Annotated in this window: 103 protein-coding genes, 4 tRNA genes, 1 pseudogene and 1 other annotated feature (2 of these 109 cut by a window edge); of the genes and pseudogenes, 58 read left to right on the plus strand and 50 right to left on the minus strand. The window is 50.9% G+C overall.

Annotated elements, in window-relative coordinates:
* From thrA to yjjY, 4 genes are all read right to left on the minus strand, one after another.
* On the minus strand, positions 1-2,176 hold the 5' portion of the coding sequence (thrA, locus tag ACLJZ5_RS14190; protein ID WP_001264680.1) for a bifunctional aspartate kinase/homoserine dehydrogenase I. The gene continues 287 nt to the left of window position 1, outside the view; the window shows 2,176 of its 2,463 coding nt (coding positions 1-2,176); the start codon lies at positions 2,174-2,176; its stop codon lies beyond the left edge, outside the window.
* A gap of 25 nt (positions 2,177-2,201) precedes the next feature.
* Positions 2,202-2,322, minus strand: a sequence feature (Thr leader region).
* Positions 2,258-2,323 (minus strand): thr operon leader peptide, encoded by a 66-nt coding sequence (thrL, locus tag ACLJZ5_RS14195; RefSeq protein WP_001575544.1) that lies wholly within the window; start codon positions 2,321-2,323, stop codon positions 2,258-2,260. Its footprint overlaps the feature before it by 65 nt.
* Before the next feature lie 213 nt (positions 2,324-2,536).
* Positions 2,537-3,223, minus strand: a complete 687-nt coding sequence (locus ACLJZ5_RS14200) for a tRNA/rRNA methyltransferase (RefSeq protein WP_024797402.1) — start codon at positions 3,221-3,223, stop codon at positions 2,537-2,539.
* Between the two features lie 399 nt (positions 3,224-3,622).
* A complete protein-coding gene (yjjY, locus tag ACLJZ5_RS14205) occupies positions 3,623-3,763 on the minus strand; it encodes a protein YjjY (protein WP_001541509.1) in 141 nt (46 codons plus the stop codon).
* A gap of 95 nt (positions 3,764-3,858) precedes the next feature.
* On the opposite strand from yjjY, the gene arcA reads away from it, so the two are divergent.
* The 8 genes from arcA to sthE all read left to right on the plus strand — a co-directional run bounded on the left by arcA (position 3,859) and on the right by sthE (position 12,134).
* Entirely contained in the window at positions 3,859-4,575 is a 717-nt protein-coding gene (arcA, locus tag ACLJZ5_RS14210; RefSeq protein WP_001194359.1) for a two-component system response regulator ArcA, read from the plus strand.
* 266 nt (positions 4,576-4,841) lie between these two features.
* Positions 4,842-5,156, plus strand: a complete 315-nt coding sequence (locus ACLJZ5_RS14215; RefSeq protein WP_000749516.1) for a hypothetical protein — start codon at positions 4,842-4,844, stop codon at positions 5,154-5,156.
* Between the two features lie 384 nt (positions 5,157-5,540).
* On the plus strand, positions 5,541-6,212 hold the full coding sequence (locus ACLJZ5_RS14220) for a winged helix-turn-helix transcriptional regulator (RefSeq protein ID WP_024797401.1): 672 nt from the start codon (positions 5,541-5,543) through the stop codon (positions 6,210-6,212).
* 338 nt (positions 6,213-6,550) lie between these two features.
* Positions 6,551-7,096 (plus strand): fimbrial protein, encoded by a 546-nt coding sequence (locus ACLJZ5_RS14225; RefSeq protein WP_000482239.1) that lies wholly within the window; start codon positions 6,551-6,553, stop codon positions 7,094-7,096.
* 70 nt (positions 7,097-7,166) lie between these two features.
* The gene (sthA, locus tag ACLJZ5_RS14230) at positions 7,167-7,850 is read left to right on the plus strand and encodes a fimbrial biogenesis chaperone SthA (protein WP_000680522.1); all 684 of its coding nucleotides are present in this window, start codon (positions 7,167-7,169) and stop codon (positions 7,848-7,850) included.
* A gap of 45 nt (positions 7,851-7,895) precedes the next feature.
* On the plus strand, positions 7,896-10,433 hold the full coding sequence (locus tag ACLJZ5_RS14235; RefSeq protein WP_001160707.1) for a fimbrial outer membrane usher protein: 2,538 nt from the start codon (positions 7,896-7,898) through the stop codon (positions 10,431-10,433).
* Between the two features lie 17 nt (positions 10,434-10,450).
* Positions 10,451-11,008 carry a fimbrial protein gene (locus tag ACLJZ5_RS14240; RefSeq protein WP_024797400.1) on the plus strand — a complete coding sequence of 186 codons (558 nt, stop codon included), beginning with the start codon at positions 10,451-10,453 and terminating at the stop codon, positions 11,006-11,008.
* A 40-nt stretch (positions 11,009-11,048) separates the two neighbouring features.
* Positions 11,049-12,134, plus strand: a complete 1,086-nt coding sequence (gene sthE / locus ACLJZ5_RS14245; RefSeq protein ID WP_001253775.1) for a fimbrial major subunit SthE — start codon at positions 11,049-11,051, stop codon at positions 12,132-12,134.
* Between the two features lie 57 nt (positions 12,135-12,191).
* On the opposite strand, the gene creD is transcribed toward sthE, so the two are convergent.
* From creD to creA, 4 genes are read right to left on the minus strand one after another with little or no spacing between them, the layout of a single operon-like run.
* The gene (gene creD, locus ACLJZ5_RS14250; RefSeq protein WP_000920382.1) at positions 12,192-13,541 is read right to left on the minus strand and encodes a cell envelope integrity protein CreD; all 1,350 of its coding nucleotides are present in this window, start codon (positions 13,539-13,541) and stop codon (positions 12,192-12,194) included.
* 57 nt (positions 13,542-13,598) lie between these two features.
* Positions 13,599-15,023, minus strand: coding sequence for a two-component system sensor histidine kinase CreC (gene creC, locus ACLJZ5_RS14255; RefSeq protein WP_024797399.1), 1,425 nt, complete (start codon positions 15,021-15,023; stop codon positions 13,599-13,601).
* Entirely contained in the window at positions 15,023-15,712 is a 690-nt protein-coding gene (gene creB / locus ACLJZ5_RS14260; RefSeq protein WP_001187046.1) for a two-component system response regulator CreB, read from the minus strand. The genes creC and creB overlap by 1 nt, the downstream gene beginning before the upstream one ends.
* Positions 15,713-15,724: 12 nt before the next feature.
* The gene (gene creA / locus ACLJZ5_RS14265) at positions 15,725-16,198 is read right to left on the minus strand and encodes a protein CreA (protein WP_000875811.1); all 474 of its coding nucleotides are present in this window, start codon (positions 16,196-16,198) and stop codon (positions 15,725-15,727) included.
* Positions 16,199-16,409: 211 nt separating this feature from the next.
* Between creA and robA the strand changes: the two genes are divergently transcribed.
* Positions 16,410-17,279 (plus strand): MDR efflux pump AcrAB transcriptional activator RobA, encoded by an 870-nt coding sequence (gene robA / locus ACLJZ5_RS14270; protein WP_000371685.1) that lies wholly within the window; start codon positions 16,410-16,412, stop codon positions 17,277-17,279.
* Here robA and gpmB read toward each other — a convergent pair.
* Positions 17,276-17,923, minus strand: coding sequence for a 2,3-diphosphoglycerate-dependent phosphoglycerate mutase GpmB (gene gpmB / locus ACLJZ5_RS14275; RefSeq protein WP_000942363.1), 648 nt, complete (start codon positions 17,921-17,923; stop codon positions 17,276-17,278). The two genes, robA and gpmB, sit on opposite strands and share 4 nt — an antisense overlap.
* A gap of 48 nt (positions 17,924-17,971) precedes the next feature.
* On the opposite strand from gpmB, the gene yjjX reads away from it, so the two are divergent.
* Entirely contained in the window at positions 17,972-18,487 is a 516-nt protein-coding gene (gene yjjX, locus ACLJZ5_RS14280; protein WP_024797398.1) for an inosine/xanthosine triphosphatase, read from the plus strand.
* A gap of 101 nt (positions 18,488-18,588) precedes the next feature.
* Here yjjX and trpR read toward each other — a convergent pair whose 3' ends face one another.
* Together trpR and sltY are read right to left on the minus strand one after the other, a co-directional pair.
* Positions 18,589-18,915, minus strand: a complete 327-nt coding sequence (gene trpR / locus ACLJZ5_RS14285) for a trp operon repressor (RefSeq protein ID WP_000192003.1) — start codon at positions 18,913-18,915, stop codon at positions 18,589-18,591.
* Between the two features lie 57 nt (positions 18,916-18,972).
* A complete protein-coding gene (gene sltY, locus ACLJZ5_RS14290) occupies positions 18,973-20,910 on the minus strand; it encodes a murein transglycosylase (RefSeq protein WP_024797397.1) in 1,938 nt (645 codons plus the stop codon).
* A gap of 208 nt (positions 20,911-21,118) precedes the next feature.
* On the opposite strand from sltY, the gene ettA reads away from it, so the two are divergent.
* Positions 21,119-22,786, plus strand: a complete 1,668-nt coding sequence (gene ettA / locus ACLJZ5_RS14295; protein ID WP_000046770.1) for an energy-dependent translational throttle protein EttA — start codon at positions 21,119-21,121, stop codon at positions 22,784-22,786.
* 117 nt (positions 22,787-22,903) lie between these two features.
* On the opposite strand, the gene nadR is transcribed toward ettA, so the two are convergent.
* From nadR to serB, 3 genes are all read right to left on the minus strand, one after another.
* Complete coding sequence (gene nadR, locus ACLJZ5_RS14300) at positions 22,904-24,136, minus strand: multifunctional transcriptional regulator/nicotinamide-nucleotide adenylyltransferase/ribosylnicotinamide kinase NadR (protein WP_001532645.1); 1,233 nt, start codon at positions 24,134-24,136, stop codon at positions 22,904-22,906.
* A 150-nt stretch (positions 24,137-24,286) separates the two neighbouring features.
* Positions 24,287-25,669, minus strand: coding sequence for a DNA repair protein RadA (radA, locus tag ACLJZ5_RS14305; protein WP_001029710.1), 1,383 nt, complete (start codon positions 25,667-25,669; stop codon positions 24,287-24,289).
* A gap of 83 nt (positions 25,670-25,752) precedes the next feature.
* Positions 25,753-26,721 carry a phosphoserine phosphatase gene (gene serB, locus ACLJZ5_RS14310; protein WP_001132983.1) on the minus strand — a complete coding sequence of 323 codons (969 nt, stop codon included), beginning with the start codon at positions 26,719-26,721 and terminating at the stop codon, positions 25,753-25,755.
* A 116-nt stretch (positions 26,722-26,837) separates the two neighbouring features.
* Here serB and ACLJZ5_RS14315 point away from each other — a divergent pair, with 116 nt between their 5' ends.
* Both ACLJZ5_RS14315 and lplA read left to right on the plus strand, forming a co-directional pair.
* On the plus strand, positions 26,838-27,482 hold the full coding sequence (locus ACLJZ5_RS14315; RefSeq protein WP_000090067.1) for a YtjB family periplasmic protein: 645 nt from the start codon (positions 26,838-26,840) through the stop codon (positions 27,480-27,482).
* A gap of 33 nt (positions 27,483-27,515) precedes the next feature.
* Positions 27,516-28,532 (plus strand): lipoate--protein ligase LplA, encoded by a 1,017-nt coding sequence (gene lplA / locus ACLJZ5_RS14320; protein WP_024797396.1) that lies wholly within the window; start codon positions 27,516-27,518, stop codon positions 28,530-28,532.
* A gap of 84 nt (positions 28,533-28,616) precedes the next feature.
* Here lplA and ACLJZ5_RS14325 read toward each other — a convergent pair whose 3' ends face one another.
* The 5 genes from ACLJZ5_RS14325 to deoC all read right to left on the minus strand — a co-directional run bounded on the left by ACLJZ5_RS14325 (position 28,617) and on the right by deoC (position 33,744).
* A complete protein-coding gene (locus ACLJZ5_RS14325) occupies positions 28,617-29,108 on the minus strand; it encodes an REP-associated tyrosine transposase (RefSeq protein ID WP_000073956.1) in 492 nt (163 codons plus the stop codon).
* Positions 29,109-29,314: 206 nt separating this feature from the next.
* Positions 29,315-30,034, minus strand: a complete 720-nt coding sequence (gene deoD / locus ACLJZ5_RS14330; protein ID WP_000224864.1) for a purine-nucleoside phosphorylase — start codon at positions 30,032-30,034, stop codon at positions 29,315-29,317.
* A 209-nt stretch (positions 30,035-30,243) separates the two neighbouring features.
* On the minus strand, positions 30,244-31,467 hold the full coding sequence (gene deoB, locus ACLJZ5_RS14335; protein ID WP_000816454.1) for a phosphopentomutase: 1,224 nt from the start codon (positions 31,465-31,467) through the stop codon (positions 30,244-30,246).
* Between the two features lie 51 nt (positions 31,468-31,518).
* On the minus strand, positions 31,519-32,841 hold the full coding sequence (gene deoA, locus ACLJZ5_RS14340) for a thymidine phosphorylase (protein ID WP_000477840.1): 1,323 nt from the start codon (positions 32,839-32,841) through the stop codon (positions 31,519-31,521).
* A 123-nt stretch (positions 32,842-32,964) separates the two neighbouring features.
* Entirely contained in the window at positions 32,965-33,744 is a 780-nt protein-coding gene (deoC, locus tag ACLJZ5_RS14345; protein ID WP_001519713.1) for a deoxyribose-phosphate aldolase, read from the minus strand.
* 259 nt (positions 33,745-34,003) lie between these two features.
* On the opposite strand from deoC, the gene ACLJZ5_RS14350 reads away from it, so the two are divergent.
* Positions 34,004-35,554, plus strand: a complete 1,551-nt coding sequence (locus ACLJZ5_RS14350) for a YjjI family glycine radical enzyme (RefSeq protein WP_024797785.1) — start codon at positions 34,004-34,006, stop codon at positions 35,552-35,554.
* Positions 35,526-36,389 (plus strand): YjjW family glycine radical enzyme activase, encoded by an 864-nt coding sequence (locus ACLJZ5_RS14355; protein ID WP_024797786.1) that lies wholly within the window; start codon positions 35,526-35,528, stop codon positions 36,387-36,389. Before ACLJZ5_RS14350 ends, ACLJZ5_RS14355 begins: the two co-directional genes overlap by 29 nt.
* A 32-nt stretch (positions 36,390-36,421) precedes the next feature.
* Here ACLJZ5_RS14355 and ACLJZ5_RS14360 read toward each other — a convergent pair whose 3' ends face one another.
* The 8 genes from ACLJZ5_RS14360 to ACLJZ5_RS14395 form a co-directional block, all read right to left on the minus strand.
* Positions 36,422-37,195: a metal-dependent hydrolase gene (locus ACLJZ5_RS14360; RefSeq protein ID WP_024797787.1), complete on the minus strand. Its 774-nt coding sequence runs from the start codon at positions 37,193-37,195 to the stop codon at positions 36,422-36,424.
* Complete coding sequence (locus tag ACLJZ5_RS14365; RefSeq protein ID WP_000531540.1) at positions 37,192-38,265, minus strand: patatin family protein; 1,074 nt, start codon at positions 38,263-38,265, stop codon at positions 37,192-37,194. Before ACLJZ5_RS14365 ends, ACLJZ5_RS14360 begins: the two co-directional genes overlap by 4 nt.
* Positions 38,266-38,388: 123 nt before the next feature.
* Entirely contained in the window at positions 38,389-38,550 is a 162-nt protein-coding gene (locus tag ACLJZ5_RS14370) for a DUF1328 domain-containing protein (protein ID WP_000490276.1), read from the minus strand.
* A 128-nt stretch (positions 38,551-38,678) separates the two neighbouring features.
* Positions 38,679-39,296 (minus strand): molecular chaperone OsmY, encoded by a 618-nt coding sequence (gene osmY, locus ACLJZ5_RS14375; RefSeq protein ID WP_000178963.1) that lies wholly within the window; start codon positions 39,294-39,296, stop codon positions 38,679-38,681.
* A gap of 401 nt (positions 39,297-39,697) precedes the next feature.
* Positions 39,698-41,287: a peptide chain release factor 3 gene (prfC, locus tag ACLJZ5_RS14380; RefSeq protein WP_000175965.1), complete on the minus strand. Its 1,590-nt coding sequence runs from the start codon at positions 41,285-41,287 to the stop codon at positions 39,698-39,700.
* Between the two features lie 91 nt (positions 41,288-41,378).
* Positions 41,379-42,056: a pyrimidine 5'-nucleotidase gene (gene yjjG, locus ACLJZ5_RS14385; protein ID WP_000870686.1), complete on the minus strand. Its 678-nt coding sequence runs from the start codon at positions 42,054-42,056 to the stop codon at positions 41,379-41,381.
* Positions 42,057-42,077: 21 nt separating this feature from the next.
* Positions 42,078-42,524 carry a ribosomal protein S18-alanine N-acetyltransferase gene (gene rimI / locus ACLJZ5_RS14390; protein ID WP_001092435.1) on the minus strand — a complete coding sequence of 149 codons (447 nt, stop codon included), beginning with the start codon at positions 42,522-42,524 and terminating at the stop codon, positions 42,078-42,080.
* Positions 42,469-42,906 carry a DNA polymerase III subunit psi gene (locus ACLJZ5_RS14395; protein ID WP_000203996.1) on the minus strand — a complete coding sequence of 146 codons (438 nt, stop codon included), beginning with the start codon at positions 42,904-42,906 and terminating at the stop codon, positions 42,469-42,471. Before ACLJZ5_RS14395 ends, rimI begins: the two co-directional genes overlap by 56 nt.
* A gap of 102 nt (positions 42,907-43,008) precedes the next feature.
* Here ACLJZ5_RS14395 and rsmC point away from each other — a divergent pair, with 102 nt between their 5' ends.
* The 4 genes from rsmC to ACLJZ5_RS14415 all read left to right on the plus strand — a co-directional run bounded on the left by rsmC (position 43,009) and on the right by ACLJZ5_RS14415 (position 44,546).
* Positions 43,009-44,037 (plus strand): 16S rRNA (guanine(1207)-N(2))-methyltransferase RsmC, encoded by a 1,029-nt coding sequence (gene rsmC, locus ACLJZ5_RS14400; RefSeq protein ID WP_001272293.1) that lies wholly within the window; start codon positions 43,009-43,011, stop codon positions 44,035-44,037.
* Between the two features lie 190 nt (positions 44,038-44,227).
* Positions 44,228-44,314 (plus strand) — tRNA-Leu (locus ACLJZ5_RS14405).
* A 27-nt stretch (positions 44,315-44,341) separates the two neighbouring features.
* Positions 44,342-44,428: transfer RNA gene (locus ACLJZ5_RS14410), tRNA-Leu, on the plus strand.
* Positions 44,429-44,459: 31 nt separating this feature from the next.
* Positions 44,460-44,546 (plus strand) — tRNA-Leu (locus tag ACLJZ5_RS14415).
* Positions 44,547-44,577: 31 nt separating this feature from the next.
* On the opposite strand, the gene ACLJZ5_RS14420 is transcribed toward ACLJZ5_RS14415, so the two are convergent.
* Positions 44,578-44,814 carry a DUF1435 domain-containing protein gene (locus tag ACLJZ5_RS14420; protein WP_000941879.1) on the minus strand — a complete coding sequence of 79 codons (237 nt, stop codon included), beginning with the start codon at positions 44,812-44,814 and terminating at the stop codon, positions 44,578-44,580.
* Between the two features lie 250 nt (positions 44,815-45,064).
* Between ACLJZ5_RS14420 and ACLJZ5_RS14425 the strand changes: the two genes are divergently transcribed.
* The 3 genes from ACLJZ5_RS14425 (at position 45,065) to ACLJZ5_RS14435 (ending at position 47,647) form a co-directional block, all read left to right on the plus strand.
* On the plus strand, positions 45,065-46,129 hold the full coding sequence (locus tag ACLJZ5_RS14425; protein WP_024797788.1) for a GGDEF domain-containing protein: 1,065 nt from the start codon (positions 45,065-45,067) through the stop codon (positions 46,127-46,129).
* 120 nt (positions 46,130-46,249) lie between these two features.
* The gene (gene fhuF / locus ACLJZ5_RS14430) at positions 46,250-47,038 is read left to right on the plus strand and encodes a siderophore-iron reductase FhuF (protein WP_001525831.1); all 789 of its coding nucleotides are present in this window, start codon (positions 46,250-46,252) and stop codon (positions 47,036-47,038) included.
* Between the two features lie 150 nt (positions 47,039-47,188).
* A complete protein-coding gene (locus tag ACLJZ5_RS14435; RefSeq protein WP_024797789.1) occupies positions 47,189-47,647 on the plus strand; it encodes a YbaK/EbsC family protein in 459 nt (152 codons plus the stop codon).
* Between the two features lie 50 nt (positions 47,648-47,697).
* Here the strand turns inward: ACLJZ5_RS14435 and bglJ are convergent, their stop codons facing one another.
* Both bglJ and ACLJZ5_RS14445 read right to left on the minus strand, forming a co-directional pair.
* Positions 47,698-48,372, minus strand: coding sequence for a DNA-binding transcriptional activator BglJ (gene bglJ / locus ACLJZ5_RS14440; protein ID WP_000431546.1), 675 nt, complete (start codon positions 48,370-48,372; stop codon positions 47,698-47,700).
* Complete coding sequence (locus tag ACLJZ5_RS14445) at positions 48,333-49,058, minus strand: response regulator transcription factor (RefSeq protein ID WP_000936654.1); 726 nt, start codon at positions 49,056-49,058, stop codon at positions 48,333-48,335. Before ACLJZ5_RS14445 ends, bglJ begins: the two co-directional genes overlap by 40 nt.
* A 712-nt stretch (positions 49,059-49,770) precedes the next feature.
* Between ACLJZ5_RS14445 and ACLJZ5_RS14450 the strand changes: the two genes are divergently transcribed.
* From ACLJZ5_RS14450 to opgB, 6 genes are all read left to right on the plus strand, one after another.
* Positions 49,771-50,547 (plus strand): threonine/serine exporter ThrE family protein, encoded by a 777-nt coding sequence (locus tag ACLJZ5_RS14450; protein ID WP_001727653.1) that lies wholly within the window; start codon positions 49,771-49,773, stop codon positions 50,545-50,547.
* Positions 50,538-51,011 carry a threonine/serine exporter gene (locus ACLJZ5_RS14455; protein ID WP_000511329.1) on the plus strand — a complete coding sequence of 158 codons (474 nt, stop codon included), beginning with the start codon at positions 50,538-50,540 and terminating at the stop codon, positions 51,009-51,011. Before ACLJZ5_RS14450 ends, ACLJZ5_RS14455 begins: the two co-directional genes overlap by 10 nt.
* Positions 51,012-51,103: 92 nt before the next feature.
* Positions 51,104-51,643 carry a primosomal protein DnaT gene (dnaT, locus tag ACLJZ5_RS14460; protein WP_024797790.1) on the plus strand — a complete coding sequence of 180 codons (540 nt, stop codon included), beginning with the start codon at positions 51,104-51,106 and terminating at the stop codon, positions 51,641-51,643.
* A 2-nt stretch (positions 51,644-51,645) separates the two neighbouring features.
* A complete protein-coding gene (gene dnaC / locus ACLJZ5_RS14465) occupies positions 51,646-52,383 on the plus strand; it encodes a DNA replication protein DnaC (RefSeq protein ID WP_000799924.1) in 738 nt (245 codons plus the stop codon).
* 57 nt (positions 52,384-52,440) lie between these two features.
* On the plus strand, positions 52,441-52,932 hold the full coding sequence (locus ACLJZ5_RS14470) for a DUF2501 domain-containing protein (protein ID WP_024797791.1): 492 nt from the start codon (positions 52,441-52,443) through the stop codon (positions 52,930-52,932).
* Between the two features lie 282 nt (positions 52,933-53,214).
* Positions 53,215-55,506 carry a phosphatidylglycerol--membrane-oligosaccharide glycerophosphotransferase gene (gene opgB / locus ACLJZ5_RS14475; protein ID WP_024797792.1) on the plus strand — a complete coding sequence of 764 codons (2,292 nt, stop codon included), beginning with the start codon at positions 53,215-53,217 and terminating at the stop codon, positions 55,504-55,506.
* A gap of 168 nt (positions 55,507-55,674) precedes the next feature.
* Here the strand turns inward: opgB and tsr are convergent, their stop codons facing one another.
* Complete coding sequence (tsr, locus tag ACLJZ5_RS14480; RefSeq protein WP_000919521.1) at positions 55,675-57,336, minus strand: methyl-accepting chemotaxis protein; 1,662 nt, start codon at positions 57,334-57,336, stop codon at positions 55,675-55,677.
* Positions 57,337-57,702: 366 nt separating this feature from the next.
* Between tsr and btsT the strand changes: the two genes are divergently transcribed.
* From btsT to ACLJZ5_RS14510, 6 genes are all read left to right on the plus strand, one after another.
* The gene (gene btsT, locus ACLJZ5_RS14485) at positions 57,703-59,853 is read left to right on the plus strand and encodes a pyruvate/proton symporter BtsT (RefSeq protein ID WP_000379929.1); all 2,151 of its coding nucleotides are present in this window, start codon (positions 57,703-57,705) and stop codon (positions 59,851-59,853) included.
* 94 nt (positions 59,854-59,947) lie between these two features.
* Positions 59,948-60,151: a YbdD/YjiX family protein gene (locus ACLJZ5_RS14490; RefSeq protein WP_000460616.1), complete on the plus strand. Its 204-nt coding sequence runs from the start codon at positions 59,948-59,950 to the stop codon at positions 60,149-60,151.
* A gap of 10 nt (positions 60,152-60,161) precedes the next feature.
* Positions 60,162-61,118, plus strand: a complete 957-nt coding sequence (yjiA, locus tag ACLJZ5_RS14495) for a GTPase (protein ID WP_000187838.1) — start codon at positions 60,162-60,164, stop codon at positions 61,116-61,118.
* A 36-nt stretch (positions 61,119-61,154) separates the two neighbouring features.
* On the plus strand, positions 61,155-61,970 hold the full coding sequence (locus ACLJZ5_RS14500; RefSeq protein WP_001128427.1) for an AraC family transcriptional regulator: 816 nt from the start codon (positions 61,155-61,157) through the stop codon (positions 61,968-61,970).
* Between the two features lie 47 nt (positions 61,971-62,017).
* Positions 62,018-62,659, plus strand: coding sequence for a LysE family translocator (locus tag ACLJZ5_RS14505; RefSeq protein ID WP_000438685.1), 642 nt, complete (start codon positions 62,018-62,020; stop codon positions 62,657-62,659).
* A gap of 410 nt (positions 62,660-63,069) precedes the next feature.
* A complete protein-coding gene (locus ACLJZ5_RS14510) occupies positions 63,070-63,990 on the plus strand; it encodes a DUF5655 domain-containing protein (RefSeq protein WP_024797793.1) in 921 nt (306 codons plus the stop codon).
* Positions 63,991-64,066: 76 nt separating this feature from the next.
* Here ACLJZ5_RS14510 and yjiS read toward each other — a convergent pair whose 3' ends face one another.
* Positions 64,067-64,231, minus strand: a complete 165-nt coding sequence (gene yjiS / locus ACLJZ5_RS14515; protein ID WP_000397917.1) for a DUF1127 domain-containing protein YjiS — start codon at positions 64,229-64,231, stop codon at positions 64,067-64,069.
* On the opposite strand from yjiS, the gene ACLJZ5_RS14520 reads away from it, so the two are divergent.
* On the plus strand, positions 64,198-64,341 hold the full coding sequence (locus tag ACLJZ5_RS14520; RefSeq protein WP_001595639.1) for a hypothetical protein: 144 nt from the start codon (positions 64,198-64,200) through the stop codon (positions 64,339-64,341). The two genes, yjiS and ACLJZ5_RS14520, sit on opposite strands and share 34 nt — an antisense overlap.
* Before the next feature lie 94 nt (positions 64,342-64,435).
* Here ACLJZ5_RS14520 and ACLJZ5_RS14525 read toward each other — a convergent pair whose 3' ends face one another.
* Positions 64,436-65,806: an NAD-dependent succinate-semialdehyde dehydrogenase gene (locus tag ACLJZ5_RS14525; protein ID WP_024797794.1), complete on the minus strand. Its 1,371-nt coding sequence runs from the start codon at positions 65,804-65,806 to the stop codon at positions 64,436-64,438.
* 180 nt (positions 65,807-65,986) lie between these two features.
* On the minus strand, positions 65,987-66,940 hold the full coding sequence (locus tag ACLJZ5_RS14530; RefSeq protein WP_024797795.1) for an Rpn family recombination-promoting nuclease/putative transposase: 954 nt from the start codon (positions 66,938-66,940) through the stop codon (positions 65,987-65,989).
* 478 nt (positions 66,941-67,418) lie between these two features.
* Between ACLJZ5_RS14530 and mdtM the strand changes: the two genes are divergently transcribed.
* From mdtM to hypT, 7 genes are all read left to right on the plus strand, one after another.
* The gene (mdtM, locus tag ACLJZ5_RS14535; RefSeq protein WP_024797796.1) at positions 67,419-68,660 is read left to right on the plus strand and encodes a multidrug efflux MFS transporter MdtM; all 1,242 of its coding nucleotides are present in this window, start codon (positions 67,419-67,421) and stop codon (positions 68,658-68,660) included.
* 86 nt (positions 68,661-68,746) lie between these two features.
* Positions 68,747-70,018 carry a DUF445 domain-containing protein gene (locus tag ACLJZ5_RS14540; protein WP_001033037.1) on the plus strand — a complete coding sequence of 424 codons (1,272 nt, stop codon included), beginning with the start codon at positions 68,747-68,749 and terminating at the stop codon, positions 70,016-70,018.
* 219 nt (positions 70,019-70,237) lie between these two features.
* Positions 70,238-71,422: an MFS transporter gene (locus ACLJZ5_RS14545; RefSeq protein WP_000233266.1), complete on the plus strand. Its 1,185-nt coding sequence runs from the start codon at positions 70,238-70,240 to the stop codon at positions 71,420-71,422.
* Between the two features lie 870 nt (positions 71,423-72,292).
* Positions 72,293-72,964, plus strand: coding sequence for a nucleoside recognition domain-containing protein (locus ACLJZ5_RS14550; RefSeq protein ID WP_000068752.1), 672 nt, complete (start codon positions 72,293-72,295; stop codon positions 72,962-72,964).
* Positions 72,961-73,422, plus strand: a complete 462-nt coding sequence (locus ACLJZ5_RS14555; protein ID WP_000211979.1) for a YjiG family protein — start codon at positions 72,961-72,963, stop codon at positions 73,420-73,422. The genes ACLJZ5_RS14550 and ACLJZ5_RS14555 overlap by 4 nt, the downstream gene beginning before the upstream one ends.
* A gap of 12 nt (positions 73,423-73,434) precedes the next feature.
* Complete coding sequence (iadA, locus tag ACLJZ5_RS14560) at positions 73,435-74,607, plus strand: beta-aspartyl-peptidase (protein WP_001113057.1); 1,173 nt, start codon at positions 73,435-73,437, stop codon at positions 74,605-74,607.
* Positions 74,608-74,725: 118 nt separating this feature from the next.
* The gene (gene hypT, locus ACLJZ5_RS14565) at positions 74,726-75,634 is read left to right on the plus strand and encodes a hypochlorite stress DNA-binding transcriptional regulator HypT (RefSeq protein ID WP_000383513.1); all 909 of its coding nucleotides are present in this window, start codon (positions 74,726-74,728) and stop codon (positions 75,632-75,634) included.
* Between the two features lie 5 nt (positions 75,635-75,639).
* On the opposite strand, the gene ACLJZ5_RS14570 is transcribed toward hypT, so the two are convergent.
* The gene (locus ACLJZ5_RS14570) at positions 75,640-76,374 is read right to left on the minus strand and encodes an aspartate/glutamate racemase family protein (protein WP_000683247.1); all 735 of its coding nucleotides are present in this window, start codon (positions 76,372-76,374) and stop codon (positions 75,640-75,642) included.
* Between the two features lie 238 nt (positions 76,375-76,612).
* A complete protein-coding gene (locus ACLJZ5_RS14575; protein ID WP_077914021.1) occupies positions 76,613-77,143 on the minus strand; it encodes an Hcp family type VI secretion system effector in 531 nt (176 codons plus the stop codon).
* A gap of 716 nt (positions 77,144-77,859) precedes the next feature.
* On the opposite strand from ACLJZ5_RS14575, the gene trpS reads away from it, so the two are divergent.
* Positions 77,860-78,873, plus strand: coding sequence for a tryptophan--tRNA ligase (gene trpS / locus ACLJZ5_RS14580; protein ID WP_024797450.1), 1,014 nt, complete (start codon positions 77,860-77,862; stop codon positions 78,871-78,873).
* Here trpS and uxuR read toward each other — a convergent pair whose 3' ends face one another.
* Positions 78,874-79,647 (minus strand): Uxu operon transcriptional regulator, encoded by a 774-nt coding sequence (gene uxuR, locus ACLJZ5_RS14585; protein WP_000841654.1) that lies wholly within the window; start codon positions 79,645-79,647, stop codon positions 78,874-78,876.
* Between the two features lie 349 nt (positions 79,648-79,996).
* Here uxuR and ACLJZ5_RS14590 point away from each other — a divergent pair, with 349 nt between their 5' ends.
* Positions 79,997-80,662 carry a dienelactone hydrolase family protein gene (locus ACLJZ5_RS14590; protein WP_023194438.1) on the plus strand — a complete coding sequence of 222 codons (666 nt, stop codon included), beginning with the start codon at positions 79,997-79,999 and terminating at the stop codon, positions 80,660-80,662.
* A 16-nt stretch (positions 80,663-80,678) separates the two neighbouring features.
* On the opposite strand, the gene ACLJZ5_RS14595 is transcribed toward ACLJZ5_RS14590, so the two are convergent.
* The 3 genes from ACLJZ5_RS14595 to ACLJZ5_RS14605 form a co-directional block, all read right to left on the minus strand.
* Positions 80,679-81,140: a DUF302 domain-containing protein gene (locus tag ACLJZ5_RS14595; RefSeq protein ID WP_023194437.1), complete on the minus strand. Its 462-nt coding sequence runs from the start codon at positions 81,138-81,140 to the stop codon at positions 80,679-80,681.
* A gap of 204 nt (positions 81,141-81,344) precedes the next feature.
* Positions 81,345-82,256: an STM4504/CBY_0614 family protein gene (locus tag ACLJZ5_RS14600; RefSeq protein WP_023203351.1), complete on the minus strand. Its 912-nt coding sequence runs from the start codon at positions 82,254-82,256 to the stop codon at positions 81,345-81,347.
* A gap of 353 nt (positions 82,257-82,609) precedes the next feature.
* Positions 82,610-83,218, minus strand: coding sequence for a DUF1062 domain-containing protein (locus ACLJZ5_RS14605; RefSeq protein ID WP_000864866.1), 609 nt, complete (start codon positions 83,216-83,218; stop codon positions 82,610-82,612).
* A gap of 487 nt (positions 83,219-83,705) precedes the next feature.
* Here ACLJZ5_RS14605 and ACLJZ5_RS14610 point away from each other — a divergent pair, with 487 nt between their 5' ends.
* The 3 genes from ACLJZ5_RS14610 to ACLJZ5_RS14620 all read left to right on the plus strand — a co-directional run bounded on the left by ACLJZ5_RS14610 (position 83,706) and on the right by ACLJZ5_RS14620 (position 86,875).
* Entirely contained in the window at positions 83,706-83,963 is a 258-nt protein-coding gene (locus tag ACLJZ5_RS14610) for a YjhX family toxin (protein ID WP_001054380.1), read from the plus strand.
* Between the two features lie 4 nt (positions 83,964-83,967).
* Positions 83,968-85,599: a class I SAM-dependent methyltransferase gene (locus ACLJZ5_RS14615; RefSeq protein WP_077914527.1), complete on the plus strand. Its 1,632-nt coding sequence runs from the start codon at positions 83,968-83,970 to the stop codon at positions 85,597-85,599.
* Positions 85,600-86,158: 559 nt separating this feature from the next.
* The gene (locus tag ACLJZ5_RS14620; RefSeq protein WP_000532939.1) at positions 86,159-86,875 is read left to right on the plus strand and encodes a YebC/PmpR family DNA-binding transcriptional regulator; all 717 of its coding nucleotides are present in this window, start codon (positions 86,159-86,161) and stop codon (positions 86,873-86,875) included.
* 478 nt (positions 86,876-87,353) lie between these two features.
* Here the strand turns inward: ACLJZ5_RS14620 and ACLJZ5_RS14625 are convergent, their stop codons facing one another.
* Positions 87,354-88,229: a phosphorothioated DNA-binding restriction endonuclease gene (locus ACLJZ5_RS14625; RefSeq protein WP_024797448.1), complete on the minus strand. Its 876-nt coding sequence runs from the start codon at positions 88,227-88,229 to the stop codon at positions 87,354-87,356.
* Positions 88,230-88,625: 396 nt separating this feature from the next.
* Positions 88,626-89,219, minus strand: a complete 594-nt coding sequence (locus ACLJZ5_RS14630; RefSeq protein WP_049826044.1) for a hypothetical protein — start codon at positions 89,217-89,219, stop codon at positions 88,626-88,628.
* A 166-nt stretch (positions 89,220-89,385) separates the two neighbouring features.
* Here ACLJZ5_RS14630 and ACLJZ5_RS14635 point away from each other — a divergent pair, with 166 nt between their 5' ends.
* From ACLJZ5_RS14635 to ACLJZ5_RS14645, 3 genes are read left to right on the plus strand one after another with little or no spacing between them, the layout of a single operon-like run.
* Positions 89,386-92,277 carry an SNF2-related protein gene (locus tag ACLJZ5_RS14635; protein ID WP_024797446.1) on the plus strand — a complete coding sequence of 964 codons (2,892 nt, stop codon included), beginning with the start codon at positions 89,386-89,388 and terminating at the stop codon, positions 92,275-92,277.
* A gap of 20 nt (positions 92,278-92,297) precedes the next feature.
* The gene (locus tag ACLJZ5_RS14640; RefSeq protein WP_024797445.1) at positions 92,298-95,423 is read left to right on the plus strand and encodes a site-specific DNA-methyltransferase; all 3,126 of its coding nucleotides are present in this window, start codon (positions 92,298-92,300) and stop codon (positions 95,421-95,423) included.
* Positions 95,424-95,425: 2 nt separating this feature from the next.
* Entirely contained in the window at positions 95,426-98,803 is a 3,378-nt protein-coding gene (locus ACLJZ5_RS14645) for a DEAD/DEAH box helicase family protein (RefSeq protein ID WP_024797444.1), read from the plus strand.
* A 47-nt stretch (positions 98,804-98,850) separates the two neighbouring features.
* Here ACLJZ5_RS14645 and ACLJZ5_RS14650 read toward each other — a convergent pair whose 3' ends face one another.
* The 4 genes and pseudogenes from ACLJZ5_RS14650 to ACLJZ5_RS14665 form a co-directional block, all read right to left on the minus strand.
* The gene (locus ACLJZ5_RS14650) at positions 98,851-99,153 is read right to left on the minus strand and encodes a hypothetical protein (protein ID WP_024146607.1); all 303 of its coding nucleotides are present in this window, start codon (positions 99,151-99,153) and stop codon (positions 98,851-98,853) included.
* A 140-nt stretch (positions 99,154-99,293) separates the two neighbouring features.
* Entirely contained in the window at positions 99,294-102,809 is a 3,516-nt protein-coding gene (locus tag ACLJZ5_RS14655) for an AAA domain-containing protein (protein ID WP_024797443.1), read from the minus strand.
* A 361-nt stretch (positions 102,810-103,170) separates the two neighbouring features.
* Positions 103,171-103,473 (minus strand): annotated as a pseudogene (locus tag ACLJZ5_RS14660) (Arm DNA-binding domain-containing protein); the annotation flags it as partial.
* A gap of 218 nt (positions 103,474-103,691) precedes the next feature.
* A tRNA-Leu gene (locus ACLJZ5_RS14665) sits at positions 103,692-103,776 on the minus strand.
* A 222-nt stretch (positions 103,777-103,998) separates the two neighbouring features.
* Between ACLJZ5_RS14665 and ACLJZ5_RS14670 the strand changes: the two genes are divergently transcribed.
* Positions 103,999-105,018 (plus strand): NAD(P)-dependent alcohol dehydrogenase, encoded by a 1,020-nt coding sequence (locus ACLJZ5_RS14670; RefSeq protein WP_024797441.1) that lies wholly within the window; start codon positions 103,999-104,001, stop codon positions 105,016-105,018.
* 27 nt (positions 105,019-105,045) lie between these two features.
* Here the strand turns inward: ACLJZ5_RS14670 and idnK are convergent, their stop codons facing one another.
* Positions 105,046-105,576: a gluconokinase gene (idnK, locus tag ACLJZ5_RS14675; protein ID WP_024797440.1), complete on the minus strand. Its 531-nt coding sequence runs from the start codon at positions 105,574-105,576 to the stop codon at positions 105,046-105,048.
* A 216-nt stretch (positions 105,577-105,792) separates the two neighbouring features.
* Here idnK and idnD point away from each other — a divergent pair, with 216 nt between their 5' ends.
* From idnD to ACLJZ5_RS14695, 4 genes are all read left to right on the plus strand, one after another.
* Positions 105,793-106,824 (plus strand): L-idonate 5-dehydrogenase, encoded by a 1,032-nt coding sequence (gene idnD, locus ACLJZ5_RS14680; RefSeq protein ID WP_000453357.1) that lies wholly within the window; start codon positions 105,793-105,795, stop codon positions 106,822-106,824.
* A gap of 24 nt (positions 106,825-106,848) precedes the next feature.
* Complete coding sequence (gene idnO / locus ACLJZ5_RS14685; RefSeq protein ID WP_000998688.1) at positions 106,849-107,613, plus strand: gluconate 5-dehydrogenase; 765 nt, start codon at positions 106,849-106,851, stop codon at positions 107,611-107,613.
* Between the two features lie 61 nt (positions 107,614-107,674).
* Entirely contained in the window at positions 107,675-108,994 is a 1,320-nt protein-coding gene (gene idnT / locus ACLJZ5_RS14690) for a gnt-II system L-idonate transporter (RefSeq protein WP_001128348.1), read from the plus strand.
* A 63-nt stretch (positions 108,995-109,057) separates the two neighbouring features.
* Positions 109,058-110,056 carry a LacI family DNA-binding transcriptional regulator gene (locus ACLJZ5_RS14695; RefSeq protein WP_001244065.1) on the plus strand — a complete coding sequence of 333 codons (999 nt, stop codon included), beginning with the start codon at positions 109,058-109,060 and terminating at the stop codon, positions 110,054-110,056.
* A 194-nt stretch (positions 110,057-110,250) separates the two neighbouring features.
* Here the strand turns inward: ACLJZ5_RS14695 and lptG are convergent, their stop codons facing one another.
* The 3 genes from lptG to ACLJZ5_RS14710 all read right to left on the minus strand — a co-directional run bounded on the left by lptG (position 110,251) and on the right by ACLJZ5_RS14710 (position 112,547).
* Positions 110,251-111,333, minus strand: coding sequence for an LPS export ABC transporter permease LptG (gene lptG / locus ACLJZ5_RS14700; protein ID WP_001182242.1), 1,083 nt, complete (start codon positions 111,331-111,333; stop codon positions 110,251-110,253).
* The gene (lptF, locus tag ACLJZ5_RS14705; protein WP_000584132.1) at positions 111,333-112,433 is read right to left on the minus strand and encodes an LPS export ABC transporter permease LptF; all 1,101 of its coding nucleotides are present in this window, start codon (positions 112,431-112,433) and stop codon (positions 111,333-111,335) included. Before lptF ends, lptG begins: the two co-directional genes overlap by 1 nt.
* Before the next feature lie 63 nt (positions 112,434-112,496).
* A complete protein-coding gene (locus ACLJZ5_RS14710) occupies positions 112,497-112,547 on the minus strand; it encodes a hypothetical protein (RefSeq protein WP_212724070.1) in 51 nt (16 codons plus the stop codon).
* A 280-nt stretch (positions 112,548-112,827) separates the two neighbouring features.
* Between ACLJZ5_RS14710 and pepA the strand changes: the two genes are divergently transcribed.
* The 3 genes from pepA to ACLJZ5_RS14725 form a co-directional block, all read left to right on the plus strand.
* The gene (gene pepA / locus ACLJZ5_RS14715; protein ID WP_024797439.1) at positions 112,828-114,339 is read left to right on the plus strand and encodes a leucyl aminopeptidase; all 1,512 of its coding nucleotides are present in this window, start codon (positions 112,828-112,830) and stop codon (positions 114,337-114,339) included.
* Between the two features lie 136 nt (positions 114,340-114,475).
* Positions 114,476-114,919, plus strand: a complete 444-nt coding sequence (holC, locus tag ACLJZ5_RS14720; protein WP_024797438.1) for a DNA polymerase III subunit chi — start codon at positions 114,476-114,478, stop codon at positions 114,917-114,919.
* On the plus strand, positions 114,919-115,343 hold the 5' portion of the coding sequence (locus ACLJZ5_RS14725; protein WP_024797437.1) for a valine--tRNA ligase. It continues 2,431 nt past the right edge of the window; 425 of the gene's 2,856 nt are visible here — the first part of the coding sequence; the start codon lies at positions 114,919-114,921; the stop codon falls past the right edge of the window. The genes holC and ACLJZ5_RS14725 overlap by 1 nt, the downstream gene beginning before the upstream one ends.

Below are 115,343 nucleotides of genomic sequence, written 5' to 3' on the forward strand. Positions count from 1 at the left end.
CAAGCTGCGGCAGATGCGCCATAAAGGTGGTCACATCGCCGGAGGCGTCAAACCCGTCCGGCAACACCGGTTCAATCACAATATCGGAAAGCTCCAGCTCGCGGCCCGTCTCGCGGGCGAGGATCAACAGTTTCCGCGCCACATCCATACCGGAAAGATCGTCGCGCGGATCCGGTTCGGTATAGCCCATCTCGCGCGCCAGCGCGGTCGCCTGTGAGAGACTCATCCCCTCTTCCAGTTTACCGAAAATAAAAGAGAGCGACCCGGAAAGAATGCCGGAAAATTTTTGCAGTTCATCACCCGCATTCAGCAGGTTTTGCAGGTTTTCGATTACCGGCAAACCAGCGCCGACGTTGGTGTCATACAAGAATTTGCGCCGTGATTGCGCGGCGGCGAAACGTAGCTGATGGTAGTAGTCCATCGACGAGGTGTTCGCTTTCTTGTTTGGCGTCACCACATGGAACCCTTCACGCAGGAAGTCGGCATACTGGTCGGCCACCGCCTGACTGGAGGTACAATCAACAATCACCGGATTGAGTAGATGATATTCTTTCACCAGGCGAATTAAGCGTCCCAGATTGAACGGCGCGTTCGCTTGCGCCAGTTCCGCCTGCCAGTTGTCCAGATTCAGGCCATGCACATTGGTTAGCAACGCCTTTGAGTTCGCCACGCCGCACACGCGTAGATCGATGTGCTTGTTCTTCAGCCAGGTTTGCTGACGTTTAAGCTGTTCCAGTAGCGCGCCGCCGACGCCGCCGACGCCAATGACAAACACTTCAATCACCTGATCGGTATTGAACAGCATCTGGTGCGTTACCCGCACGCCGGTGGTGGCATCGTCGTTATTCACCACTACAGAAATGGAACGCTCAGAAGATCCCTGAGCGATCGCCACGATATTGATATTGGCCCGCGCCAGCGCGGCGAAGAATTTCGCTGAAATGCCGCGTAGCGTGCGCATACCGTCGCCGACAACAGAGATAATCGCCAACCGCTCAGTAACCGCCAGCGGCTCCAGCAGCCCCTCTTTCAGCTCCAGATAGAACTCATCCTGCATCGCACGGCGGGCACGCGCGCAGTCACTCTGCGGCACACAGAAGCTGATGCTGTACTCAGAGGAGGACTGGGTAATGAGCACCACCGAGATCCCGGCGCGAGACATGGCGGCGAAAACACGCGCCGCCATCCCAATCATCCCTTTCATTCCCGGGCCGGAGACGCTAAACATCGCCATGTTGTTAAGGTTAGAGATCCCTTTAACCGGCAGATTATCATCGTCGCTGGACGCGCCGATCAGCGTTCCTGGCGCCTGCGGATTGCCGGTATTTTTAATCAGACAGGGGATCTGGAACTGGGCGATAGGCGTTATGGTGCGAGGGTGAAGGACTTTGGCGCCGAAGTAAGAGAGTTCCATAGCTTCCTGGTAGGACATCGATTTCAGCAGCCTGGCGTCCGGCACCTGACGCGGGTCACAGGTATACACGCCATCGACGTCAGTCCAGATTTCACAGCAGTCAGCGCGTAAACAGGCGGCCAGCACGGCGGCGGAATAGTCGGAACCATTACGGCCCAGCACCACCAGTTCACCCTTTTCATTACCGGCGGTAAAGCCCGCCATCAGGATCATGTGATCAGCTGGGATCTGGCTGGCGGCGATACGGCGAGTCGATTCCGCGATATCGACGGTAGATTCAAGGTAATGGCCCACCGCCAGCAATTTTTCTACCGGATCGATCACCGTGACGCGATGTCCACGCGCCTCCAGGAGTCCCGCCATAATCGCGATCGACATTTTTTCGCCACGGCAAATCAGCGCGGCGTTGATGCTATCCGGGCACTGACCCAGCAGGCTGATACCATGCAAAACATGTTTGATCTGAGCGAATTCTTGTTCGACAACCATTTTCAACCGTGCAAGCGGGAATCCCGGCTGCGCGCTGGCAAGTCCTGCGAGCAGGTCAGAAAAAATACGTTCGGCATCGCTGATATTCGGCAAAGCATCCTGGCCGCCGATAGTTTTTTCAATCATTGCCACCAGATGGTTGGTAATTTTCGCGGGGGCGGAAAGTACGGTCGCTACCTGCCCTTGCCTGGCATTGCTTTCCAGAATATCGGCAACACGCAGAAAACGTTCTGCATTTGCCACTGATGTACCGCCGAACTTCAACACTCGCATGGTTGTTACCTCGTGATCTCTGGTCGAAAAAAAAGCCCGCACTGTTCAGGTGCGGGCTTTTTTCTGTGTTTCCTGTACGCGTCAGCCCGCACCGTTACCTGTGGTAATGGTGATGGTGGTAATGGTGGTGGTGCTGATGCGGTTCATGGATGTTGTGTACTCTGTCATTTTTATTTGTCTGTCTTGTATTCCTATATTGGTTAAAGTATCTGCCCGCCTAAGTCAATAAATTTTTAAATTGATCACATTCCGAAACTTGTTCATGTGCTGCTGGCGATATATTTATTTTCAACCAATTCCCCCTGTCATGATCTCTTGCAACCAGACGTAATCTCTTATTATTTTAAAAATTACAGCACGTTATTTTGTTAGTTTTTTTTCAATATCATGGACCAAACGGTGCAACATTACCGTATCTCGCTGTCCCAGCAGGCCGATTCGCTGTTGTAGCCAGTCGGTTAATTTGTGGTCATCGGCCGCCTCCAGAGTCGTTAACAGACGTAAAAGGCGCGCGCGTAACGCCTGTAACTGCGATTCATCAGCAATATCAACGGATTCAGTGGTCTGTTGCATTAAACCTGCTAATTGATAGCAATACACCATGACTGCCTGTCCCAGATTGAGCGAAGGGTAATCCGCCGCCATCGGCACGCCGGTCAATACATCCGCCAGCGCCAGCTCGTCATTGGTCAAACCGGAATCCTCACGGCCAAAAACCAGCGCGGCATGACGCATCCAGCGTGATTTTTCCTGTAATAAGGAAACCAGTTCAGCGGGCGAAGCGTAGTAATGAAATTTTGCCCGGCTGCGGGCTGTCGTCGCGACGGTAAAATCCACATCGTGGAGCGCGTCGGCAAGGGTGCGAAAAACCTCAATATTATCAATAATATCTCCAGATCCATGTGCGACCCAACGGGTGGCGGGCTCCAGGTGCGCCTGGCTGTCGACAATACGCAGGTCAGTAAATCCCATGGTCTTCATAGCCCGGGCGGCTGCGCCGATATTTTCCGCTCTGGCGGGAGCGACAAGAACGATTGTTACACGCATTTCATTACTCTTTTTGACTAATTTACAGGAAATTAGCTGGCGTTTGTAAGCATATTACGCTTCGCAAATTTACAAAATTTTAACGGATATCACTGAAAAAGCATTTTTGATTTCGTAAAAGACGCTACACTATTGCGTATCTGTACTATTGCTGTTTATGTTAACAGAACATCGTTATCCTGCTGTTTATTTAGGATAATTTAATTTAAAATAGATCCTGCTCTTTGGATTCATCGCATTTATTAGTTGGCTTACGTAACTAGTTGGAATATTGCAAATTTGTGATGAAAGCTAGCATTTAGCTACGATGATTTCATCAAACTGTTAACGTGCTACAATTGAACTTGATATATGTCAACGAAGCGTAGTTTTATTAGGTGTCCGGTACGTCTTAGCCTGTTATGTTGCTGTTAAAATGGTTAGGATGACAGCCGTTTTTGACACTGTCGGGTCCAGAGGGAAAGTACCCACGACCAAGCTAATGATGTTGTTGACGTTGATGGAAAGTGCATCAAGAACGCAATTACGTACTTTAGTCATGTTACGCCGATCATGTTAATTTGCGACATGCATCAGGCAGGTCAGGGACTTTTGTACTTCCTGTTTCGATTTAGTTGGCAATTTAGGTAGCAAACATGCAGACCCCGCACATTCTTATCGTTGAAGACGAGTTGGTAACACGCAACACGTTGAAAAGTATTTTCGAAGCGGAAGGCTATGATGTATTCGAAGCGACAGATGGCGCGGAAATGCATCAGATCCTCTCTGAATATGACATCAACCTGGTGATCATGGATATCAATCTGCCAGGGAAAAACGGTCTCCTGTTAGCGCGTGAACTGCGTGAACAGGCTAACGTTGCGCTGATGTTCCTGACGGGCCGCGATAACGAAGTCGACAAAATTCTCGGCCTCGAAATCGGCGCGGATGATTACATCACCAAACCGTTTAACCCACGCGAATTGACCATCCGTGCCCGCAACCTGCTGTCCCGTACCATGAACCTGGGTACCGTCAGCGAAGAGCGTCGTAGCGTTGAAAGCTACAAGTTCAACGGTTGGGAACTGGATATCAACAGTCGTTCACTGATCGGCCCGGACGGCGAGCAGTATAAACTACCGCGTAGCGAGTTCCGCGCGATGCTTCACTTCTGCGAAAACCCTGGCAAAATTCAGTCGCGCGCAGAGCTGTTGAAAAAAATGACCGGCCGCGAGCTGAAGCCGCATGACCGTACTGTTGACGTTACCATTCGTCGTATCCGTAAGCATTTCGAATCCACGCCGGATACGCCGGAAATCATCGCCACCATTCACGGCGAAGGTTATCGCTTCTGCGGCGACCTGCAGGATTAATTCGGCCCAGGCACCAAACCGTAAAAACAGCCGGTAAGTTATTCTTACTGGCTGTTTCTTATGCTCCCCTTCCGCTAAGCGGCCCCGCTTTCCCTCCTGACCTGCCGTTATGACGTACTCTTTTACATAAAAATTGTCGTATAGCGCTGTTTATCTCAGCTTGCGAAAGTTAAGGTAGTTTGTGTATTAACATTAAAGAGTAATACACGGGATTTGTTGGTCCCCAAAAAATGAGGGGATGCTCACAGGACGTGAGGTTTCAAAAGATGAAAAAATCACCATTATGCTGCTACCTGTTTTGCGCAGCGATGTCAGCTTCATCAGCCGCGCTGGCTGCTACCGCGCCGGTCTCCGCAGGCGTTATTCATTTCAAAGGCCAGATTGTCGAATATGGTTGTAATCTTGCGCCTCACGATCGCAATATCGAGGTATCATGTTCGCGGAATAATATCCCCCATTTGCAGACAGTCGCCACACCGTCTGGAAACGCTATTTCGTTGATGAATGGAATCGCCACGGTACGGCACGTGTCGTTAAAAGATCATCCGGAGATTCAAAGTCTGATCGTCCAGTACCGCTAACCGCTTATGGCTCCCGCCGGGAGGAGTTCCGGCAGGCGGCGATTTCGCTCAGTAAAACGCCGCCCGCCTGCATTTTGTACTTTTCTCTCATTCGTATCCTCCAACAGCGATGTTCATCGCTTCGCTATCCTGTACGCTCTACGCGCTCGTTAAGCACGGTACCTATGATAGCTGCCATAAAATGATTGCAAATAAAATCATCACATTTACTATGGTTAACCTTAAAAACAGCGTTGTCGCTCATGCATTGATAAGGTGAATACATTGACTTAAATATTCTTGTTGGCTATTTTTATTTACTTAATTATAATTTTAAGTGAATATTAAATTTATGTTTACCTTTTAATAGTCAACCACTTTATCAGCCATAATAATGGGGAAGATATGAAGCAGTTAAACGGCGGGAATGTGTATCGTCCCACAGGGAAAGAAAAAAACCAGCAAGCCATTTTAAATATTCATCGGCACGTTATTCAAAACATATCCCCTGTCACTATTACGGCCGGTAAAACACTGGATATCAAGATTGATAATCAATCCCACATCCTGTTAATCACTAAAGGCGCTATTAAAGTATGTCGGCGTATCGACAGCATTGTAATGGGCTGCGGTGTCTCACCAATGATTTTAGGCCTTGTAGATGCCTATGCTGACTTATACCAGTTAGAAGAGAATTCAGACGTCTTTTTTATCGCCGAAACCACCTGTGAATATTATCCTGTCCCAGTAAAAGATTTTGTGGAAATAGCCGATGAAAAGCATCTCTGGCGTGACATTTCGAACATCCTGATGTACCGCATTGCTTTCATGACTAACCGTGACAGAAACCTTATCGGGCAGGACGCCTATAGCCAGATAAAAGCGCTGTTACTTGAACTGTGGTCGTATCCTGAAAGCTCACGATTTGAGATCAACGCACAGAACTTCATACAGCAGAGAACCGGGCTTTCACGCAGCCGTATCATGCAGGTACTTTCAGAACTAAAAGCGGGGGACTATATAAAAATACTGCATGGAAGACTGTTAGAGCTTCGAAACCTGCCGGTTTCATTTTAAACGGACAAGCGTCGTATATTCTTAAAAAGAAAGCAATATAGAGTTAAATAAATCCTCCAGGAAATAATAACTATTATCAAAAAAGAGATCTTGCTCTATAAACCCAGTCATCAACCATACTTCTTTAGTGGTATTTTATTAAACTTTGTTACCGAGTCCGAAACTGGACTGCCGTTCAATATTGCATCAGAATTTTTATTGAGTTCATAGTTGATATACGTAGAATAGCCGCCTGCTTATCTACAGAACAGAAAGAAGCGCATACAGAGTAAAATATAATATTTTATTTTATATAGCTATCTTTATTTTTCAGCGAATAGAATCAGGCAACAATTAATATGTTTAATAAGAAAATTATCATCCTGGCAATGTTAACTGCCGTAGCATCCACACCGGTATTTGCCCAGAACACGATTACGTTCAATGGCAAAATTTACGATCAGGCGTGTACGGTTCAGGTTAATGGCTCCACGGATACCACTATTGATTTAGGTAATTACAGCAAAGAACGCATCGCGGAAAAAGGCGCCACAACCGATTACGTGCCGTTTACCGTAAGCCTGGTTAGCTGCCCGGAAGCAGGAACTGGCGTACCAACCCAGGCCATGTTCCGCTTCCACGGCGCAACAGATGATTCCAACCCAACGTACTTCAAAAACGCGGACGAAGGATCGGAAACGGGCGCCGCGGGTGTCGGTATTTCTATTCAGAACGCTTCACATAGCGATGTGACAGATAACACGGATGATGCCGCAGTGAACCTGCCAACCGACGGCTCGACAGCAGACTTTACCTATTACGCCGCCATGGCAAACGATGGTTCCGCAACCGTAACCGGTGGAGATGTTAGCACTCAGGTTACGTATACCGTTTCGTATCAGTAAGGCATTCTCATCCTGATGTGGACAGGCAGGATGCCAGTCCATAGCGTAAAACATCTTTACAGAGTAAAAAATGAAACACATAAAGAAATCCGTGTTGGTCGTATTACTGACAAGCCATGTTGCCCATGCCAGCATTGTTGTTGGCGGAACCCGACTGGTTTTCGACGGCAATAATGATGAGTCGTCAATCAATGTAGAGAATAAAGACAGCAAAGCTAATCTTGTTCAGTCATGGTTATCGGTTGCCGATCCCCAGGTCACAAATAAGCAGGCGTTTATTATCACCCCGCCTCTTTTTCGCCTTGATGCCGGGCAAAAGAACAGTATTCGGGTTATTCGCTCTGGCGCCCCCCTACCTGCAGATCGGGAGTCTATGTACTGGCTCAATATTAAGGGTATTCCTTCTATTGATGATAATGCCTCCGCGAACCGCGTGGAAATCTCCATTAATACCCAAATAAAGCTTATATATCGACCGCCAGCATTAACAAAATCAACGCCTGATAGCCAGAGCCAACAATTAAAATGGCAGACGGCAGGTGATGTTATTACCGTAAATAACCCCACTCCCTATTATATGAACTTTGCCAGTGTGACGCTTAACAGCCATGAAGTGAAATCAGCGACCTTCGTTCCGCCAAAATCATCAGCGTCATTTAAATTGGGTTCTACTGCCGCCCCTCATGGCACAGTAACGTGGCGATTAATCAGCGATTATGGAATGAGTTTAGAGCCGCATTCCGGTTCATTCTAGCCATTAACGACTTCACTTTACTTTTACCCTTTCAGGACTTTTACTGTGCAATTCTCCAGAGTAGAGCCCCGTTCTCAATTAGCGTTATCGTTTCTCTTTATATGCTGTTCCATAAAACCAGCGTTAGCGCATGATCATTTTAATCCATTATCGTTGGAAAATGATGAACCGGGCGTGGAGAATGTCGATCTATCGGTTTTCGAAAAGGGGGGGCAGGCAGAAGGCACCTATAATGTTGATATTTATATTAATAACACCAGTGTTGAAACAAAAAATATTGCCTTTAAAAATAAAAAATCAGCAGATAATAAGCTCTCCCTACAGCCGTGTCTTAGCGTTGAACAACTCAAGCAGTGGGGCGTAAAAACAGAAAACTTCCCCGAGCTTAAAAATGACCCAAACGGGTGTACCGATCTTAGTCTGCTGGCTGGCGCTGTTGCAAAGTTTAATGTCATCGGTAACCGGCTGGATTTAGCGATCCCTCAAATCGCGTTGATCGCCGACCCGCGAGAATTCGTCCCTACCAGCGAATGGGATGAAGGCATTAATGCTTTTTTGCTGAACTACAGTTTTACCGGATCGCAGGATCACGATATTGATGAAAACCGGACGGAAAATAGCGAATACGCTAACCTGCGCCCTGGTATTAACATTGGCGCATGGCGTTTTCGCAACTACTCAACCTGGAATCATGATAGCGATGGGCAAAATAGCTGGGATTCTGCCTACACCTATGTTTCTCGCGATATCGAATTTTTAAAAGGACAGCTGATCGCCGGGGAAAATAACACGCCCGCGGACGTCTTTGACAGTATTTCATTTAAAGGCGTACAGATCTCTTCTGATGACGATATGTTGCCGGACAGTATGAAAGGGTTCGCCCCGGTCATTCGCGGGGTGGCCAAAAGCAGCGCGCAGGTAACCGTTGAACAAAACGGTTATACCATCTACAAAACTAACGTTCCGGCGGGTCCATTCGCCATCAACGATCTTTATCCAACCGGCGGTTCGGGCGACCTGTACGTCACCATCAAAGAATCCGATGGTTCTGAACAGCATTTCATTGTGCCCTACGCCAGCGTTCCGGTATTACAGCGTGAAGGCCACCTGAAATACGACCTGACGGTAGGCCGCACGCGTTCATCAGATACGCATTCCGCGCAACAGAACTTCGCTGAACTGACGGCCTTATACGGATTAGCAGGCGGCATAACCGCCTATGGCGGAATAGAGAGTACGCTGAGCAATGATGTTTATCATGCGGCGCTCATCGGGACAGGTTTAAACCTTGGCGATCTGGGCGCATTGTCTTTAGACGTCACCAACTCATGGTCAAAAATTAAAGCAGGCGATGTGGTTAGCGATACGCTTACCGGACAATCCTGGCGTATTCGTTACAGCAAAGATATTCAGTCAACAGGCACCAATTTCACTGTCGCTGGCTACCGTTATTCGACCAAAGATTACTACGCTCTTGAGGATGTGCTGGATACCTATAGCGATAATAGTCACTATGATCATGTTCGCAATCGCACCGACCTGTCGTTATCACAAGACATTATCTACGGTTCCATTTCACTCACTTTATATAATGAAGATTACTGGAATGACACTCATACCACATCATTAGGTATTGGCTATAACAACACATGGCATAACGTAAGCTATGGCATTAACTATTCTTATACGCTGAACGCCGATAATTCTCAGGATGAAGACGACGATACGGAAGACAGTAATGACCAGCAAATTTCAATCAATATTAGTATTCCGTTAGATGCCTTTATGCCGTCAACGTATGCCACCTACAATATGAACTCCGCGAAAGACGGCGATACCACGCATACTGTCGGTTTAAACGGAACAGCGCTGGCACAGAAAAATCTCTCATGGAGCGTTCAGGAAGGTTATTCCTCTCAAGAGAAAGCCACCAGCGGTAATGTGAGCGCAACCTATAACGGGACGTATGCGGATATTAACGGCGGATATAGCTACGATAATCATATGCGTCGCCTGAATTATGGCGTTCAGGGCGGCGTACTACTACATCGAAATGGCCTGACACTATCCCAGCCAATGGACGACACCATCATATTGGTTAAAGCCCCTGGCGCAGCGGGTGTCCCCGTGAATAACGAAACGGGCGTGGACACCGATTTTCGCGGGTATGCCGTCGTACCTTATGCTTCGCCTTACCATCGTAATGAAGTGTCTTTAGATACGACGGGCATTAGAAAAAATATTGAGCTCATTGATACCAGTAAAACGCTGGTGCCTACCCGTGGCGCGGTGGTCAGGGCTGAATATAAAACCAATATTGGTTACAAGGCATTGATGGTATTAACCCGCATAAACAATCTGCCTGTTCCTTTTGGCGCGACCGTCTCGTCTTTAACAAAACCAGACAATCACAGCAGTTTTGTTGGTGATGCGGGGCAAGCCTGGTTAACCGGACTGGAAAAACAAGGGCGGTTATTAGTGAAGTGGGGACCAACAGCAGCAGACCGGTGTCAGGTCTCTTATCGTATACCGAGCTCCCCCTCCGCTTCTGGCGTAGAAATCTTACACGAGCAATGCCAGTGATTCTGGTGGGATAAAAGATGAATATGAACAGATTTGCTGCATTAGCCGCCCTGTTAACGTTCACGGGTCTGGCATTATGGTCGCCCTCGATCAACGCGGCATACAATACCGCAGATGCCGTAGACATTAACGTTACGGGATTAATTTATGCCGATCCGTGTACCGTGACGGTCCCCGACACGATCTCTCTTGGACAATATGCCCGGGCGGATATCGCCGTGGCCGGTGGCAATACCGCCACCATTCCTTTTACCATAAAAATGACGAATTGCCCGGCAACGACCACAAAAGCCGCGATTTCATTTAACGGCGTACCTTATCCCGATCCGCATTATGCTTCTGCGATTTATGCAAACAGCGCGGCCAATCCGGCGCAGGATTTAGGATTACAGCTTTTTAACCTGGACGGCAAAAGTCTGGTCAATCTGGCCAACAACGTCACTTACACGGTGGATATCAACAGTAATACCCACGAAGCCAATTTGCCTGTCGCCGCAAGGATGTATACCCCGTATGGAAAAGTCACGGCAGGGGATTTCACGTCCGTTGTGACGATCACTATCGCATGGCAATAACATCTTTCTATTTCACCTGGTATAAAAGCAGGAATTTTTCATGAGAAGGTTATATCTGGCGCTTATTCTGCTATTCGCGTACTCCAGTCATGGTTACGCTTCCTGTAAACGTTCCGGTAATGAAGGCGCGATCACTATCACCCCGCCGTCGCAGCTTGTGGTGGATAGCCACGCCTATACCGCAGGCGAGGTGTTGTGGCAATCGGGCTGGGTTTCCACCTCCGAAGTCACAATGGATGGCTGTAGTCGCGATTATAAGGTCGGTTTTTTATATGAACCCGGTAGCGCGCAGTCAAATACATCAGCGACAATCAATGCGAATGACGGGAACAACACGCCGGTATTTAGCACCGGTATTTCCGGCGTGGGCATTGCGATTAAAACCCAAACGAATGCTGGCCCTTACGATAATGTCATGCCAATCGATAATACCTACCATAATGGCGATGGCAATAAAACACACCATGCGATGGCTCCCGCCTACAATGTTGAACTGGTCGCCTTAGGCGGTCCGATCACCTCCGGTACCGCGACATTCCAAAGTCCACTGGCGCGCGTATCTTTTCGCGATAGCGCAACGGAAGACTCCGGCGGCGATATCCTGACCCATCTGTATTTGGGGAATACGCAATTGATTATGAAAGCGATGGGATGTCGGGTAGAAACACCTGCCATCACCGTGGATTTAGGCAGCGTCAATTTAGGCAGTTTCGCTAACAGTCAAACCGCGGGCACAGGCGAGCAGGATATCTTATTGACCTGCGAACAAGGCACCGCTATCTCCGCATCGTTAAGCGCCCAACCGGCCAGCGGAAATAACCCTGATAATTCAGTCATCCAGTTGAGCAATGCAAGCGCGCCAACCAGCGCAACCGGCGTTGGCGTACAGTTGGGTATTCAGGCGCCGGACGCCGGTTTCTTTACCGACAGTTTGCCAATTAATCAAAAAATTGATCTCTTTACTCACACGATTACCACCAATGCCGATGGCAGCCAGACGGTTAACGGCGGAACCATGAATATGTCGACCACCCTGAAAATTAGCGCGCGCTACTATAAAACCGCCGCCACGGTGACTCCCGGCCAGGCGAATGCCACGGCAACATTAAACCTGACCTATAACTAACGGCATCACATTTTCTGGCGCTGCGCGGGAAAACGTTAACGCGCGCGCCCGTTAGATTTATTTCCACAAACGTAATTCGTCATCTTTTACTGGCGGTAATGACTTACGTTGCTGACAAGAGAGCGAATACCAGTCCAGATGGCGCGTCAGGAACATCACGCCGCCAAGCGCCAGTAGCAGAACGCCGGTACCCAGAAGCAACGAGCTATCTTCCGAACGCAGCAATCCCCACATCACGCCATCCAGCGCCAATAACGCTAGCGTAAACAGTACGCTATTGCGCCATCCTTTCAGCACCGCCTGCAAATAAACGCTATTCATCAACGCGCCCACCAGGCTTGCGGCGATCCAGGCTGGCGTGAAACCGATATGTTCCGACAGTGCCAGCAACAGCAGGTAGAACATCACCAGCGATAACCCCACCAGCAGATACTGCATCGGGTGTAACCGCTGCCCCGTCAGGGTTTCGAAGACAAAGAAAGCCATAAACGTTAGCGTAATCAACAAAATGGCATATTTCGTCGCTCTGTCCGTCAGTTGATACTGGTCGGCTGGCGTCGATACAGCGACGCTAAACGCTGGTAAGTTGTCCCAATCCACCTTTTGCGCATCAGCAAACTGTTCGCCGAGATTCGTGGCAAACCGGCTGGTTTGCCACTGGGCCTGAAATCCCGAACCGCTGATTGCGCGTTTACCGGGAAGAAAATCCCCCACAAAATTTGGGTGCGGCCAGTTGCTGGTCAGGGTCATTTCACTGCTACGCCCGACGGGAACCAGTGAAAAGCTGCCGGTTCCGCTTAAATTTAGCGACATCGCCAACGTCAGGTTGCGCGTCGCCCACTGACTGTCCGGCAGCGGGATATGAATGCCCTCTCTACTTTCCGGTAAGCCGGTCCCCGGTTCTACAGTGAGCGTTTCACCATTCACCTGCGGCGCTTTTACTGCGCTGATACCGCGCGCATCGCCGACGCCCACGACGATAAAGGGCTTTCCAAGGGTAATGTTCGGTCTGTTCAGCTCATGCAGACGGGCCACATCAAACTCCGCCTTTATCGCCATATCGGTATGCCACACCTGCCCCTGATAAATACCTATTTTTCGCGCTTCAACGTTTTGATTGCCTTCGACCAATAGCGACTCCGGCAGCCAAAAATAGAGATAACTGCGCTTATACTGGACCTCTTTCTCCTCTTCCAGCACGGTATAGAGCTCTGTCACCGGAACCGCCACCAGCGGGCCGACAACCTTTTGCGGGCCGCTGGTACTCTGACGAATAGCGGCTTCTACATGGCTTCGATAATCAGCACGTTCCACGATGGTGTGCCGTACCATCATCAGGGGAATTAACAGCAGGATCATGGCGCCGCCTAACGTAATCATTTTCCACAACAGGGGGGATTTCAACATAGCGTTCTCCTTTGCAATGCCAGCAGTGTAAGAACGCGATGTGGGGAGAATTTGAAGTTATGTGAAGTGACGGTGAAGTGTCAACGAGGCCAGCACGCCGCCTTCGGGACGGTTGCACAACGTCACCTCACCGTTGAGGAGCCGCGCCGCCTCGCTGACAAACGCCAGTCCAAGCCCACTGCTTTTACGCCCGTTTTCACGGGGCAACGAATAGAACCGGTCGAAAATGCGCGGCAGCGCAAAATCAGGAATACCACAGCCGGAATCCGTCACCTGCAGGATCGCTTTCTCCCCCATCGGCTGAGCGCTTAATGTGATAACGCCATTTTCAGGCGTAAAGTCGATGGCATTGTCCAACACATTGCCCAGCGCCTGCGCCAGAAGCTCCGCGTCGGCGACGACAACCAGCGAGGAAGGCCGTAGAGTAAGGGTGATATTTTTTGCCGCCAACTGAATACTGCGTGCCTCGCTAAGCTGCGTAAATAGCTCATCAACAGCAACCGGCGCGAGAGGGATATCCTGCCGGTTTTCCAGCCGCGCCTGGTGCAGCAGGGTCTCTACCAGCGCCTGCATTCGCGTATTTTGCGCCAGTATATTCTCTGTAAAGCGGGTAACCACATCCGCGGGCGGTCCTTCACGCAGAATCTCCGCCGCGCCGCGTATCGCCGCCAGTGGACTTTTCAGCTCATGAGTCAACGCATACACGTACTGCTCAATCTCATTCTTGCCTTCCAGCTTAATGCGCATACTCTCCAGCGCCTGCGCCAGTTTACGCAGCTCGCTGCTGCCTAATGCAGGTAACGCAAGCGGGCGGTTTTCGGTGACGGAATCCGCATAGCGCGTCAACCGGGCGATGGAGCGGTTAATCCACCAGACCATCCCCGCGCCAATCGCCAGCGCAATTCCCAGTAAAACGGCGCTGGCCCACAGAATGCGCCGTTCGCTGCGCTTAATCACCGGCGCCATTGCCGCATTCGGTTTGCCGACAGACAGGACGCCGATAATCCGTCCATCGCTGATTATCGGCGCGGCTACGTACATCACCGTGCTATTGGGATCGGCAGTATCTTTTGCCGTGCTGCGGGCGCCATACTGTCCGCGCAGCGTAAGCCAGACGTCATTCCAGCGAGAATAATCCTGCCCCACCGCTTTGTTTTCCGAATCAAACAACACCTTCCCCTGTGCATCCGTCATGTAGACATGGTATTCATTGCGCACTTTGACGATCCCGCTGATATTGGCGCGAAACGGGCGATGTTGCAGCTGGGCGAATGCTTTCGCCAACTGGCCGTCAGTCGGGTTGCCGGAGAGAAGATCGTCGCGGGCCAGCGCCGCCAGCAGCGTCGCGGTGTCAATCAGCGTCCCTTCCGTCGCGCGGCGGACGCCCGGCTTTATCTCCTGAACAAAGATAGACAGCACAAACACGGCGGCGACGGCGACAATAAGAAAGTAGCCCAGTAGCAAACGCATTCCGATGCGCATCAGACGCTCCTCAGGCTGTATCCCATTCCACGATGCGTGTTAATTGGCGAGAGATCCGGGTTGATCGCGCGTAGCTTAGCGCGCAGGGTTTTGATGTGTGTATCGACCGTCCGATCGAAGGTCTCCTGGGCATCAGACCAAACAATATCCATCAATTGCTGACGCGAGTACACGCGCTCCGGCGACAGCAGCAGGGTTTTAAGAAGCAGAAACTCATAACGCGTCAGCGAGAGCGGCGTACCAAACCAGGCGATCTGCGCCGCCGGTTCATTGAGTTCAAAATGTCCGGTACGCACCACCGGCGACGGCGCAGCAAACTTTTTCACCCGACGCAACAGCGTGCGCACGCGGGCGCTCACTTCGCGCGGCGAGAACGGCTTGGCGACATAATCATCTGCGCCGATCTCCAGACCAAGCAATCGATCCACTTCATCGCTACGGGCAGTCAGGAAAAGAATCGGCAGCGCAGGATGGCGTTCCAGCAACTGCCGACACAGCTCAAAGCCGCTGATATCCGGCAGTCCCACATCGAGAATCACCGCATCTGGCCGTTGCTGACGCGCTTTTTCCAGCGCGGGCAGCCCGCGAGCGAATAGCTCAACGGTAAACCCTTCCAGTTGCAGGGTGTAGATGAGCGTATCGGCGATTCCCTGTTCATCCTCGACTAACCAGACCTGCGGTTGCTGCATACTCTTTCCCTGTTATTGTCGCCACGGCATGACCGGCACCGCGCTGATGGCGTTCTTCGGCGACCCATCGACTACTTTGTCGGAGTAGGCCAGATACGCCAGCGTGTTGCGTTTCTCATCATAGAAACGCACGACCTGCAATGACTTAAATATCAATGAGGTGCGTTTTTTGAAAACCACCTCTCCCTGCGCCTTGCCGTTCTTAATTTTGTCGCTCAGTTCAATAGGCCCGACCTGCTGGCAAGAGATGGCGGCGTCAGACGTATCTTCCGCCAGCCCCAATCCGCCTTTTATGCCGCCCGTTTTCGCCCGGCTAACATAGCACGTCACGTTTTTGACATCAGGATCGTCAAAAGCTTCCACCACGATTTTATGGTCAGGACCGAACATTTTAAATACCGTATCGACTGAACCAATTTGTTCCGCGCGGGCGCTCTGCCCCAGCAGCAACAAAATTGAGAAAAGTACTAAGCTCTTGTATTTCATATTGTTACCATTCATAAAAGTTACATTGCGTAATTATTAGACATTCTAAAATAAAATGGTTATAGATCACAGGATTAGAATAATTACCTGTCACGTTGCCTAAAAAAAGCATTTAAGCTCAAAAAAAACACTGAATGCTAAAAGAACAAAAAATGCTATTATCCTCTTACCTGATATCGGGTGCTCGTTGTTGAAAGGATGGGGATATTTTATGGATCAGGCTGGCATAATTCGCGACCTGTTAATCTGGCTGGAAGGTCATCTGGATCAGCCGCTGTCACTTGACAATGTGGCGGCAAAAGCAGGCTATTCCAAGTGGCACCTGCAGAGAATGTTTAAGGACGTGACGGGCCACGCCATTGGCGCTTACATCCGCGCCCGTCGTTTATCGAAATCAGCAGTGGCGCTGCGTTTGACCGCGCGTCCAATTCTGGATATTGCTCTTCAGTACCGCTTCGATTCTCAGCAAACCTTTACGCGCGCCTTTAAGAAACAGTTTTCCCAGACGCCAGCGCTGTATCGCCGCTCCTCGGAATGGAGCGCCTTTGGCATTCGCCCGCCATTACGGCTGGGCGAGTTTACCGTGCCGGAACATCAGTTCGTTACGCTGGAAGATACGCCGCTCCTTGGCGTCACGCAGAGCTATTCCTGCTCGCTGGAACAGATTTCCGACTTCCGCCACGAAATGCGCGTGCAATTCTGGCATGATTTCCTCGGTCATTCGCCAACTATTCCGCCAGTGCTTTATGGGCTTAATGAAACGCGCCCCAGCATGGAGAAAGACGATGAGCAGGAAGTATTCTATACCACCGCACTGCCGCAAGAGCAGGCCGATGGCTATGTTCAGTCGGCGCATCCTGTGCTGTTGCAGGGCGGTGAATACGTCATGTTCACCTATGAAGGGTTAGGAACCGGCGTGCAGGATTTTATCCTGACCGTTTACGGCACCTGTATGCCAATGCTGAATCTGACCCGTCGTAAAGGACAGGATATAGAGCGATACTACCCGTCAGAAGATACCAAAACCGGCGATCGCCCTATCAACCTGCGCTGCGAATTTCTGATCCCGATTCGCCGTTAACGCTGTAGCTCATCCAATGCAGGGGCGTCCAGATGCGAAACGTCCCCTGCAGTTTCTACCACCCACCCAGACGCCAGCCACTGACTTTCCTGGTAATCGATGCGGGAAATAGAGCAGTTGCGCAAACGTAACCGGCGTTCCGCCCAGGCGGGTAGTCCCAGTATAGTACTGACCAGACAGCCCAACGCGATACCGTGACTGACCAATAAAGGTCGGCTGCCCTGCGGTAGCTCCAGACAGGACGCCAGCGCGGCATGAACGCGATCGCTCAACTCCTGCATCGATTCCCCACCGGGAATGCGGCCATCCTGCGTGCCGTTGACTAACTGACGGCGCCAGCCCTCTTCTTCTTCCGTCAGCGAATCGATCTGGCGCTTTTCCAGCACGCCCATATCCAGCTCGCGCAGGCGGGAGTCAAAGGTGATATCACACCCGCACGCCTGGGCGATAATCTCCGCCGTGCGTTTTGTGCGGCCTAAATCGCTGCTGATGATATGGGTGATGCCGAGGCTGCGGGCGCGTTCTCCTACCTGCATGGCCTGCTGCTCGCCTTTTGCTGTCAGGGGACTGTCCGATTGGCCCTGAATACGTCGCTCGGCGTTCCACTGCGTTTCACCGTGGCGAACAAGGTATACCTGTAACATGTTTTTTTTCCGTTATACTGCGATAAATTTTTAAAACTGAGCTTAATTATGCACCAGGTTATCTCTGCGACCACCAATCCTGCCAAAATTCAGGCAATTCTACAGGCATTTGAAGAGATTTTCGGCGAAGAATCGTGCCATATTACGCCCGTCGCCGTCGAGAGCGGCGTACCGGAGCAGCCCTTCGGAAGCGAGGAAACGCGTGCTGGCGCACGAAATCGCGTGGGTAATGCGCGACGCCTGCATCCACAAGCTGATTTCTGGGTAGCCATTGAAGCCGGAATTGACGATGACGCCACCTTCAGTTGGGTGGTGATTGATAACGGCGTTCAGCGCGGTGAAGCGCGATCGGCCACGCTGCCGCTGCCCGCCGTCATTCTCGACAGAGTCCGCCAGGGAGAAGCGCTTGGCCCGGTGATGTCCCACTATACCGGTATTGACGAGATTGGTCGCAAAGAGGGCGCCATTGGCGTATTTACCGCCGGAAAATTAACGCGCTCCAGCGTTTACTACCAGGCGGTGATCCTGGCGCTCAGCCCGTTTCATAACGCGGTGTATCGATAATTATTTGCGCTATGTTGTAGGCCTGATAAGCACAGCGCCATCAGGCATTTCGCGGCGATGTTGCCGGATGGCCGCTTCGCCTTATCCGGCCTACGAGCAAATCAGGCGTTTTTCAGCAGTACGTTCTCAAGCCAATGACGCAGTTCAACCGGCGCGGATTTCAGGCTGTTTGACCCGCGCGTGATGGTGGCGATGCCCGCCCCCAGCTCGGTTTTCAACTCGCGCTGGCTCATTTCGCCACGCAACAACTCCTCAATAATGCGCACGCGCGTTCCCAGCGCTTCACGCTCGTCCGGCGTAAGCATCAGTTGTAATAAAGGCAGATGCAGATCCTCTGCATATGCCTGACGGAGTAACTCCACAAAACGAAGCCACTCCTGATTACGTTGTTCGGCGATAGCCGATGAATAAGGGGAATGCTGGGTCATGTTATACCGCCGTTTGTACTGTTACACGAGTACAAATGATAACATAACCCGTCTGCATTAATACCGTTGCTGCCACTCAGAGTCGCTCATTAAGGCCTCTTTCTGCCCCATAAAGTGGCGATAGTAAGCGTCATAGGCCAGAACGTTTTTCACGTAGCCGCGCGTTTCCGAAAAGGGAATGCTTTCGACAAACGCTACGGCATCGATACGCCCGGCGCTATTGCCAAGCCAGGTGCGCACGCGCCCCGGCCCGGCGTTATACGCCGCCGAGGCGAAAATACGGTTATTACCAAACTGCTGATAGACATACTGCAAATAGCTGGTGCCAATGTTGATGTTGGTCTCCGGCTCCAGCAGTTGGCCGGGGCCGCGGTAGTCCGGAATCGAAAACATTTTCACCGTATGGGTGGCCGTTCCCGGCATAATCTGCATTAAGCCGCTGGCCCCTACCGGCGATTTTACTTTCGGGTTCCAGGCGCTCTCCTGGCGGGCAATCGCCATGGCATAGCTTTGTGAGACATCTTTTCCGCGGGTATAGCGGGTAAAAAGATCGTTATACGCCAGCGGGAAACGCTCCTCCAGATGATCCCACAGTTTTCCGGCGATCGTCGCCTGTACGCTCAGATCCCACCAGTGCTGGTTAAACGCATAGCGCGCCAGCTGCGCCTGTTCAGATTTACTACGGCTTTTTACCAGATTCGCCCATTCGCTGCGCGCCGTGTTATCCAGGTTCCAGTACATCAGCTCCCGTACACGCGCCATCTCCGGCCCCTGCGTCAACGCGCTGTTTACGTTGGCGGGCGCTTTATCGATTTTAAGCGTGTACTCTTCGCCTAAACGCTGCGCCGCGACCATCGGATAAAAACCGCGCTTCTGCATTAAAGCATGAAGGATCTCTTTCGCTTCGGCGTCACGACCGCGCTCCAGCAATAAATCCGCCTGCCAGTAACGCCACTCATCTTTCTCTTTCGCCTCCATCGGCAGGCGGGCAAGCCAGGTATTAAGACCGCGACGATCGCCCATCCCCAGCGCCATACGCACGCGCCGCTCAATAAGCGACGTCGATTGCGAGCGCATAATCGCGTCATCGCGCCATTTCGCCTGCGCATCGGTCACATCGTTGCCCATCAGTCGCCAGGCAACGATATCGCGCAGCGCCTGCGTTTGTTCCTCATTAAGTTTCTGCGCCTGTACCAGCGAGGGGATCATCAGACGCGCATTTTCCGCGTCCTGGCGGGCGACGCTGGCAAACGCGACTTCCGCCATCTGGCGGGTAAAATCGGTGGCGCCGGTGGTGCGTGCGAAGGTCAACACGTTATCAGGGTCATTAGCCAGGGTAATGATCGCTGAGGCGATCGTTTGATATTCCGCCGGCATCTGTCCGGCCAGCACCGTAACCAACCCCGTATTCCCGGCTTTCATCGCCAGCCGAATACGTTCCAGATACGCCAGCGGGTCTTGCTTGCCGGAGGCCCGCCAAACGCTGAACAGTTTATCGCAGGCATTCGGCTGACTTTTGCCGGTCAGCCAAAGGTCTTTCGCGCCCTGCCAGGCCGCTTCCGTTTGCCCGGTACTCCATTTCGCGTAGTAATAGTTACATTGCGCTTCCGTGGTGCCGGGTTTCTCCGGGCTAAACGCCAGCAAGCCGCGCCAGTCTTCACGACGCGCCAGCTCATTGACGAAGCGTGATTGCAGCGTACGCGCAGGCGGAAGCGTAGGATTGGCGCGCACAAACTGCGTGACAGCAACCGCCGGTTGGTTCATCAAATCGTCGGTGATCTTACGGTATTCCAGATACGGGTAGAGCGGATAATCTTTCAGACCCGGCATCATCTGCTCTACCACATCCATCTGGCGGTTGTCCCAGGCCTGCTTAATCTGCGCATAGCGGTTACGCTGCTCTTCCAGTGAGTCGGCCCGCGCGAGGTGACAAAAGGTCAGCAGGCATACGCTGGCGGCGACGAGACGCCAGACAAATGGTTTGGCTCTATCCACAAGCTCTTCCTCAATTGTTATCCAATGCAGCATCATGCCGCGTAATGAATTTATGCTAACCAGTCATAGCCATTTGCGCCACGTTACGGACACTTTTTTACTTTTATTGCGAGTGCGATCTGCTGGCTGGGCTTAGGCAGGGAAAAAGGCTACACTTCGCCTTTGAAATCTATTCACCATCACGATAAACATAGAGGCGAAGTCCAACGTGGCTCAATTCGTTTATACCATGCATCGTGTCGGCAAAGTGGTTCCGCCGAAACGTCATATTCTGAAAAACATCTCGCTGAGCTTCTTCCCTGGCGCCAAAATCGGCGTGCTGGGCCTTAACGGCGCCGGTAAGTCTACCCTGCTGCGCATCATGGCGGGTCTCGATAAAGATATCGAGGGCGAAGCGCGCCCACAGCCCGGTATTAAGATTGGCTACCTGCCGCAGGAACCTCAGCTAAACCCGGAACACACGGTACGAGAGTCGATTGAAGAGGCCGTTTCGGAAGTGGTTAACGCCCTCAAACGTCTGGATGAAGTGTACGCGCTGTATGCCGATCCGGATGCCGACTTCGACAAGCTGGCGGCAGAGCAAGGCCGGCTTGAAGAGATTATCCAGGCGCACGACGGTCATAATCTGAACGTGCAGCTTGAGCGCGCTGCTGACGCTCTGCGTCTGCCGGACTGGGATGCCAAAGTCGAAAAACTGTCCGGCGGCGAGCGCCGTCGCGTGGCGCTGTGCCGTCTGTTGCTGGAAAAGCCGGACATGCTGCTGCTCGACGAACCCACCAACCACCTGGATGCCGAATCTGTTGCGTGGCTGGAACGTTTCCTGCACGACTTCGAAGGCACCGTCGTGGCGATTACCCACGACCGTTACTTCCTCGATAACGTCGCCGGTTGGATTCTGGAACTTGACCGCGGCGAAGGTATTCCGTGGGAAGGCAACTACTCCTCCTGGCTGGAGCAGAAAGATCAGCGTCTGGCGCAGGAAGCGTCTGCCGAAGCGGCGCGCCGTAAATCCATTGAGAAAGAGCTGGAGTGGGTGCGTCAGGGCGCGAAAGGCCGTCAGTCGAAAGGTAAGGCGCGTCTGGCTCGCTTTGAAGAACTGAACAGCGTTGAGTATCAGAAACGTAACGAAACCAACGAACTGTTTATTCCACCAGGACCGCGTCTGGGCGACAAAGTCATTGAAGTCAGCAACCTGCGTAAATCCTACGGCGACCGCGTACTGATCGATGACCTGAGCTTCTCGGTACCGAAAGGCGCTATCGTCGGGATCATCGGGCCAAACGGCGCGGGTAAATCGACCCTGTTCCGCATGATGTCCGGTCAGGAGCAGCCTGATAGCGGCACTATTACGCTGGGTGAAACCGTCAAGCTGGCCTCGGTCGATCAGTTCCGCGACGCGATGGACAATAGCAAAACCGTCTGGGAAGAAGTGTCCGGCGGGCTGGATATCATGAAGATCGGCAATACCGAAATGCCAAGCCGCGCCTATGTAGGCCGCTTCAACTTCAAAGGCGTCGATCAGGGCAAACGCGTTGGCGAACTGTCCGGCGGTGAGCGCGGTCGTTTGCATCTGGCGAAGCTGCTGCAGGTGGGCGGCAACGTCCTGCTGCTCGACGAACCGACGAACGACCTGGATATCGAAACCCTGCGCGCGCTGGAAAACGCCCTGCTGGAGTTCCCTGGCTGCGCGATGGTTATCTCGCACGACCGTTGGTTCCTTGACCGTATCGCCACCCACATCCTGGATTATCAGGATGAAGGTAAGGTGGAATTCTTCGAAGGCAACTTTACCGAATACGAAGAGTACAAGAAACGCACGCTGGGCGCCGAGGCGCTGGAGCCGAAGCGTATCAAGTACAAGCGTATTGCCAAATAAATGTCTGAATGCCGGGTGGCGCTTGCGCTTACCCGGCCTACAAACCCAGCGATTCCAGTACGTTGTGAAACTGTAGGCCTGATAAGACGCGGTAAGCGTCGCATCAGGCATTGGTTCTTATCCCTGCTCGCCCATCATCTCTTTCACCAGTTCCACACAGCGCAAAAAGCGGCCATCGTAATCAGCCTCTTTAACGTGAACGAACTCAATGTTGTTCTCTTTCAGCATCTCGACCAGCAGGTTCTGGAACGCTTTGCGATCCACTGAACTGCCCAGGCTTCGCAGTCCGTCAGCTATCCACGGCGTATTATTCTCCAGCAAAATCACCAGGTCGAAGCGATACTCGTCGATCAGCGCCTGGACAAACGGATGCTCGCGCCCTTCGTATTTTTTGCAAAATGCCTGGGTGGTGACGAAATCGGTATCGATAAACGCCACTTTATTCGCATATTTCACTGCAAAATCAATATATTGCGCATGACCCAGCGCAATTTTATCGTAGTCGGAATACTGTAACGCCATCTCATCGCCGCCCAGATGCGAAAAGACATAGTCGCGGCCATATTCCCAGGCGCTGGTGGTATTAAAAATATTGGCGAGCTTATTGACCAGCGTAGACTTGCCGCTTGATTCCCCGCCCAGAATCGCGACGGTACGCACGAAAAACGGCTTCACTTCGGTAGGAATATATTCCCAGTAACGAAACGGATTTTCGCGGATTTGCGCCCCGCTGATATTCATAAACGTGCGTTCAGGATCGACCAGCACCGTCTCAATCCCTAAATGCTCAAGATACTGCGGCGCATCAGCCTCTTCGGAAGTGTAGATCCAGCTCGGCTGTATTCCCTTCTCTGCCATAAACGCTTTAATGCCGTTGCTCCAGACGTCCCAGCCATGCGGATAAGGCTCCATCCCCTCTTCATTAAAGGCGTGGATGCGAATATTTTTTTGGTATTTGAAGGTTTGCAATAACCAGCGCAGGCGATCCGACACGGTGGGCTGCTGCGACATGGCGCTATCCTCAAACAGCCCGCGGTCGCGCGTATCGTCATATCCCATAATGATGTGCAACTCATCCACCTGGCTACAGGCGCGCTGGATCAAGTAGATGTGTCCGGTATGCAATGGATAAAATTTACCGAACACCACGCCAATGTTTTTCTGTCGGCGGGGAAACTCCAGCCCGAGAAAACGGTGTAGCGCCTCCAGTTTTTGCGCGCTGGGGCTTTTGATTTTGGCGTTAAGTAACTGACTCAGATACCCCTTGGTCATACCGCTGGCGTCAGCCACCTGTTGCAGAGTGCAACCTTGCTGCTTAATCGCGGTTTTGAGATAGTCGAACGATGACACAAGAGCCTCCTGCTGGAAAAATCGCATAACACTGCCTGACGGCGCTTCGCTTATCAGGCCTACAACATCAATCCGTATCAATCCGTAGGCCGGATAAGACGCATTGCATCGCCATCCGGCAAATTATACAACATCACTGCATACAGAGAATTATAAGTCGTCAAACACGCTTAACGCATCTGCGAGCTTTTTAACACCGAACACCTGCATTCCTTCCGGCGGCTTTTTCGGTACGTTGGCGGCAGGCACAATCGCCCGACGAAAACCGTGTTTCGCCGCCTCGGAAATACGCTCCTGCCCGCTCGGCACCGGACGAATCTCGCCTGCCAGCCCCACTTCGCCAAACACCACCAGATCCTGCGGCAACGGCCTGTCACGCAGGCTGGAGACCATCGCCAGCAGTAAAGCCAGATCCGCGCTGGTTTCGGTGACTTTCACGCCGCCGACCACGTTGACGAAGACGTCCTGATCCGACATTTGCAGACCGCCGTGTCGGTGCAGCACCGCCAGCAGGATTGCCAGACGGTTTTGTTCCAGACCGACCGCCACGCGTCTGGGGTTCGCCATCATCGAGTGATCGACCAGCGCCTGAATCTCCACCAGCAACGGTCGCGTACCTTCCCAGACGACCATCACTGAACTGCCGGAAGTGACCTCATCGCCACGGCTTAAAAAGATGGCGGACGGATTGCTCACTTCGCGCAACCCCTGTTCGGTCATGGCGAAGACGCCCAGCTCATTGACTGCGCCAAAGCGGTTTTTGTGGCTGCGCAGCGTGCGGAAACGAGAATCGGCGTCGCCGTCGAGCAATACTGAGCAATCGATACAGTGTTCCAGCACTTTCGGCCCCGCCAGCGACCCGTCTTTGGTGACGTGGCCGACCATCACGATCGCCACGCCGCGCGTTTTGGCGAAGCGCGTCAGGTAGGCTGCCGTTTCGCGGACCTGGGCGACGCTGCCCGGCGACGACTGGATGTCCGCCATATGCATCACCTGTATGGAGTCGATCACCATCAGTTTCGGCTGTTCTTCTTCGGCAATCAGACAAATTTGTTCGATGCTGGTTTCCGACAGCATATTCAGATTAGCGGTCGGCAGGCCAAGCCGATGCGCGCGCATCGCCACCTGCTGTAGCGATTCTTCGCCGGTGACGTACAGCGTTTTCATCTGCTCGGCGAGCTTGCACAGCGTTTGTAGCAGCAACGTTGATTTGCCCGCGCCGGGGTTACCGCCAATCAAAATGGCGCTGCCGGGTACCACCCCGCCGCCCAGCACGCGGTCAAACTCTTTAAAACCGGTAGAAAAGCGCGGCAATTCCTCAAGACTGATGTCAGACAGTTTCTGCACTTTTGATACGCCCGCACTGCCGGCGTATCCGCTCAGACGTTCGTTACGCGCCACCGTCGGCGATGCGGCAAGGCGCACCTCGGTAATGGTGTTCCAGGCATGGCAGGCGCTGCATTGCCCCTGCCAGCGCGGGTAATCGGCCCCGCATTCATTGCAAACAAAGGCGCGTTTGGGAGCTTTTGCCACGTTTTACCTCTTTCGTTAACGCTGTTGCCGGATGGCGCTGGCGCTTATCCGGCCTACGGTCGCCTTGCCATTGGGCAGGTTAATCATTTCTGGTTCATGCTGCCGGAGAGAATGCAAAACACGCCCATCAGGTCAGCGTGGCGGATCGTAATCTCCGTCTTTTCGTTTACTTTTGGCTTGGCATGGAAGGCAATACCTAACCCTGCCGCTTTGATCATGGGCAGATCGTTAGCGCCGTCGCCAATCGCCACCGTCTGCGCCAGCGGGATGTCATGCTCTTGCGCCAGACGAAGCAAGGTATTGGCTTTATACTCAGCATCCACAATATCGCCGATAACGTGGCCGGTAAATTTACCGTCCATGATCTCCAGCTCATTGGCGACCGCCGCCGTCAGACGTAGCTGGTCACGCAGATAGTCGGCGAAGAAAGTGAAGCCGCCGGAGGCGATAGCGATTTTCCAGCCAAGCGCTTCCAGTTTTAGCACCAGCTGCGTTAATCCTGGCATTAGCGGCAGATTCCCGCGCACCTGGCGCAAAATATCGGCATCCGCGCCTTTCAGCGTCGCCACGCGGCTGCGCAGGCTGGCGGTAAAATCAAGCTCGCCGCGCATCGCGCGCTCCGTCACTTCAGCCACCTTCTCACCGGTACCGGCCAGCTTCGCGATTTCATCGATACACTCAATTTGGATCGCCGTGGAATCCATATCCATGACCAGCAGCCCCGGCGTGCGCAGATGCGGAATTTTACCCAGCGGCGCGACATCCAGCTGCGCCTCATGCGCCAGCCGCGTCGCACGCGGCGTCAGCGACCCCGCCAGACGAATGACCTGATAATCCTCCACGCACCAGGCGGCGACAATCACCATTGCGGCGCCCAGTTTGGTCTGATATTGAGTTAAACGCTGCTTATCCAGCCCGCGCCCATACAGCAGCCAACCGCTGCGGCCTGCATGGTAATCCAGAGGCATCACCTCGTCGCCGCTTAAAGAAAGAGGCAAACCAGGCCATAAAGAGACATCTTCAGGCAGATCGCACCAGGTAATGTTAGGCATTAAAGCTCCTGTAAATCGTTCAGGCCGGTAACCGCCCCGCGGAAAATAACGCATGAGGCTACCTTGTAACCATCGCTTCTGGCAACATTAAGCCTCAAATTTTCAGCAGGTGGAATATGGCTCGCGCAAAACTGAAATTTCGGCTGCATCGTGCAGTCATTGTATTGTTCTGTCTCACACTGCTCGTCGCGCTCATGCAGGGCGCTTCATGGTTTAGTCAAAACCACCAGCGACAGCGCAATCCGCAGCTGGAAGAGCTGGCCCGCACGCTGGCGCGCCAGGTGACGCTCAACATCGCCCCGCTGATGCGCAGCGAAACACCGGATGAAAATCGCATCAACGCCGTGCTGCGTCAGCTCACGCAAGAGAGCCGTATTCTGGATGCCGGCGTCTATGATGAACAGGGCGATCTTATTACTCGCGCTGGCGAAAGCGTCAATGTGCGCGACAGGCTGGCGCTGGATGGCAAAAAAGCGGGCAGCTATTTTAACCAACAAATTGTCGAGCCTATCCAGGGGAAAAACGGCCCCTTGGGTTACCTGCGTCTGACGCTGGATACCCACACGCTGGCCACCGAAGCAAAGCAGGTCGATAACACCACCAACATTCTACGCCTGATGCTGCTACTCTCGCTGGCGATAGGCGTGGTGCTGACGCGCACCTTGCTACAAGGTAAACGCACCCGCTGGCAGCAGTCGCCCTTCCTGCTAACGGCCAGCAAGCCTGTTCCGGAAGAGGAAGAGCGTGAGGAAAAAGAGTAAAATGACGGCTTAATAAAGGTAAGGAAAACCACCATGACAACATTACGCCTGCTTATTTCTGACTCTTACGATCCCTGGTTTAACCTGGCGGTCGAGGAGTGCATTTTCCGCCAGATGCCCGCCACCCAGCGCGTGCTGTTCCTGTGGCGCAACGCGGATACGGTGGTGATTGGACGCGCGCAAAACCCGTGGAAAGAGTGTAATACGCGGCGTATGGAAGAAGATAATGTCCGTCTGGCCCGCCGTAGCAGCGGCGGCGGTGCGGTATTCCATGACCTCGGTAATACCTGTTTTACCTTTATGGCCGGTAAACCGGAATACGATAAAACCATCTCCACCCATATTGTGCTCGCGGCGCTGAATTCACTGGGGGTCATGGCCGATGCTTCGGGACGCAACGATCTGGTCGTAAAAACGCCGGACGGCGATCGCAAAGTCTCCGGTTCAGCCTATCGCGAAACCAAAGATCGCGGTTTCCATCACGGTACGCTGCTGTTGAACGCCGACCTCAGCCGTCTGGCGAACTATCTGAATCCCGATAAAAAGAAACTTGCGGCGAAAGGGATTACCTCCGTTCGCTCCCGCGTGGCCAATCTTACCGAGCTATTACCGGGTATCACCCATGAACAGGTCTGCCAGGCGGTCACGGAAGCCTTTTTCGCCCATTACGGCGAACGCGTCGACGCGGAAGTGATTTCACCGGATAAAACGCCGGATCTGCCGAATTTTGCCGAAACCTTTGCGCGCCAGAGCAGTTGGGAGTGGAATTTCGGCCAGGCACCGGCGTTCAGCCATCTGCTGGACGAGCGTTTCACCTGGGGCGGCGTCGAGCTGCATTTTGACGTCGAGAAAGGTCATATCACCCGTGCGCAGGTGTTTACCGATAGCCTGAACCCGGCACCGCTGGAAGCGCTGGCGGGGCGGCTGCACGGCTGTTTGTACCGCGCGGATAAACTACAGGAAACGTGCGAAGCGCTGATAGCGACGTTTCCGGAACAGGAGAGTGAGTTGCGGGAACTGGCGAATTGGGTCGCAGGGGCCGTGCGTTAAAGAATTGCCGGATGGCAGCTACGCCTTATCCGGCCTACAAATGAGTGCTTTCTGTAGGCCGGATAAGCAACGCGCCATCCGGCATTACCGCCACTCACCAGCGTCAAGATCCCTCACCTCCCCCGCCCAATCAACCGGGTAAACGCCATTGCGAACATCACGATGAAAGGTCGAAAACGGCCAGTCCTGCACCCGCCTTACCCAACCGTGCTTCACGGGGTTGAAGTAGAGGTAATCGGCATGTCGGCGAAAGTCCTTTTCGTCGCGAATCGCGTGCTCCCAGAATCGTGGCTGCCACACGTCATGGCGCATTATCGATTTGGTAAATAACTTTTTAAGCTCCCGCCAGCGAGATGAAAAGTCACAATCGTTCTCAGGAAGCGTCCAGATGCAATGCAGATGCTCAGGCAACACGACAAAAGCATCAATTTGAAAAGGCTTCGTATTTTTCACTCGGCGAATAGCAGAGCGTAATTCCGCAATCTGACGGACAAGTAAATCACTTTTCCGGTTTTTCAGATTAACCGTGAAAAACCAGGTTCCACCGTTAATGTAATAACGACGATAGTTCGACATTTTGTTCATTCCTTAAACAAAATCCAAACGTAACGGGTTAATAGCAAAAGGCAATGCGGAGAGGGTAATTCGGGAATGAGGCTCGCAGTATAAACAGCAGATTGCCGGATGGCGGCTACGCCTTATCCAGCCTACAAGTCGATCCGGTAACAACCGCAGGCCGTTGTAGGCCCGGTAAGCGAAGCGCCACCGGGCACAGCACAATCTTACTCTTTATCGCCCAGCAGTACGGATTCCAGTGCGATTTTGATCATGTCGTTGAAGGTCGTCTGCCGTTCAGCGGCAGTGGTCTGCTCGTGGGTACGGATGTGGTCGGACACGGTGCAGATAGTCAGCGCTTTCGCGCCAAACTCAGCCGCAACGCCGTAGATGCCCGCCGCTTCCATCTCTACGCCCAGTACGCCGTATTTTTCCATCACGTCGAACATTTCGCCGTCCGGAGAGTAGAACAGGTCTGCGGAGAACAGGTTGCCCACGCGCGCGTCTACGCCCAGCGCTTTTGCTGCGTCAACCGCGTTACGCACCATGTCGAAGTCAGCGATAGCCGCGAAGTCATGATCTTTAAAACGGATACGGTTCACTTTGGAGTCGGTGCAGGCACCCATACCGATCACCACGTCGCGCAGTTTGACGTCCATGCGCACAGCGCCGCAGGAGCCGACGCGAATGATTTTCTTCACGCCGAAATCGGTGATCAGCTCTTTGGTATAGATGGAGCAGGACGGGATACCCATACCGTGGCCCATCACGGAGATCTTACGGCCTTTGTAAGTCCCGGTGAAACCTAACATGCCGCGAACGTTGTTCACTTCGCGGACATCTTCGAGGAAAGTCTCAGCAATGTGCTTCGCACGCAGCGGGTCGCCCGGCATCAATACGACGTCAGCGAAATCACCCATTTCTGCATTAATATGTGGAGTTGCCATCTTCAGTTCCCTTTAAATTTGTTGTTATTGCCTGATGGCGGCTACGCCTTATCAGGCCTACAAAACGTGTGTAAAAACAGTGAAATACCCTAAGGATTTCGCGTTGCAGGAAGGCGACGAATTCGTGAATCCCCGGGAGCATAGATTAACTATGTGACCGGGGTGAGCGAATGAAGTCAACGCATCTACAGCGCGAAAGACAACGGGTATCACAGCATGTTTTTACCGTAGTCCATTGGCGATGTACCAAAGTAGGTCGCCAGCGTCTGGCCGATATCCGCGAAGGTTTCACGGTGACCTAAAGAGCCCGGTTTGACTTTTGGACCGTAGATCAGCACCGGAATGTGCTCACGGGTATGGTCAGTACCGGTCCAGCTCGGGTCACAGCCGTGGTCAGCGGTCAGGATCAGAATGTCATCTTCACCCACCAGCTCCATCAGCTCCGGCAGACGGCGGTCAAACAGCTCCAGACCTGCGGCGTAGCCCGCGATGTCGCGACGGTGGCCCCAGGAAGAGTCGAAGTCGACGAAGTTAGTGAAGACGATGGTTTTATCGCCCGCTTCTTTCATCTCTTTGAGGGTCGCGTCGAACAGCGCGTCCAGACCGGTCGCTTTCACTTTCTTAGTGATGCCGCAGTTGGCGTAGATGTCGGCAATCTTACCGACGGACACCACGTGGCCCTGTTTTTCATCGACCAGTTTCTGCAGCACGGTCGGCGCTGGCGGTTCAACGGCCAGGTCGTGACGGTTACCGGTACGCTGGAAGTTACCGGCCTTGTCGCCGATAAACGGACGCGCGATCACGCGGCCAATGTTGTAGCCGCCTTCGGTCAGCTCTTCACGGGCGATTTCGCACAGCTCGTAGAGTTTATCCAGGCCAAAGGTCTCTTCGTGGCAGGCAATCTGGAACACGGAGTCAGCGGAGGTGTAGAAAATCGGCTTGCCGGTTTTCATGTGCTCTTCGCCGAGCTGGTCCAGAATAACGGTGCCGGAAGAGTGGCAGTTACCGAGATAGCCCGGCAGGTTGGCGCGTTTCACCAGCTTATCCAGCAGTTCCTGCGGGAAGCTGTTTTCGTGATCGCTGAAATAGCCCCAGTCGAACAGCACCGGCACGCCGGCGATTTCCCAGTGGCCGGACGGCGTATCTTTGCCGGAGGACAGTTCGTGCGCCCATGCGTATGCGCCAATAACGTCCGCGTTGCCGTCCATGCCGGCGGCAATTTTACCGGTAGAGCCTTCATGCGCTTTCACCAGCCCCAGACGAGTCAGGTTAGGCAGATTCAACGGGCCTTTACGGCCATTGTCAGCTTCGCCTTTGGCGCAAGCTTCTGCGATGTGGCCCAGAGTGTCGGAACCTACGTCGCCAAAACGATCCGCGTCTTCAGTAGCGCCGATGCCGAATGAGTCCAGCACCATAATAAATGCACGTTTCATATCTTCTCCGTACTTAGTGCTTCAAAAATAATTGATCAGATCAGTATACAACTATTCAGTAATTCGACGATAGACCGAAGGTGTGCTTGCTGGCGCTTTATCGTCAAGGATAATTGCCGCTTTGACGGCCTTCGCCGCTTCCTGCCAACTGGTTTCGTCTTTGGCATGAATCACCGCCAGCGGGCGCTGCCCGTCGATGCTGTCGCCCAGACGGGCCATGTCGGTAAAGCCAACGCTGTAATCAATGGTATCTGACGCCTGACGACGGCCGCCGCCCATCGAGACGACCGCCATCCCCAGCGCACGCGTATCCATTGCGCTGATAAACCCTTCGGTATCAGCATATACCGCTTTGCTCAACATGGCGGTCGGCAGGTATTTATCGTAGTTCTCAACGAAATCGCTCGGCCCTTTCTGCGCGGCCACCATACGACCAAAGACTTCTGCCGCTTTACCGTTATCCAGCACCGCCTGCAGTTTGGCACGCGCTTCGGCGTCGTCTTTCGCCAGCTGGCCGGAGATCAGCATCTCCACGCATAGCGCCATGGTAACGTCAAACAAGCGCGGATTGCGGTATTCACCGGTCAGGAACTGCACGGCTTCACGCACTTCCACCGCGTTACCGGCGCTCGAAGCCAGCACCTGGTTCATATCGGTTAACAACGCCGTAGTGCGAACTCCCGCGCCGTTTGCCACGCCAACAATCGCTTCAGCAAGGGCTTCAGAAAGTTCATAGGTTGGCATAAACGCGCCACTGCCGACTTTGACGTCCATTACCAGCGCATCCAGCCCTTCGGCCAGTTTCTTGGCGAGGATGGAACCAGTGATCAGCGGAATAGAGTCCACCGTCGCGGTAATATCGCGGGTGGCGTAAAAACGTTTGTCCGCCGGTGCAAGCGAGCTGGTCTGCCCAATAATCGCCACACCCACGTCTTGAATAATTTCGCGGAAACGGTTGTCGTCCGGGAAGATATCAAAGCCCGGGATCGCTTCCAGTTTGTCGAGCGTACCGCCGGTATGTCCAAGGCCGCGACCGGAGATCATCGGCACATAACCGCCGCAGGCCGCTACCATTGGCCCCAGCATCAGAGACGTCACGTCCCCTACGCCGCCGGTCGAATGCTTATCGACAATCGGGCCATTGAGATTCAGGCTTTTCCAGTCAAGGACAGTACCGGAATCCCGCATCGCCATGGTCAGCGAAACACGCTCCGGCATGGTCATATCGTGGAAGAAGATGGTCATCGCCAGGGCGGCAATCTGCCCTTCAGAGATAGTATTGTCACGAATACCATTGATAAAGAAACGAATTTCTTCGTCACTCAACGCATGACCATCACGCTTTTTACGAATAATTTCTTGTGCGAGAAACACGGTACCCTCCTGAGGGAAAAGAGTAGAAGGCTTACATCGCCGGATGGCGGCTAACGCCTTATCCGGCCTACAGGCCTGGATTTGTAGGCCGGATAAGCGCAGCGCCATCCGGCAAATCAGAGCTTAGTAGCTGCTGGCGCTCTTACCGTCGCCGTGACCCAGCGCTTTCAGCAGGCTTGCCAGCAGGCTGGATGCGCCAAAGCGGTAGTGACGAGAATCTGCCCAGTCAGCGCCAAATAGTTCGTCTGCAATCGCGAGGAATTTCTGCGCGTCTTCCGCCGTACGTACGCCGCCCGCCGGTTTGAAGCCAACGGTTTTGGAAACGCCCATGTCGCGGATCACTTCCATCATGATGCGCGCGCTTTCCGGCGTAGCGTTTACCGGCACTTTACCGGTAGAGGTTTTGATGAAATCCGCACCGGCTTTGATGGAGATTTCAGAGGCTTTACGAATCAGCGCCTCTTCTTTCAGCTCGCCGGTTTCAATGATCACTTTCAGCAATACGTTCGCTGCGGCACAAGCGTCTTTACAGGCTTTTACCAGGTCAAAACCCACCTGCTCGTTACCGGCGATCAACGCGCGGTACGGGAATACCACGTCCACTTCGTCAGCGCCGTAGGCGATCGCCGCACGGGTTTCCGCCAGCGCAATATCGATGTCATCATTGCCATGCGGGAAGTTAGTCACCGTTGCAATGCGGATGTCCGGGGTACCTTGTTCTTTCAGAGTTTTACGCGCAATCGGGATAAAACGCGGGTAAATACAAATCGCCGCCGTATTCCCGACCGGGGTTTTTGCCTGATGACACAACGCGATCACTTTTTCATTGGTGTCGTCATCGTTCAGAGTGGTCAGATCCATCAGTTTGAGCGCACGCAGGCTGCTTGCTTTTAAATCAGTCATGACATTCTCCAACGGCATTGCCGTATAAAATTTCACCTTGCGAGTCTGTTAATATTCTAACATTCAATCGCGTTTACACTTCGATATACATCACAGTTAATGAAAACTACGTACAAATTTGCATTACTGTAATGAGATCTGAATCAAATTATCCCGCCGTCACCGCCTGTTCTTCGAGCGATAAGCGCATCAGGATCAAAGTCGGTTTGCCGCCATTTTCTACAATAGCGCATCGTCCCGGCATAAAGAGGAAACGAAGATGCCTGCCTCATGCGAAACTGCGCTCCAGCAGCGTTGCCAGCAAATTGTGACCAGCCCGGTGCTCACGCCTGAACAAAAACGCCATTTTCTGGCGCTGGAAGCTGAAAACGCCCTGCCTTATCCCCCCCTGCCGGAAGATGCCCGCCAGGCGCTGGATGAAGGCGTCATTTGCGATATGTTTGAGGGGCACGCCCCCTTCAAACCGCGCTACGTGTTGCCCGATTACGCCCGATTTCTGGCTAACGGTTCACAGTGGCTGGAACTGGAAGGCGCGAAAGATCTGGATGATGCGTTATCCCTACTCACCATTCTGTATCATCACGTACCTTCCGTGACGTCCATGCCGGTTTATCTCGGCCAGCTTGATGCGTTGCTGCAACCGTATGTTAGAATTCTAACACAAGATGCGATCGATATTCGAATAAAACGTTTCTGGCGTTATCTCGACAGAACGCTGCCAGACGCCTTTATGCATGCCAATATTGGCCCTGCCGATACGCCTGTCACACGAGCGATTTTGCGCGCTGATGCCGAGCTAAAGCAGGTGGCGCCTAACCTGACGTTTATCTACGATGCGGAAACTACGCCGGACGATCTGCTGCTGGAGGTCGCCAAAAACATTTGTGAATGTAGTAAGCCACACATTTCCAATGGCCCTGTAAATGATAAAATTTTCACAAAAGGTCATTATGGCATCGTCAGTTGTTATAACTCGCTACCGCTTGGCGGCGGCGGCAGTACGCTGGTACGTCTTAACCTGAAAGCCGTGGCAGAACGCAGTACGTCTGTCGATGACTTCTTTTCACGTACGCTACCGCACTACTGCCGACAGCAGATCGCCATCATTAATTCACGATGTGAATTCCTCTATGAAAAGTCACATTTCTTTGAGAATAGCTTTCTTGTACAGGAAGGTTTGATCGATCCCGAACGTTTTGCGCCGATGTTCGGTATGTACGGGCTGGCGGAAGCCGTGAATCTGCTGTGCGAAAACGCGGGCCTGAACGCCCGTTACGGCAAGAATGAAACGGCGAACGAGCTGGGCTACCGTATTAGCGCCCAACTGGCGGATTTCGTCGAAAATACGCCAGTGAAGTATGGCTGGAAGCAACGGGCGCTGCTCCATGCCCAGTCTGGCATCAGTTCCGATATCGGCACTACGCCGGGCGCGCGTCTGCCGTATGGCGATGAACCGGACCCTATCACCCATTTACAAACCGTCGCACCGCACCATGCCTTTTATCATGCCGGGATCAGCGACATTCTGACGCTGGACGAAACCATCAAGCGTAATCCGCAGGCGTTGGTCCAGCTTTGTCTTGGCGCGTTCAAAGCCGGGATGCGGGAATTTACCGCCAATGTCAGCGGCAACGATCTGGTGCGCGTCACCGGTTATATGGTGCGCCTGTCGGATCTGGCGAAATTTCGCGCCGAAGGCTCGCGCACGAATACCACCTGGCTGGGAGAAGAAGCCGCACGTAATACCCGCATCCTGGAACGACAGCCACGCGTAGTCAGCCATGAACAACAGATGCGCTTTAGTCAGTAAGATCATTGCGTTTTCCTGCGTCGATGGGCCAGGCAGCCGCCTGGCATTATTCTTACAGGGCTGCAATTTGCGCTGCAAGAATTGCCATAACCCGTGGACGATGGGACGCTGTAACGACTGCGGGGAATGCGTATCGCAGTGTCCGCACCACGCCCTCAGCGTTGATGGCGGGAAAGTAGTATGGCGGTCGGACGTCTGCGAGCAGTGCGATACCTGCCTGAAAATGTGCCCACAGCAGGCAACGCCAATGGCGCAGACCATGAGCGTGGACGATGTGCTGCGTCATATTCGTAAAGCATCGCTGTTTATTGAAGGCATTACCGTCAGCGGCGGAGAGGCGACCACGCAATTACCGTTTATTGTGGCGCTATTTACGGCGATCAAAGCCGATCCGCAGTTACAACGGCTGACCTGTCTGGTGGACAGTAATGGTCAGTTAAGCGAGACCGGCTGGCAAAAACTACTGCCGGTTTGCGACGGCGTAATGCTCGATCTGAAAGCCTGGAAGAGCGAGTGTCATCACCGTCTGACCGGACGTGATAACACGCATATTAAGCACAGTATCCGCTTTCTTGCTGCGCAGGGAAAACTGGCGGAGCTGCGGTTGCTGGTTATCCCGGGTCAGGTGGACTATGCGGCGCATATTGATTCACTGGCGGCGTTTATTACTTCGCTGGGCGAGGTTCCGGTGCGCCTGAATGCCTTTCATGCGCATGGCGTCTATGGCGAAGCGAAAGACTGGCCAGGCGCGACGCCGCAAGAGGTGGAACGGCTGGCTGACGGATTGCGCGCGCGTGGGGTGGCGAAGCTGATTTTGCCGGCGCTATATTTGTAAGCGTCACCTGCCGGACGGCGGCTGCGATGCCCTCAGAGCCGAAACAAGGTAATGGTATTGCGATACAGCGTATCGGCTATCACCTCTGCGGGCTCCGGACGTAATTCGCAGAGCGCATCAAATACGCGCGCCGCCTGCTCCGGGCGATTCGGCTGCCCCTGAAACCCCTTTAGCGGCATATCCGGCGCATCGGTCTCCAGCAACAGCGCGTCCAGCGGCAACCGCGCCATAACATCACGGGTTTTACTGGCGCGCGGGTAGGTGATGGTGCCGCCGACGCCGATTTTATAGCCCAGTAGCACAAAGCGTTCGGCCTGTTGCAGACTGCCGGCAAAACCATGCACCACACCGGTTCGCGGCAGATCCTGGCGCTTTAAGTGCATCGCCAGTTTGTCATGCGTGCGCCGCGAGTGCAGGATCACCGGCAGATCGTAGCGTTTTGCCAGTTGCAGTTGCGCGTCTAAAAATCGCTCTTGCCTGGCGAACTGCGGATCGTCGCGATAAAGATCGAGACCGATCTCGCCTACCGCCACGACGTTCTGTTGTTGCGCCAGCGCCTGTTGCAGCTTATCAGGATCGTCATCGGCATGACGCTCAATCACAATGGGGTGCAATCCCAGCGCAGCATAAAGCGACGGGAAACGCGCCGCCAGCGCCAGCACGCGGGGAAAGTGAGCCGCCTCGGTCGCCGGCACGATGATTTTTTCAACGCCCGCCTCACAGGCACGCTGAATACTGGCGCGCTCATCGCCCGTAAAGGGCGGGAAATCAAAATGGCAGTGTGTATCGATAAAGCGCCAGCTCACGCCAGATCCTCGTCGGTAAATGTGGTGTCGTTTGCCTGCGGCGCGCTAATGACCTCCGCCACATGCGTATCATTGGCCACCGGCGCCGGAGGCACGACCACCGTTTCCGGCACGGCAATCCGCGACGTATGGCGCAAGAGAGGCGGCGTTGCGGCGAGCAATTTACCAACGGTGGCAAGGAAATAACGCCCGCATAATTGCCCGGTTTTGTAATCCTCACGCAGCGCCGGGATACGGCTGCCCAGCGCCATGCTGTGCAGCGGTTTCGGCGGATAAATTTCAATGATCCGCAGCTTACCCGGCGGCTTTTCAATAAATTGTTGGATCGCGCTGTAGGACGTTTCATGATGCTGCACCAGGTTGACCAACGGCTGTAGACTGCTCTCCCCCAGCCAGCGCTCCATACGCTTAAACCACTGCGGCGTGTAATACATTTGCGAGGGTACGGTGCGGATCACCACAATGGTTTTCGCCCCTCGCTTTGCCGCCTCCTGAACCGGAATGGCGTCGCTAATGCCACCGTCCAGATAGTTGATGCCCTCTAACGTAACGCCGGTACGGTAGAAACCCGGTATGGCGCTGGAGGCGCGAATGATATCAAGCCAGTTTTGTTTTGTCGGCGAGAAATAGCCCGGCGTGTAATCATCCCCCCGGCAGGCGCACATATAAAAGGATTTTCCGCTGTCGAACAGGCGCGCTGCGGTATCCATTTGCAGCGGCATCCGGGCGGCGGTGGATTCCACCAGCCAGTCGAGGTCAATAAGGTTTCCTCCGCGTACAAATCGCAGCGGATCAAAAAATTCGCGCCTGGTGGTATAGCGCATAATGACTTTACGCCCGTAGCCGGGCTGGTTGCAGAGATACGCCGAGAGATTTTGCGCACCGGCTGATGTGCCGAAGTAGAGATGGAAAGGATTAAACTGCGCACGCATAAACTCATCCAGCACGCCTGCGGTAAAGATACCCCGCTGCCCCCCGCCCTCACAGACCAGCGCCATACGGCCTGGCCGGAACGGTGTTAATGATAACGGCGCAATATTGCCGAGCGTAACCGGTATTCGCTGGCCCACCTCTGCCTTCCTGTTTTTCATTTTTTTCCAGGCTGACAAGGTAACGCAAAACGTTAACGGCTAAAACCGTAAAAGCCAGTCCGCTGGACTGGCTTGATAGCAATATATCTTTACAGATGCCTGCTAGGGTCGTTTACGGCCCATGAACAGGCTGACCAGGAAGAGCACGATCCCGACGACGAAGACGATTTTCGCCGCGCCGGCAGCCGTACCAGCCAGTCCACCAAAACCCAATGCGGCGGCAATTAACGCGATAACCAGAAATATAATGCCCCAACGAAACATAAGCCTCTCCTTTACCATAGTTAATGTCGACCGCTAAATATGAGCGCTCAGGCTACTCATTCGCGATATTTTTAGTGTGGTGCACATTACGCCTCCCGACAAACGTCGGGAGGACGAATTACGACGAATTACTGAACTTTCAGATCGTTTTTAACACTTTTTACGCCATCAACGGCTTTCGCGATGCTTTCAGCGCGGTCGCTTTGTTCCTGAGTTTCAACGGTACCGGAGAGCTGTACGACGCCATCGGTCGTTTCCACTTTTACTTTACGGGAAGGGACGAGATCGTCCGCCAGCAACTTGGCTTTGACTTCACTGGTCGTGGCCGTATCGCCGGCATAACCTTTCACGGAACCTTCTTTATTGTCGCGAACGTGAAGTTTGTCGCTAACGGAGGTCACGCCTTCTACGCCTTTCGCCACTTTCACGGCGGCTTCAGCCTGCGCCTGGCTTTCTACAAAGCCGCTCAGGGTGACGACTTTCTGATTGGTTTCGACAGAAATATCGGTGCTTTTAATATTGTCATGGTCTACCAGCGCAGCTTTGACTTTCGCAGTGATAGCGCTGTCATCCATGAAGTTACCGACTTTATTCATAGAGCTATCGACTTTTTGCCCTGCGGTTTCGGTTCCGCTTTGCGCCTTGTCCGTTGTTGCGTTTTCTGCAAAGGCAGAACCTGTCGCAACAGCAGAGGTCAACATTACGGCCAGCAGAGTTTTAGAAATCTTCAGTCTTGTCATAGTCATCGATTTTGTCCTGTATAGTTTGCTCGTAATTTGAGCTCAGGCAACACGAGGTTGCATTGCTGAATGCGGTGAAACTCACCTGTTTCTGAAGTCAATGACTGGCATCACATTCGTGAATTTGTAACGACGCGCTGCCTGCCACCCTTCCGTTTCAGTTATTAATATCGTGACTGAAACAAATCTCAGCTTTAAGCTCTCATATTCACGCATTGAACAGGCATTAAAGCCGACATTTATGTCATCACTTTGTTAAATATAGATCACAATTTTAAAATCGCTTGTCGGTGCGTATAAAAAACAGGCAGATCGGAGAAAAAACGCGGGATTTAAGAACATTCCGTAAGCGGTTAAAAAGGCAGGGAAAGTACGAAGGCGCGGCGGATGCCGCGCCCGGAAAGGGATCAGTGTTCGCGCGTTTTACGGAACTGAACGTCAGGGTAACGTTCCTGGGTCAGGTTCAGGTTAACCATTGTTGGGGCGATATAGGTAAGGTTGTCGCCGCCATCCAGCGCCAGCTGCGTTTCATTCTTACGCTTAAACTCTTCGAATTTCTTCGCATCGGCGCTTTCCACCCAGCGCGCCGTCGCCACGTTGACGGATTCATAAATCGCCTCAACGTTGTATTCGCTTTTCAGGCGCGCGACAACAACGTCAAACTGCAGAACGCCCACGGCGCCGACAATCAGATCGTTGTTGGAGATGGGACGGAATACCTGCACCGCCCCCTCTTCAGAAAGCTGCACCAACCCTTTCAGTAGCTGCTTCTGCTTGAGCGGATCTTTCAGGCGAATACGACGGAACAGTTCCGGCGCAAAGTTCGGGATACCGGTAAACTTCATCATCTCGCCCTGAGTGAAGGTATCGCCGATCTGAATGGTGCCGTGGTTATGCAGACCCAAAATATCGCCCGGGTACGCTTCTTCAACGTGCGAACGGTCGCCCGCCATAAAAGTTAACGCGTCGGAAATCACCACATCTTTGCCGGTACGGACCTGGCGTAACTTCATGCCCTTCTCATACTTACCGGAAACCACGCGCATAAACGCCACGCGGTCGCGGTGTTTCGGGTCCATATTGGCCTGAATTTTAAAGACAAAACCGGTGAACTTCTCTTCTGAGGCTTCCACTGTGCGGGTATCGGTTTGACGCGGCATCGGCGCGGGCGCCCACGCCACTAAACCATCCAGCATATGGTCAACGCCAAAGTTACCCAGCGCGGTACCGAAAAATACCGGGGTAATTTCCCCTGCCAGGAACAGCTCTTCATCAAACTCGTTAGATGCGCCCTGCACCAGTTCCAGCTCGTCGCGCAGTTGCTGCGCCAGGTCTTCACCGACGGCGGCGTCCAGATCCGGGTTATTCAGCCCTTTAACGATGCGCACTTCCTGAATGGTGTGGCCCTTACCGGTCTGATACAGATAAGTTTCATCTTTATAAAGGTGATAAACGCCCTTAAACAGCTTGCCGCAGCCAATTGGCCAGGTGATCGGCGCACAGCCGATTTTCAGCTCGTTCTCGACTTCATCCAGCAGCTCCATCGGATCGCGAATATCACGGTCCAGCTTGTTCATAAAGGTCAGGATCGGCGTATCGCGCAGACGGGTAACTTCCATCAGCTTACGGGTCCTGTCCTCAACGCCTTTCGCGGCGTCGATGACCATCAGACAGCAGTCAACCGCCGTCAAAGTACGGTAGGTATCTTCGGAGAAGTCTTCGTGCCCCGGGGTGTCCAGCAGGTTCACCAGACAGTCGTGATACGGGAACTGCATCACCGAGGTGGTGATAGAGATACCACGCTGTTTTTCCATCTCCATCCAGTCAGATTTTGCATGTTGGCTGGAGCCACGGCCTTTTACCGTACCGGCGGTCTGAATCGCCTGTCCGAACAGCAACACTTTTTCGGTAATGGTGGTTTTACCGGCGTCCGGGTGAGAAATAATGGCAAAAGTGCGGCGTTTGGCCACCTCTTGCAAATAAGGAGACAACGTCATAGTCAAATCTTCTTGAGTAAGCGCGGCGTTTGACCACGCATGTTGAATACGAAAAATGCGGCTATTTTACCCATCAACCTGGGGGAGGCAATCAGTGTTTACACAGGAGCTGCTCCAGTTCGCTTAATGACGCCACAGTCCAGGTTGGATGGATACCCGCGGGCTGCTCGCGATGATGCGCGTTAAGCCAGCAGGTCGACAGTCCGGCGTTAATGCCGCCAAGAATATCGGACTCCGCGGTATCGCCAACCATTAATACGCGCGAGCGGTCAGGATTCCCCGCCTGCTCCAGGGCGTAGTTAAAGATTTTCGGATCGGGCTTCGCGACGCCAACCTGCTCGGAAATCACCAGCAGATCGAAATACTCGCGCAGCCCGGTGCGCTCCAGACGAGTTTGTTGTAGCGCGGTAAAACCGTTAGTAATAATACCGATTTTAGCCTGCCCGCGAATCGCATTAAGTAGCGAAACGGCGCCTGGCAAAGGAGAACAGATCTCCGCCATCGCACTAATAAAAGCGTCATTCAGCAGCCCCGGCGCAACGTTTAGCCGTTCAGCCCAACTTTGAAAGCGCGCGTGCTGCAATTGTAATGAGGTAATCGCGCCGTTCTGATAATCCACCCATAGCGGCTTATTCACGGCCTGGTAATCCTGGAAATCCTCAGCGGTAAAGGTGACGCTATAGTCAAGGAACATCCGCTGTAAGCCGGTGAAAGAATCAAACGTAAACAGCGTTTCATCGGCATCAAAGAAAATCCAGTCCCACTTCATCATTACACCTTGCCTCTTTTATTACATGCTTATCGGTAACGCCATGATGATGGCGTCCTCATGCCCTTGTGCCGTGGGATAGTAATTGCGGCGAATCGTCGCCTCGTTAAACCCCAGACTTTCATACAGCGCGATGGCGGCAGCGTTAGAGGCGCGTACCTCCAGCCATAGCGTTACAACACCACGTTTTTCCAGTTCATCAATCAGATGCTCAAGCAGCATACGCCCCAGCCCCCGACGCTGAAAATCCGGATCGACGGCAATATTGAACAGCGTCGCTTCGTCCAGCACCACCTGTGTAATGGCAAACGCGGCCATTCTGTCATCAGCGGTCAGCTTAAGGTTGAGATACCGTTCGCCCTGGTTGCCGAAAAACGTTTTTTCGCTCCACGGAAACGCATGAGCGCGTTGCTCAATCTGCCAGGCTGCGGGGAGATCGGTCGTGCTGAGGATAGAAATCGTGTTCATGTTCGCAGATTTGTTGCCATAGTGCGGCGCGTGCCGCCGGGTTTGCCCGGAGTTCATTAAACGCCGGCGTCGTGACCTGAGCGCCTTCGAGTTGGAGCGGCGCGTCAGTTCCTAACCGCCAGCTATTACAACGGCTGCCCTGCGGCAGCATGGCGACGCGCTCAGGCGCCAGGGGTAAAACCTGATCGGGACTCACGGTCAACGCGCGTAAAATATCGCGCATTAGCGGCTCGTTCAGCGCGGGTAATTCCTCTGCAACCACGATCAGACGAACGTGCGCGGGAAGGGAAATCGCAATTTCGCCCTGTAGCGCGCCAGGACGTCGCAGCGCCCACTGCGTAATACCCAGTTGCTGTAACTGCCAGTCTCGTCGGGATGTCATAGCGAAACGCTCCTGTAATCAGGGGCGCAAATATAGCAAATCTGTCGAATCTCCGCCATCAAACTACTATAATCGCCGCCAGTCTGAATTAAGGAGCATTCCATGTCTGCTTTTACCCCGGCAAGTGAAGTCTTGCTGCGCCACAGTGATGATTTCGAACAAAGCCGTATTCTTTTTGCCGGAGATTTGCAGGATGACCTGCCCGCGCGCTTTGAATGCGCCGCCAGCCGCGCGTATACGCAACAGTTTCACCACTGGCAGGCGTTAAGCCGCCAGATGGGCGATAACGTCCGTTTTAGCCTGGTCGCGCAAGCCAGCGATGTCGCTGACTGCGATACGCTGATCTACTACTGGCCGAAAAATAAACCCGAAGCGCAGTTCCAGTTGATGAATATTTTGTCGCTGATGCCGGTGGGCAGCGATGTTTTCGTCGTGGGAGAAAACCGCAGCGGCGTGCGTAGCGCCGAACCGATGCTGGCGGACTATGCGCCGCTGAACAAAGTAGATAGCGCGCGACGTTGCGGCCTTTACCATGGTCGTCTGGAAAAGCAGCCGCAGTTTAGTCTTGAATCCTGGTGGGCCGAGTACAATATCGACGGGCTGACCATCAAAACGTTGCCGGGCGTATTCAGCCGCGACGGACTGGATGTTGGTAGCCAACTGCTGCTGTCTACGCTGACGCCGCACACCAAAGGTAAAGTGCTGGATGTCGGCTGCGGCGCTGGCGTACTTTCCGCCGCGCTGGCCAGCCATTCGCCGAAAGTGCGCCTGACGCTGTGTGACGTCAGCGCGCCGGCGGTGGAAGCTAGCCGCGCCACGCTTGCCGCTAATGGTCTTGAAGGCGAGGTATTCGCCAGCAACGTCTTTTCGGAAGTCAAAGGACGTTTTGACATGATCATCTCCAACCCGCCGTTCCACGACGGAATGCAAACCAGCCTTGATGCGGCGCAAACGCTCATTCGCGGCGCAGTGCGCCATCTGAACAGCGGCGGAGAGTTACGCATCGTGGCGAACGCCTTTCTGCCCTATCCTAAGATTCTGGATGAGACCTTTGGCTTCCATGAAGTCATCGCGCAAACCGGGCGCTTTAAGGTTTATCGTACCGTGATGACCCGTCAGGCGAAGAAATAGTTGGCCTGATAAGCGCAGCGCCATCTGGTTGCATGTGCCGGATGGCGACGCCAGGCGTCTTATCCAACCTACGTCTCGCGCCCATTTTTGCAGCAATCAATCTATCCCATGCAATTAACTATTGACGAATAGCTGAAAACCACTAGAATGCGCCTCCGTGGTAGTGATTCTTTTCAAGAATCGATGGTATGCGAAGGTGGCGGAATTGGTAGACGCGCTAGCTTCAGGTGTTAGTGTCCTTACGGACGTGGGGGTTCAAGTCCCCCCCCTCGCACCAAAACCACGTTGATATTGCTCGCACTGGGCGAAGGTGGCGGAATTGGTAGACGCGCTAGCTTCAGGTGTTAGTGTTCTTACGGACGTGGGGGTTCAAGTCCCCCCCCTCGCACCAACGAGGCGATATCAAAAAGTAAGATAACTGTGCGAAGGTGGCGGAATTGGTAGACGCGCTAGCTTCAGGTGTTAGTGTCCTTACGGACGTGGGGGTTCAAGTCCCCCCCCTCGCACCAATTATCTTATCCTTCCTTTGCCTCTTCATTTTCATCCCTGATTCCAGTTCATCATTGCCAACATCATGCCGCCAATAAGCGCCATACACGATGGCAGCAGTACAAAATGCCGTAATTGTTTGTGATACAACATCAGCGCAGACAGTAGCAATCCTGATACAATCAACAGCTTCAGCGCATAAGCTGACAGGCCGATAAACGCCAGTCCAACAATAATCACTCCAGGCAATAACACGCCCCATCCGCTGCCTAACGTCCGCTGCAACATGGTTTCACCTCTGGAATTGATAATGATAACCAATATCATATGATATGTTTTCTCATTTGTCAGCCAGGGAGAAAGCTAAAGAGATGAGTTTTACTTAACGGTTGATGACACGTATTCAGTAAGGTGATAAATTGTCCGACTGTTAACGTAAAAACAACAACACCTCGCTTTAGGCGACCTTTTCTCATACGTTATTTTCATGTTGGCGCCCGATTCCGTGTATATCACCGATAAATAACGACAATTACCCATGACAACACCATCCTGGCGGTCGCTTCGTATTAAGAAGTATCAGTTTTCTTTACGTCTTTTCTTGTTTCTCAACGCCGTGTCGGCGCTATTTACTCTCGTTTTCCCCCTTTATCAGATCAATGTATTTTGCACGCCAATGATCGGGATAGTGGTCCTGAGCGTATTACTGTTGATATGGCATGGGAAATATGGACAAAAAAGAATTAATCTCCCCTTTATCTCCCTACTCTTTGGGGGAATATGGGCGGCGCATATTGCGCTAAAGTATCCGGCGTTAGGCCATTATGATTTCTCTTTTTTACTGATCTCCCTGCTTAGCGTTCTGTTTATCGGCTCGATAGCCTTTGCCGCGAATATCGTCGCGTTTACGCTCTATTCGCTACCGCCAGTCGCGGTCTGCCTGTGGCTGAACGGTAATGAACAAGGTTTGCGAATTCTCTATTTGCTGGCCCTGCCAATGGTGGGAATCGCTATTCAACATGTTATCCAGAAACGCTACGATAATTTTGCCCAACAGCTCATGTTTAAGCTGCTGGCCGAGCGGGAAACTCTCAATGGCCTGAGTATGCTTGATCCATTAACCGGCTTATATAACCGCCGTGGCCTGCAAAATCGGCTGGATACGTTACAGGCGCCAGGCAGCCATGAACACTACGTCCTGCTATTGGATATCGATCATTTCAAAGCGTACAACGATCACTACGGTCATATGATGGGCGATCAGGCGTTAATTCGCGTCTCAGCGGCAATTCGGGACGCCGTGCGATCGCGCGATGTCGTCTGCCGTTTTGGCGGGGAAGAATTTCTGGTGTTGCTGACCACCGCCGAACCACAGCAAGCCCGCGCTACCGCAGAACGTATCCGACAGGAAGTATACGATCTTAAAATCCCGCATATGTTTAACGAAAGCGTCGCCACCAATGTCACTGTCAGTATCGGCATTGCGCCCCTGACGGATCGCAGTATCGGAGACGCTATCGAAAAAGCGGATAAAGCGCTCTACGAAGCCAAGCATCTTGGACGTAACCACATTCTGGTCAGCGACGACATGCGCGCCCTATGAATCCTGTTGGCGTAATCGTGCTACGCCAACAGCGTTAACCATAAACCGCTTGCCATCGTTTATCGCTATCGATAGGATTGGCAATCATTATCATTTAGATTAACATCATTAAACTGCGCTATGGCCTACCGTTCCGCACCGATTGCTGACGATATTATCTGGCGAGCTGCTCCCCAGCCGGAAGACGCCTCGCTGGCGGACGCAGTACGCGAGACGATCGCCTCTACCCGTAAGCACCTGTTGGACTTCATCCGGCTGGATGAAACGCCGCCGCCAGCGGCGATGACTCTTGCCCAGTGGACGCGCCCCGCGACGTTTCGTTCATTGCTGGCCGCCTATTCCGATCACATCTATCGGCACACGCCAGGCCTGCCACGTGAAAATAAGCCGTTACTCTCCCTGTGGGCGCAATGGTATATCGGGCTGATGACGCCGCCGCTGATGCTGGCATTACTGACGCAAGCGCGCGCTATCAATGTCTCCGCAGAACATATTCACGTTGAATTTCATGAAACCGGGCGCGCCGCGTGTTTCTGGCTTGACGTGCATCAGGATAACCTGGCAACGGGGCGTTCCCCGGAAGAACGAATGGAAACGCTGGTAGTCTCCGCACTACAGCCGGTCATTCAGGCGCTGGAGGCGACTGGCGACATCAACGCGAAACTTATCTGGAGCAATACCGGTTATTTAATCAACTGGTATCTGACTGAGATGAAACCGCTGCTTGGCGAAGCCCTGCTGGCAACGCTACGCCAGCGCTGTTTTTTTGAAAAGCAGCTATCCGACGGTCAGGATAACCCGCTGTGGCGGACCGTCGTAATGCGCGACGGTCTTCTGGTACGCAGAACCTGCTGCCAACGTTACCGCTTACCTGACGTACAGCAGTGCGGCGACTGCACGCTAAAGTAAACTGCGTTACGTTGCCTTCAGTTATCGTCACGGCTTACTGCTGCTGGCCTGTCACATTATTATATTTACAGCGGCGCTCTCCGTATGCCAAATTACGTTTTGCCATTTTTGGGTCTACCGTGGCTATTGGTAAGGTCTCAGGAGAGAAGAATGAGTCTGCAATCTGTACGGCAATTTCTGGCCGATCATGCTCCCGATATTGAAATTATCGAATTAAATCAAAGCACAGCGACTGTCGAGCTGGCAGCCAAAGCGCACAACGTAGAGCCAGGGCAGATAGCTAAGACGCTCTCGCTTAAAGTAAAAGACTCCATTATCCTGGTGGTCGCGAAAGGCGATGCCCGCCTGGATAATAAGAAGCTTAAAACCACTTTCGGCGCAAAAGCCCGTATGTTGAGCAGCGATGAAGTGGTCAATGCAACCGGACATCCTGTCGGCGGCGTATGTCCTTTCGGGCTGGAGCACCCGCTGCCCGTTTATTGCGACATCTCTCTGAAGGGGTATAACGAAGTATTGCCTGCCGCAGGCGCCACGCACAGCGCGGTACGCATCACGCCGGAAAGAATGGCTGAACTGACATCGGCGACCTGGGTAGACGTGTGCCAATAACGTGCCTGACACCCGGATTCCCCGAACAAGCACGGCGCATCCGGCGCGGGCTATACCCGATGCTGGAGCGCGGTAGCATCGCCGGCGCGCAGATATAACAGAATATCCGCCGCATCGAGTAACCCGGCATCAGAACTCACGCCCAGCTTGGACATCACATTAAACTTATGCGCCCGGATAGTCTTAATGTTACGTTCTAACTGGACGGCAATTTGCGGCATTGAGTAGCCGTTCGACATGAAACGCAGAATCTCCCGCTCGGTTGGACTGAGCATACAATTCTGGTGAAGTTCCCAAAGATTGTCTGTACGCTCCGTTGTCCGCCGGGCGCTATTAAGCGATGTAAATAAGGCATCCTGTAAAACATCCAACGGCGACGCTTTGCTGATGACCCCATCCAGCGGCAGCGGGGATAGCGCGCTGATTAAGCGGGCTTCAGCATCATCATCGGCAATCACCAGACGCCGCATATGGGGATAATTTATCGCCAGTTCCGTCAGGCTGGATAATCCTGTCCGGCGTTCAGTTCTTAACGCAGAAAGAGAAAAAATAACGGCAGAAAACGGCGTCTTTAGCGCAGCCTTATAAAACGCGGATGGTTTTGAAAAAATATGAAGCGTATGTCGGCAATCCGGCATTGCATCAAATAGCCCTTTAATACCAATGGTGCTCATCACGCATTTTTCTACGAGCGCAACATTTCTCTTGCTGATTCTGTTTTCCATTCCATGGTTTCTCCATATACCGAAGGTAGGTTCAATTCTCTGGCTCCCTGAGAACTGTTTATCCATGCATACATCTCTGCATTACTGTGTATTGATAAGCGTCGCATGGCGCTATTTTTTTGGGCGCTAATTGTTTTATTACTTTTTTTAAGTAACGCCGCAATTTGGTTAATGCCCCACCCTTTTCCTAAAAGGCGTAATACTTTTCGTTCAGACAGCGTAAGGACAATCGGCCTGTCGTGGGACTGCTGAATTTCAGACGGTACCTGAGGCGATAATAACGTTTTACTTATTCTTTCTGAGCGAGCGTTTCCCGCATGGATAACGCTAATAAGATTCTCGATTGGCTCTTCGTCTGAAAGCAAGGTGCTGACGGGGCCCATCAGAAGATCAACCGCATGTGGATAGCAGGATTTAGGAACCAGAAATACCCAATGTATGTCGCGATATTGCGAGATTAAGCTATAAAAATATTCGCAGATAGCGCGGGGAGAGGCATTGTTAACTGCTAAATCAGCAATAACTAAATTACTTCGGCGTAGCTGTAGCAGCGTTAGCTCTTCTATCGTACGACAATACGCCAGTTTATAATCGGGGAAATTACCTGTTATAGCCCCTTTAAGGCCTTCCTGTATAAGAGGGGTTTTACTGATAATAAGTCCATTTTTGCAGCATCCTGGCAGCATAATTCCTCCGCACCCACGCCGCCACTTTTCATTGCCCCATTAATAAAAACACTATTAACAATGATCGCAAAGAAATATAGGCTGAGTGGATTAATTATCCTTGTTTTATTTTTAAATATCTAACATTGATTGCGCTACAATCCACATAGCACAAAAACATGAAATCACTATCGCATAGTTACTCATAAAACCAGAAGCAAGACAATTAAATTAACTAAATTTGCACATTAGCAATTCTAACGAAAACGCATCATATTAATAAATTTAAAATATGAGTTCGCCCTTCATTCATATTGCTGAGTCCTAAAACAAAAGCCCAACAATACTGTCCACCATCCATAAAACCCATGTAATATCTACGAATTACACTAAGTCATGCCTATTTTTACGCCCGCTGCTCACGCCATTGTGGTTAAACCATTAATGCATATCGTTGATAAAATTCACCACATCATTGATTCAAAAATGAGCAGCCAGGCTGGCATAATGCCTCTATTCTGGAAACGGACATACGAGAACCGTCGCCCATAAGGATATCCTGCTTGTGACGAAGCGCACGTCTCAGGAAGCTTATGCGTTGCGTCTGGCGGTTGACGTTTTTATCAACAAGAAATTGATCTTAACCAACGCCATCATGCCTGCGCTTCGTGTTAAAAAGAAAGCCTCTGTCATAGTGGCGGCGCATAGAATGTCTTTTCGGACAGGACGAGTCATGCAAGAAGAGCAATCAATTCAACGAGCAGTAACACGGTTATGTATTCAATGCGGGCTGCTTTTATTGCAGCACGGGGCGGAAAGCGCACTGGTTGATGAGCTTTCCACCCGCCTCGGTTTGGCGCTCGGTATGGATAGCGTCGAAAGCGCGATCTCCTCTAACGCCATTGTCCTGACGACCATTAAAGACGGACAATGTCTGACATCGACACGTAAAAACCAGGATCGCGGCATTAATATGCACGTCGTCACGGAGGTTCAGCATATCGTTATCCTCGCGGAACATCGTCTGCTGGATTACAAAGGCGTGGAAAAACGCTTTAGCCAGCTCCGCCCGCTGCGTTATCCGCGCTGGCTGGTGGCGTTTATGGTCGGTCTTTCCTGCTCCTGCTTTTGTAAGCTGAATAATGGCGGCTGGGATGGCGCGGTTATCACCTTTTTCGCCAGTATGATAGCCATGTATATCCGTCAGATGCTGGCGCAGCGGCATTTACATCCGCAGATCAATTTTTGCATTACCGCCTTTGTCGCTACCACGATTTCCGGGCTGATGCTCACCCTTCCCGCCTTTAGCCAGACGCCCACTATCGCCATGGCGGCGAGCGTACTGCTACTGGTGCCGGGCTTTCCGCTGATTAATTCCGTCGCAGATATGTTTAAAGGACATATTAATACCGGGCTGGCGCGCTGGGCTATCGCCAGCCTGTTGACACTGGCCACCTGTGTGGGCGTAGTGATGTCAATGACAGTATGGGGGCTACGAGGATGGGTATAATCGACTTTTTACTGGCGCTAATGCAGGACATGATCTTGTCTGCGATCCCCGCCGTCGGGTTTGCGATGGTCTTTAATGTTCCCCACCGGGCGCTTCCGTGGTGCGCGCTACTGGGGGCGCTGGGTCATGGCTCGCGTATGCTGATGATGAGCGCTGGCTTTAATATCGAATGGTCGACGTTTATGGCTTCGCTGCTGGTCGGCAGTATTGGTATTCAGTGGTCACGCTGGTATCTCGCTCACCCTAAAGTGTTTACCGTCGCGGCCGTGATCCCGATGTTTCCGGGGATTTCCGCCTATACCGCGATGATTTCCGCAGTAAAAATTAGCCATCTGGGCTATAGCGAACCGATGATGATTACGCTGCTGACCAATTTTCTGAAAGCCTCTTCCATTGTTGGCGCGCTCTCAATTGGCCTCTCTGTACCGGGATTATGGCTGTACCGCAAACGCCCCCGCGTGTGAATGGTGGAACGCCTCCTGCTGTTCTTACAGGTCTGTGTGGTACTATAAAAACAGTCGCCCTTCTCGGTTGTTGTTCCATATTGAGAAACATTATGTCTTCCAGAATTTTAACGTCGGACGTCATCGGTATTGACGCCCTTTTACATGATCATCATGCTGTGCTGGCGAAGTCAACGGGCGGCGCAGTGGCGGTATTCGCTAATAATGCGCCTGCCTTTTATGCCGTGACGCCTGCACGCATGGCTGAACTGCTGGCGCTTGAAGAAAAGTTATCACGTCCGGGAAGCGATGTGGCGTTAGACGCACAATTTTACGAAGACCCCGAAGCCGCCACCGTTGCGATTCCCTGCGGAAAATTCGCCATGTATCCCGCCTGGCAACCGGATGCGGATTTTCAGCGTCAGGCTGCCCTTTGGGGCGTGGCGCTTCGGGAGCCGGTCACCGCAGAAGAGCTGGCGGCGTTTATCGCCTACTGGCAGGCGGAAGGTAAGGTTTTTCACCATATCCAGTGGCAGCAAAAGCTGGCGCGCAGCGTGCAAATCAGCCGTTCCAGCAATGGCGGAATGCCGCAGCGCGACATCAATAGCGTCAGCGAACCTGACAATCATATTCCACCAGGTTTTAGGGGGTAACGATGAAAAATGTTGGCGACCTGATGCAGCGTCTACAAAAAATGATGCCTGCGCATATTACGCCGGCGTTTAAAACGGGCGAAGAACTGCTGGCCTGGCAGAAAGAGCAAGGCGAGATCCGGGCGGCGGCGCTGGCGCGGGAAAATCGGGCGATGAAAATGCAGCGCACCTTTAACCGTTCCGGCATTCGACCGCTGCATCAGAACTGCTCGTTTGATAACTATCGGGTTGAGTGCGACGGACAAATGAACGCGTTAAGCAAAGCCCGACAGTACGTTGATGAATTTGACGGCAATATCGCCAGCTTTGTCTTTTCCGGCAAGCCGGGAACCGGTAAAAACCATCTCGCCGCGGCTATTTGTAACGAGCTGCTGCTGCGCGGAAAGTCGGTACTGATTATCACCGTAGCGGATATTATGTCAGCGATGAAAGACACGTTCAGCAATCGGGAAACCAGCGAAGAGCAGTTGCTTAACGATCTGAGTAACGTTGATCTGTTGGTGATCGACGAGATCGGCGTGCAGACCGAATCCCGCTATGAAAAAGTGATCATCAATCAAATTGTCGATCGTCGTTCCTCGTCAAAACGTCCCACCGGCATGTTGACGAACAGCAATATGGAAGAGATGACGAAAATGCTTGGCGAACGCGTCATGGACCGTATGCGTCTCGGCAACAGTTTATGGGTTAATTTTACCTGGGACAGTTACCGCAGCCGGGTGACAGGTAAAGAGTATTAAATTGCAACGTGCTCCAGGGCGATACTACGCCTGGCAGGCATAACACAGGTGATTACCATGAATACAGCGAAACATGTTCTGTGCTGCGCGGCGGTCGCCTGCGTACTGTTTTCCACCAGCGGTATCGCCGCCTCCTGGCAGGATTCGCTTTCCAGCGCCGCCAGTCAGTTAAGCGCTCAGGGCGCGAACTCACAGCAGGGCGGGATGTCGCTTTCGGCGCTAACCGGTCTGCTCAGCAACGGCGCCCAGTCGCTCAGCGCCGATAATATGAATAATGCCGCCGGTATTTTGCAGTACTGCGCCAAACAGAAGCTGGCGTCCGCTACCAACGTGGAAAACGTTAAAAATCAGATTCTGAACAAGTTGGGGTTGGATACTACACAGCAGGAGCAGGACACTAACTACCTGAACGGCCTGCAAGGGTTGCTCAAGACGAAGGACGGCCAGCAGTTGAACCTCAATAATATCGGCAGTACGCCGCTGGCGGAAAAGGTGAAAACCAAAGCTTGCGATCTGGTGTTGCAGCAAGGGCTGAATTTCCTTTCCTGACTGCGTTTTTCTGACCGTGCGCCACGCTGGGACGTCCTGATAAAAGCCGTGTTTTGGCCCTTTACCCGCCAGCACGGCATTAACCCGACTTTTCCTTTCGTCTTTTCCTGTTATTAACCGCTATGTCAGGAAGTGATGCCGATCAAAAAAACAACTTTCTAAACTCATTCTAAATAATAGCGCCGTGTAAAGTCATTAGAATTGCAGCAATGTGACATCGCTATTACATTGTTAGAAATTTTTTCCTGCCAGCGATAAGCCTGGTTTATTGAGGATCGTCAGTTGTCCGAGTTGCTCTCTGTCGCTCTGTTTCTCGCCTCTGTGCTGATATATGCCTGGAAGGCGGGTCGTAACACCTGGTGGTTTGCCGCCACTCTCACGGTGCTGGGACTTTTTGTCATTCTGAATATTACCCTGTATGCCAGCGACTATTTTACCGGCGACGGGATCAACGACGCAGTGCTTTATACGCTCACGAATAGTCTGACGGGAGCGGGAGTCGGCAAATATATTCTGCCGGGAATCGGCATTGCCCTGGCGTTAGTGGCGGTATTCGGCGCGCTGGGATGGGTACTACGCCGCCGCCGTCACCATCCTCATCATGTCGGTTACAGCCTGCTGGCGTTACTGCTGGCGTTAGGTTCGGTCGACGCCAGCCCGGCGTTTCGCCAGATTACCGAACTGGTAAAATCACAAATGCGCGATGGCGATCCGGATTTTGCCGTTTATTATAAAGAACCAGCAAAAACCATTCCTCATCCGAAGCTCAATCTGGTCTATATCTACGGCGAGAGCCTGGAACGGACCTATTTTGATAATGACGCGTTCCCCAATCTCACGCCAGAGTTGGGCGCGCTGAAAAATGAGGGGCTGGATTTCAGCCATACCATGCAACTGCCGGGAACGGATTACACCATCGCCGGGATGGTGGCTTCCCAGTGCGGTATTCCGCTGTTTGCGCCGTTTGAGGGCAATGCCTCAGCGTCGGTTTCCAGCTTCTTCCCGCAAAATATTTGCCTCGGCGATATTCTGAAAAACTCCGGCTACCAGAACTATTTCGTGCAGGGCGCTAACCTGCGTTTTGCCGGGAAAGACGTGTTCCTGAAATCACACGGATTTGATCATCTGTACGGCGCTGAAGAGCTAAAAACGGTGGTGGCGGACCCGTCTTATCGTAACGACTGGGGCTTCTACGACGATACGGTGCTTGATGAGGCATGGAAGAAATTTGAAGCGCTTTCCCGCTCAGGCCAGCGGTTTTCGCTGTTTACGCTGACCGTAGATACTCACCACCCGGACGGGTTTATCTCACGGACCTGCAACCGCAAACGCTACGATTACGACGGCAAGCCCAACCAGTCCTTTAGCGCCGTAAGTTGCAGCCAGGAAAACATCGCCGAGTTTATCAACAAAATCAAAGCGTCACCGTGGTTTAAAGATACCGTTATCGTCGTCTCTTCCGACCATCTGGCGATGAATAATACGGCCTGGAAGTACCTGAATAAGCAAGATCGCAACAATCTGTTTTTCATTCTGCGCGGCGATAAACCGCAGCAGGAGACGCTGGCGGTCAAACGCAACACGATGGACAACGGCGCAACGGTGCTGGATATTCTCGGCGGCGATAATTTTATCGGTCTGGGACGTAGCAGCCTTTCCGGGCAGTCGCTGTCGGAAGTGTTCCTGAATGTAAAAGAGAAAGTGCTGGCGATGAAGCCGGATATTATTCGCCTGTGGAATTTTCCGAAAGAGATAAAAGCGTTCACTATCGATCGGGACAAAAACATGATCGCGTTTTCCGGCAGCCACTTCCGCCTGCCGTTACTACTGCGCGTATCGGATAAGCGTGTTGAACCGTTACCGGAAAGTGAATACTCCGCTCCGCTGCGGTTCCAGTTGGCCGACTTCGCCCCGCGCGATAATTTCGTTTGGATCGATCGCTGCTACAAAATGGCACAGCTATGGGCGCCGGCGCTGGTGCTCTCCACCGACTGGTGCGTCTCGCAGGGGCAGCTTGGCGGGCAGCAAACCGTACAGCATGTCGATAAAGCGCAGTGGCAGGGTAAGACGGCGTTTAAAGACACGATGATCGATATGGAGCGCTACAAAGGCAACGTCGATACCTTAAAGATTGTCGATAACGATATTCGTTATAAAGCTGATAGCTTTATCTTTAATGTGGCGGGCGCGCCGGAGGAGGTGAAGCAGTTTAGCGGCATTTCCCGGCCGGAGTCCTGGGGCCGCTGGTCAAATGCGCAGTTGGGCGATGAGGTGAAGATTGAATATAAAAAACCGCTGCCGAAGAAATTCGATCTGATTATTACCGCCAAAGCCTTCGGCGATAACGCAGAGCGCCCGATCCCGGTACGCGTAGGCAACGAAGAACAGACGCTGGTGCTGGGTCACGATGTGTCCACTATCACGCTGCATTTCAACAACCCGGCGGACGCGAATACCTTAGTCATTGCGCCGCCCGCTCCCGTCGCCACCAACGAAGGTAATATTTTGGGCCATTCGCCGCGCAAATTGGGGATTGGCATGGTGGAGATCAAAGTGGTGAATGTTGAGAGTTAAAAGAGAATGTCATATATGCCGGGTGGCGGCTGCGCCTTACCCGGCCTACACATCATCTTTATCAATAAACTGGCGCACAGGCCTGATAAGCGAAGCGCCATCAGGCAAAAGTGTGAACATCTCATCCGGCCTACGATCATCTGTAGGCCGACTGTTCACCATACGCCCTTAAAACGTTTCCCAATTATCGCTGCCGTCGGCCACAGCGGCCTTTGGTGACGACACGGCTGCCGGGGTTTTTACCGCTGCCACTTCACGCGCACGCTGCTGTTGCTGTTGAATACGGAACACCGCGACGGCCTGGGTCAGACGGCTGGCTTGCTCTTCCAGCGCCGCAGCCGCGGCGGCGGATTCTTCCACCAGCGAGGCGTTCTGCTGCGTTACGCGATCCATCTCCGCTACCGCCAGGCCCACCTGGTCGATACCACGGCTTTGCTCGTCGGACGCCGAGGCAATCTCGCCCATGATATCGGTCACGCGGGTCACTGCATTGACGATCTCATCCATGGTTTCACCGGCGCTTTCGACCAGCGTCGAACCCACATCAACACGGCTCACGGAATCCTCAATCAGACTCTTGATCTCCCGTGCCGCCTGCGCGCTACGCTGGGCCAGATTACGGACTTCACCGGCCACCACCGCGAACCCGCGTCCCTGCTCGCCTGCGCGCGCCGCTTCTACCGCCGCATTCAGCGCCAGGATATTGGTCTGGAAAGCAATACCGTCGATTACGCTGATAATATCGGCGATTTTCTGCGAACTGGAGGCGATATCGCGCATTGTTTGTACGACGTTATCCACCACTTTGCCGCCTTTTTGCGCTGTTTCAGAGGCGCTCAATGCCAGGTGACTGGCCTGACGGGCGTTTTCGGCGTTCTGTTTCACGGTCGCGGTCAGTTGTTCCATACTGGCGGCGGTCTCTTCCAGAGACGCTGCCTGCTGCTCAGTACGGGAAGAGAGATCGTTGTTGCCCATCGCAATCTCGCTGGCGCCGCTGTAAATGGCGTTGGCGCCGTTGCGCACATCGCCCACGGTACGCACCAGTTCGCTCTGCATATGACGTAAGTTGTCCGCCAGTTGCCCCATTTCGTTAGAGCCTTCCACATCAATACGTTTCACCAGATCGCCGCTGGCGATATGGCGAATACTTTCAATCAGACGATTCATCGGGGCGATAAGCGACAGTTTGATGCCGAACCAGACGGCGATAATGACCACCAGAACGGCAATCAGCACACTGACCAGTACCCACATCGCCTGGTTGTAGGAACTGTTGTTATCCTCAACAGCAATATCGTACAGACGATCGTTTTGCTGCATATAGGCCATGTACTGCTTCTCAAAAGCGTCCTGATAGCTTTGAGTCGGTTGATCAAAAAACTCGTTAATCTTACCCGCGCCAAGAAGCTGAATAAGCTCCGCCAACGCGCCGTGGTAGATATCATAGGTTCGTTTGATCTCAAGGAAAGCCGCCTCACTCTGACGTGGATCGCGCGGTAACGACTCATACTGCGCCCAGTTTTTTTCGGTGAGCTTCAGCGCATTGGTCGCCCCCTGCATCAGTTCAGCGACAGTTGCGCCGCTGCCAATATTGCTCTGGTCCATCATCCAGCGGATACCCGCGCGATTCAGGGTATTACGCGTTTGCAACAGCTCCACCCAGGTTGAATTCAGGGCAGACTGCTGCTGACGAATGGTTTGCAATACGGTGAAGTTTTCTTTGTCATTCTTCAGCGAGTTGAAGAACAGCCCGCCGGATGTCAGTTGTAAAAGGCCAAATAGCGCCAATACCAGCAGTAAGCTGGTAACAATTTTAATTCGTTTTAACATGTTTTCTCTTTCCGCTAGACAGATACAGAATTTTCGGCCTGGAAAGGGAAAACTTTATGGGATGCGCGCCATTAATATCACGATTAGCTCAGTTAAGTCGTTATGACGCCCCGCGCAACAAGGATCGTCCCATTTTATATCGTGATCTCAATCACATAAAATAGCCCACGCCCTCCTCCGCGAAACCGCTTACCGGTACGTCCGACCGCTTAAACCGCCATACAACCACTCACTGATTTACCTAACTTTACGCGCGCGATGATCTGGCAAGATCCTCTCAGCATAGCAGTCAATCTACCTCCTCAAACACGAACTCAATGTCCACCCAGCTTCGGCTGATAATTAAACTTACAACCAGGTTTTACTATGGATACGAAAAAGATATTCAAGCACATACCCTGGGTGATTCTCGGAATCATCGGTGCTTTCTGCCTCTCGGTCGTTGCCCTACGTCGGGGTGAACACGTGAGCGCCCTGTGGATCGTGGTCGCTTCCGTTTCCGTCTATCTGGTGGCTTATCGCTACTACAGCCTGTACATCGCCCAGAAGGTCATGAAACTCGACCCGACGCGCGCGACGCCGGCGGTTATCAATAACGACGGCCTGAACTACGTGCCGACTAACCGCTACGTGCTGTTTGGTCACCACTTCGCCGCCATCGCCGGCGCAGGTCCGCTGGTCGGGCCGGTATTGGCCGCGCAGATGGGCTATCTGCCGGGGACGCTGTGGCTGCTGGCGGGCGTAGTGCTCGCGGGCGCAGTGCAGGACTTTATGGTGCTGTTCATCTCCTCCCGCCGTAACGGCGCCTCTCTTGGCGAGATGATCAAAGAAGAGATGGGTACCGTTCCAGGCACCATCGCGCTGTTCGGCTGCTTCTTAATCATGATCATCATCCTCGCGGTGCTGGCATTAATTGTGGTTAAAGCGCTGGCCGAAAGCCCGTGGGGCGTCTTCACCGTCTGCTCCACGGTGCCGATTGCGCTGTTTATGGGCATCTACATGCGCTTCCTGCGTCCGGGACGCGTAGGCGAAGTCTCCGTTATTGGTATCGTGCTGCTGGTGGCGTCTATTTACTTCGGCGGCGTGATTGCCCACGACCCGTACTGGGGCCCGGCGCTGACCTTTAAAGACACCACCATTACCTTCGCGCTGATCGGCTACGCCTTTGTTTCCGCGCTGCTGCCGGTATGGCTGATCCTTGCCCCGCGCGACTATCTCGCTACCTTCCTGAAAATCGGCGTGATCGTCGGTCTGGCGCTGGGGATTGTGATCCTCAACCCGGAACTGAAAATGCCGGCATTGACGCAATATGTCGACGGTACTGGCCCGCTGTGGAAAGGCGCCCTGTTCCCGTTCCTGTTCATCACCATCGCCTGTGGCGCCGTCTCTGGCTTCCACGCGCTCATCTCTTCCGGTACCACGCCGAAACTGCTGGCCTGTGAGACCGATGCGCGTTTTATCGGCTACGGCGCGATGCTGATGGAGTCCTTTGTTGCGGTGATGGCGCTGGTGGCGGCCTCAATCATTGAACCGGGTCTCTACTTCGCGATGAACACCCCGCCGGCAGGTCTGGGCATTACCATGCCAAACCTGCACGAGATGGGCGGCGAGAACGCGCCGCTGATTATGGCGCAGTTGAAAGACGTTACCGCACATGCAGCGGCGACCGTCAGCTCCTGGGGCTTTGTGATTTCCCCGGAACAAATCCTGCAAACTGCGAAAGATATCGGTGAACCGTCAGTATTGAACCGCGCAGGCGGCGCGCCAACGCTGGCAGTAGGTATCGCGCATGTGTTCCACAAAGTCCTGCCGATGGCGGATATGGGCTTCTGGTATCACTTCGGTATTCTGTTCGAAGCGCTGTTTATCCTGACCGCGCTGGATGCGGGTACCCGTTCCGGCCGCTTTATGTTGCAGGATTTGCTGGGTAACTTCGTCCCGTTCCTGAAAAAAACCGATTCTCTGGTCGCGGGTATCATCGGTACCGCAGGCTGCGTCGGTTTGTGGGGCTATCTGCTGTATCAGGGCGTGGTCGACCCACTGGGCGGCGTGAAGAGCCTGTGGCCGCTGTTCGGTATCTCTAACCAGATGCTGGCCGCCGTGGCGCTGGTGTTGAGCACCGTGGTACTGATCAAAATGCAGCGCACCAAGTACATCTGGGTGACGGTGATCCCGGCGGTATGGCTGCTGATCTGCACCACCTGGGCACTGGGCCTGAAACTGTTCAGCGCCAACCCACAGATGGAAGGTTTCTTCTACATGGCAAACCTGTATAAAGAGAAGATTGCCAACGGCACCAACCTGACCGAGCAACAGATTGCCAACATGAACCATATCGTGGTGAACAACTACACTAACGCTGGTTTGAGTATTCTGTTCCTGGTGGTGGTGTACAGTATTATCTTCTACGGTTTCACCACCTGGATGAAGGTACGCAACAGCGATAAACGTACCGACAAAGAAACCCCGTATGTGCCCGTGCCGGAAGGCGGCGTGAAGATCTCTTCACACCACTAAAACTGATGCCGGGTAGCGCGCAGCGATCCCGGCTAGTGTAGGCCGGATAAGGCGCAAGCCGCCATCCGGCTTTATTCATTAACAGGACGGCAGAATGTTTGATACTTTAGGTCAGGCAAAAAAATATCTCGGCCAGGCGGCAAAAATGTTGATTGGTATTCCGGACTACGACAACTATGTCGAGCACATGAAAACCAACCATCCCGACAAGCCGTACATGACCTATGAAGAGTTCTTCCGCGAACGTCAGCAAGCACGTTACGGCGGCGATGGCAAAGGCGGTATGCGCTGTTGTTAATGGAGAGACTATGACCCCGATTGCAGTTACCCTACTTACCGGTTTTCTTGGTGCCGGCAAAACCACCCTACTACGCCATATCCTCAACGAACAACATGGTTTTAAAATCGCCGTTATCGAAAACGAATTTGGCGAAGTCTCCGTTGACGATCAACTGATTGGCGATCGCGCCACACAGATCAAAACCCTGACTAACGGCTGCATCTGCTGTACCCGCTCCAACGAGCTGGAAGATGCGCTATTAGACCTGCTCGACAGCCGCGACCGCGGCGATATTGCTTTCGACCGCCTGGTAATTGAATGCACCGGCATGGCTGACCCCGGCCCGATTATTCAGACCTTTTTCTCCCATGACGTATTATGCGAACGCTACCTGTTAGACGGCGTGATTGCGCTGGTCGACGCGGTGCACGCTAACGAGCAGATGAACCAGTTCACCATCGCCCAGTCGCAGATAGGCTACGCCGACCGTATCCTGCTGACCAAAACCGACGTGGCAGGCGACAGCGAGAAACTGCGCGAGCGGCTGGCGCGTATCAACGCCCGCGCCCCGGTTTACACCGTGGTACATGGCGATATTGACCTGAGTCAGTTGTTTAATACCAGCGGCTTTATGCTGGAAGAGAACGTGCTGGCAAGCCAACCGCGTTTCCACTTTATTGCCGATAAACAGAACGATGTGTCGTCAATTGTAGTGGAACTGGATTACCCGGTGGATATCAGCGAGGTTTCGCGGGTGATGGAAAACCTGCTGCTGGAATCAGCGGATAAACTGCTGCGTTACAAAGGGATGCTGTGGATCGACGGCGAACCCAACCGCCTGCTGTTCCAGGGCGTGCAGCGTCTCTACAGCGCCGACTGGGACAGACCGTGGGGCGACGAAACGCCGCACAGCACGCTGGTATTTATCGGGATCCAGTTGCCGGAAGACGAGATCAGAGCGGCATTTGCGGGGTTAAGGAAGTAAACGGGCGCAGAAAAGCCGGGCCGCACAGGAGATTGTATGCCCCTTATCCGAGATATTCACCAACGCTTCTGGCGTCTGCCACAACTGCCGTGGCTGGAACTACGTACCACCAGTGAAAGCCGTCAGGCCTATAAGCGCCACAGCCACCCACAACTGTCGCTGGGCGCAATCATCGCAGGAGAAACCCGCTGCATCAGTAACGGGCAAGAGTATCTGTTACGCCCCGGCGAGCTGATCCTGATCCCCCCGCAATCTCCACACAGTTGTAACCCGCTCCACGAGCGACCACGCAGCTATCATATGCTGTATCTCGATGCGGACTGGTGCCTGACGCAGCTCCCCCATTTGCCGGCGAATAGCCGCCTGCATACCACGCAGCCACAGTTGCAGGACCCGCAGCTTTTCCAGCTTTATCAGCAAATTGTGACGTCTATTACTCAGCAACAAACCGCCGGACTTCCGGCGCTTATTATCCACCTGTTGCGCGCCCTGCCGCTACAAAGCGCCGACGCCGAACCGCCATGCGCCATCAGCCGCCAGTTGGTTGCCCGCTTAGTCAGCAACCTTCAGGAACCGCCGACGCTGGACACACTGGCGCAGGAGTTTGCGCTCCGTAAGGAGACTCTGATTCGCACTTTTAAGCAGGATACAGGCCTGACTCCTGTCAGCTTTACCAATATGGCCCGCATTGAATATGCCCGGCACCGATTGCGCGCCGGGGACGATATTGCCGATGTTGCCTATCAGACCGGTTTCGCCGATCAAAGTCATTTCCACAAAACCTTCGTCAGCTACACGGCGGCAACGCCGCGTCAGTACGCGCAGAACAGATCAATATCCGACAATAAATAGCGCATCCGCAGGTATAGGCTGACCTCAGTATCATCACTGAGGTTACTATGGAACAGGTTACAACGTTATTTCCTCCGGCGTTTCCCGCACTGGCGCTGGCGCATTTTATGGCGCTGCTCAGCCCGGGTCCGGACTTCTTTTTGCTGGTCGGTTACGCCGTACGCTATCGGCTGCGCGGTAGCGTCGGGCTGTGCCTCGGCATTGCGGCGGGAAATGGGCTCTATATTCTGCTGGTGGTGATTGGGTCAGGGCTACTACGTCAGACGCCGCTGCTCTTTACCATCATCGAACTATTAGGTGCCGCCTACCTGCTATGGGTGGGCCGTCAACTGTTGAAAAGCCGCGCCGGGCCGCTGGAGTGGCGGTACGCCGCATCGGCATGTCCGTCACTGGCAAAACAACTATTACTGGGGCTAGGTTCATCGCTGTTGAATCCGAAAAATGCTCTGTTTTATCTGGCGCTAATGACCGCCCTGCTGGGCCCAAACGTGACCGTTACACAGCAGGCCATATGTGGAATCTGGATGACCAGCGTAGTGTTACTCTGGGATCTGCTGCTGATAACGCTTATCGCCCTGCCGCAAATTCAAGGTCGTCTGGGTAATCTTGTCTGGAAAATTGAACGCGCCGCCGGCGGCATTCTGATCGCCTTTGGCTGCTGGATTGTGTGGCAGTTCATTACAAGTTAAATCAATGAGGGGCAGCTTTATACGGTGGTCAACGTTGCCCGGGCAGATGAATAGGGTCTGCATCATTCGAACCCTTTCCTTCTTATAATGCCGACGCCGCCATAAATTAACCTGCCCCCAGAAACCAATAAAGCGACTAAATAGCCGCTTTATTCTCATCACCAAATATAATATCACCTCTCATCCAGCGGCTTATTTTCATTGATTTTCAGCTGGACTTTCCTTCTGTAAGACGCGCAAATTGCTGTAACAGCGTCGGATGGCGCTAACGCTTATCCGACCTACGGCCCGCTGCCCGGTAACCACCTGCTGTCGGGCTTATAACATATCTCACCTCCAAAAGCCCGATTTCCGCTTTTATCTCTTTTCACATAACGTATGATAGTGCGCAGAAAATTCAGGAGGGATCCATGAGCGATATCCAGCTTTTCCGCCTCGGTGGCGGGAAAGTACAAGAACTGCCGGGCAAAGCCGCAGCCATTGAAAAAGATCTGCAAATGCTGATCGAATCCCATATGGAAACATTCCTTGGCGTCCGCTTTCTCGAGACCGAATACCACACGGGTAAAACCCATCGTGGGCGAATTGATTCCCTCGGCCTCGACGAAAATAACTGCCCGGTGATTATTGAATATAAGCGCCACAGCAATGAAAACGTCATTAACCAAGGGCTCTTTTATCTCGACTGGCTGCTCGATCATAAAGCGGAATTTCAGTTGCTGGTGATGGAGAAAATAAATAAAACCGCGGCCAAAGCCATTGACTGGTCCGGCACACGGTTAATCTGTATTGCCGCCGATTTTAATAAATACGACGAACATGCCGTTCAGCAAATCAACCGCAATATCAACCTGATTCGCTATAAGCTTTTTGCCGACGACCTGTTAATGCTGGAACTGGTTAACGCCGTGGTCGAAAATAGCCCTCAGTACATCATCGCGAACGGTTCCGTCAGCAGCGGTAAACGCCATACCCGCACGCAGCGCGAACAGCTCTCTTCGGCCTCTCCCGCGCTGCTTTCATTATATGAACAGCTAAAAAGCTATGTGCTCTCACTCAGTGATGAGGTTCAGTTTAAAGAGCTTAAGCTCTATGACGCCTTCCATCTCATTCGTAACTTTCTGTGCGTGGCTGTTTATCCCGTGACCGACCCACACCTACGCCTGTGGCTGAAAATTAATCCACAGCATATCCAGCTTGAAGAAGGATTTAGCCGGGACGTCACGCATATTGGCCACTGGGGAACCGGCGACGTCGAATTGATTGTGCGTAACGAACACGATCTGGATAAAGCCAAACTGCTGATCGAGAAAGCCTGGCAGGAAAATTAGCGTTCCAGGATATCCGCCTACTGGAGAGGTTAAGATAAGATTATCCAGCCTTTCCAGTTTTACTGACTCTTATCTGTTATTCCACATCCTTCCTTTCCAACCCAATATCCCTTAACTGCTCGTCACTCATTCGTCGCAGCGCCTGACAGGCCCGCTTACGCAGCCACCACCTTTTTAGCGCCCGTCTGAGCTGCACAAAGCCAATGAATGGTTGTCTGGGGCGGTTCTCGTAAAATTCCATACCGGCCTCCGCATAGAACAGAAAATGCGGGCATCATGAATGTCTGTACAAACAATACCGGGATAAAAAGCACGGTTAGTGCAACGTGGATAAATAAGGAGGGCAATTGAGGGGGTTTTGTTCGCTTATTTCGTTCTGATTTAAGATCCGCGTCCTTCGCTGCAAAAAGCCAGGCCCCTCCCGATTTCAGAGGGGCAACAGGGATTAGCGGCGCACCACTACCAGCTTCTGGTTCACAAACTCCTTAATCCCCAGATCCGATAGCTCGCGTCCGAAGCCCGAACGCTTAACGCCGCCGAACGGCAGCTCCGCTGCGGTGTCGGTCAGCCAGTTGATATAAACCATCCCGGTTTCAATCCGGGAGGCCATGCGTTTAGCGCGTTCGATATTCTGACTAAACACCGCGCCGCCCAGGCCGTAGTGGGAATCGTTGGCGAGTTTTACCGCCTCGTCATCGTCTTTCACCACATACATCTGCGCCACCGGGCCGAAGAACTCTTCAAAGTACGCCGGGTTGTCACGCGTAATGTGGGTCAGAATCGTCGGCTCAAAGAAGTTGCCTTTGCTTTCCAGCGGCTTGCCGCCAACGTGCAGCGTCGCGCCATTTTTCACCGCTTCCTCGACCTGTCTGGTCAGTGTATCCAGAGCATCTTTCGACGACAGCGGCCCCAGTTCGGTAGAAGCGTCCATCTGATCCCCCACCTTCACCTTCCTGAACGCCTCGGTGAACTGGCTGAGGAATTGATCGGCGATTTTCTCATGCAGGATAAAGCGCTTCGCCGCCGTACATACCTGCCCCGCATTAGTGAGCCGTGCCTGCACGCCAATTTTCACCGCTTTCTCAAGATCGGCATCGTCCAGCACGACGAACACATCGTTCCCGCCCAGTTCCAGCGTCGATTTTTTAATGTGCTTCGCCGCCTGTGCCGCCACGGCGCTCCCCGCTTTTTCAGATCCGGTCAGCGCCGCGCCCTGCACGCGCGGGTCGGCGATGATATTCGCCACCTGATCGGAGGAAATAAACAGGTTGGTCCATGCGCCTTCCGGCGCGCCGGCTTCACGCACCAGATGAGCAAACGTCTCGGCGCAGTGCGGTACGATGCTGGCATGTTTCGCCAGCACCGGGTTACCTGCGGCCAGGTTCGGCGCCAGCACACGCATCAACTGATAGTACGGGAAGTTCCACGGCTCAACAGCCATGATGACGCCAATCGGATGATGTTCTACCCACGCGTCGCCAAACTCGGTTTTATAAGGCACCGGGGCAAGAAACTGCTTCGCGTTATCCGCATAATAGCGAGCGATCTGCGCACACAGTTTGACTTCGCCACGGCTCTGCTCGATGAGCTTGCCCATCTCCTGGCTGGCGATTTTTGCCAGTTCTTCAACACGGCTGTCGATCAAATCAGCCAGCTTATGCAGTACCGGCAGACGTTGGTCAATCTCTCCCCTGGACCAGTCGGAGTGATAGAGCGCGTCAGCTTTTTGCAGCGCGGCTTCAATATCCGCGTCCGTGTGCGGGGGGTACTCTTTAATGAGCTGATTATTGGCAGGATTCACTGTCTGGTAAGCCATATCACATGTCTCCTTGTTATCGTCATTAAGGCAGCCGGAAATGCCGCTCAGAACAATAAGGGTAGTAGAGATGGCTGGCGCTATCGGTAAAGTTCGGTATATTCGTGCGGTTATCAGCGATAATTATAGAGAGCGTTGCCCGGTGGGCACCGGGCCTGCAACATTCAGACTGGAACCGCGTTAGTGGCTAACATCCTGAAGCTCTTCAGCCGTAAGGCCGGTGAACCGCTGGACAGTCTCGCGGTCAAGTCCGTCCACCAGCATCTGTCTGGCGATACGCAATGCGGCAACATGCTGACCTTTTTCCAGCCCTTTTTCTAATCCTTCCTCCAGACCGACCTGTCTTCCTTGCCGTTCCCCTTTTCTGCGATCCGCTGCGCGGATCCTCTCTATCAGCGTCATCAGTCTCTCCTTAGTGTGCGGGACATGCCCTACCACATCACGAATAAACGTGGTGAAACGAGGCGTATGTCCGTGCTGAATCATAAGATAATTAAACAGCGCTTTAAGCTGCCTGTCATTAGCGCAACCAGTAACTAACAGCGAAGCAATCCGTTCAACCAGTCCCAGCAGGTCGCGCTGGCGGATATGTTTTTGGATGAGCTCCAGCAGCGCAATGCGGCGGTGCTGCATAATGTCATCATCCGATACCACCGTAATGTCGACCAGCGGAAAGGCAGCGGCATAGAGTCTTCTTGCCACTTCCGGGTTCGCAAACTCATCCAGCCAGCACAGCGAAAAAGGATACGGGCTATCAACACCGTGATAAAACAGCATCGGCACCACCAGCGGAAGATGCTTATGCCCCGCATCCAGATGCTGTTGCATTGCCGCCATCGCATACCGCATCAGCCGAAACGCCATATGCGCATCCGGCGTGCTCTGATGTTCAATCACGACATAGATATAACCGTCGCCCTCGCGCGTTTTCAGCGACCAAAGCACATCGGAATAATAGGCTCGCAGATTTTTTTCAATAAAACTGCCGGGTTCCAGCTTTAGCGTCCGCAGGTCGCAAAGCTGGCGTAACGACACCGGCAGATGAATCTCCATAAAATCGCGGGCGGTTTCCGGGTGGCGCAAAAAGGTTTTAAACACCGCATCATGCGGTGTTGAGGTCGTCGATTTTTTCATGGCGCTCCGTCACCCCAAACCAGGATGCTGCGACTCTACCTCCTGAAAATTCCTTTCTCATCCGTACCTTTTCAGCATTGCGAGGCGCGACGAAAGATAAATCCTGTTATCTGTAATGCACATGCATTTTCGGAACTGAACACGCAAAATACCAGCCTGCGCGCCCTGCCTTTATCTTTATTAACCAGACAAACTCTTTTGATTAACATCAAAATTTAATTACACTTAATGTGTATATTTTCCGTGCAACGTAAATTTCCCGAGGTGTGATGTGCTGATTGTTATCTGTAATCGCCACACGTTCTGACGAGATTCAGAACGCGTCTCTTCCTGTCTGTGTTTTCACCGGCAGCGTTTTTGATTACATGAAATTCAGTACATCCGCAGCCGCTGTTTCCATCGCCTGCCTGACGTCACGACGACGGTATTGAGTTTCGCTATCCCATCATGGGGTTCTCCGACATGGAGCGCATTTTTTATGCAACGGATTATTCAGTTTTTCTCCCAACGCGCCACAACGTTATTTTTCCCGATGGCGCTGATTTTGTACGATTTTGCCGCCTATCTGACGACGGATCTGATTCAGCCTGGCATCATTAACGTCGTGCGCGATTTTAATGCTGACGTCAGTCTTGCGCCGGCCTCGGTCAGTCTCTATCTGGCGGGAGGAATGGCGTTGCAATGGTTTCTGGGGCCGCTATCCGACAGGATTGGCCGCCGGCCAGTGCTGATTGCAGGCGCATTAATTTTTACTCTCGCCTGCGCGGCAACGCTGTTGACGACCTCAATGACGCAGTTTCTGGCTGCCCGTTTTGTGCAGGGCACCAGCATTTGCTTTATCGCAACGGTCGGCTACGTCACGGTACAGGAGGCCTTCGGTCAAACCAAAGCCATTAAGCTGATGGCGATTATTACCTCCATTGTGCTGGTCGCTCCGGTTATCGGCCCGCTCTCCGGCGCCGCGCTGATGCACTTCGTTCACTGGAAGGTGCTGTTCGGTATTATTGCGGTGATGGGACTGTTGGCGTTGTGCGGCCTGCTGCTGGCGATGCCAGAAACGGTGCAACGCGGCGCGGTGCCGTTCAGCGCGGTGAGCGTACTGCGCGATTTTCGTAATGTGTTTCGCAACCCGATTTTTCTCACCGGGGCGGCGACGCTGTCGTTGAGCTACATCCCGATGATGAGCTGGGTGGCGGTGTCGCCGGTGATCCTGATCGATGCCGGCGGGATGAGTACTTCGCAATTCGCCTGGGCGCAGGTGCCCGTATTCGGCGCGGTGATCGTGGCCAATATGATCGTTGTGCGCCTGGTGAAAGATCCGACCCGACCGCGTTTTATCTGGCGCGCCGTACCAATCCAGTTAAGCGGGCTGGCGACATTGCTCCTCGGTAATCTTCTTCTGCCGCACGTCTGGCTTTGGTCTGTGCTGGGCACCAGCCTGTACGCGTTCGGCATTGGCATGATTTTCCCGACGCTGTTTCGCTTCACGCTTTTCTCCAACAACTTGCCAAAAGGGACGGTTTCGGCCTCGCTGAACATGGTGATTCTGACGGTGATGGCGGTGTCGGTCGAAGTTGGCCGCTGGCTGTGGTTTCACGGCGGGAGACTGCCGTTTCACCTGCTGGCAGCGGTAGCCGGGGTGATCGTGGTCTTCACCCTGGCGACATTATTACAGCGCGTGCGCCAGCATGAGGCAGCAGAACTGGCCGCTGAGAAGTAAACACTCTGCCGGATAGAGGCTTATCCGGCACAGGATAATCTGATGTTTTTTGCACGTTCCTGCCGTCTGGCTCTATCCTTAACCCTATGAATAAAATCGCCGAACTCAAACGCGCCAAACGCCTGGCGCTCTCACTGTTGCTGATAGCCGCCGCGACGTTTGTAACCACGCTTTTCCTGCCGCCCAGTTTTTGGGTGCTGGGCGTAAAAGCTATTGCCGAAGCGGCGATGGTTGGCGCGCTGGCGGACTGGTTTGCCGTGGTGGCGCTGTTTCGCCGCATTCCCATTCCGTTTATTTCACGACATACGGCGATTATTCCCCGTAACAAAGACCGAATCGGCGAAAACCTTGGGCAATTTGTGCAGGAGAAGTTCCTTGATACGCAGTCGCTGATCGCGCTAATCCGCCGCCATGAACCCGCGCTGCTTATCGGAAACTGGTTCAGCCAGCCGGACAACGCCAGCCGGGTCGGGCAGCATCTGCTGCAAATTATGAGCGGCTTTCTGGAACTAACCGATGACGCCCGTATTCAGCGGCTGCTCAAGCGAGCGGTACATAAGGCGATTGATAAAGTGGATCTTTCCGGCACCAGCGCCCTGATGCTGGAAAGCATGACCAAAAACGATCGTCACCAGGTGTTACTCGATACGCTGATCGCCCAGCTTATCGCCCTGTTACAGCGTGACAGCTCCCGAACATTTATCGCCAGACAGATCATACGCTGGCTGGAGACCGAACATCCGTTAAAAGCGAAGATTCTGCCGACCGAATGGCTGGGAGAACACAGCGCTGAACTGGTCTCCGACGCGGTAAATTCTCTGCTGGATGATATCAGTCACGACCGCGCGCATCAGATTCGTCATGCCTTCGATCGCGCGACGTATAGGCTGATCGATAAACTTAAACATGATCCGGAAATGGCTGCCCGGGCAGAAAACATTAAAAGTTACCTGAAGGAAGATGAGGCGTTTAACCGTTATCTCGGCGAGATCTGGGCGGATCTACGCCAGTGGTTAAAAACAGATATCAACGCCGAAGACTCGAAGGTAAAGCAGCGCATCGCTCATGCCGGACAATGGTTTGGCGAGACACTGATCGCCGACGACGCATTACGCGCCTCGCTTAACGGTCATCTGGAACAGGCCGCGCACCGCGTCGCGCCGGAGTTCGCCGCCTTCCTGACGCGCCACATCAGCGATACCGTAAAAGGCTGGGATGCGCGCGATATGTCGCAGCAGATTGAGCTTAATATCGGTAAAGATTTGCAGTTTATCCGCGTGAACGGCACGCTGGTCGGCGGCGCTATTGGTCTGGTGTTATATTTACTGTCGCAAATACCGGCACTGCTCAGTATCTAAGAAGGGGAAGGCGCAATTCTCGTTCAGATTAACTGCCAAACCCCGCACGTGGGAAGCATTAATTTAATGCCATTTCCCACCGATGCCCCTCTTCTCAATCCGTTATTCGCCTGCGCTTCACTTTCTTTTCTTGCAAATTTGAAACATTAATTTTACTTTTTATTATCATTTACAATAACAATCCGGCATTCCTGCCTTACTTTAGCAAAGAGAAAAACCATGGTTCATGCTCAGAGCGCTTCACCTCGCCATCCCATTTTTACGGCGCTTTTCGGTATGATGGTATTGACGCTGGGGATGGGAGTTGGCCGCTTTCTGTATACGCCCATGCTGCCGGTAATGCTGGCGGAAAAGCAGCTAACGTTTAATCAGCTCTCCTGGATTGCCAGCGCCAATTATGCAGGGTACCTGGCGGGAAGCTTACTGTTTTCCTTTGGCCTTTTTCATCTCCCCTCTCGTCTACGCCCCATGCTGCTGGCTTCGGCGGTCGCCACCGGTATTCTTATTCTGTCTATGGCGATATTTACTCAGCCCGCGGTCGTCATGTTGGTACGCTTCCTGGCAGGCGTCGCGAGCGCGGGAATGATGATTTTTGGATCAATGATTGTGTTGCATCATACCCGCCATCCGTTTGTTATCGCCGCGCTCTTTTCCGGCGTCGGGGCCGGGATTGCACTGGGCAACGAATATGTCATTGGCGGTTTACATTATGCGCTTTCGGCCCATTCGCTATGGCTGGGGGCCGGAGCGCTCGCCGGTATATTACTATTAATCGTGGCAATGTTGATTCCCCCCCGCGCTCATGCGCTGCCGCCTGCGCCCTTAGCAAGAATCGAAAATCAGCCTATGCCCTGGTGGCAACTGGCGCTGTTGTACGGTTTCGCCGGATTCGGCTACATCATTGTCGCTACCTATTTGCCGCTGATGGCGAAAAGCGCGGGCTCTCCACTACTCACGGCGCACCTTTGGTCGTTGGTCGGCCTGGCGATCATTCCCGGCTGCTTCGGCTGGCTGTGGGCGGCAAAACATTGGGGCGTCCTGCCATGTCTGACCGCGAATCTGTTGATCCAGAGCGCCTGCGTGCTACTGTCTCTCGCCAGCGACTCGTTGTTGCTGTTAATACTGAGCAGTATTGGTTTTGGCGCCACGTTTATGGGCACAACCTCGCTGGTGATGCCGCTTGCCCGACAACTCAGCGCGCCGGGCAATATTAATTTGTTAGGCCTGGTGACGCTAACGTATGGTATTGGGCAAATTCTCGGTCCGCTCGCCGCCAGTCTGTCAGGCAATGGCGCGTCGGCAATTATCAACGCCACGCTTTGCGGTGCCGCGGCGCTCTTTTTTGCCGCGCTGATCAGCGCCGCGCAGCAGATAAAACAAAAACGGTTTGTGATACGTGAATAAGCGGTAGAGTAAACCCGCGCTATCCGCACCGGGTTGTATCTTTAACGCTATTCGCGGCGCAATGCGGAGCTGTTTTTAATAGCACATCCTCAACACGTTATTTCAGGGTAAAGATGCCACTAAAAACTATACTTATTCTATGGTTTTTAGTGTTATCAAACTGCCTATTATATTATATACCCTTCATCTTCAAGTGGCTTATGTGTTGGCTACGGATTACTCGGCCCATCCATGGGCCTCGCCCTGACGGGCCGTTGCTCACCCCAGTCACATCGTTATCTATGCTCCTGGGGACTCACTCCCTTGCCGCCTTTAAGCAACTCGAATTATTTTGGCTATATATTCCATTATGATGATTATCGTTCCCTCTCAAATCATCACAATTATAAATAAATCACATTATGAAATTAATTCGATTATTCGTTTTTTATTACCTGCCCGCAGGATTCTTAGGGCGCAAGCTGACCCATCAGCGGCTACTGACCTGACCGTGACAATTCCTCTTAAGGCGTGAAAAATTACAGTAAAAAAGTAAAATTTAGGTTAAAAAATCCTATTTTTTAACAACGATAATTAAGTGGCGTGAAATTGACTAACGTCAAATTTATTTCCCCTTTTTCCTGCTCCCGGCTCTGGCCTGCGTCAACACCTGTTTCTTTGCTTTTTTACCGCGCGTTATACCGTCCACGGTTCCCCGCGCCTCCGGCAGTAGCGAGGATGGTGATTTTTCGCGCTGCTATGCAAGAAACGCATAGCACGATACATACTTGCATTTTGTCCTTACCCTTATGGCTGATAAGGTCTTTCTGTTTCGGGCTTTTTGGCCTGTGGCTACAACCAACACATCATCAAAAAAATTCGGGGATCGCTATGGCGCAACAAGTGGACGGGGCGGCCATGCCGCTTGATACAGAAAAGGTCGGGATAAAGGGATACCTGGCGTTTTTTCTCACCATTATTTTCTTTTCCGGCGTATTTTCCGGAAGCGAAGGCTGGTGGCGCGTTTTTGATTTTACCGTACTCAACGGGTCATTCGGACATGTGACCGGTACGCAGACCTTTCGCGGCGCGGGCGGAACGGGCGCGAAAGATGGCTTCCTTTTTGCGCTGGAGCTGGCACCGTCGGTTATCCTTTCTCTGGGTATCATCGCGATTACGGATGGACTGGGCGGTCTGCGGGCGGCACAGCAACTGATGACGCCCATCCTGAAACCGTTGCTTGGCATTCCCGGTATTTGCTCACTGGCGCTGATCGCCAACCTGCAAAATACCGACGCCGCGGCGGGTATGACCAAAGAACTGGCGCAGGAAGGCGAAATCACTGAACGCGATAAAGTGATTTTTGCCGCCTGGCAGACCAGCGGCAGCGCTATTATCACCAACTATTTCTCCTCCGGCGTTGCAGTATTCGCCTTTCTGGGAACGTCAGTCATCATTCCGCTGGTGGTCATTCTGCTATTCAAATTTATCGGCGCAAACCTTTTGCGCGTCTGGATTAACATCGAAGAACGCCGTCACCCTGCGCAAGGAGCCCAATCATGACGACTCAGGTACGTAAGAATGTCATGGATATGTTTATCGATGGCGCACGCCGCGGTTTTACCATCGCCACGACCAACCTGTTACCCAATGTGGTCATGGCATTTGTCATTATTCAGGCGCTGAAAATTACCGGTCTGCTCGACTGGGTAGGCCATATCTGCCAGCCCGTGATGGCGTTGTGGGGGCTTCCCGGCGAAGCGGCTACGGTGCTTCTGGCTTCGCTGATGAGTATGGGCGGCGCCGTTGGCGTGGCGGCCAGTCTGGCTACCGCCGGCGCGCTAAGCGGCCACGATGTTACCGTACTACTGCCAGCCATTTACCTGATGGGAAACCCGGTACAGAATGTCGGCCGCTGTCTCGGTACTGCCGAAGTCAACGCCAAATATTACCCGCATATTATCGCAGTCTGCGCCATCAATGCGCTGCTGTCGATCTGGGTCATGCAGCTTATTGTTTAATAAGGAGTTATCATGCCTGATTTATCCGCCGCGGAGTTTACCTTGTTACAGGGTGCGCACCTGTTTGCGCCAGAAGACCGGGGCATCTGCGATGTTCTGCTCGCGAATGGCAAAATTATTGCCGTCGGCGCTGACATCCCCGGCGATATCGTACCGGACTGTGCGGTGATTAATCTTAGCGGTCGTATGCTGTGCCCGGGCTTTATCGACCAACACGTTCATCTGATCGGCGGCGGCGGCGAAGCGGGGCCGACGACGCGGACGCCGGAAGTCTCTCTGAGCCGCCTGACGGAAGCCGGGATAACAACGGTCGTCGGCCTGCTTGGCACCGACTCCGTCAGCCGTCATCCCGCGTCGCTGTTAGCCAAAACGCGAGCGCTAAATGAGGAGGGGATCACCGCCTGGATGCTCACGGGCGCTTATCACGTTCCGTCGCCGACCATTACTGGCTCGGTAGAAAAAGACGTCGCGCTGATCGATCGCGTCATTGGCGTGAAATGCGCAGTCTCCGACCACCGTTCCGCCGCGCCCAGCGGGAATCAACTCGCCAGCATGGCCGCCGAATCACGCGTTGGCGGCCTGCTGGGCGGCAAACCCGGTGTCAGCGTTTTTCATATGGGCAGCAGCAAAAAAGGGTTACAGCCGCTGTATGACATCCTGGAAAACAGCGACGTGCCGATCGGTAAACTGCTGCCTACCCACGTCAACCGTAGCGAATCTCTTTTCGAGCAGGCGCTGGCGTTTGCGCTTAAAGGCGGCGTGATCGACATTACCACCAGTATCCCGGATCCCGTCGCGCCGGCGGAGGGCATTGCCAGAGCGGTAAAAGCCGGCGTCCCGCTTTCCCGGGTGACGCTCAGTTCAGACGGCAACGGCAGCCAGCCGCTATTTGACGCTGCCGGAAATCTGACGGGCATCGGCGTCGCGGGCTTCGAAAGTTTGCTGGAGACGTTGCAGACGCTGGTTAACCACTACGGATTCAGCCTGACCGATGCTCTGCGTCCGCTGACGACCAGCGTAGCCGCCTTCCTCAGTCTGGACGGCAAAGGCGAAATCCGTCCCGGTAACGATGCGGATCTGCTCGTCTTTAGCGCAGATTTACGCATTGAGCAGGTGTATGCGCGCGGCAAACGCATGGTCAATGAGGGGAAAGCCTGCGTAAAAGGTACCTTTGAACCGGCGTAATTCCCGCTAGTTTCAGGCTGCCCCATCACGGCATTCTGAAAGAGGACGGGATAAGCGGTTGTCAGCCGCCCGAATGGACGTAGAATGCCCCTTCGGGCGGCTGACAGGATAACGGTAAATGGATGTAACTGGAGCAGGTTTGCACAATATTGAGACAAAATGGCTATATGATTTTCTGACGCTGGAAAAGTGCCGCAATTTCTCTCAGGCCGCCATTATCCGCAACGTATCGCAACCCGCTTTTAGCCGGCGGATTCGCGCCCTGGAACATGCCGTGGGCGTTGAACTGTTTAACCGACAGGTCTCGCCGCTACAGCTTTCCGAACAGGGTAAAATCTTTCACTCCCAGGTTCGCCACCTGTTACAGCAACTGGAAAGTAATCTGACCGAACTGCGCGGCGGCAGCGATTATACGCTGCGTAAAATCAAGATTGCCGCCGCCCACTCGCTCTCCCTCGGCCTGTTACCGACCATCGTTAAGCAGATGCCGACGCAGTTTACCTACGCCGTTGAGGCGATAGATGTCGACCAGGCGGTGGATATGTTACGTGAGGGACAAAGCGATTTTATCTTTTCTTATCACGATGAAAACCTGCAACAAGCGCCGTTTGATAACATCCGCCTGTTTGAGTCGAGACTGTTTCCGGTTTGCGCCAGCAATGGCCGGGGCGAGCCGCGCTATACGCTTGAGCAGCCGCACTTTCCCCTGCTTAATTACAGTCAGAACTCCTATATGGGCCGGCTGATAAATCGAACCCTGACTCGCCATGCTGAACTGAGTTTCAGTACATTTTTCGTCTCTTCGATGAGTGAATTGTTAAAACAGGTTGCGATGGACGGCTGCGGAATCGCCTGGTTGCCCGAGTATGCTATCCGTCAGGAGATTACCGACGGACGCCTGATAGTGCTTGATGCCGACGAACTGGTTATTCCGATTCAGGCTTATGCTTATCGCATGAATACCCGCATGAGTCAGGTAGCCGAAACATTTTGGCGCGACCTGCGTGGGCTTCAGGCCGCGCTGTAAACACCTCAGGCGGTAAGGCGTTGTTCCCCGGTCAAAGAGGCGCGGGTGTCTGGCCAGGACTCATACCAACGAATCGCCGCGCGCACCAGCGACGCTGTGGAATCAATCATCGGGCACGCTATCGCGCGTTCATGTCCGGCCACAATAAGCGGAATTTCGGTACACCCCATAATAATTGCCTGAGCGCCACGGGCAATAAGGCTATCGATTTGCGGCAGCAGCAGCGCTTGCGCCGCAGTTTTATCGCCACGTTTAAGCGTATAAATAGCCTGCATTACCAACGCCTGCCCCGCGTCTTCTGGCTGAATTAACGTCAGCCCCCGCGCCAGCGCTTTCTTTTGATATAACCCGGTCGCCAGCGTCGCATTGGTCGCCAGCAGACCAACGTGCCGCGCCGATGGTGGAATATCCCCCAGGGTAGCGTCCAGGATGCTGATCATTCGCGCTTTCGCGACGTTCTGTAAATCATCAAACCAATAATGCGCAGTGTTGCATGGGATAACGATACACTCCGCCCCGGCGTCTTCCAGCATATGCAGATAACGCTCCAGATAACGGTATGGCGAAGGCCCGCCGGATAACAGACATGCTGTACGATCGGGAATATCAGGGATAGAGCTGACAATGAGCGGGATGTGTTGTTGATCACAACTGGCATGTCGCAATTCAACAAATTTTTCCAACATATCCGCCGTTGCCGCAGGTCCCATCCCCCCCAGTATCCCAATGGTGTGTTTCATCGCTTTTCCCGCTTATTTACGTCAAGGTCAGAAACACACTATCAACTTGATGTGTATATAAAAAATGCCATTTTATTAGCGGCTATGCGTAAAAATCATAACGGGTGTAAGGGCCATGCGTTATCGCCTTTTCAGGCAATCGATTGGTTACATGTACGCTCATCGACCTTCGCAAGCCGCTAAATGCCATTTCGCTATACAGCATCGCCCACTGCGAGTCCGCAAACTTGTTTTGTCCTCATCGCCACAGCGCCTGTCGGTGAAGGGGCCGCCGTGTTTTGCTTTTCGACGCTAATGCGGGAATATCCCAGCGAATATGGCTATAAACCAAATCCACGGTCTCCGTGGCGCTGCCTTCGGCGTCGCCATGATTGCTCATGCGTGAAATTCGCACATTGGTGAGCGTATAAATAATAAATGGCAGCATTGCGCCCTTATCACGACGGCATAATGTCAGCACGCCTTCTTTCACCGTTTTCCCGTTACAATAGTGCTCATAGAGGCTTGGTGTAGCAAGATCGACTGGCTTTGTCAGCGTCAACCCTCCAATATATGTCCCTCTCGCTTCGCCGGACTCCCGTTTCGTCGGGTTGTGGTTGTAAGCAATAAGTTTTATTTGGTTTTCAAAACCTTTGATCCGGCTTTCGCCTTCAATACCGTCCAGTTTTAAATAGATGGCGTCCATCCCCCCTCCGTGATTATCATGCGGCAAAGCAGGCTGACAAGGACGGAACGCCAACAATGAAAGAACGTTCCATTTTCCAGCCATTTCGTTGGTGTCTCTGTATACCAGATTAAATACCGACAATCTGCTATAACTGGATTCTTGCTAAATACCTTCTGCCATCAACAATCCATTTTACAATAGCGCTACTGACCTGAAATCTATTACGCCAGGCATTCAAGCATCGTTTCCTGAATAACCATAGCCGCTATAAGAACCATATCAAAAAAGAAATATCAATATCATTTCTTATTTTTATCCGAGAAATTACTTAATTACACCGAATCGGAATATAGACAATTCTTATTCCTTTTCACATCAATGGGTTTTTAGACTTTTGTCATATCGAAAACAACCATTCCAATAGAACATATTTACTATGTGAATATATTTAATGTTTTTATCGCGCACAGTGTTATCACAGTAATAAATGATTTGCATCAAAAATGCGCCTTTCAGCGCCACGTATTTTTGGGCAGCAAATTATAAAATCGCTTTTCAAAGTCAGTAACATGTTCTTTGTTCAGGCGATATGACTTTATGCCCGGACGACACGCCAGCCGCTTTACCCTTACGTTTAGTCGTGATACGTTAGATCACATGAACACGAAACGATCCAACGCTACGCAACGTCATCTCCGCTGGTGGCTGCCTTCCTGAAGGCGGCACGGATCACTATCCCTCTTTAAGTAGCCGCCGAAAGGCGGCTACTGTGTTTCGGGACGTCTTTCGGCTTTACAGTAAGCATAAAGGAGTCCTTAATGAACACCCTTCCCATCATTCTGACTGGCGATCGCCCCACCGGCTCGCTGCACCTCGGCCATTATGTCGGTTCACTACGCCAGCGCGTCGCGCTACAGCAGGATCACCAACAGTATGTCCTGATTGCCGACCTGCAGGGACTCACCGATAACGGCAGTAATCCGCAAAAAATCCGCGATAATATTCCGCAAGTGTTAGCTGACTATCTGGCCGTCGGCATCGATCCCACGCTGACGACGATCTGCCTGCAATCCGCGTTACCCGCCCTCGCCGAATTAACGGTGCTGTATATGAATATTGTTACCGTCGCCCGAGTGGAGCGTAATCCTACGGTAAAAAATGAGATTGCCCAAAAAGGCTTTACCCGTTCCCTGCCGGTCGGGTTCATGGCGTATCCCATTAGCCAGGCGGCAGATATCACCGCCTTTAAGGCCGAAATGGTACCGGTTGGCGACGACCAATTGCCCATGATTGAGCAAACGAATGAGATCGTTCATAAGATGAATAGTCTTTTCTCCTCGCCGGTATTGCGACCCTGTCAGGCGCTCCTGAGCGATACGGGCCGTCTGCCAGGCATTGACGGCAGCGCCAAGATGTCGAAATCGCTCGGCAATACCCTGCTTCTTTCCGCCAGCGAAGAGACCATCCACCGTGCGGTCAGCGCGATGTACACCGATCCCAACCATTTAAAAATTAGCGATCCGGGAAAAATAGAAGGTAACGTCGTCTTTACGTGGCTGGATGCGTTCCATCCGGATAAAGACAAAGTCGCGGCGATGAAAGTACATTATCAACAAGGCGGATTAGGCGATCGTATCTGTAAAAATGAGCTGGAGACCTGCCTGCAAGAACTGATCGCACCAATACGCGAACGACGGGCAACCTTTATTGCAGATAAGGGAATGCTAATGGAATTGCTGAAAAAAGGTAGCGAGCGGGCGCATGAGGTCACTCAAAAGACGCTACAGGAAGTAAAACGTGGACTGGGTCTGCCCACGCTATTCCAGGTATAATCAGGCATCAACGTTGTCCAGCGGCCATGACTCAAACAGATAGCCATCAAAGTAGATGTCATCAACATTGGAAAACTCCAGCAGACGCTGCTTCACGTTTTCCAGGTGCTGCCACATCGCCAGCTTCGCTGCGCGGGCGTCTTTCTTAATTAACGCCGCGAGGATCTGCTTATGATCGACCAGCCACTCCTTACGGTAAAGCGTATCGCCCAGATGGCTATGAAGCTGGAGCCACATCGGATTATTTTCACGCCATTGCCAGGACTGACGGAAGAGCTCTACCAACATACTGTTATGGGTCGCTTCGGCAATGGCCAGATGAAACTGCATATCGCCGCTTTCTGAGCCGCCCGGCGCGCTGGAGGCGAGCTCTCGCTCTTCCAGTTGTAACGCCTGGCGCATTTTAATGATGTCTTCGCGGGTGGCCTGCAGAGCGGCAAATTCAGCGATATTGCTTTCCAGCAACTGACGCGCCTGCAACAGTTCAAAAGGCCCGGCGTCATTACAGTGATTGACGTCAGCGCCTTCCATCTCGTTATTATCCGCGCTGTCGAGCACGTAGATCCCGGCGCCGCGGCGGACTTCAACCAGACCTTTAATTTCCAGCATGATCAGCGCTTCACGCACGACGGTACGCGTCACATTGAGCCTCTCAGCGATCTCTCTTTCCGGCGGCAAGCGCTCCCCGGGGCGGTACGGCGTCTGAACAATCAGATCCCGTATCATTGCGCCCACTTCCTGGTAAGGTCTTTGCTGAGAAGTGTTTGATTTCATATTGGTCGTGCCCGTCCGATGCGATTTCCCGGTATCAGACTATAGCATTTGTAAAGAGGGATAGCACGCGTAGCACACCAAAAACGCGAAACTGGTCAACCAACAAAATAATAATGCGCCCCGTTTCGCTAGTGAGGCCAGATGAAAGGAAAGGCAGTAGACAATACACGACTGATGTTCCACCTTTAGCCCTGATGCCTGAATATGAACAGCACATTGGTTTACCAATATAAAATTTATCAACCAAAAATCAGGCCATAAAATGTGTCTGTACATTGACAGGAACAATGTCTCTGACATAGCGTGATCGGCGAAAATCCAGCCGCTCTCTTTGTATCAAGAACGCGTTATGATAAAAGACACCGTGTTTTTCGCCCCAGGCGTATCCGGGGGAAGCAACGCCTCCAGTTTGTCGAGCCGCCATCGCCGGGCAGCGATTATTCTGCATGAAATTTATGGTATTAACGCTCATATCCAACGCGCAGGCCATGAATGGATGACGCGCGGATTCGACATCTATATTCCCGCGCTGTTTCCTCACCATACCCCCTTTCGCTATGAACAGCAGGAGGAGGCTTACCGTCACTTTTCAGCAAATGTCGGCTTTGATCCCGCCGTCGTTACCACATTACTCCACGAGCTCAGAACGCAGTACGAGACGTTAATCGTCGTAGGATATAGCGTCGGCGCAACGCTCGCATGGCTAAGTGCAGCCAGTGGGTTATGCGATGGCGTCATTTGCTATTACGGTTCCCGTATACGCCAGTACCTTCATCTTGCGCCTCTCTGTCCGGCACTGGTTATTATCGCGCGTTATGAGCCGGCGTTTGATCCCCTCGCCATGCGACAGACGCTGGAAAAGCGCCCCCGGGTGCAGTGTAAAATGTACGATGCGCGGCACGGGTTCTGTGATGCTGATAGCGCCACGTTCGAGGCCGCCTTATCGCATCAGGTAATGGACGATGTGACCGCATTTATTCGCGACATCACTTGTGCAAACACATCGCCCGATTGAAGCCAGATTTTCCGCTTCAGTGGAGACTTTTTTCAACGACCTGTTCCAGTTTTTTCAAAGTCTGTATGGCTGCGGCATCAAGACCATAACGTTGCAGCGTTTCGGCGGGATGATAACTGACCAACGTTCGCCCATCGGCTTGCTGGCTAATGAGCACCCGAAACGGTAAATCCAGCGCCAGTTCGGGATGCGCCAGCATGAGAGGCGTTCCGCCTTTAGGATTGCCAAAGACCAGAACCGTTGTCGGCGGCATTTTCAGGTTAACATTCTGTGCCGCTCTGGCATGATCAAATTCCCCAAATAACACCAGACCGTGATCGGCGACAGCGTGCATCAACCGCGCTCGGGTCTGCAAATAGTCATAAGCGCTGTAGGTTTTAACCATGGTTATCGCTCCATCCTCTGTTGCAAAGCCAGGCCTTATTAAGATTAACATCAGGGTTACCGCCAATAAAAAAGGCTTTAAAATAGTACTCATTCTTCTCTCTCCCTGACCCAATACCCATGAGTAAATGCGACACAGATGATATTCAGTTTAAAAATCAGTCATCGTACTGTACCCCTTATTATTGCACTGAACAGCTCATCACTAAAAAAACAGACGGCAGAACAAAAAATTCCGACGTCTGAACAAATTTAAATAACGATGATCCAGTCTGACTGAGCGACAGCGCGATCATTATTATGGCGCGACACTGTCTTCTTCAGCCCGCTGGGTAAGAAAAAATATACTCCGCTCAGTAAGATAATAGATACTACAGGCCAACTCTTCAGAGATACGGAGCATCATTGCGTAGTGATGATGCGATTTTTCTGGCGCCATCGGCAGAAATATTTCTGACTCCAGCACGTCACTTAAAAAATGAAATTTATGTACATATTCAGCAGATATAACGCCTCTCGCCATCAGATTAGCCATTAGTGTATTTAAACTATCTTGTTCATGATATACGATACCTTTTCTCTCATGAATTCTGAGAATAACGCTTCTGAAGGCTGCATGACATTCCCTTACGACACAGGCAAAATCATTAAGTATCAGGCGATTATACGCTTCCATAAGATCATATTCGACAAAGCCATACTCTCCAGGGGAGTACAAATAATAACATATGTTTTTAAGCCGTTTTATTCTGCGCAACCTTACAATTCTACCATTTTCATAGCGATATTTTAAACTATGCTCATGAAATATATTATTTAATTCACTAATCGCCTTATCCGGTTCTAACCCAAGCGTAACTTCATAGGTTCGAAGGTAGGTATCTATATAGTTAAAAGCAAGCTCAATGGTATCAATATGCTTTCTTTTATCATCTGTTTTTAATAACAGATTACTCATTTCATCCAGATATGACGTTGAATGCGCATATAAGGTGAATAAGCCATACTCTTTGCGCAACGTTTTACATATTCTTCGATAAACTTCGTCAGAATGACTATTATGATAGCAGTATAATGTCATATCATAAAAAGAGGAGCAATTCCCTAACGTATTAATAATCAATAAGATTATTTGCTCGCGTATTTCTAACGGAATATCTTCATATAACAGATCGCTATGCCTTAGTGAGTATGGTCTAAAGGTGTGCATTCCTCCCCCTGTAACCGCAACAGAAAAAATTACGCTATGAATAGCGCCACATTACTCTAATTAAGTGGTTCAGGTATTAATATCAGCTCAACAGTGAGCCATTTTTTCTTATTTTTTAATGGTGTTGCGTGAATATTTATTTACTCTACAGATAATTGTATCCCATCGCCCTTTGTCATTCTGCTGATCATCACTGGTGCGAAAACGTCTGGATTATCCATGGCATTCAGTCTTCACTGAATGCCACAGACAAGGGTTATTCAACTAAAGCTCACCTGTCCCTTAGTCCTTCTTTCATTCCGTTGCGTCGTTGCCATACCAGCACACTTAAACGTAAGGTGAGCTTATTGTTTTTATCGACGGGTCAGAACAATCCTTCGCCGGTCATACAGTGTTTCAACTGAGAGCTGCAAATCATATTTCGCATTCTTCAGTTTTCGCGATTTAAGCATTTTCACCGTGACGCCACTTATTTGCCCTGTTTCAATCCGTCTCTTGATTTCGGCTGCGCTTAACAGGAGTTGCTTCTTCAAAATCGACAGCAGGCTGACCTGAAAAGAACGGGAAATCCTGACGCTAACACTGACCTGCTTGTGGGAGGCGATACTGACCAGCCACCGTTCCTGAATGTGAAAATCAGGCTGCCCCGATAATTCAGCATTGTTTCGCTTCAGGATCGCGTTGTCATAAGCAAAATATTGCACCGTGGCAGCATCATTCGCCATCAGTCGGCCATAAAGATCGCGGTTAATTTTGCTGACTGGCAGACGCGAGAACAGGGAGATATTCCAGGTGTAATCGCAGTGTGTGCATTTATAGATACTCCAGACATCGAGTACCTTCTTTTGCGAATTAACCCGAAATGCCCCAGAAGGCGTGAAGTCCCGTTTTACGCTGCATGAAGGGCAACGTTTCGCTATGCGCTGATACCCCACAGGAGTGACAGTCCATATGACTTTCATAACGTACCTTTTTTAACCCATACAAAACCGGATCCGAACTCAGCGGACCATAAATGTTTGTGTATGAAAAATATTTAAGTCATATTTTTCAGCGGGTTAAAAAAAGATTTCCAACGCTACAACCCTGTCAATGGCCAAAAGATACGTCGAGACTATCAAAGCGGTCATTATCGGGTATATGAGTTTAATCAATATTCATTATGGTAATTGCGGGAGCTATTCATCTGATACGCTAAACGTCATGAGCCTCCCTTTGAGATCACACTTTTCACTCCCGGTTATTCACTTACAGAAATCAGGTGTTATCATTCACGACGTAAATACCTTTCAACTCAACCCGAGGCTTTGATGCTGGAGAATGTCATCATCTGATAATCAGTTCCCCGACCTTTTCAGGCCGGACTGATTATCAATGCGCCGAAATCGAATGCGGACACCGCAGTGTGTTTGCACGTTTTGCCTATGATGATTAAACAGGTTCTTCAGTATGAATTTATCCCGTCAGGAACAACGTACCTTACACGTTCTCGCCAAAGGCGGACGCATTACGCACATCCGCGATGCGTCAGGCCGCGTCACCGCCGTTGAGTGCTATAGCCGCGAAGGGCTGTTGCTCGCCGATTGCACGCTCGCTGTATTCAAAAAACTCAAAACCAAAAAGCTGATCAAATCCGTTAACGGTCAGCCCTACCGCATTAATACAACCGGGCTGAACAACGTTCGCGCCCAGCCTGACAATCGCTAAGGAGATGATGATGGATATCAGCGCCGTTATTTTTGCAACGCATCGCATTCGGCTATTACCCGATGAAGGCAAAATCCCCTGGGACGAGCCAGCCTTCAGCCAACGCATGCTGGAAAATCATCTGTCACAGGACCACGACTGGGCCAGCCGCCGGCTAACCGTGATTGAGCAACAGGTAACATGGATTACCCGTCAGTTACCCGCTGGCGCCCGCATTCTGGATCTCGGCTGTGGACCTGGTTTTTATACCCGCCTGCTAGCGGAGCGTGGGTTTCACTGCACAGGCGTAGATTTCTCTCCGGCATCCATCACATGGGCTCGCCAGCAGGCGCAAGCCGCAAACCTGAATATTGACTACATTCAGCAGGATATTCGTACATACCACCCCACGGAACCTTTTGATTTCATTATGATGACGTTTGGGGAACTGAATGTCTTTAGCGCTGCGGATGCGCAAAGCCTCATCAGTTATTGCGCGCAGTGGTTGAAACCGGACGGCAAACTGCTTGTTGAAGTGCATACCTTCGATGAAGTTAAACGCCAGGGCATGGCGCAGCCAGGCTGGCAGCGTTGTCCGCACGGCCTGTTTCTTGCCGTGCCTCATCTGCTGTTAACGGAAAATGCCTGGGATGAAGAGGCTCAAACCAGCTCAACGCAGTTCTGGGCGATAGCGGAAAACGGCTGTACCACCCGTTTCGGCAGTCAAATGAAGGCCTGGCGCGATGATGAATATATCAGCCTGCTTGGTGATGCTGGCTTCACTGTGTTGCAGCGCCCGGACAGTCACACCTGGCCGGTCGGCGAGACTTTTGCAGGCAAGCTGTTTGCGCTGCTGGCTGAAAAAGCATCCACTTCTGAGGGTATTGCCCTCAGTAAAAGGAATAACCCAATGGATATCCCACGTATTTTTACCATTAGCGAAAGCGAACACCGTATCCATAATCCGTTTACAGCGGAAAAGTACGCCACGCTGGGCCATGCGTTACGCATGAAACCAGGCACGCGGATTCTCGATCTCGGTAGCGGTTCGGGTGAGATGCTCTGCACCTGGGCTCGCGATTACGGTGTTACAGGTACTGGCATTGACATAAGCCCGCTCTTCACCACACAGGCAAAACAACGTGCAGAAGAGCTCGGCGTCAGTGAATATGTACATTTTATTCATAACGACGCGGCCGGTTATATTGATGAGGAAAAATATGACGTGGCGGCCTGCGTAGGCGCTACCTGGATTGCGGGCGGTGTCGCGGGGACAATAGATCTGCTGGCCAAAAGCCTCAAACCTGGCGGGATCATTCTCATCGGTGAACCGTACTGGCGTCGGATCCCCGCAACGGAAGAGATCGCCCACGCCTGTGGCGTCTCATCCGTCGCCGATTTTCGCCCCCTGCCCGAGCTGGTCGCCTTTTTCGACCAACTCGGCTATGACGTAGTGGAAATGGTGCTGGCGGACCCGCAAGGCTGGGACAGATATGAAGCCGCGAAGTGGATGACCATGCGCCGCTGGCTGGAGGAAAACCCTAACGATGAGTTTGCGCAAGAGGTTCGAACAGAACTGACGGTAGCCCCCAAACGTCACGTCACCTGGACGCGAGAATACTTTGGCTGGGGCGTATTTGCGTTAATCGCGCGATAACGTGAAGCAGGAGGTATAGCCTACAAGAGGTATACCTCCGTTTAAAAGTATGCAACAAATTAACACGGCTCAAGGCGGGAATATATCGTCTTAGAGACTATCCCACCAGGCGTTATTGGCGCAGCCAGTTTGGACACGGACAGCGCGCAAAAACCGGAGCGTACACGTAGTACGTGAGGATTTTGAGCACTGCCCAGGTCCAAAATGGCAAGTAAAATAGCCCTAATGGGATAGGCTCTTAATTTCGCCATTAAGTTTCTGCCACAATATGTCGCAAGACGTGCAAGCGTTCCACCTCACCTGATGAGCGACACCACCATCAATAAGACGTTATTGCTGCGATTCAATTATTAAAAATAAAAAAAGAACCAGAAGAAAATTAAAAAATGACTTACCCACCATATTAGCCATTGTTAAAATCAAAGTAATCCCCCGTAAAAGCTGGATGTTTTTATTTCTCATAGACGAGAATTTATATATTATGATATAATGCGGCAGAAAAACATGCAGGTTATTAACCTGCCATTAATGTAAATAATTCTTTGAGGAGATGTTTCCAGTGGGACGTAAATGGGCAAATATTGTTGCTAAAAAAACAGCTAAAGACGGTGCAACGTCCAAAGTATATGCAAAATTCGGTGTAGAAATCTATGCTGCGGCTAAACAAGGTGAACCAGACCCGGAATCAAACTCAGCTTTAAAATTCGTTATTGAACGTGCGAAACAAGCACAGGTTCCAAAACATGTTATTGATAAAGCCATTGATAAAGCCAAAGGTGGCGGAGATGAAACGTTCGTGCAAGGGCGTTATGAAGGCTTTGGACCCAATGGTTCAATGGTTATCGCTGAAACGTTGACGTCTAATGTTAACCGTACGATTGCTAATATCCGAACAATTTTCAATAAAAAAGGCGGGAATATCGGAGCGGCAGGTGCTGTCAGCTATATGTTTGACAATACTGGAGTGATTGTATTTAAAGGAACAGACCCTGACCATATTTTTGAAATTTTGCTTGATGCTGAAGTTGATGTTCGTGATGTAACCGAAGAAGAAGGAAACATCGTTATTTATACTGAAGCTACAGACCTACATAAAGGAATTGCAGCGCTAAAAGCAGCTGGAATTACTGAATTTTCAACAACAGAATTAGAAATGATTGCCCAATCAGAAGTTGAACTTTCACCAGAAGATTTAGAAATCTTTGAAGGACTTGTTGATGCCCTTGAAGATGATGATGATGTGCAAAAAGTATATCATAACGTTGCAAACCTCTAATTATAAATTAAACAAATCTGTCTCTATGGCAGATTTGTTTAATTTATAAAGCTGTTATAAAAAAGTCTATCTGGCCAGATATATAGATCTTTAAATTTATGTGTCTTATCACGACCTGATCTGACACATAGCTTTGAAAGATTGAGAGTTACCGGTTTTGATATAGTGTCGAATCCTTATATAAAACATGAGGTAATTTTCATGTTTCATACGACGAATCCCGTCAGCAAGCTAAGCAAAAGCCAACAATATCGGGCTACTTACAATCTCCCTGTGCTCTTTAAGGCACCGCCCTTATAAATTCCGCTTGCGCTCATGATGGCTCATCTGGCGCTCTACGCGTCGCTTGACTACAGGTGTGACTCCACCAGCGCGCTACAGACCATAGTGCGAGAACCGTGGCCGATTACTTCGATGCTTTTGATGTGGAGCTATTTTTAACAGATAACGTATACCACACTCAAAATACTCCCCCAGATCAATGCCCTCCTCTGAACACCTCCCTCTTGTGCCATTCCACAAACCGTTCACCCGGATAATTTTCTTTCATCTGCGGCAACGCGATCTCTTTCCCCGCAAAATCCCAGAACAGCCGCTGTACCACCCCGCCACCATTCACCGCGTCGGAAACCACCACACGCATATTTTCATCCAGGCCAATCGAACCACGGTCGAACGCTTTATGATGAATTGCGCACAACGCCAGGCCATTAGGCACTTCACAAGGACCATGATGCTGCTTCCATCTGATATGGGCTGCTTCAAGGGCTATAGGGGCGTTGTCGTGGCGCATATTGAAGCCGCAGACCGCACATTGATAATTGTAAGCTCGTAGCACCGCCTGGCGGAACTTCGGATCGCGTTGACGGAGAGAGGTGCGAATATCAAAACCCATCTCGTCAGCGATGTCTTCCTGAATACTGGTCGGGAAATGCGCCTCAAGGATCTGCTGCGCCAGCGTGTCGATTAGCTTACGTTTTTTTGTTACCAGCGCGAAATTGACGGCATCAAACCCACCAGCAACATTATATTCAATGAGTTCACGTTTAGGTGGCTGGCGGCTACCGCTGGTTGAGCAGAATTCCGTGTTTTGCAATTCCCAGAAACCATCGCCCTTCAGACGCCAGAACGGCATATCCGGGCGCTGTTCACGGCGCTGTGGCCCATAGCGCTCCAGCAAATCCAGCAATTGCTCATGAATTTCAGAACCATAATCAAATAGACGATCGTGACCCTGCCGATAGTGCGAGAGGACATATAACAGCAATAACGGCTTATGCGGCGCTCGCTGTTCGCCTTTGCGCCAAATAGTAATATTTGATATCGCTTGCTTTAGGGTTTTGTCAGAGGTCATTACATTGAAGAATTCATGAGCACATAGTTGCGATGATGCTCGCAACTATGTGTACATTCAAGACATTATTGCAGACATACTTTTTGTCTATCGGCTCTGTCCTGACGGTTAGCATGCTGATAACAACGGAAAAAACACAGCGCTCAACCGAGAAAGGTAGGTAACTTCTGGATTTTAGACATAAAAAAGATCTCAGTTGAGGTCCATTTACATGCTCCTGGTGCGAAGGCCGGACTCGCCTTTTCATTTAATCTATTGAAAATTAATGGGTTGTGAGATTTTAGTTTGGGGATTTGCCCCCAAAATGGGACATAAAATTGAATGCTGGGTGGAAGATCACAAAGTTGTGTGTTTTTCACCCATCAACAATACCTATCCTAACTCTAAATTGCCTCATTAGCTCCCCACACCACACGTGATTTCGGTTACGGGCCAAAAATCAGTACACTTTCGTAACTGCGTTAAGTTTTCGCGCAGCTCTTGCTCCGCCTTATGCAGATCATTTTGATTATTTTGTAGCAGCTGTCGGCGAGTGGTTTCATCGAACAAGATTCTCAAAGACTCAATAATGGTACTTTTTCCGGCGTTAGTTTCGCCAAAAAAAGCAAGGGTAAATTTGTCCCATTCGGCATGTTGCTGTAGATAAGCCAATTTCTGATTGAAAGTATCCTGCAGAATCTGTAGTTGCGCCGTCATCGCTTTAAGCTGCTTTTTGCCATCTTCGTTTTCAACATGAAGCCCTGCAATATCAGCTAATGTTTGCTCAATGTTACGCCCTACGTCGGCATAAAGCCGGTTGAAGTCCTCAGCAGTATTCATTTTTAATCTCATTAATGTTCTATTTTCACCGGTTTGCTCAGATACATAGTCTTCCCGGCAGGCTTGTGCAGCATTACTTAACTTGAAGGCAATCTTAGCGTTGAAGAAAAAGCAAAACCACTTCAATTGCAAGGAGATACTGACCGGATTATCACGTATCAACTTTTGCATCAGATATCGGCCTGTAAGGGTTAAAATGATAAGATCGGCATCGCTTAATCCGCATGGTGCTCACCTGAGGGCATCTAAGACTCAGCGGTTCAGAGGACACATTGACATGCTAACGCCGTGGACCATAAACATTGATTTCAGCTTCAGGAAACAAGGGCGAGCTTAGATGATTGGTACAACTCCCTACCATGCTAAATATTTTGCGCATGAGCTTTCTATCCTCCATTCAAACAATGGCGTGGATCGTCTTTCTCAGTCATTGTTTGATACCAGCGTTGATCTCAACCCTCACCAAATTGAGGCGGCGTTATTTGCTATAGAGAATCCTTTAAGTAAAGGCGTGGTACTTGCCGATGAAGTCGGCTTGGGTAAAACCATCGAAGCGGGATTAGTACTTTGCCAATACTGGGCAGAAAGGAAGCGAAAACTACTGATCATCTGCCCAGCTTCTTTACGTCGGCAGTGGGCAAGTGAACTAATTGAGAAATTCAACTTACCTTCACAGGTATTGGACGCAAAGACTTTCAGCCAGCTGCAAAAAGAAGGTGTCTATAACCCTCTAAATAACAAATCGATAACAATAATGTCCTTCCACTATGCAGCCAGGTTAGAAGAGAAGCTGGTAGCTGAAATGTGGGATCTAGTGGTAATTGACGAAGCTCATAAACTCCGGAATGCACACCGCGACAGTAACAAGATGGGACAAGCATTAAAACGCGCGCTTTATGGCCGGAAAAAATTGTTATTGACGGCAACGCCTTTGCAGAATTCGCTAATGGAACTGTACGGCATATCGGCACTTATTGATGAGCACACTTTCGGCGACCCTAAGGCTTTCAGAAAGCAATATATGCAGACAGACCGTGATATGGTGGAGCTGAAAGGGAGACTGGCGCACTTTATCAAACGAACATTACGTAAGAATGTACTCGAGTACGTCAAGTATACGGAACGTAAAGCCATCACAATCCCATTCTATCCAAGTGAACAAGAGCATGAACTCTATGAGCGTGTTCAAAATCTGCTGGAACGTGAGGATAGCTACGCGCTGCCTAAGCGACACAGACATTTGACAGGGCTTATTCTCAGAAAACTGCTTTCGTCGAGTACGAAAGCAGTTTTGAATAACTTACAGATACTTAAGATTCGTCTTGAGAAACTAAAGCAGAAAGGCATCGTTGAAGATGAGCTAGATATCATTCAGCAGATTATTGTTGATGATGATCTTGAAGATGACATCGTTGAAGATGACGAAATATTAAGCGCTGATACAGAGCGCAAAACAATCGATCTAGCTTTACTTCAGGCTGAAATCAATGAGCTTGAGACCCTCATCTTCAAAGCTGAACAAATTGGTGTTGATACTAAAACAAAGGAGTTACTCCTTGGCCTGGAGCAAGGTTTTGCACAGCTTGCAGAAATGGGGGCAGCAAAAAAAGTCATCATCTTTACAGAATCGATGAGAACTCAGCAATATCTTGCTCGCTTCTTAGAAAATCATGGTTATCTGGGTAGAGTGGTTACTTTTAGTGGTACCAACAACACGCCGCAGACAAACCAAATTTATCAGCAATGGCTTGAAGAATATCGTGGTTCTTCTCGCATCACAGGTTCGGCGCAGATTGATAAACGTTCGGCATTGATCGACCATTTCAAAGATCATGCTGAAATTATGATCGCTACTGAAGCAGCAGCGGAAGGGGTTAACCTGCAATTCTGCTCGTTGCTGATTAATTACGATTTGCCATGGAACCCTCAACGCATTGAACAAAGAATTGGTCGTTGCCATCGTTACGGGCAAGAGTTTGATGTGGTGGTTATTAACTTCCTTAACCAAAGAAATCAAGCAGATCAACGTTTTATGGAATTGTTGACTGAGAAATTCAATCTTTTCGATGGTGTGTTTGGGGCATCAGACAGTGTTTTGGGCAGCATTGAAAACGGCGTAGACTTTGAAAAAAAAATTCAGTCCATTTATGAGTCATGTCGGACACCTGAAGAGATTGAGGCCGCCTTTGAAAAACTGCGAAAAGAGCTTGAAGACGAAATTAACCTCAAGATGCAAAAGACTCAAGAGCAGCTACTCGAGCATTTTGATGAAGATATTCACGATGTTCTAAAGATCAGGCTTGATGAAACACAAGAGCGCTTAGATAAGGTTGGCCGCTGGTTTTGGGCGGTGACACATTACCAACTTAAACATTGTGCCAATTTTGATCATGAGCATCACCGTTTCACATTGTACGAGCCAGTCAATGGGTTACCAGTAGGGCAGTATCAATTACTACGCAGAAGTGTTAACCAAAAAAGTGAGTTACAAAGGCAAGAACATCATAGTTTTGCGTATCGCATCAACCATCCTCTCGGTGAGTATGTGATTGATAACGCCAAAAGGCTAGATACAGAGATGGCAGAAGTCATCTTCAATTACAGTGACCATGCAACGAAAGTTTCCGTTGCTGAGCAACTAAAAGGACAGGCGGGTTGGTTGACGCTGAACTTGCTTACTGTAGATGCGTTTAACACACAGCAGTTTTTAGTCTTTACGGCAAAGACCGATCGCGGGCAAATAATAGACGGTGAAGCATGCAAGCGGTTGTTTCAGATTGCTGCAACACCAGGCGATAGAGAAAGTATGTCTGCAGAGGCGAACACACTGCCCGATGACCTGCTCTTACTCAAAAAGAGACAAATCGATACCCAACTTGCTGAAGTCATGGAGCAGAACAATGCCCTCTTTGAACTAGAAAGAGATAAGCTGGAAAAATGGGCAGAGGATGTGATGTATGCTGCGGAAGAAGCGTTACGCGATACGAAAATGCAAATCAAGTCTTTGAAGAGAGATGCAAGACTGGCACAATCCATTGAAGAACAAAAACAAAACCAGGAAAGACTAAAACAACTGGAGCGACAACAGAAGCGCCAGAGAATGGAGATTTTTGATATTGAAGATGAAATATCAGACAAACGAGACCTGTTGATCAGTGCCCTTGAAGAGAGAATGAAGCAGAAAACAGAGATCGCAGAATTGTTTACCATTCGCTGGAAAGTTATTTAGTTGATTTATAAGAGAAAACAATGAGTAAATACAACGAATTAGTTAAGAAACTTAAAGAAATTTTTCAGATTGATCGACCAGAGCTGGATTTCGGCATTTACCGCATTTTGAATGCCCGCGCGGATGAAATTAATGATTATCTTGAGAATAAACTGAAGATTAAAATTCAGTCTGCACTTGCTGATGCAGAAAACGCTAACAAAGCAGACTTAGAACAACAGTTACATCTCGCAATCAAAGCGGCAACAGATGCTGGTTTTGAATCAGATGAAAGCCCAAAAGTTCAAGAAATTCAAAAGAAATTGTCTACTATAACCTCTGGAGCCAGTGAGCACGAAAATGCAGTTTTCTCCCACTTGCTCACTTTTTTCTCACGTTATTACGACAATGGTGACTTCATTAGCAAGCGTCGTTATAAAGGAAATACTTACGCTATCCCATATGCAGGTGAAGAAGTCATGCTGCATTGGGCAAATAAAGATCAGTATTATATTAAAAGCGGTGAAAATTTTGCCAACTATTCGTTTAAATTAGCCGATGGCCGAAAAGTTAGCTTCAAATTACTTGCAGCAGATACGGCAAAAGATAACCGTAAAGATAATGATTTAGATCGCTGCTTTGTTCTTATTGAGCCTCATGTACGTACTAAATTTGATGATGAAGGTGAAGAATACGAACAAGAATATAAACCAGTCGAAGTTATTAAAACTTCATCGATTGTTGATGGCAAATCCGTTGACACAGAAGAATTAATTATTCATTTTGAATACAAAGCGATGAAGAAAGGGACTAAGCAAGAGACATTAGTCCAGTCAGCTATTTCAAAAATTCTTTCAGACAATAATGTCCAGCAGCATTGGGTTGACCTTGCTAAACGAGTACCGACAGAAAAGAATCCGATGCGTACGGAGTTAGAACGCCATCTTACTACCTATACTCAGCGTAATACAGCAGACTACTTTATACACAAAGATCTTGGTGGGTTCTTGACTAATGAACTTGATTTTTATATTAAAAATGAAGTCATGAATCTTGATAATTTACAAAATGCAGAAATATTTTCAAATATCGAAAAACAACTGCGCATGATCCAGTGCCTGCGTTCAGTTGCACTTGAATTAATTGCGTTTTTAGCACAAGTTGAAAATCTTCAGAAAAATCTCTGGAACAAGAAGAAATTTGTCGTTTCAACTGATTTCTATATCACTATGGATAAAATAAATCCTGAATTCCATAATGAGATTATTAATAATGAAAAAATAATAAAAGAATGGATTGCATTAGGATTTATAGACCCACACACATCTAAATCAGACTTAGTCTCATTAAAGTATGCAACAGTAAATATTTCTTATTTGAATGCAAACTTAAAAAATAAGATATTGTCTAACATCAACAACATTGATGATAATGTTAATGGTATTTTTATAAATGGAGATAATTATCAAGCATTAAATATTTTAAAAACAACCTACAATTCCAGAATAAACTGTGTGCATATAGACCCCCCATATAATACAGATACTAGTGGATTTCTGTATAAGAATAGCTTTAGACACTCTAGTTGGCTAAGTATGATGGATAGCAGATTAAATTTTGTTAAAAGTTTGCTAAGTGAAGACGGCGTATTTTTCTGTCATATTGATGAAAATGAGTATGAGCGATTATATCTAATTAATAGACAACTTGGTCTTATCGATGCAGGAACCATCATTTGGGACAAACGTAACCCAATGAATGGTGGCAGCGGTATTGCTATTCAACATGAATATACTACATGTTTCACTAAAAATGCAATTGCTATTAATAAACAAAATGATAATGTATTAAATATCCTTGAATATGCAAAAAAAATAAAGGATAAATATCCTACAATTGATAATGTAGCAAAAAAAGAATTTTCTGATTGGGTAACCAAGAATAAAACACTCACCGGTGGTGAACAGGCTTATAAATATATTGATGAGGAAGGCCGTGTATATCAGAGTGTTAGTCTACGTGCTCCAGAACCAAGAACTGACAAAAAGTTTCATGAACCATTAATTCATCCAGTTACAGGGAAGCCATGTGCTATTCCACCAAATGGATTTTCTCGCACGCCTGAAACTTTAAAAAAGATGATGGAAAATGGTGATATACTATTCGGTGTCGATGAAACCACTCAACCGAGACAAAAAGCATATCTTCATGCTGAAGCAAAAAAACAAATAACATCTGTAATTCAAGATGCAAAAAAAGGTAAAAGCCAGACAACTCAGTTAGGTATTGACTTCCCTTACTGTCATTCAACATCTTTATATAATAATTTGATCGGTAGTGCATCACATGAAAAAAATGAGATTATATTAGATTTCTTTGCAGGTTCAGGAACAAGTGGCCATTCTGTTATTGAACTGAATCGTAAGGATATGGGTTCAAGAAAATATATTCTTATTGAACAAGGAGAATATGCACAAAGCGTTACATTATCTAGATTAAGAAAAGTCATTTTTAGCAGTAATTGGAAAGATGGTAAAGCATTGGATTGTACTTCAGGTTCATCCCACATACTTAAAGTCATGAAATTAGAAAGCTATGAAGATAGCTTGAATAATATAAAATTAGTACGACAAAGGCAAATAGAAGATCTTTTCAATACAACTGATAAAGCAGAAGTGGCGAATGAGTATTTGATAAATTATATGCTCGAATCGGAAAGTAAAGGTTCGCGGCTAAATACCGATAACTTTAAAAGGCCATTTGACTATGAGATGGATATCGCTATGGACTCCGCAGGTTCAACTGAGCGTAAAAACATTGATTTAGTCGAAACATTCAATTATCTGATTGGTTTACATGTGAAATCTATCGAGTCCGATATTGTTCGCGGCTATGTACGGATAGAAGGAACTCTGCCTACAGGAGAACGTACGCTAATACTATGGCGCGACTGCGATAAAATCGGTTATGAAGAGTTGAATAAATACGCTAACCGTTTTGATTTATATGCTAAAGAGAAAACATTTGATGTTATTTATATCAATGGCGATCATAACCTACCAACTGCATTTACAGTTGATGAAGAAGACGGTGAAATCGTCCGTAGTTTGAAAATTCGCCAGATCGAACCTGAGTTCCTAAACTTAATGTTTGCTGAGGAGGTTTAAGAATGGCTAAAAAACCCACTACCGGAAAAGCCGTCAAAAAGCAGACTAACAGCAAATTAAGTTTTCATAAGCAGCTGGTTTTAAATCGCTTTATGTTCCGTTTTTTTAAAGACGGTACACTGCATGGTTTGAAAATACGTTTAGGTGAAGACCGATTTGAAGGTATTCATGAAGATGGCCAAAGCCTGTTCTTCCATGAGTTAAGTAACTACTTATTCGAGGTCGATCTTATCGACCTCGATGAATTACGTCGCTACGATCTTAATATTGTTAAGCACTGGCAACAAATAACAGAGCATCGTAATCTTAAAGAAGATACTGTATTGAATATGAAATATTTTCAATACCTGTCTCTTTTGTTTACTGAGATCTATCTCGATTGGTACTTCAATCGTAAACAAGAATTACTTGATGGTCTTAACAGTGAACTCAATATATACAATGCTGAAAATAATGAAACAGCAAAGGATAGAGCTAATCAGTTTAAATCATACATCCTGGATGATTTGAATAAACTGGCATACTGGAATGCTACAGGTTCCGGTAAGACATTGTTATTACATGTAAATATTTTACAGTACCTACATTACTATCAGAATGGTAATACTCATCATTATCCGGATAAAATCATCCTGCTTACGCCAGACGAACGTCTTTCACAACAACACTTGGATGAGTTGTATAATTCTGGTTTTTCCCACATTCAGTTGTTTGATAAGAACAAATCAGCTCCGTTTAAAGGTACCGTTGAAGTTATTGATATCAATAAACTTGCTGATGACATGGGTGATAAAACCGTTGCTGTTGAGGCATTTGAAGGCAACAATCTGGTTCTAATTGATGAAGGTCATAAAGGAACAGGGACTGCTGCTGGTGCCTGGATGCGTCGTCGCGACAAATTAACACGAGACGGTTTTGCATTCGAATACTCGGCTACCTTTGGACAAGCAGTATCTGGCGGAAATAATGTTGAAGCTGTCGAAGCCGAAATCAAAAAGAAAAAAGCAAAATTACTCTTTGAGACAACTGCATTAGGAAAACTGACTGCTGAGCAGTTAGAAAAATTAGAGCTGACCTCAGAGGAGTTACGTGATGCGCGTATTCAGGCCACAAGAGAAGTTTATGGTAAATCAATTCTATTCGACTATTCCTATAAATTTTTCTATGAAGATGGCTATGGAAAAGAGTCTCTGATTCTTAACCTTAATCCCAATGAAGATAAAAAAGATGAGCATCGCTACGAATACTTCACTGCTTGTTTACTCAGTTTTTACCAGCAACAATATTTATTCAATAAGAATAAAGATAAGTTAGGCGAATTCAACATTGAAAAACCATTATGGGTCTTTGTTGGCAACACTGTCAGTGGTGAAGACTCGGATATTCACGCAGTACTGCGTTTTTTAGCATGGTTTTTAAACAATGAAGTACAAGCAAAATCATGGATTCGGGATCTTGTTGAAAATAAAGCCAGAATTCTGGATACCAAAGATCGTAACATCTTTGAAAAACGCTTCACTGCTCTAATAAATGGACCGGAAGATATCTATTTGGATATCCTTGCTCGCCTGTTTAATACCACACATTCAGGTCAGCGGTTAAGAGTATTAAATTTGATCGGAAGTAAAGGTGAACTTGCATTACAGGTCGGTGAAGCAGAACCTTTTGGTTTGATCAATATTGGCGATTCACCCTCTCTTTATAAAATGTGCGAGGAAGATACGACGTTCGATTATCAAAGAGACGATTTTGCCAAGTCTCTGTTCCATACGTTGAACGATAAAGATTCCCAACTGCATATCTTAATTGGGTCCCGAAAATTTACTGAGGGCTGGAGCAGTTGGCGTGTATCAACTATGGGTCTACTCAATATGGGGCGTGGGGAAGGCTCACAGATTATTCAGCTTTTTGGTCGTGGGGTACGCCTGAAAGGTCGCAACTATTCTTTAAAAAGAAGCACACCAGGAGAACGTCCTAAAGGACTGCATCTGGAGAAATTAGAGACACTGAATATTTTCGGTGTTCGTGCTGACTATATGGCAACATTTAAACAATATCTCGAAGACGAAGGAATAACGCCAAGTGATGAGATCCTAGAGCTAAATTTTGAAACTCGGCCAAACATGCCTAATACAAAGCTTAAAACACTTAAGCTCAAAGATGGCTACAAGGATAATCAAAAAAACGGCTTCAAGCGTGTTTACTTTCCTGAGCTTTATGAGGTTCCTGCTGAACTGCAAGGCAAGATAAAGCATCCACACATCAAACTCGATTTATATCCTAAACTTGAGTCGATTGATACGAGCAGGAAGGGTGACAATACACCTGTTAATGTCAGAAACGAGGCTAAATTAGATTATAAAGTAATCAGTGCGTTTGATTTTGATCGTCTTTATCTCGCTATTCAGGCCTATAAACTACAGCGTGGATGGTCAAATTTACGTCTGGATAAACAACGGTTGATCGATTTTTGCCTTGGAAAGGCGAATATCGCAAACAATTGGTACACGCTTTCGATTCCGGCATCGGAGCTCGAAATTAAGCAGTATTCCGATATTGCTAAGCAAGAAGATATTATGCTTCGCCTTCTGACTGATTATACCGACCGCTTTTATAATGCATTAAAGAATGCTTATGAAGGTCAATTCTATGAAATAACTCAAGTCAATGAAGACGATCCATGCATGATCAAAATGTATCACTTTGAAATTGAAGAGTCTGATGACGGTCTGGATTATACAAAGCGACTTGAGCAATTGCAGCAGATCGTCGCTCAAGGTGATATTGGTAAAGCTAAATCCTGGAACGCTCCCGGCATGATTGCTGTAACCTTCGACAAGCATCTATATTATCCTCTTCTTTCAATTGAGAAAAATGCTGATTTACCGCTAAAAATGCGTCCAACCGCCTTTGATGCACCGAGCGAAATTACCTTCATTAAGGATTTACAAGAATTTATTGAAACACCAAAAGGTCAAAAAACCATCGGCAATAAGAACTTATACTTGTTGCGCAATGCTGATTCCAAAGCTAAAGGCTTAGGTTTCGCTACTGCGGGTAACTTCTATCCTGACTTTTTATTGTGGCTAGTTGATGATGAAAGTGGGAAGCAATGGTTAAGCCTGATTGATCCAAAAGGTATTAGAAATCTGAATCTTGACGATGCTAAATTTGGCTTGTACAAGGAAATAAAAGAGCTTGAGAAGAAATTATCTGATGATAAATTAAGCCTAAGTGCGTTTATTATTTCTGAAACTCGTTTCGTTGATTTAATAAATGTATCCGAACCTAAAGATAAAATTGAAGAACGTAACGTACTCTTTATAGAGGATACTGGTTCTATTTATCTGGAGAAGCTTTTCAAAAAGATGGTTGCTTAACAACCATTCTTCTTGCCCCATTTCTTATTTAAGATATGGGGCAAGCATCACAACCAATGTGCAGGAACTTCTAAATCGAAAGCTCGTGATACATGATTCAGTGTGTTCATTATTTCAGCATGCCTGGATTGATCTATAGGCTGACCAGCCTTTCGCAGCTCAAGTAGTTTTTGCAACTCCGGGAGAGAGAACATTTCTAATTTATAAAAATTACTCCACGTTGCTTGACCAAAAAGATTATAAATGGTTTCCGTACTATCTCTTTCACTAGCAAGCCTTTTCTCACCCGAGATTTTTGTTAATGCATCCTCTGCTTCATCTTTATCTTCGTAAGTGTTTAGCAATTTCATTATAATACTCATATTTATAATAACAGTCCACAGAATATACCATAACTCATTATATTCTTTCAATATTGAATATATTACATCAACGATAATCAGTATAAAAATAGCCATCCGAAAAAAGATGGCTTAATAAAAGAATTTGTCTAAACCTGACGCCTCTCAAGGCTATTATAAATTGCCTCAATCTCGCCCTTCAGGTTATCACCGCAATAAACCATCGATGTATCGTATCGTTCATATCGCGCTTCACGTGTCGCACTAAACCAGTTGAACGATCCCACGCACAGCAAACCATCATCACCAATAACAATTTTGCTATGAACACGATTGACCAGTTTTGTCGCAATACCAAGGGCGTTCAGTTTCTCCAGCGCCGCTTTGAGGTTCTGCTGCTTCTCTTTTCGCTTCTCAAAATCATTATGTTCAGTGTTGTAGCTTCTGTCAGTGACTACCGTGACGTTAATACCACGTGAACACGCCGCAATCATGGAATCAAGAAAACCGGTTTGTTCCAGCTTTTGCCAGGTCAGCCATGGAGAAACTATCGTGATGTGTTTACCGGTATTTTCAAACGTCTGATTCAGGAAATTATCATGCTGCTCCACACCATGGAGGGTATAGATTTTGGTCTCGGAAGTTTTTAAATCCTCACGCTCTTTATAGTCAAAAAAGAGTGCATTTTTCTCTGACTCAAAGAGATATTTTGCCAGTAATCCCCGCGGAGATGAGGCTGGCTGGATCTCAAACAGGTCCATATCGCCGAAGACAAGGAAACTGTCCTTAGCTCGGGAGACAGCAACGTTCAGCATGCTGTTATCGCTATCAATAAACGCGCCGTCTTCATGCTTTGAATAGACTGGCGAGAATATAACAATCGCTCTTTCAGCGCCCTGAAGAGAATGCACGGTGCCTACTGTAAGCGACTTTTCATTCGCGCCTGCGCTGATGCCTTGTTTATCCAGCGCCTGTTTGATGGTCGATACCTGCGCACTAAAAGGCGTCACGATACCGACAACTTCATGAAGCGATTTACCATAATACGCTTCAATACTTTGCTGGTTATCTGTCAGCCAGGCCGCTATCGTTTCAGCCTCCAGCAAATTATATCGGCTTCCGCTACTTGCCAGCTCTCCTTTACCATCAATATGGAGATAACCCATTGCGGGCATTAAATTGCTCTCTTCACATCCTCTTTTAGGCAACAACTTACCGTGATAGCAAAGCGTATTGCAGTATCCAATAATATTATCGAAGCACCGGCGGTGTTCATATAAGTACATGCCACGTGCCAGTTCGGGATCATATTGATAGCGTGAAGCACACTGCGCTATTTTCATGACGCTGCCAGATGCGGCGCTTTTACCAAGCTCTGCGATTGCCGTATATTTCTCAGTAATCTCTTCTTGCGTACTGCCTGACAGAATTTTTTCCGCCAGCATGTTACCTATATCAATAGCAGGAGTAATACTCCATATTGGCGGGATCTGTTCCGTATCACCAATCACTAATGCCTTTTTAGCTAAGGCAAACGAGGCAGCAGCCACTTCAGGAAGCACCTGCCCGGCTTCATCGACAATGAGTAAATCGGCAAAATCATATAAATAACTTTTCTCGAATTTACGTTGTCCTTTATGTTCACTTATCTGCATATTGCCGGGCAGCATATAGCAGGTCATGACCACGCATGGGGTAAGTTTCATTCGGCGTTGCCAGCGAGCGGCTACTCCTTTAGCACCTTTCTTGCCCTTTTCTTTCTGCAGATCATCGATCTTCGCCATATCCATCAACCAACGACCTTCCCAGTAGTGGGTCGCCAGTAAGAATGCAGGGAAGCGGATTTGCGTATCAGCCAGTTCATCGGCCTGTGAGAAGCTCAGTTCCTCATCGCCCTCATGCCCTAAATCAAGTGCCAGCCTCTGCCATTCCTGAGCCACCTGCTGTTCTTTAAGAACGATTTCATGCGCGGAGTCAATCTGCTGCCGGTAGGTTGTCTGCTCGCGCTCGGCGGAATTAAGCAACCCATCGATATTACGTTCGATGGTTTCAGGATCCGACCATTGATTCCTCGCAATCAGCGCACCTAATTTATCTTCGAGAAACAGTTGTATTTGGTACTGCCGCTTACTGCGAACCGCTGGTAGCCATGAAAATAATGAATAGATCAGTGATTCACTGGCCCGATATTTTTTCCATTCCGCTTTAGCACTTTTTAGTAGAGTGACCTTTTGTTCTTGCCCGGAAAGTAATTTATTTAAATTATCGAGATATTGCTTAATGTCGTTAGCAATAAGCTCACGCGCTGCCCGAACCTGGCTTAACGTTTGCCATACAGCGTTCAGCCTTACCAGTTGTTCGGATTTTGCTGCCAACTGACCATGCAGGAGTTCAATAACCTTTTCAGGGGATGAACACTCTTTTTCAGGAAAGGCTGCCTTAGCTTTCTCCAGATAAAACAGCTGTGCATCCTCTACATACTCTTTTGACTCAACCTGGTTGAAGAAATCTTCAGTTTGATATTTTTTGGCGGCCTCGGCTTTACGAGTGCTTGAGGGAAAATAAGCGCCGAAGCTTTTCAGCTCTGGCAACCATCGTCCGGCCATTGCACCAGTGCCCTGGGAAAAATCTTTCCCGAACGCCTCGATAATGTTCGTTACAGCCTGGTTATTCGTTGAAGTCGCGATAATAACCGGAGGTTCCGCTTTTTCGAGAGCCGCTCTGGCCCACTGTGTGGCGATGATAGAAAGCACCAGCGTGGTTTTTCCGGTTCCCGGGGGACCATTAACGGCAAGGATATCGCCATGCCTCGCATCCAGAAAATGGCTTAAGGCATCGCGCTGAGCCTTTGCCAGCGGAAACTTATCCCCGGAGTGTCCAAGTCTGTCGCTGAATTTTGCTTCCGGAGGATGTAATGACTCTGCAGCATGAACCTCTCGCGAGGCGAAGCGATTGAAGAGCGGCACATCCTTTTTGCAAATAAGCAGGTGATCATAAAGCGAAAGGATATGGAAACTGGCACCGCCAGATTGCGCCGTTTTAACAATATAACCGTGCTCAGCGAGTTCATATTGCTCGGGATTTTTAATCCAGTCGCCGACAACGTTCTTCAGTAGCCTCTCTGAATCATCCAGATATTGACGCCAATCCTGCTGCCAGGCTGCATATCGTGCTTCTCGTTCTTCATCTGTTTCGGCGGTCTTATCAACGCGGTCATCAAAGTTGATAGAGAATGACGTATGTGTCGTTTTGTATTTGTCGTACTGCTCAATCTCACCAATTGAAAATGCCCCTTTTGGCAAAGGTTCAAGCAGGTCTCTGGGAATGGAGGTCGCTGGCGTCGGATATAAAAAACCTTCACGGCTCAACAGGGCTGGCGTCACTATCGGGGTAACAATATCAGGCGCACCAGCGGAATGGTCCTTTCCACGCTGCAGTAACCGGAAATAAACCTTTGGCCGCAAGATGACATCGACTGTTTCGACGTCGTCTTTTTCTCCCTCAAAAAATTTACCGACGATCGTTTCGTCAAGACGTCCCGCCGCTATCCCATGCCAGTGAGTGAAGTTTTTGGCATCTTTGCGTTCAAAACTGCCCTTTCCTGACTCAGCATCTGCCAGCGAATTGCGCCAGTATGAGGCAAACCCTAAAGCATTGTCATCCATTACCAGTCCTATGTTTCAATGAAACCCATTGATTTATCGAATATAAAATCACCGTATGGATAACTATTGTCCACGTTGAAAGGCTGGCTGCAATGTTTTGTTCACGCTTCGATAAAAATACTCAGGTTATACGGAGTTCAGAAAACGACCATATCATGCTGCATGTCACATAAAAGCGTTATAACTGAACCAGAAGAGGGTTACCGGTTACGTAGCACGTTCCAGAAACCCGTGAGCTCGACTGGGCAGCGTTCAGTGCAATACTGGAACCTGTAAGCTCAGAAAATAACGCTGTCGAATGTTCCGCCGACCAGATTATGTTACTGGCGCCCCATTCGCGCGCCACGGACTCGAACGTATAAAGGGGCTCTCCACCCCGCTTGTCCTCTCTGCGTTTTTCCGCCGGATTAATGCCTGACCCGTCCTGAATAGCGTTGACACGTTCCAGACTTAAATCCGCTTGCTTCTCCCTTGCCAGTACAAGAGAAATGAGCGGATAAGGGCCTAATGCCATACGGTTCTTTTTGTTTCCAAAGCGAAATTTCAGATACCACAGCTTGGATCACGCTGGGGTTCACCTGAATGTAAAGACCGTGGCAGTCAAAGAGCCTGTATGCCTTGCCAGGCGGCTGGCATGCCGGATTGCGAGATCTGTAAGCGCCATTTGGGGGTCACTCCTCTATCGAACCGGGTTTGCCCTTTTTTGCCCCCAAATTGGGTGGATGTCAATGGATGAAAAACGACCAACACGGAAAGACCACAAAATAAATATTTCTATTACAGAAAAATAAATTATCTTTGAATTACAGATGGATATAGACGAATCTGAACGGAAATGGACACAAAAAAAGCCACCCTTAGGTAGCTAATTACTGCATCACTTGGTGCCGAAGGCCGGACTCGAACCGGCACGTATTTCTACGGTTGATTTTGAATCAACTGCGTCTACCGATTTCGCCACTTCGGCACTGAAGAGGTATGCGGAAAACGTTGTGGATTATACCTGTCATACGCCGCCATGCAAGCACGAGCATACACCTGTATCGCTAAGTGCTGAAAATTTCAGCAGCATTGAGTATTAAATAGAATAATCAGGCTACTTCCGGCCTTCTCCAGCAGATTAACGTCGGGCGTCCCTTGCCTCCATGCTCTACACTTTTCAGTTCAACACCACATTAAGGGAAACACAATGACGATAATAAAAAGCTACGCCGCCAAAGAGGCGGGCGGCGAGCTCGAACTCTATGAATATGACGCGGGAGAACTCCAACCGGAAGATGTCGAGGTACGGGTCGACTACTGCGGGATCTGCCATTCCGATCTGTCGATGATCGACAATGAATGGGGGTTCTCTCAATACCCTCTGGTTGCCGGACATGAGGTCATCGGTCGGGTGGCCGCGCTCGGCAGCGCGGCACAGGATAAGGGGCTAAAAGTCGGCCAGCGCGTTGGAATCGGCTGGACGGCGCGCAGCTGCGGACACTGCGATGCCTGTATCAGCGGCAATCAAATTAACTGCCAGGAAGGCGCAGTGCCCACTATTCTCAATCGTGGCGGTTTTGCCGAGAAGCTTCGCGCGGGCTGGCAGTGGGTAATTCCTCTTCCGGAGAATATAGATATGGCGTCCGCAGGCCCGCTGTTATGTGGCGGCATTACGGTCTTTAAACCGCTATTGATGCACCATATTACTGCTACCAGCCGCGTTGGCGTCATCGGTATCGGCGGGCTGGGGCATATCGCCATAAAGCTGTTACATGCAATGGGCTGCGAAGTCACCGCGTTCAGCTCAAATCCATCGAAGGAGCAGGAAGTGCTGGCGATGGGGGCCAATAACGTGGTGAACAGCCGCGATCTGGAAGCGTTAAAAGCACTGGCGGGCCAGTTCGATCTCATTATTAACACGGTCAACGTCGATCTCGACTGGCAGCCCTACTTCGAAGCGCTGACGTATGGCGGCAACTTCCATACCGTTGGGGCGGTATTGAAGCCGCTGCCCGTACCGGCGTTTACATTAATTGCCGGCGATCGCAGTATCTCAGGCTCGGCAACCGGAACGCCATATGAACTTCGCAAACTGATGAAATTCGCCGGACGCAGCAAAGTCGCGCCCACCACGGAACTGTTCGCAATGTCACAAATCAACGAGGCTATTCAGCACGTTCGCGACGGCAAAGCCCGCTATCGTGTAGTGCTAAAAGCTGACTTCTGACCGCCTGACTCAGCGCTTTGGCAATGATCAGGAAGCGCTGAGTGCCTGACGAAAAGCCTGTACAGCCTGTCGGCACTGCTCCGTCACGTGCTCGATGTCATGATTAACATCGATACGCGCAATATCATGTTCATCGGCACAGGGTCGCTCCAGCGCGTCAAACTGACTTTGCAGCAGGTCTGGCGGCATAAAATGCCCGGCACGACGCTGCATTCGCAGCAGAATGGTAGCGTAATCGCCATCCAGCCACAGGAAATGTACGTTAGGGCTGCTCTTACGTAAAATATCGCGGTACTGTTTTTTTAATGACGAGCAGACAATAAATCCCGTCTCATTTTTTTTATAAAGACTGTATGAAGCGTCATTTAATCGTTCCAGCCAGGGTAAGCGGTCTTCATCAGTTAACGGTATTCCCTTAGACATTTTATCAATGTTTTTCGCCGGATGGAGATCATCGCCGTCAATAAACTTCGCAGAAAATAATGTTGCAATTTTGCTGCCTATTAAAGACTTACCACTACCTGAAACACCCATTAAAATATAGCTTTCCCCGGCCATTTAAATACCTCTGAGTCATATTCCACTCCACAATATTACGCCTCTACGTTCGACAATTTCACGTTTTTTAATTTCCATAGAGAAGAACTCTAAGGCACATCACGTTATGCGTAACATTGTAGTGTAACAATTTTCCAGCGTGACATAAGTCACAAATAGTGACAAATAAAACCGCTTAAATGCATTCAGGGTAACTACCTGACCAGTGAGGAATTTATGGAAGTAAAAACTCAATCCTGCGTTGTTGCGGGTAAGCGTGCTGTTGCCGTTACGGAACAAAATATTGAATGGAATAATAAAGGAACACTCGTACAAATTACCCGTGGCGGCATTTGTGGGTCTGACTTACATTATTATCAGGAAGGCAAAGTCGGCAATTTTACAGTAAAAGCGCCAATGATTTTAGGTCATGAAGTGATTGGCAAAATTGTTCATAGCGACTCAGATTTATTACGTGAAGGACAACCGGTAGCGATTAATCCATCGAAGCCTTGCGGTCATTGCAAATACTGTCTGCAGCATGAAGAAAACCACTGTACTGAAATGCGTTTCTTTGGCAGCGCCATGTATTTTCCGCATGTCGATGGCGGTTTTACCCGATTTAAAGCTGTCGATACCGTTCAGTGCATTCCCTGGCCGGAACAGGCAGACGAAAAAGCCATGGCCTTTGCCGAACCGCTGGCGGTTGCCATTCATGCGGCTCATGAGGCGGGCGATCTGCAAGGCAAACGCGTCTTTATCTCCGGCGTTGGCCCTATCGGCTGCCTGATTGTTAGCGCGGTAAAAACGCTGGGCGCGGCGGAAGTGGTATGTGCCGATATCAGTACCCGTTCTCTCTCGCTGGCCCGGCAGATGGGCGCGGATACGCTGGTGAACCCACAGCATGACTCTCTCGATGACTGGAAAGCAGAAAAAGGGTATTTCGATATCAGTTTTGAAGTCTCTGGGCATCCTTCCTCTATCTCAACGTGTCTGGAAGTCACACGGGCCAAAGGCGTGATGGTGCAGGTTGGCATGGGCGGCGCAGTCCCCAACTTCCCGATGATGATGCTAATAAGCAAAGAGATCTCCCTGAAAGGCTCTTTCCGCTTTACTACCGAATTTAATACTGCGGTTTCCTGGCTTGCCAACCGCGTTATCAATCCGCTGCCGTTACTGAGCGCGGAATATCCATTTACCGACCTGGAAGCGGCGCTGATCTTTGCCGGAGACAAAACACAGGCGGCAAAAGTTCAGCTCGTTTTCTGAGAAAGTAAAATAAGGGACACTATCATGAACGATCTTTTTTCACTGGCAGGTAAAAATATCCTTATCACCGGAGCCGCTCAGGGAATTGGTTATTTGCTGGCGACCGGTCTTGGTCGCTATGGCGCGCGCATTATTGTTAACGATATTACCCCGGAGCGCGCCGAAACAGCCGTGACGAAACTTCAGCAGGAAGGGATAAAGGCTATTGCCGCTCCCTTTAATGTCACCCATAAACAGGACATTGAAGCTGCGGTTGAACATATCGAAAAAGATATCGGCGTCATTGACGTCCTGATAAATAACGCCGGTATCCAGCGCCGTCATCCGTTTACTGAGTTTCCCGAGCAGGAGTGGAACGACGTCATCGCCGTAAATCAGACCGCGGTTTTTCTCGTCTCTCAGGCCGTTACGCGCCGTATGGTGGCGCGGCAGGCAGGAAAAGTGATCAACATCTGTTCGATGCAAAGCGAGCTGGGCCGCGACACGATTACGCCATACGCCGCATCGAAGGGTGCCGTGAAGATGCTGACTCGCGGCATGTGCGTGGAGCTGGCGCGTCATAATATCCAGGTCAACGGTATTGCGCCGGGATACTTCAAAACGGAGATGACCAAAGCGCTGGTTGAAGATGAAGCCTTCACCTCCTGGCTATGCAAACGTACGCCTGCCGCACGCTGGGGCGATCCCCAGGAGCTTATTGGCGCAGCGGTGTTTCTCTCGTCAAAAGCCTCCGACTTTGTTAACGGACATCTGCTGTTTGTCGATGGCGGTATGCTGGTTGCCGTCTGACCAGGGAAATACGACGCAGCGCGTAAGCGCTGCTATTTTGGCGCTAATAAGAGAGACGAATATGCCATTAATAATTATTGCGGCAGGCGTTGCGCTGCTGTTGGTCTTAATGATTGCCTTTAAAGTTAACGGCTTTATCGCCCTTGTTCTGGTTGCCGCCGTGGTGGGTTTTGCCGAAGGGATGGGCGCGCAAGACGTCCTGCACTCCATACAAAACGGAATTGGCGGTACTCTGGGCGGACTCGCCATGATCCTCGGTTTTGGCGCGATGCTGGGAAGATTAATTTCCGATACCGGCGCCGCGCAGCGCATTGCGACGACGCTCATTAATACGTTCGGCAAAAAACGCGTGCAATGGGCGCTGGTGATCACCGGGCTTATCGTCGGCCTGGCAATGTTTTTTGAAGTCGGATTCGTACTGCTGTTGCCGCTCGTTTTTACGATTGTGGCCTCATCGGGACTGCCCTTGCTGTATGTCGGGGTTCCAATGGTCGCCGCCTTATCCGTTACGCACTGCTTCCTGCCGCCGCATCCCGGCCCTACCGCTATTGCGACAATTTTTGAGGCAAATCTCGGTACGACCCTGCTGTATGGGTTAATCATTACCATACCGACCGTGATTGTTGCCGGCCCTCTGTTTTCAAAATTACTGGCGCGATTTGAAAAAGCGCCGCCTGAAGGATTATTTAATCCTCACCTATTCAGTGAAGAGGAGATGCCGTCATTCTGGAACAGTATTTTTGCCGCCGTGATCCCGGTCATTCTGATGGCCATCGCAGCGGTATGTGAAATCACGCTGCCAAAAACGAATGCCGTGCGGGTTTTCTTCGAATTTATCGGTAATCCAGCAGTGGCGTTGTTTATTGCCATTATCATCGCCATTTTTACGCTGGGGCGACGCAATGGACGTACGGTTGAGCAGGTGATGGATATCGTCGGCGAGTCCATTGGCGCTATTGCGATGATTGTTTTTATCATCGCGGGCGGCGGCGCGTTTAAGCAAGTGCTGGTGGATAGCGGCGTGGGTCAATATATCTCGCAATTAATGACCGGCACCTCGCTATCTCCGTTATTAATGTGCTGGACGGTAGCCGCCGTGCTGCGTATTGCGTTAGGTTCCGCGACCGTGGCCGCGATAACCACAGCGGGCGTCGTATTGCCGATTATTAACGTAACCCACGCCGATCCGGCGTTAATGGTACTGGCGACAGGCGCGGGAAGCGTTATTGCATCACATGTTAACGATCCCGGTTTTTGGCTGTTTAAAGGGTATTTTAATCTTAGCGTCGGGGAAACCCTACGCACCTGGACCGTTATGGAAACATTGATTTCTGTCATGGGGTTGCTGGGCGTACTGGCGCTGAATGCGGTTCTGCATTAATTCATCATCCGCAGCCCAATTAACCATGGGGGCGACGTTCCCGCCCCCGGTACTGGAGAAAACATGAGGAATCACAGAATTTCTTTGCAGGATATCGCTACGCTTGCTGGCGTGACAAAAATGACGGTGAGCCGTTACATCCGCTCACCGAAAAAAGTCGCCAGGGAAACCGGCGAGCGTATTGCGCAGATCATGGAGGAAATTAACTACATACCAAATCGCGCGCCAGCTATGCTGTTAAACGCGCAAAGTTACACTCTGGGCGTGCTGATCCCCTCTTTTCAGAACCAGTTGTTTGCCGACATTCTTGCCGGGATTGAATCCGTAACGTCGGGTCATAACTACCAAACTCTCATTGCGAATTACAATTACAATCGCGATTCGGAAGAAGAGTCCGTTATCAATTTATTGTCCTACAATATCGACGGCATTATTCTTTCAGAAAAATATCATACCCTCAGAACCGTCAAATTCCTGCGCTCAGCAACCCTTCCGATTGTAGAACTTATGGACATCCAGGGTGATCGCTTAGATATGGAGGTGGGGTTTGATAACCGTCAGGCCGCCTTTGATATGGTCAGCACCATGCTGGATAAACGCCAGCGGCGTAAAATCCTCTATCTGGGTTCAAAAGACGATATCCGTGATGAGCAGCGTTATCACGGCTACTGCGATGCGATGACGCGCCGGGGGCTGGCGCCGTTGCGCATCAATCCCCGCGCTATCTCCTCTATCCATCTGGGGATACAGCTAATGCGTGATGCGCTTACTGCGCACCCGGACGTGGATGGCGTCTTTTGTACAAATGACGATATCGCAATGGGCGCTCTACTTTGGTGCCGCGAGCGTCAACTGGCCGTACCGGAGCAGATCTCCATCGCCGGCTTCCACGGTCTGGAGATGGGCAGGCAAATGATACCGAGCCTCGCCAGCGTAATTACCCCTCGTTTTGAGATCGGGCGCAGAGCCGCGCAGATGTTGCTCAACAAAATTAAAAATAACGATCTCAACCATAATACGATTGATTTGGGTTATCAGATTTATCACGGCAGCACGTTATAAATTTTTTGATCTACTTTTTCCCGCAGCTTGCCTGAGCTTAACGCGTAGCCAAAAGCGCCACGCGTCAGGTTACGCACTACATCATTCGAGTAATACCAGGCGGTCTGCCGGATGGCGGCGGAAAGGACTTATCAGGCCTACGGGTTCTGGTAGGCCTGATAAGCGCAGCGCCATCAGGCCTACGATTACTGTGATTACGACTTACGCAGCATTAGCCACAGGCTAATCAGGAAGAAAGACGCGCTCGGCAGCAGCGCGCCGACAATCGGAGGAATGCCGTATACCAGCGTCAGCGGGCCAAAAATCTGGTCGAGAACGTAAAAAACGAAGCCGAAGCTAATCCCCGTCACCACGCGCACGCCCATCGGCACACTACGCAGCGGGCCAAAGATAAACGACAGCGCCATCAGCATCATCACCGCCACGGAGAGCGGCTGGAAGATTTTACTCCACATATTGAGCTGATAACGTCCGGCGTCCTGTCCGCTCGACTTCAGATATTTAACGTAGTTATGCAGACCGCTGATGGAAAGCGCATCCGGGTCCAGCGCCACCACGCCTAACTTATCCGGCGTCAGATTCGTTTTCCAGGTGCCGCTCACCGTCTGCGAACCGGTGATCTGTTTCGGGTTTTGCAGATCGGACTCATCCACCTGCGACAAACGCCAGACCTTATGCTCCGGGTCGAATTTTGCCGAAGCGGCGTAACGCACCGACTGCAAACGACGCTGATCGTTGAAAGCGTAAATACTAATGCCGGCCAGCTCCTCGTCGCCCTTCACTCGTTCAATATAGACAAAGTTATTCCCGTCTTTCGCCCACAGACCTTGTTGGGTGGAAAGCAGCGAACCGCCATACATCGCCTGCGCACGATAGTTACGCGCCATCTGCTCGCCCTGCGGGGCGACCCATTCGCCGATCGCCATGGTTAACAGCACCAGGGGGATAGCCGTTTTCATCACCGACAGCGCCACCTGCATACGGGTGAAACCCGATGCCTGCATCACCACCAGTTCGCTACGCTGCGCCAGCATCCCCAGCCCCAGCAGCGCGCCAAGCAGCGCCGCCATAGGAAAGAAGATCTGGATATCCTTAGGTACGCTGAGCAGGGTGTACATACCCGCGCCCAGCGCGTCGTAGTTACCCTGCCCCGCTTTTTTCAGCTGGTCGACAAACTTGATGATCCCGGAGAGCGACACCAGCATGAACAACGTCATCATGATGGTGGTAAAAATGGTTTTACCGATATAGCGGTCAAGTACACCAAATGGCTGCATTATACCGCTCCTTTACGCAGAAAACGGGCTCGCAGGCGGCGGACCGGCACCGTATCCCACAGGTTTAAACCAATCGCCAACGCCAGATAGATCAGGTTGACCGCCCACATCCAGATAACCGGGTCCAGTTTGCCTTTACCGCCATTCGATTTAATGGAGGTCTGGATCAGGAAGAACAGCAGATAAAGCAGCATGGCGGGCAACATAGACAAGACGCGCCCCTGACGTGGATTCACCACGCTGAGCGGCACGACCATCAGCGCCATCATAAATACGGTAAAGACTAACGTGATACGCCAGTGCAGCTCGGCGCGAGCGCGATCGTTGTCGGTATTCCACAGCGTGCGCATGTCCATCTGGTCGGTATCGTTCGGGTCCAGCGCCACGGCCTGATGGCCAATAATCGCCTGATAGTTCTGGAAGTCGGTGATGCGAAAATCGCGTAGCAACGCCGTCCCTTCAAAACGCGTCCCTTTGTTTAAGGTGACAACCTGGGAACCATCGCGCAACTGAGTAAGGTGTCCGGAATCGGCCACGACCACAGAAGGACGAGCATTGCCCTTAGGGCGAATTTGCGCCAGGAAAACATCGTGGAAGTCGCTGCCGTCAACGCTTTCGATGAACAGCACCGAGCTGCCGTTGGTCGCCTGCTGGAATTGTCCCTGCGCCAACGCCGCCATACCGGGGTTCGCTTTCGCCTCCGCCAGTACTTCATCCTGGTGTTTTGACGACCAGGGGCCGGCCCACATCACGTTAACCGCCGCAAGGATACCGGTAAATAACGCCAGTACCATGGCGGCCTTTACCAGCACGGCTTTGCTCAACCCACAGGCGTGCATGACCGTAATTTCACTTTCGGTATACAGTTTGCCCAGCGTCATCAGCAGCCCCAGGAACAGGCTTAAAGGCAGGATGAGCTGCGCCATTTCCGGTACGCCCAGCCCCAGAAGCGAGAGCACCAGATTTGCGGGAATATCGCCGTCAACCGCCGCGCCGAGAATCCTCACTAACTTTTGACAAAAGAAGATCAAAAGTAAGATGAAGAGTATCGCCAGCTGGCTTTTGAGCGTCTCCCGCACCAGATATCTTATGATTATCACTTTAAATACGCCCGTAAAAACCCATTTTTTTGCTGGAATTTAGCTTGTTTCATGGCTTAAACGTCATTTATTCTCTTGAGTCGTCGAAATCATCGCTAAGATCATTATACTCAGCGGATTCACCTCTCAGAACTTGTTCTGACGTGCCAATGCCGTAATAACGTTAAGATTAACACGAAGTCACCGCAACAGCGGACATGAGTTACGAAAGCTTTCAATTTCTATACTCTAATGGATTTCGAGTTGCAGGCAGGCGGCAAGACTGTGAAGCCCCGGAGCTTACATCAGGTAAGTGACAGGGGTGAGCAGGCGCAGCCAACGCATCTGCAACTTGAAAGACGACGAGTATAGCTGTAGCCACCACTGTTGTCTTTAAGATTCAGGAGCATAGTGCATGGAGTTCAGTGTAAAAAGCGGTAGCCCGGAGAAACAGCGGAGTGCCTGCATTGTCGTGGGCGTCTTTGAACCGCGTCGCCTTTCTCCGATTGCAGAACAGCTCGACAAAATTAGCGACGGATACATCAGCGCATTGCTGCGTCGCGGCGAACTGGAAGGAAAACCGGGGCAGACTCTGTTGCTGCACCATGTTCCTAACGTTCTTTCCGAGCGAATCCTCCTCATTGGTTGCGGCAAAGAGCGCGAGCTTGATGAACGTCAGTATAAGCAGGTTATTCAGAAAACGATAAATACTCTGAATGATACCGGCTCGATGGAAGCCGTCTGTTTCCTGACCGAACTGCACGTCAAAGGCCGCAACAACTACTGGAAAGTGCGTCAGGCCGTCGAAACGGCCAAAGAGACGCTTTATAGCTTTGATCAACTCAAGACCAACAAGAGCGAGCCGCGCCGCCCGCTACGTAAGATGGTCTTTAATGTGCCGACCCGCCGTGAGCTCACCAGCGGCGAACGCGCCATTCAGCACGGTCTGGCCATCGCCGCCGGGATTAAGGCTGCGAAAGATCTCGGCAACATGCCGCCCAATATCTGTAACGCCGCCTACCTGGCGTCACAGGCGCGCCAGTTGGCTGACAGCTACAGCAAAAATGTCATCACCCGCGTCATCGGCGAACAGCAAATGCGCGAACTGGGTATGAACGCTTATCTGGCGGTCGGCCACGGTTCGCAGAATGAATCGCTGATGTCGGTGATTGAGTACAAGGGCAATCCATCCGAAGACGCGCGCCCGATCGTGCTGGTGGGTAAAGGCCTGACCTTCGACTCCGGCGGCATCTCCATCAAGCCATCTGAAGGGATGGACGAGATGAAGTACGACATGTGCGGCGCGGCGGCGGTTTACGGCGTGATGCGTATGGTCGCCGAGCTTCAGCTACCGATTAACGTTATCGGCGTACTGGCGGGCTGTGAAAACATGCCGGGCGGACGCGCGTATCGTCCGGGCGACGTGCTGACCACCATGTCTGGTCAAACCGTTGAAGTCCTGAACACCGACGCCGAAGGCCGTCTGGTTTTGTGCGACGTGCTGACCTACGTTGAACGCTTCGAGCCGGAAGCGGTTATCGACGTCGCGACGCTAACCGGCGCCTGCGTGATTGCGCTGGGCCATCACATTACCGGTCTGATGTCGAACCATAACCCGCTGGCGCATGAACTGATCGGCGCGTCCGAGCAAGCGGGCGACCGCGCGTGGCGTCTGCCGCTGGGCGATGAGTTCCAGGAACAACTGGAGTCCAACTTTGCGGATATGGCGAATATTGGTGGTCGTCCTGGCGGCGCTATCACCGCAGGCTGCTTCCTGGCGCGCTTTACCCGTAAGTACAACTGGGCGCACCTGGATATCGCCGGCACCGCCTGGCGATCCGGCAAAGCGAAAGGCGCAACGGGTCGTCCGGTAGCGCTGCTGTCGCAGTTCCTGCTCAATCGTGCGGGCTTTAACGGCGAAGAGTAAGTTTGAGATTACCCCGTAGGCCTGATAAGGCGTATTAGCGCCGCCATCAGGCGTTTTGCCGGATGGCGCTGCGCTTATCCGGCCTACGGGAGGCATCATGGCAACGCATTTAAATCCACCACAAGAAGCCCCATATATGAAAAATGCGACGTTCTATCTTTTGGATAATGACACTACCGTCAACGGTTTAAGCGCCGTTGAACAACTGGTGTGTGAAATTGCCGCAGAACGTTGGCGCGCCAGCAAGCGCGTGCTGATCGCCTGCGAAGATGAGAAGCAGGCCATTCGGCTGGATGAAGCGCTGTGGGCGAGACCGGCGGAAAGTTTTGTCCCGCACAATCTGGCAGGCGAAGGCCCACGCGGCGGCGCGCCGGTCGAAATCGCCTGGCCGGAAAAACGCAACAGCAGCCCACGCGATATTTTAATCAGCCTGCGTACAAGCTTTGCAGATTTTGCCACCGCTTTCACAGAAGTGGTAGACTTCGTCCCTTACGAAGAAACTTTGAAACAACTGGCGCGCGAACGCTACAAAGCCTACCGCGTGGCTGGTTTTAACCTGAATACGGCAACCTGGAAATAATGGAAAAGACATATAACCCCCAAGATATCGAACAGCCGCTTTACGAGCACTGGGAAAAGCAGGGCTATTTCAAGCCTAACGGCGACGAAAGCAAAGAGTCCTTCTGCATCATGATCCCGCCGCCGAACGTCACCGGCAGTTTGCATATGGGACATGCTTTCCAGCAAACCATCATGGATACCATGATCCGTTACCAGCGTATGCAGGGTAAAAACACCCTGTGGCAGGTCGGCACCGACCACGCAGGGATCGCAACCCAGATGGTGGTTGAGCGCAAGATTGCCGCTGAAGAAGGTAAAACCCGTCACGACTACGGCCGCGATGCGTTTATCGACAAAATCTGGCAGTGGAAAGCGGAATCCGGCGGCACCATTACCCGTCAGATGCGCCGTCTCGGCAACTCCGTTGACTGGGAGCGCGAGCG

Origin of the sequence: Salmonella sp. 5800 (genome assembly GCF_046558195.1) — a bacterium.
Taxonomy (GTDB): Bacteria; Pseudomonadota; Gammaproteobacteria; order Enterobacterales; family Enterobacteriaceae; genus Salmonella; species Salmonella enterica.

What these genes read in the sequence shown, in the direction of transcription:
- ACLJZ5_RS14200 (WP_024797402.1), bottom strand. Translation starts at nt 3,223, where the DNA reads ATGCGTGTAACAATCGTTCTTGTCGCTCCCGCCAGAGCGGAAAATATC.
- yjjY (WP_001541509.1), bottom strand. Translation starts at nt 3,763, where the DNA reads ATGACTAAAGTACGTAATTGCGTTCTTGATGCACTTTCCATCAACGTC.
- arcA (WP_001194359.1), top strand. Translation starts at nt 3,859, where the DNA reads ATGCAGACCCCGCACATTCTTATCGTTGAAGACGAGTTGGTAACACGC.
- ACLJZ5_RS14215 (WP_000749516.1), top strand. Translation starts at nt 4,842, where the DNA reads ATGAAAAAATCACCATTATGCTGCTACCTGTTTTGCGCAGCGATGTCA.
- ACLJZ5_RS14220 (WP_024797401.1), top strand. Translation starts at nt 5,541, where the DNA reads ATGAAGCAGTTAAACGGCGGGAATGTGTATCGTCCCACAGGGAAAGAA.
- ACLJZ5_RS14225 (WP_000482239.1), top strand. Translation starts at nt 6,551, where the DNA reads ATGTTTAATAAGAAAATTATCATCCTGGCAATGTTAACTGCCGTAGCA.
- sthA (WP_000680522.1), top strand. Translation starts at nt 7,167, where the DNA reads ATGAAACACATAAAGAAATCCGTGTTGGTCGTATTACTGACAAGCCAT.
- ACLJZ5_RS14240 (WP_024797400.1), top strand. Translation starts at nt 10,451, where the DNA reads ATGAATATGAACAGATTTGCTGCATTAGCCGCCCTGTTAACGTTCACG.
- sthE (WP_001253775.1), top strand. Translation starts at nt 11,049, where the DNA reads ATGAGAAGGTTATATCTGGCGCTTATTCTGCTATTCGCGTACTCCAGT.
- creD (WP_000920382.1), bottom strand. Translation starts at nt 13,541, where the DNA reads ATGTTGAAATCCCCCCTGTTGTGGAAAATGATTACGTTAGGCGGCGCC.
- creC (WP_024797399.1), bottom strand. Translation starts at nt 15,023, where the DNA reads ATGCGCATCGGAATGCGTTTGCTACTGGGCTACTTTCTTATTGTCGCC.
- creB (WP_001187046.1), bottom strand. Translation starts at nt 15,712, where the DNA reads ATGCAGCAACCGCAGGTCTGGTTAGTCGAGGATGAACAGGGAATCGCC.
- creA (WP_000875811.1), bottom strand. Translation starts at nt 16,198, where the DNA reads ATGAAATACAAGAGCTTAGTACTTTTCTCAATTTTGTTGCTGCTGGGG.
- robA (WP_000371685.1), top strand. Translation starts at nt 16,410, where the DNA reads ATGGATCAGGCTGGCATAATTCGCGACCTGTTAATCTGGCTGGAAGGT.
- gpmB (WP_000942363.1), bottom strand. Translation starts at nt 17,923, where the DNA reads ATGTTACAGGTATACCTTGTTCGCCACGGTGAAACGCAGTGGAACGCC.
- yjjX (WP_024797398.1), top strand. Translation starts at nt 17,972, where the DNA reads ATGCACCAGGTTATCTCTGCGACCACCAATCCTGCCAAAATTCAGGCA.
- trpR (WP_000192003.1), bottom strand. Translation starts at nt 18,915, where the DNA reads ATGACCCAGCATTCCCCTTATTCATCGGCTATCGCCGAACAACGTAAT.
- serB (WP_001132983.1), bottom strand. Translation starts at nt 26,721, where the DNA reads ATGCCTAACATTACCTGGTGCGATCTGCCTGAAGATGTCTCTTTATGG.
- ACLJZ5_RS14315 (WP_000090067.1), top strand. Translation starts at nt 26,838, where the DNA reads ATGGCTCGCGCAAAACTGAAATTTCGGCTGCATCGTGCAGTCATTGTA.
- lplA (WP_024797396.1), top strand. Translation starts at nt 27,516, where the DNA reads ATGACAACATTACGCCTGCTTATTTCTGACTCTTACGATCCCTGGTTT.
- ACLJZ5_RS14325 (WP_000073956.1), bottom strand. Translation starts at nt 29,108, where the DNA reads ATGTCGAACTATCGTCGTTATTACATTAACGGTGGAACCTGGTTTTTC.
- deoD (WP_000224864.1), bottom strand. Translation starts at nt 30,034, where the DNA reads ATGGCAACTCCACATATTAATGCAGAAATGGGTGATTTCGCTGACGTC.
- deoB (WP_000816454.1), bottom strand. Translation starts at nt 31,467, where the DNA reads ATGAAACGTGCATTTATTATGGTGCTGGACTCATTCGGCATCGGCGCT.
- deoC (WP_001519713.1), bottom strand. Translation starts at nt 33,744, where the DNA reads ATGACTGATTTAAAAGCAAGCAGCCTGCGTGCGCTCAAACTGATGGAT.
- ACLJZ5_RS14350 (WP_024797785.1), top strand. Translation starts at nt 34,004, where the DNA reads ATGCCTGCCTCATGCGAAACTGCGCTCCAGCAGCGTTGCCAGCAAATT.
- ACLJZ5_RS14355 (WP_024797786.1), top strand. Translation starts at nt 35,526, where the DNA reads ATGAACAACAGATGCGCTTTAGTCAGTAAGATCATTGCGTTTTCCTGC.
- ACLJZ5_RS14370 (WP_000490276.1), bottom strand. Translation starts at nt 38,550, where the DNA reads ATGTTTCGTTGGGGCATTATATTTCTGGTTATCGCGTTAATTGCCGCC.
- osmY (WP_000178963.1), bottom strand. Translation starts at nt 39,296, where the DNA reads ATGACTATGACAAGACTGAAGATTTCTAAAACTCTGCTGGCCGTAATG.
- prfC (WP_000175965.1), bottom strand. Translation starts at nt 41,287, where the DNA reads ATGACGTTGTCTCCTTATTTGCAAGAGGTGGCCAAACGCCGCACTTTT.
- yjjG (WP_000870686.1), bottom strand. Translation starts at nt 42,056, where the DNA reads ATGAAGTGGGACTGGATTTTCTTTGATGCCGATGAAACGCTGTTTACG.
- rimI (WP_001092435.1), bottom strand. Translation starts at nt 42,524, where the DNA reads ATGAACACGATTTCTATCCTCAGCACGACCGATCTCCCCGCAGCCTGG.
- ACLJZ5_RS14395 (WP_000203996.1), bottom strand. Translation starts at nt 42,906, where the DNA reads ATGACATCCCGACGAGACTGGCAGTTACAGCAACTGGGTATTACGCAG.
- rsmC (WP_001272293.1), top strand. Translation starts at nt 43,009, where the DNA reads ATGTCTGCTTTTACCCCGGCAAGTGAAGTCTTGCTGCGCCACAGTGAT.
- ACLJZ5_RS14420 (WP_000941879.1), bottom strand. Translation starts at nt 44,814, where the DNA reads ATGTTGCAGCGGACGTTAGGCAGCGGATGGGGCGTGTTATTGCCTGGA.
- ACLJZ5_RS14425 (WP_024797788.1), top strand. Translation starts at nt 45,065, where the DNA reads ATGACAACACCATCCTGGCGGTCGCTTCGTATTAAGAAGTATCAGTTT.
- fhuF (WP_001525831.1), top strand. Translation starts at nt 46,250, where the DNA reads ATGGCCTACCGTTCCGCACCGATTGCTGACGATATTATCTGGCGAGCT.
- ACLJZ5_RS14435 (WP_024797789.1), top strand. Translation starts at nt 47,189, where the DNA reads ATGAGTCTGCAATCTGTACGGCAATTTCTGGCCGATCATGCTCCCGAT.
- bglJ (WP_000431546.1), bottom strand. Translation starts at nt 48,372, where the DNA reads ATGGAAAACAGAATCAGCAAGAGAAATGTTGCGCTCGTAGAAAAATGC.
- ACLJZ5_RS14445 (WP_000936654.1), bottom strand. Translation starts at nt 49,058, where the DNA reads ATGCTGCCAGGATGCTGCAAAAATGGACTTATTATCAGTAAAACCCCT.
- ACLJZ5_RS14450 (WP_001727653.1), top strand. Translation starts at nt 49,771, where the DNA reads ATGCAAGAAGAGCAATCAATTCAACGAGCAGTAACACGGTTATGTATT.
- ACLJZ5_RS14455 (WP_000511329.1), top strand. Translation starts at nt 50,538, where the DNA reads ATGGGTATAATCGACTTTTTACTGGCGCTAATGCAGGACATGATCTTG.
- dnaT (WP_024797790.1), top strand. Translation starts at nt 51,104, where the DNA reads ATGTCTTCCAGAATTTTAACGTCGGACGTCATCGGTATTGACGCCCTT.
- dnaC (WP_000799924.1), top strand. Translation starts at nt 51,646, where the DNA reads ATGAAAAATGTTGGCGACCTGATGCAGCGTCTACAAAAAATGATGCCT.
- ACLJZ5_RS14470 (WP_024797791.1), top strand. Translation starts at nt 52,441, where the DNA reads ATGAATACAGCGAAACATGTTCTGTGCTGCGCGGCGGTCGCCTGCGTA.
- tsr (WP_000919521.1), bottom strand. Translation starts at nt 57,336, where the DNA reads ATGTTAAAACGAATTAAAATTGTTACCAGCTTACTGCTGGTATTGGCG.
- btsT (WP_000379929.1), top strand. Translation starts at nt 57,703, where the DNA reads ATGGATACGAAAAAGATATTCAAGCACATACCCTGGGTGATTCTCGGA.
- ACLJZ5_RS14490 (WP_000460616.1), top strand. Translation starts at nt 59,948, where the DNA reads ATGTTTGATACTTTAGGTCAGGCAAAAAAATATCTCGGCCAGGCGGCA.
- yjiA (WP_000187838.1), top strand. Translation starts at nt 60,162, where the DNA reads ATGACCCCGATTGCAGTTACCCTACTTACCGGTTTTCTTGGTGCCGGC.
- ACLJZ5_RS14500 (WP_001128427.1), top strand. Translation starts at nt 61,155, where the DNA reads ATGCCCCTTATCCGAGATATTCACCAACGCTTCTGGCGTCTGCCACAA.
- ACLJZ5_RS14505 (WP_000438685.1), top strand. Translation starts at nt 62,018, where the DNA reads ATGGAACAGGTTACAACGTTATTTCCTCCGGCGTTTCCCGCACTGGCG.
- ACLJZ5_RS14510 (WP_024797793.1), top strand. Translation starts at nt 63,070, where the DNA reads ATGAGCGATATCCAGCTTTTCCGCCTCGGTGGCGGGAAAGTACAAGAA.
- ACLJZ5_RS14520 (WP_001595639.1), top strand. Translation starts at nt 64,198, where the DNA reads ATGGTTGTCTGGGGCGGTTCTCGTAAAATTCCATACCGGCCTCCGCAT.
- yjiS (WP_000397917.1), bottom strand. Translation starts at nt 64,231, where the DNA reads ATGGAATTTTACGAGAACCGCCCCAGACAACCATTCATTGGCTTTGTG.
- ACLJZ5_RS14525 (WP_024797794.1), bottom strand. Translation starts at nt 65,806, where the DNA reads ATGGCTTACCAGACAGTGAATCCTGCCAATAATCAGCTCATTAAAGAG.
- ACLJZ5_RS14530 (WP_024797795.1), bottom strand. Translation starts at nt 66,940, where the DNA reads ATGAAAAAATCGACGACCTCAACACCGCATGATGCGGTGTTTAAAACC.
- mdtM (WP_024797796.1), top strand. Translation starts at nt 67,419, where the DNA reads ATGCAACGGATTATTCAGTTTTTCTCCCAACGCGCCACAACGTTATTT.
- ACLJZ5_RS14540 (WP_001033037.1), top strand. Translation starts at nt 68,747, where the DNA reads ATGAATAAAATCGCCGAACTCAAACGCGCCAAACGCCTGGCGCTCTCA.
- ACLJZ5_RS14545 (WP_000233266.1), top strand. Translation starts at nt 70,238, where the DNA reads ATGGTTCATGCTCAGAGCGCTTCACCTCGCCATCCCATTTTTACGGCG.
- ACLJZ5_RS14550 (WP_000068752.1), top strand. Translation starts at nt 72,293, where the DNA reads ATGGCGCAACAAGTGGACGGGGCGGCCATGCCGCTTGATACAGAAAAG.
- ACLJZ5_RS14555 (WP_000211979.1), top strand. Translation starts at nt 72,961, where the DNA reads ATGACGACTCAGGTACGTAAGAATGTCATGGATATGTTTATCGATGGC.
- iadA (WP_001113057.1), top strand. Translation starts at nt 73,435, where the DNA reads ATGCCTGATTTATCCGCCGCGGAGTTTACCTTGTTACAGGGTGCGCAC.
- hypT (WP_000383513.1), top strand. Translation starts at nt 74,726, where the DNA reads ATGGATGTAACTGGAGCAGGTTTGCACAATATTGAGACAAAATGGCTA.
- ACLJZ5_RS14570 (WP_000683247.1), bottom strand. Translation starts at nt 76,374, where the DNA reads ATGAAACACACCATTGGGATACTGGGGGGGATGGGACCTGCGGCAACG.
- ACLJZ5_RS14575 (WP_077914021.1), bottom strand. Translation starts at nt 77,143, where the DNA reads ATGGCTGGAAAATGGAACGTTCTTTCATTGTTGGCGTTCCGTCCTTGT.
- trpS (WP_024797450.1), top strand. Translation starts at nt 77,860, where the DNA reads ATGAACACCCTTCCCATCATTCTGACTGGCGATCGCCCCACCGGCTCG.
- uxuR (WP_000841654.1), bottom strand. Translation starts at nt 79,647, where the DNA reads ATGAAATCAAACACTTCTCAGCAAAGACCTTACCAGGAAGTGGGCGCA.
- ACLJZ5_RS14590 (WP_023194438.1), top strand. Translation starts at nt 79,997, where the DNA reads ATGATAAAAGACACCGTGTTTTTCGCCCCAGGCGTATCCGGGGGAAGC.
- ACLJZ5_RS14595 (WP_023194437.1), bottom strand. Translation starts at nt 81,140, where the DNA reads ATGAGTACTATTTTAAAGCCTTTTTTATTGGCGGTAACCCTGATGTTA.
- ACLJZ5_RS14600 (WP_023203351.1), bottom strand. Translation starts at nt 82,256, where the DNA reads ATGCACACCTTTAGACCATACTCACTAAGGCATAGCGATCTGTTATAT.
- ACLJZ5_RS14605 (WP_000864866.1), bottom strand. Translation starts at nt 83,218, where the DNA reads ATGAAAGTCATATGGACTGTCACTCCTGTGGGGTATCAGCGCATAGCG.
- ACLJZ5_RS14610 (WP_001054380.1), top strand. Translation starts at nt 83,706, where the DNA reads ATGAATTTATCCCGTCAGGAACAACGTACCTTACACGTTCTCGCCAAA.
- ACLJZ5_RS14615 (WP_077914527.1), top strand. Translation starts at nt 83,968, where the DNA reads ATGATGATGGATATCAGCGCCGTTATTTTTGCAACGCATCGCATTCGG.
- ACLJZ5_RS14625 (WP_024797448.1), bottom strand. Translation starts at nt 88,229, where the DNA reads ATGACCTCTGACAAAACCCTAAAGCAAGCGATATCAAATATTACTATT.
- ACLJZ5_RS14630 (WP_049826044.1), bottom strand. Translation starts at nt 89,219, where the DNA reads ATGCAAAAGTTGATACGTGATAATCCGGTCAGTATCTCCTTGCAATTG.
- ACLJZ5_RS14635 (WP_024797446.1), top strand. Translation starts at nt 89,386, where the DNA reads ATGATTGGTACAACTCCCTACCATGCTAAATATTTTGCGCATGAGCTT.
- ACLJZ5_RS14640 (WP_024797445.1), top strand. Translation starts at nt 92,298, where the DNA reads ATGAGTAAATACAACGAATTAGTTAAGAAACTTAAAGAAATTTTTCAG.
- ACLJZ5_RS14645 (WP_024797444.1), top strand. Translation starts at nt 95,426, where the DNA reads ATGGCTAAAAAACCCACTACCGGAAAAGCCGTCAAAAAGCAGACTAAC.
- ACLJZ5_RS14650 (WP_024146607.1), bottom strand. Translation starts at nt 99,153, where the DNA reads ATGAAATTGCTAAACACTTACGAAGATAAAGATGAAGCAGAGGATGCA.
- ACLJZ5_RS14655 (WP_024797443.1), bottom strand. Translation starts at nt 102,809, where the DNA reads ATGGATGACAATGCTTTAGGGTTTGCCTCATACTGGCGCAATTCGCTG.
- ACLJZ5_RS14670 (WP_024797441.1), top strand. Translation starts at nt 103,999, where the DNA reads ATGACGATAATAAAAAGCTACGCCGCCAAAGAGGCGGGCGGCGAGCTC.
- idnK (WP_024797440.1), bottom strand. Translation starts at nt 105,576, where the DNA reads ATGGCCGGGGAAAGCTATATTTTAATGGGTGTTTCAGGTAGTGGTAAG.
- idnD (WP_000453357.1), top strand. Translation starts at nt 105,793, where the DNA reads ATGGAAGTAAAAACTCAATCCTGCGTTGTTGCGGGTAAGCGTGCTGTT.
- idnO (WP_000998688.1), top strand. Translation starts at nt 106,849, where the DNA reads ATGAACGATCTTTTTTCACTGGCAGGTAAAAATATCCTTATCACCGGA.
- idnT (WP_001128348.1), top strand. Translation starts at nt 107,675, where the DNA reads ATGCCATTAATAATTATTGCGGCAGGCGTTGCGCTGCTGTTGGTCTTA.
- ACLJZ5_RS14695 (WP_001244065.1), top strand. Translation starts at nt 109,058, where the DNA reads ATGAGGAATCACAGAATTTCTTTGCAGGATATCGCTACGCTTGCTGGC.
- lptG (WP_001182242.1), bottom strand. Translation starts at nt 111,333, where the DNA reads ATGCAGCCATTTGGTGTACTTGACCGCTATATCGGTAAAACCATTTTT.
- pepA (WP_024797439.1), top strand. Translation starts at nt 112,828, where the DNA reads ATGGAGTTCAGTGTAAAAAGCGGTAGCCCGGAGAAACAGCGGAGTGCC.
- holC (WP_024797438.1), top strand. Translation starts at nt 114,476, where the DNA reads ATGAAAAATGCGACGTTCTATCTTTTGGATAATGACACTACCGTCAAC.